Origin of the sequence: Streptomyces sp. NPDC059850, assembly GCF_042731515.1 — a bacterium.
Classification (GTDB): Bacteria; Actinomycetota; Actinomycetes; order Streptomycetales; family Streptomycetaceae; genus Streptomyces.
In genome coordinates this window covers 1-115,343 of record NZ_JBHWJI010000024.1, presented here as the reverse complement: position 1 = coordinate 115,343, position 115,343 = coordinate 1, and the positions used below count along the sequence as shown (strand labels likewise).

Annotated in this window: 97 protein-coding genes and 2 pseudogenes (1 of these 99 running past the window's edge); 28 read left to right on the top strand and 71 right to left on the bottom strand. The window is 72.3% G+C overall.

Going from position 1 to position 115,343, the window contains the following annotated elements:
- From ACFV9T_RS21570 to infC, 4 genes are all read right to left on the bottom strand, one after another.
- Positions 1-445, bottom strand: the 5' portion of a protein-coding gene (locus ACFV9T_RS21570; protein WP_385442686.1) for a TrmH family RNA methyltransferase. It extends 386 nt beyond the left edge of the window; only the first 445 of its 831 coding nucleotides appear in the window; it begins with the start codon at positions 443-445; the stop codon falls past the left edge of the window.
- Between the two features lie 439 nt (positions 446-884).
- Entirely contained in the window at positions 885-1,268 is a 384-nt protein-coding gene (gene rplT / locus ACFV9T_RS21565; RefSeq protein ID WP_385442683.1) for a 50S ribosomal protein L20, read from the bottom strand.
- A 105-nt stretch (positions 1,269-1,373) separates the two neighbouring features.
- Positions 1,374-1,568, bottom strand: coding sequence for a 50S ribosomal protein L35 (rpmI, locus tag ACFV9T_RS21560; RefSeq protein ID WP_385442681.1), 195 nt, complete (start codon positions 1,566-1,568; stop codon positions 1,374-1,376).
- Between the two features lie 153 nt (positions 1,569-1,721).
- Positions 1,722-2,351, bottom strand: a complete 630-nt coding sequence (gene infC, locus ACFV9T_RS21555; RefSeq protein WP_385442728.1) for a translation initiation factor IF-3 — start codon at positions 2,349-2,351, stop codon at positions 1,722-1,724.
- A 432-nt stretch (positions 2,352-2,783) separates the two neighbouring features.
- Between infC and ACFV9T_RS21550 the strand changes: the two genes are divergently transcribed.
- Positions 2,784-3,146 carry a DUF1844 domain-containing protein gene (locus ACFV9T_RS21550; RefSeq protein WP_385442679.1) on the top strand — a complete coding sequence of 121 codons (363 nt, stop codon included), beginning with the start codon at positions 2,784-2,786 and terminating at the stop codon, positions 3,144-3,146.
- 53 nt (positions 3,147-3,199) lie between these two features.
- Here ACFV9T_RS21550 and ACFV9T_RS21545 read toward each other — a convergent pair whose 3' ends face one another.
- Positions 3,200-3,994, bottom strand: coding sequence for an MIP/aquaporin family protein (locus ACFV9T_RS21545; protein WP_385442676.1), 795 nt, complete (start codon positions 3,992-3,994; stop codon positions 3,200-3,202).
- Positions 3,995-4,132: 138 nt separating this feature from the next.
- Complete coding sequence (locus ACFV9T_RS21540) at positions 4,133-4,867, bottom strand: SseB family protein (RefSeq protein ID WP_385442675.1); 735 nt, start codon at positions 4,865-4,867, stop codon at positions 4,133-4,135.
- Between the two features lie 138 nt (positions 4,868-5,005).
- On the opposite strand from ACFV9T_RS21540, the gene ACFV9T_RS21535 reads away from it, so the two are divergent.
- A complete protein-coding gene (locus ACFV9T_RS21535) occupies positions 5,006-5,977 on the top strand; it encodes a serine hydrolase (RefSeq protein ID WP_385442726.1) in 972 nt (323 codons plus the stop codon).
- 271 nt (positions 5,978-6,248) lie between these two features.
- On the opposite strand, the gene mycP is transcribed toward ACFV9T_RS21535, so the two are convergent.
- Together mycP and ACFV9T_RS21525 are read right to left on the bottom strand one after the other, a co-directional pair.
- Complete coding sequence (gene mycP, locus ACFV9T_RS21530) at positions 6,249-7,451, bottom strand: type VII secretion-associated serine protease mycosin (protein WP_385442672.1); 1,203 nt, start codon at positions 7,449-7,451, stop codon at positions 6,249-6,251.
- Positions 7,448-8,404, bottom strand: a complete 957-nt coding sequence (locus tag ACFV9T_RS21525) for a hypothetical protein (RefSeq protein ID WP_385442671.1) — start codon at positions 8,402-8,404, stop codon at positions 7,448-7,450. The genes mycP and ACFV9T_RS21525 overlap by 4 nt, the downstream gene beginning before the upstream one ends.
- A gap of 495 nt (positions 8,405-8,899) precedes the next feature.
- On the opposite strand from ACFV9T_RS21525, the gene ACFV9T_RS21520 reads away from it, so the two are divergent.
- Positions 8,900-10,096: an amino acid deaminase/aldolase gene (locus tag ACFV9T_RS21520; protein ID WP_385442669.1), complete on the top strand. Its 1,197-nt coding sequence runs from the start codon at positions 8,900-8,902 to the stop codon at positions 10,094-10,096.
- A gap of 22 nt (positions 10,097-10,118) precedes the next feature.
- On the opposite strand, the gene ACFV9T_RS21515 is transcribed toward ACFV9T_RS21520, so the two are convergent.
- From ACFV9T_RS21515 to ACFV9T_RS21500, 4 genes are all read right to left on the bottom strand, one after another.
- Complete coding sequence (locus tag ACFV9T_RS21515) at positions 10,119-11,084, bottom strand: DUF2510 domain-containing protein (protein WP_385442725.1); 966 nt, start codon at positions 11,082-11,084, stop codon at positions 10,119-10,121.
- Between the two features lie 93 nt (positions 11,085-11,177).
- Positions 11,178-11,972 (bottom strand): 3-oxoacyl-ACP reductase, encoded by a 795-nt coding sequence (locus ACFV9T_RS21510; protein WP_385442666.1) that lies wholly within the window; start codon positions 11,970-11,972, stop codon positions 11,178-11,180.
- Between the two features lies 1 nt (position 11,973).
- Complete coding sequence (locus ACFV9T_RS21505; RefSeq protein WP_385442664.1) at positions 11,974-13,380, bottom strand: aldehyde dehydrogenase family protein; 1,407 nt, start codon at positions 13,378-13,380, stop codon at positions 11,974-11,976.
- Between the two features lie 14 nt (positions 13,381-13,394).
- Positions 13,395-14,762, bottom strand: a complete 1,368-nt coding sequence (locus ACFV9T_RS21500; RefSeq protein WP_385442662.1) for a glutamine synthetase family protein — start codon at positions 14,760-14,762, stop codon at positions 13,395-13,397.
- A 101-nt stretch (positions 14,763-14,863) separates the two neighbouring features.
- Here ACFV9T_RS21500 and ACFV9T_RS21495 point away from each other — a divergent pair, with 101 nt between their 5' ends.
- The 3 genes from ACFV9T_RS21495 to ACFV9T_RS21485 all read left to right on the top strand — a co-directional run bounded on the left by ACFV9T_RS21495 (position 14,864) and on the right by ACFV9T_RS21485 (position 17,946).
- On the top strand, positions 14,864-15,634 hold the full coding sequence (locus ACFV9T_RS21495) for a FadR/GntR family transcriptional regulator (protein ID WP_385442660.1): 771 nt from the start codon (positions 14,864-14,866) through the stop codon (positions 15,632-15,634).
- A gap of 127 nt (positions 15,635-15,761) precedes the next feature.
- Entirely contained in the window at positions 15,762-17,240 is a 1,479-nt protein-coding gene (gene eat, locus ACFV9T_RS21490; RefSeq protein ID WP_385442722.1) for an ethanolamine permease, read from the top strand.
- A gap of 16 nt (positions 17,241-17,256) precedes the next feature.
- Complete coding sequence (locus ACFV9T_RS21485) at positions 17,257-17,946, top strand: gamma-glutamyl-gamma-aminobutyrate hydrolase family protein (protein WP_385442659.1); 690 nt, start codon at positions 17,257-17,259, stop codon at positions 17,944-17,946.
- On the opposite strand, the gene ACFV9T_RS21480 is transcribed toward ACFV9T_RS21485, so the two are convergent.
- The 8 genes from ACFV9T_RS21480 to ACFV9T_RS21445 form a co-directional block, all read right to left on the bottom strand.
- Positions 17,912-21,961, bottom strand: a complete 4,050-nt coding sequence (locus ACFV9T_RS21480) for a trypsin-like peptidase domain-containing protein (protein WP_385442656.1) — start codon at positions 21,959-21,961, stop codon at positions 17,912-17,914. The genes ACFV9T_RS21485 and ACFV9T_RS21480 overlap by 35 nt on opposite strands.
- A 9-nt stretch (positions 21,962-21,970) precedes the next feature.
- Positions 21,971-22,279 (bottom strand): trypco2 family protein, encoded by a 309-nt coding sequence (locus ACFV9T_RS21475; RefSeq protein WP_385442654.1) that lies wholly within the window; start codon positions 22,277-22,279, stop codon positions 21,971-21,973.
- A gap of 58 nt (positions 22,280-22,337) precedes the next feature.
- Positions 22,338-23,180 (bottom strand): chitosanase, encoded by an 843-nt coding sequence (locus tag ACFV9T_RS21470; protein WP_385442652.1) that lies wholly within the window; start codon positions 23,178-23,180, stop codon positions 22,338-22,340.
- A gap of 99 nt (positions 23,181-23,279) precedes the next feature.
- A complete protein-coding gene (locus ACFV9T_RS21465; protein ID WP_385442651.1) occupies positions 23,280-24,494 on the bottom strand; it encodes an MBL fold metallo-hydrolase in 1,215 nt (404 codons plus the stop codon).
- 144 nt (positions 24,495-24,638) lie between these two features.
- Entirely contained in the window at positions 24,639-25,505 is an 867-nt protein-coding gene (locus tag ACFV9T_RS21460) for a GNAT family N-acetyltransferase (protein WP_385442648.1), read from the bottom strand.
- A 53-nt stretch (positions 25,506-25,558) separates the two neighbouring features.
- Positions 25,559-26,473 carry a glycoside hydrolase family 19 protein gene (locus tag ACFV9T_RS21455; RefSeq protein WP_385442646.1) on the bottom strand — a complete coding sequence of 305 codons (915 nt, stop codon included), beginning with the start codon at positions 26,471-26,473 and terminating at the stop codon, positions 25,559-25,561.
- A gap of 100 nt (positions 26,474-26,573) precedes the next feature.
- Positions 26,574-27,692 (bottom strand): DUF6745 domain-containing protein, encoded by a 1,119-nt coding sequence (locus ACFV9T_RS21450; protein WP_385442644.1) that lies wholly within the window; start codon positions 27,690-27,692, stop codon positions 26,574-26,576.
- Positions 27,693-27,711: 19 nt separating this feature from the next.
- Complete coding sequence (locus tag ACFV9T_RS21445; RefSeq protein WP_385442642.1) at positions 27,712-28,038, bottom strand: hypothetical protein; 327 nt, start codon at positions 28,036-28,038, stop codon at positions 27,712-27,714.
- 185 nt (positions 28,039-28,223) lie between these two features.
- Here ACFV9T_RS21445 and ACFV9T_RS21440 point away from each other — a divergent pair, with 185 nt between their 5' ends.
- The 6 genes from ACFV9T_RS21440 to ACFV9T_RS21415 are packed head-to-tail and all read left to right on the top strand — an operon-like array spanning position 28,224 to position 34,420.
- Complete coding sequence (locus ACFV9T_RS21440) at positions 28,224-29,186, top strand: STM4015 family protein (protein ID WP_385442639.1); 963 nt, start codon at positions 28,224-28,226, stop codon at positions 29,184-29,186.
- Positions 29,187-29,233: 47 nt separating this feature from the next.
- Positions 29,234-30,211: an STM4015 family protein gene (locus tag ACFV9T_RS21435; protein ID WP_385442638.1), complete on the top strand. Its 978-nt coding sequence runs from the start codon at positions 29,234-29,236 to the stop codon at positions 30,209-30,211.
- Entirely contained in the window at positions 30,192-31,325 is a 1,134-nt protein-coding gene (locus ACFV9T_RS21430) for an STM4014 family protein (RefSeq protein ID WP_385442635.1), read from the top strand. The genes ACFV9T_RS21435 and ACFV9T_RS21430 overlap by 20 nt, the downstream gene beginning before the upstream one ends.
- A gap of 52 nt (positions 31,326-31,377) precedes the next feature.
- Entirely contained in the window at positions 31,378-32,181 is an 804-nt protein-coding gene (locus ACFV9T_RS21425) for an STM4013/SEN3800 family hydrolase (RefSeq protein ID WP_385442633.1), read from the top strand.
- Complete coding sequence (locus ACFV9T_RS21420) at positions 32,178-33,530, top strand: STM4012 family radical SAM protein (protein ID WP_385442631.1); 1,353 nt, start codon at positions 32,178-32,180, stop codon at positions 33,528-33,530. The genes ACFV9T_RS21425 and ACFV9T_RS21420 overlap by 4 nt, the downstream gene beginning before the upstream one ends.
- Positions 33,531-33,544: 14 nt before the next feature.
- Positions 33,545-34,420 carry an STM4011 family radical SAM protein gene (locus ACFV9T_RS21415; RefSeq protein WP_385442630.1) on the top strand — a complete coding sequence of 292 codons (876 nt, stop codon included), beginning with the start codon at positions 33,545-33,547 and terminating at the stop codon, positions 34,418-34,420.
- Here the strand turns inward: ACFV9T_RS21415 and ACFV9T_RS21410 are convergent.
- From ACFV9T_RS21410 to ACFV9T_RS21400, 3 genes are all read right to left on the bottom strand, one after another.
- Positions 34,393-35,136 (bottom strand): SAM-dependent methyltransferase, encoded by a 744-nt coding sequence (locus tag ACFV9T_RS21410; protein ID WP_385442720.1) that lies wholly within the window; start codon positions 35,134-35,136, stop codon positions 34,393-34,395. The genes ACFV9T_RS21415 and ACFV9T_RS21410 overlap by 28 nt on opposite strands.
- 178 nt (positions 35,137-35,314) lie before the next feature.
- Positions 35,315-35,566 carry a DUF397 domain-containing protein gene (locus tag ACFV9T_RS21405; RefSeq protein ID WP_385442628.1) on the bottom strand — a complete coding sequence of 84 codons (252 nt, stop codon included), beginning with the start codon at positions 35,564-35,566 and terminating at the stop codon, positions 35,315-35,317.
- 3 nt (positions 35,567-35,569) lie between these two features.
- A complete protein-coding gene (locus ACFV9T_RS21400) occupies positions 35,570-36,436 on the bottom strand; it encodes a helix-turn-helix domain-containing protein (RefSeq protein ID WP_385442626.1) in 867 nt (288 codons plus the stop codon).
- A gap of 136 nt (positions 36,437-36,572) precedes the next feature.
- Here ACFV9T_RS21400 and ACFV9T_RS21395 point away from each other — a divergent pair, with 136 nt between their 5' ends.
- Positions 36,573-37,016, top strand: a complete 444-nt coding sequence (locus tag ACFV9T_RS21395; protein WP_234364982.1) for an ATP-binding protein — start codon at positions 36,573-36,575, stop codon at positions 37,014-37,016.
- A gap of 28 nt (positions 37,017-37,044) precedes the next feature.
- Here the strand turns inward: ACFV9T_RS21395 and ACFV9T_RS21390 are convergent, their stop codons facing one another.
- Together ACFV9T_RS21390 and ACFV9T_RS21385 are read right to left on the bottom strand one after the other, a co-directional pair.
- Positions 37,045-37,839 (bottom strand): SGNH/GDSL hydrolase family protein, encoded by a 795-nt coding sequence (locus tag ACFV9T_RS21390; RefSeq protein ID WP_385442625.1) that lies wholly within the window; start codon positions 37,837-37,839, stop codon positions 37,045-37,047.
- Between the two features lie 75 nt (positions 37,840-37,914).
- Entirely contained in the window at positions 37,915-40,026 is a 2,112-nt protein-coding gene (locus ACFV9T_RS21385) for an alpha-galactosidase (RefSeq protein ID WP_385442623.1), read from the bottom strand.
- A gap of 173 nt (positions 40,027-40,199) precedes the next feature.
- Between ACFV9T_RS21385 and ACFV9T_RS21380 the strand changes: the two genes are divergently transcribed.
- Positions 40,200-41,015, top strand: coding sequence for a tyrosine-protein phosphatase (locus tag ACFV9T_RS21380; protein WP_385442621.1), 816 nt, complete (start codon positions 40,200-40,202; stop codon positions 41,013-41,015).
- A gap of 14 nt (positions 41,016-41,029) precedes the next feature.
- Here ACFV9T_RS21380 and ACFV9T_RS21375 read toward each other — a convergent pair whose 3' ends face one another.
- The 18 genes from ACFV9T_RS21375 to ACFV9T_RS21290 all read right to left on the bottom strand — a co-directional run bounded on the left by ACFV9T_RS21375 (position 41,030) and on the right by ACFV9T_RS21290 (position 62,510).
- Entirely contained in the window at positions 41,030-42,244 is a 1,215-nt protein-coding gene (locus tag ACFV9T_RS21375) for a serpin family protein (protein WP_385442620.1), read from the bottom strand.
- A 20-nt stretch (positions 42,245-42,264) separates the two neighbouring features.
- Entirely contained in the window at positions 42,265-43,665 is a 1,401-nt protein-coding gene (locus tag ACFV9T_RS21370) for an aspartate aminotransferase family protein (protein WP_385442617.1), read from the bottom strand.
- The gene (gene dxs / locus ACFV9T_RS21365; protein ID WP_385442614.1) at positions 43,662-45,572 is read right to left on the bottom strand and encodes a 1-deoxy-D-xylulose-5-phosphate synthase; all 1,911 of its coding nucleotides are present in this window, start codon (positions 45,570-45,572) and stop codon (positions 43,662-43,664) included. Before dxs ends, ACFV9T_RS21370 begins: the two co-directional genes overlap by 4 nt.
- Positions 45,573-45,581: 9 nt before the next feature.
- Entirely contained in the window at positions 45,582-46,607 is a 1,026-nt protein-coding gene (hpnH, locus tag ACFV9T_RS21360) for an adenosyl-hopene transferase HpnH (RefSeq protein ID WP_385442612.1), read from the bottom strand.
- On the bottom strand, positions 46,558-47,307 hold the full coding sequence (locus ACFV9T_RS21355; protein ID WP_385442609.1) for a 1-hydroxy-2-methyl-2-butenyl 4-diphosphate reductase: 750 nt from the start codon (positions 47,305-47,307) through the stop codon (positions 46,558-46,560). Before ACFV9T_RS21355 ends, hpnH begins: the two co-directional genes overlap by 50 nt.
- On the bottom strand, positions 47,307-49,250 hold the full coding sequence (gene shc / locus ACFV9T_RS21350; protein WP_385442607.1) for a squalene--hopene cyclase: 1,944 nt from the start codon (positions 49,248-49,250) through the stop codon (positions 47,307-47,309). The genes ACFV9T_RS21355 and shc overlap by 1 nt, the downstream gene beginning before the upstream one ends.
- A gap of 124 nt (positions 49,251-49,374) precedes the next feature.
- A complete protein-coding gene (locus ACFV9T_RS21345; RefSeq protein ID WP_385442606.1) occupies positions 49,375-50,472 on the bottom strand; it encodes a polyprenyl synthetase family protein in 1,098 nt (365 codons plus the stop codon).
- The gene (gene hpnE / locus ACFV9T_RS21340; RefSeq protein WP_385442603.1) at positions 50,469-51,998 is read right to left on the bottom strand and encodes a hydroxysqualene dehydroxylase HpnE; all 1,530 of its coding nucleotides are present in this window, start codon (positions 51,996-51,998) and stop codon (positions 50,469-50,471) included. The genes ACFV9T_RS21345 and hpnE overlap by 4 nt, the downstream gene beginning before the upstream one ends.
- A 55-nt stretch (positions 51,999-52,053) precedes the next feature.
- Entirely contained in the window at positions 52,054-53,004 is a 951-nt protein-coding gene (gene hpnD, locus ACFV9T_RS21335; RefSeq protein WP_385442601.1) for a presqualene diphosphate synthase HpnD, read from the bottom strand.
- Entirely contained in the window at positions 53,001-53,912 is a 912-nt protein-coding gene (gene hpnC, locus ACFV9T_RS21330; RefSeq protein ID WP_385442718.1) for a squalene synthase HpnC, read from the bottom strand. The genes hpnD and hpnC overlap by 4 nt, the downstream gene beginning before the upstream one ends.
- Positions 53,913-54,266: 354 nt before the next feature.
- Entirely contained in the window at positions 54,267-55,007 is a 741-nt protein-coding gene (locus ACFV9T_RS21325; RefSeq protein ID WP_385442598.1) for a TetR/AcrR family transcriptional regulator, read from the bottom strand.
- Between the two features lie 333 nt (positions 55,008-55,340).
- Positions 55,341-56,150 (bottom strand): ABC transporter ATP-binding protein, encoded by an 810-nt coding sequence (locus tag ACFV9T_RS21320; protein ID WP_385442596.1) that lies wholly within the window; start codon positions 56,148-56,150, stop codon positions 55,341-55,343.
- Positions 56,143-57,078: an ABC transporter permease gene (locus tag ACFV9T_RS21315; protein ID WP_385442593.1), complete on the bottom strand. Its 936-nt coding sequence runs from the start codon at positions 57,076-57,078 to the stop codon at positions 56,143-56,145. Before ACFV9T_RS21315 ends, ACFV9T_RS21320 begins: the two co-directional genes overlap by 8 nt.
- Before the next feature lie 79 nt (positions 57,079-57,157).
- A complete protein-coding gene (locus tag ACFV9T_RS21310) occupies positions 57,158-58,030 on the bottom strand; it encodes a glycosyltransferase family 2 protein (RefSeq protein WP_385442717.1) in 873 nt (290 codons plus the stop codon).
- Positions 58,031-58,041: 11 nt separating this feature from the next.
- On the bottom strand, positions 58,042-58,833 hold the full coding sequence (locus tag ACFV9T_RS21305) for a CDP-alcohol phosphatidyltransferase family protein (protein ID WP_385442591.1): 792 nt from the start codon (positions 58,831-58,833) through the stop codon (positions 58,042-58,044).
- A complete protein-coding gene (locus ACFV9T_RS21300; protein WP_385442589.1) occupies positions 58,799-59,872 on the bottom strand; it encodes an iron-containing alcohol dehydrogenase family protein in 1,074 nt (357 codons plus the stop codon). Before ACFV9T_RS21300 ends, ACFV9T_RS21305 begins: the two co-directional genes overlap by 35 nt.
- A complete protein-coding gene (locus tag ACFV9T_RS21295; protein WP_361479031.1) occupies positions 59,860-60,597 on the bottom strand; it encodes a phosphocholine cytidylyltransferase family protein in 738 nt (245 codons plus the stop codon). Before ACFV9T_RS21295 ends, ACFV9T_RS21300 begins: the two co-directional genes overlap by 13 nt.
- Entirely contained in the window at positions 60,594-62,510 is a 1,917-nt protein-coding gene (locus ACFV9T_RS21290) for a DUF5941 domain-containing protein (RefSeq protein WP_385442716.1), read from the bottom strand. The genes ACFV9T_RS21295 and ACFV9T_RS21290 overlap by 4 nt, the downstream gene beginning before the upstream one ends.
- Positions 62,511-62,788: 278 nt before the next feature.
- Between ACFV9T_RS21290 and galE the strand changes: the two genes are divergently transcribed.
- From galE to idi, 3 genes are all read left to right on the top strand, one after another.
- Positions 62,789-63,775 (top strand): UDP-glucose 4-epimerase GalE, encoded by a 987-nt coding sequence (galE, locus tag ACFV9T_RS21285; protein ID WP_385442586.1) that lies wholly within the window; start codon positions 62,789-62,791, stop codon positions 63,773-63,775.
- 98 nt (positions 63,776-63,873) lie between these two features.
- Positions 63,874-64,785, top strand: a complete 912-nt coding sequence (locus ACFV9T_RS21280) for a cation diffusion facilitator family transporter (RefSeq protein WP_385442584.1) — start codon at positions 63,874-63,876, stop codon at positions 64,783-64,785.
- Between the two features lie 55 nt (positions 64,786-64,840).
- The gene (gene idi / locus ACFV9T_RS21275) at positions 64,841-65,452 is read left to right on the top strand and encodes an isopentenyl-diphosphate Delta-isomerase (RefSeq protein WP_385442583.1); all 612 of its coding nucleotides are present in this window, start codon (positions 64,841-64,843) and stop codon (positions 65,450-65,452) included.
- On the opposite strand, the gene ACFV9T_RS21270 is transcribed toward idi, so the two are convergent.
- Complete coding sequence (locus ACFV9T_RS21270) at positions 65,385-65,963, bottom strand: ATP-binding protein (protein WP_385442580.1); 579 nt, start codon at positions 65,961-65,963, stop codon at positions 65,385-65,387. The two genes, idi and ACFV9T_RS21270, sit on opposite strands and share 68 nt — an antisense overlap.
- 225 nt (positions 65,964-66,188) lie before the next feature.
- Here ACFV9T_RS21270 and ACFV9T_RS21265 point away from each other — a divergent pair, with 225 nt between their 5' ends.
- The 4 genes from ACFV9T_RS21265 (at position 66,189) to ACFV9T_RS21250 (ending at position 70,743) form a co-directional block, all read left to right on the top strand.
- Positions 66,189-66,947: an enoyl-CoA hydratase/isomerase family protein gene (locus ACFV9T_RS21265; RefSeq protein ID WP_385442579.1), complete on the top strand. Its 759-nt coding sequence runs from the start codon at positions 66,189-66,191 to the stop codon at positions 66,945-66,947.
- A gap of 79 nt (positions 66,948-67,026) precedes the next feature.
- A complete protein-coding gene (locus ACFV9T_RS21260) occupies positions 67,027-67,890 on the top strand; it encodes a hypothetical protein (protein WP_385442576.1) in 864 nt (287 codons plus the stop codon).
- Positions 67,891-68,080: 190 nt separating this feature from the next.
- A complete protein-coding gene (locus ACFV9T_RS21255; protein WP_385442574.1) occupies positions 68,081-68,224 on the top strand; it encodes an LPFR motif small protein in 144 nt (47 codons plus the stop codon).
- Positions 68,225-68,337: 113 nt separating this feature from the next.
- Positions 68,338-70,743, top strand: a complete 2,406-nt coding sequence (locus ACFV9T_RS21250; RefSeq protein ID WP_385442715.1) for a Tex family protein — start codon at positions 68,338-68,340, stop codon at positions 70,741-70,743.
- A gap of 243 nt (positions 70,744-70,986) precedes the next feature.
- Here the strand turns inward: ACFV9T_RS21250 and ACFV9T_RS21245 are convergent, their stop codons facing one another.
- Both ACFV9T_RS21245 and ACFV9T_RS21240 read right to left on the bottom strand, forming a co-directional pair.
- Positions 70,987-72,624: an ABC-F family ATP-binding cassette domain-containing protein gene (locus ACFV9T_RS21245; protein WP_385442572.1), complete on the bottom strand. Its 1,638-nt coding sequence runs from the start codon at positions 72,622-72,624 to the stop codon at positions 70,987-70,989.
- Positions 72,625-73,066: 442 nt separating this feature from the next.
- Entirely contained in the window at positions 73,067-74,023 is a 957-nt protein-coding gene (locus tag ACFV9T_RS21240) for a quinone oxidoreductase family protein (protein WP_385442570.1), read from the bottom strand.
- 71 nt (positions 74,024-74,094) lie between these two features.
- Here ACFV9T_RS21240 and ACFV9T_RS21235 point away from each other — a divergent pair, with 71 nt between their 5' ends.
- A complete protein-coding gene (locus ACFV9T_RS21235; RefSeq protein WP_385442568.1) occupies positions 74,095-74,655 on the top strand; it encodes a TetR/AcrR family transcriptional regulator in 561 nt (186 codons plus the stop codon).
- A 374-nt stretch (positions 74,656-75,029) separates the two neighbouring features.
- On the opposite strand, the pseudogene ACFV9T_RS21230 reads toward ACFV9T_RS21235, so the two are convergent.
- The 7 genes and pseudogenes from ACFV9T_RS21230 to ACFV9T_RS21200 form a co-directional block, all read right to left on the bottom strand.
- Positions 75,030-75,383, bottom strand: a pseudogene (locus tag ACFV9T_RS21230) (ISAs1 family transposase); the annotation flags it as partial.
- Positions 75,380-75,640 (bottom strand): transposase family protein, encoded by a 261-nt coding sequence (locus tag ACFV9T_RS21225; protein ID WP_385442566.1) that lies wholly within the window; start codon positions 75,638-75,640, stop codon positions 75,380-75,382. The gene ACFV9T_RS21225 and the pseudogene ACFV9T_RS21230, both read right to left, overlap by 4 nt.
- A gap of 31 nt (positions 75,641-75,671) precedes the next feature.
- Positions 75,672-75,797, bottom strand: coding sequence for a hypothetical protein (locus tag ACFV9T_RS21220; protein WP_385442565.1), 126 nt, complete (start codon positions 75,795-75,797; stop codon positions 75,672-75,674).
- Between the two features lie 397 nt (positions 75,798-76,194).
- The gene (locus ACFV9T_RS21215; RefSeq protein ID WP_385442563.1) at positions 76,195-77,232 is read right to left on the bottom strand and encodes an oxidoreductase; all 1,038 of its coding nucleotides are present in this window, start codon (positions 77,230-77,232) and stop codon (positions 76,195-76,197) included.
- Positions 77,233-77,424: 192 nt separating this feature from the next.
- On the bottom strand, positions 77,425-79,209 hold the full coding sequence (locus ACFV9T_RS21210; RefSeq protein ID WP_385442561.1) for a BCCT family transporter: 1,785 nt from the start codon (positions 79,207-79,209) through the stop codon (positions 77,425-77,427).
- A gap of 99 nt (positions 79,210-79,308) precedes the next feature.
- Positions 79,309-80,637 carry a M14 family metallocarboxypeptidase gene (locus ACFV9T_RS21205; protein WP_385442558.1) on the bottom strand — a complete coding sequence of 443 codons (1,329 nt, stop codon included), beginning with the start codon at positions 80,635-80,637 and terminating at the stop codon, positions 79,309-79,311.
- An 89-nt stretch (positions 80,638-80,726) separates the two neighbouring features.
- Positions 80,727-82,691, bottom strand: a complete 1,965-nt coding sequence (locus ACFV9T_RS21200; RefSeq protein WP_385442556.1) for a Xaa-Pro dipeptidyl-peptidase — start codon at positions 82,689-82,691, stop codon at positions 80,727-80,729.
- A gap of 179 nt (positions 82,692-82,870) precedes the next feature.
- On the opposite strand from ACFV9T_RS21200, the gene ACFV9T_RS21195 reads away from it, so the two are divergent.
- Positions 82,871-84,355, top strand: a complete 1,485-nt coding sequence (locus tag ACFV9T_RS21195) for a M1 family metallopeptidase (protein WP_385442554.1) — start codon at positions 82,871-82,873, stop codon at positions 84,353-84,355.
- A 63-nt stretch (positions 84,356-84,418) separates the two neighbouring features.
- Here the strand turns inward: ACFV9T_RS21195 and ACFV9T_RS21190 are convergent, their stop codons facing one another.
- Complete coding sequence (locus tag ACFV9T_RS21190) at positions 84,419-88,171, bottom strand: glycoside hydrolase family 2 TIM barrel-domain containing protein (protein WP_385442553.1); 3,753 nt, start codon at positions 88,169-88,171, stop codon at positions 84,419-84,421.
- 198 nt (positions 88,172-88,369) lie between these two features.
- Here ACFV9T_RS21190 and ACFV9T_RS21185 point away from each other — a divergent pair, with 198 nt between their 5' ends.
- Positions 88,370-89,110, top strand: a complete 741-nt coding sequence (locus tag ACFV9T_RS21185; RefSeq protein WP_385442552.1) for a MerR family transcriptional regulator — start codon at positions 88,370-88,372, stop codon at positions 89,108-89,110.
- A gap of 4 nt (positions 89,111-89,114) precedes the next feature.
- Here the strand turns inward: ACFV9T_RS21185 and ACFV9T_RS21180 are convergent, their stop codons facing one another.
- The 6 genes from ACFV9T_RS21180 to ACFV9T_RS21155 form a co-directional block, all read right to left on the bottom strand.
- Positions 89,115-89,969, bottom strand: coding sequence for an alpha/beta fold hydrolase (locus ACFV9T_RS21180; RefSeq protein WP_385442550.1), 855 nt, complete (start codon positions 89,967-89,969; stop codon positions 89,115-89,117).
- Between the two features lie 98 nt (positions 89,970-90,067).
- Complete coding sequence (locus ACFV9T_RS21175; protein WP_385442549.1) at positions 90,068-92,254, bottom strand: 3-hydroxyacyl-CoA dehydrogenase NAD-binding domain-containing protein; 2,187 nt, start codon at positions 92,252-92,254, stop codon at positions 90,068-90,070.
- Between the two features lie 348 nt (positions 92,255-92,602).
- Positions 92,603-93,817, bottom strand: coding sequence for an acetyl-CoA C-acetyltransferase (locus tag ACFV9T_RS21170; RefSeq protein ID WP_385442547.1), 1,215 nt, complete (start codon positions 93,815-93,817; stop codon positions 92,603-92,605).
- Between the two features lie 49 nt (positions 93,818-93,866).
- A complete protein-coding gene (locus tag ACFV9T_RS21165; RefSeq protein WP_385442544.1) occupies positions 93,867-95,039 on the bottom strand; it encodes a CaiB/BaiF CoA transferase family protein in 1,173 nt (390 codons plus the stop codon).
- A 97-nt stretch (positions 95,040-95,136) separates the two neighbouring features.
- Positions 95,137-96,591 carry a sialate:H+ symport family MFS transporter gene (locus ACFV9T_RS21160; protein ID WP_385442542.1) on the bottom strand — a complete coding sequence of 485 codons (1,455 nt, stop codon included), beginning with the start codon at positions 96,589-96,591 and terminating at the stop codon, positions 95,137-95,139.
- Positions 96,588-97,526 carry a dihydrodipicolinate synthase family protein gene (locus ACFV9T_RS21155; protein ID WP_385442540.1) on the bottom strand — a complete coding sequence of 313 codons (939 nt, stop codon included), beginning with the start codon at positions 97,524-97,526 and terminating at the stop codon, positions 96,588-96,590. Before ACFV9T_RS21155 ends, ACFV9T_RS21160 begins: the two co-directional genes overlap by 4 nt.
- Before the next feature lie 245 nt (positions 97,527-97,771).
- Between ACFV9T_RS21155 and ACFV9T_RS21150 the strand changes: the two genes are divergently transcribed.
- Entirely contained in the window at positions 97,772-98,173 is a 402-nt protein-coding gene (locus tag ACFV9T_RS21150) for a PPOX class F420-dependent oxidoreductase (protein WP_385442538.1), read from the top strand.
- Positions 98,174-98,187: 14 nt separating this feature from the next.
- On the opposite strand, the gene ACFV9T_RS21145 is transcribed toward ACFV9T_RS21150, so the two are convergent.
- The 5 genes and pseudogenes from ACFV9T_RS21145 to ACFV9T_RS21125 all read right to left on the bottom strand — a co-directional run bounded on the left by ACFV9T_RS21145 (position 98,188) and on the right by ACFV9T_RS21125 (position 102,038).
- A complete protein-coding gene (locus ACFV9T_RS21145) occupies positions 98,188-99,213 on the bottom strand; it encodes a protein-L-isoaspartate O-methyltransferase (RefSeq protein WP_385442536.1) in 1,026 nt (341 codons plus the stop codon).
- 89 nt (positions 99,214-99,302) lie between these two features.
- On the bottom strand, positions 99,303-99,725 hold the full coding sequence (locus ACFV9T_RS21140) for a lasso peptide biosynthesis B2 protein (protein ID WP_385442535.1): 423 nt from the start codon (positions 99,723-99,725) through the stop codon (positions 99,303-99,305).
- Positions 99,722-100,021: a PqqD family peptide modification chaperone gene (locus tag ACFV9T_RS21135; protein WP_385442532.1), complete on the bottom strand. Its 300-nt coding sequence runs from the start codon at positions 100,019-100,021 to the stop codon at positions 99,722-99,724. Before ACFV9T_RS21135 ends, ACFV9T_RS21140 begins: the two co-directional genes overlap by 4 nt.
- Positions 100,005-101,666: pseudogene (locus ACFV9T_RS21130) on the bottom strand (albusnodin/ikarugamycin family macrolactam cyclase); the annotation flags it as partial. The gene ACFV9T_RS21135 and the pseudogene ACFV9T_RS21130, both read right to left, overlap by 17 nt.
- A 267-nt stretch (positions 101,667-101,933) precedes the next feature.
- Complete coding sequence (locus ACFV9T_RS21125; RefSeq protein WP_385442529.1) at positions 101,934-102,038, bottom strand: lasso RiPP family leader peptide-containing protein; 105 nt, start codon at positions 102,036-102,038, stop codon at positions 101,934-101,936.
- A 156-nt stretch (positions 102,039-102,194) separates the two neighbouring features.
- Between ACFV9T_RS21125 and ACFV9T_RS21120 the strand changes: the two genes are divergently transcribed.
- Positions 102,195-103,562, top strand: coding sequence for a hypothetical protein (locus ACFV9T_RS21120; protein ID WP_385442528.1), 1,368 nt, complete (start codon positions 102,195-102,197; stop codon positions 103,560-103,562).
- Between the two features lie 26 nt (positions 103,563-103,588).
- Here the strand turns inward: ACFV9T_RS21120 and ACFV9T_RS21115 are convergent, their stop codons facing one another.
- The 3 genes from ACFV9T_RS21115 to ACFV9T_RS21105 form a co-directional block, all read right to left on the bottom strand.
- Complete coding sequence (locus ACFV9T_RS21115) at positions 103,589-104,308, bottom strand: endonuclease V (protein WP_385442526.1); 720 nt, start codon at positions 104,306-104,308, stop codon at positions 103,589-103,591.
- Positions 104,309-104,481: 173 nt separating this feature from the next.
- On the bottom strand, positions 104,482-105,540 hold the full coding sequence (locus ACFV9T_RS21110) for a WD40/YVTN/BNR-like repeat-containing protein (protein ID WP_385442712.1): 1,059 nt from the start codon (positions 105,538-105,540) through the stop codon (positions 104,482-104,484).
- Between the two features lie 134 nt (positions 105,541-105,674).
- Positions 105,675-107,213, bottom strand: coding sequence for a sigma factor (locus ACFV9T_RS21105; RefSeq protein WP_385442525.1), 1,539 nt, complete (start codon positions 107,211-107,213; stop codon positions 105,675-105,677).
- 241 nt (positions 107,214-107,454) lie between these two features.
- On the opposite strand from ACFV9T_RS21105, the gene ACFV9T_RS21100 reads away from it, so the two are divergent.
- On the top strand, positions 107,455-107,871 hold the full coding sequence (locus ACFV9T_RS21100; protein WP_385442522.1) for an SsgA family sporulation/cell division regulator: 417 nt from the start codon (positions 107,455-107,457) through the stop codon (positions 107,869-107,871).
- 18 nt (positions 107,872-107,889) lie between these two features.
- Here ACFV9T_RS21100 and ACFV9T_RS21095 read toward each other — a convergent pair whose 3' ends face one another.
- Entirely contained in the window at positions 107,890-108,573 is a 684-nt protein-coding gene (locus ACFV9T_RS21095) for a GPP34 family phosphoprotein (RefSeq protein WP_385442520.1), read from the bottom strand.
- 89 nt (positions 108,574-108,662) lie between these two features.
- Positions 108,663-109,304, bottom strand: a complete 642-nt coding sequence (locus tag ACFV9T_RS21090; protein WP_385442517.1) for a hypothetical protein — start codon at positions 109,302-109,304, stop codon at positions 108,663-108,665.
- A 205-nt stretch (positions 109,305-109,509) separates the two neighbouring features.
- Between ACFV9T_RS21090 and ACFV9T_RS21085 the strand changes: the two genes are divergently transcribed.
- On the top strand, positions 109,510-110,853 hold the full coding sequence (locus ACFV9T_RS21085; protein WP_385442515.1) for a helix-turn-helix domain-containing protein: 1,344 nt from the start codon (positions 109,510-109,512) through the stop codon (positions 110,851-110,853).
- Positions 110,854-110,856: 3 nt separating this feature from the next.
- On the opposite strand, the gene ACFV9T_RS21080 is transcribed toward ACFV9T_RS21085, so the two are convergent.
- The gene (locus tag ACFV9T_RS21080; RefSeq protein ID WP_385442514.1) at positions 110,857-114,285 is read right to left on the bottom strand and encodes a hypothetical protein; all 3,429 of its coding nucleotides are present in this window, start codon (positions 114,283-114,285) and stop codon (positions 110,857-110,859) included.
- Positions 114,286-115,343: the final 1,058 nt, after the last annotated feature.

The following is a 115,343-nucleotide window of genomic DNA, read 5'->3' as shown; positions in this document are numbered from 1 at the left end:
CGGAGGCGTCCGTGAACACGACGGCGTCCGCCCCGGCGGCGTCCGCGCACCGCAGCACGGTTCCGGCGTTGCCCGGGTCGCGGACGTTCGCCAGCACGGCGACCAGGCGGGGGCGGGCCCGCAGGATCTCCTCGAACGGCGAGTCCAGGAAGCGGCAGAGGCCGACGATGCCCTGGGGGGTGACCGTGTCGGACATCTCCGCGATCACCTCGTCGGAGGCGGTCAGGACCGGGATGCGGGCGGCGTGGGCGGCCTCCACGATGGCGGTGTGGCGGTCCGCCGCCTCGGGGGTCGCGTACACCTCGACCAGGTGCGCGATGGCCTCGCGGACGGCCTGCGGGCCCTCCACGATGAAGCGGCGCTCCTTGCCGCGGAAGCTGCGCTTGGCGAGCCGTCTGGCCGCGGTGACGCGCGGCGATCGCAGGGACGTCAGCTCGGGGGTCATGGGGTTGCGCCTTCTCGTGTCGCGGTGTGGTGGTGGGTGCGGGCCGGTTCTTCCCCTACCCCGCCCCTTCCCGAAACCGGGGGAACCCCCCGGCCCCCGGGCAGGAGCCGCCGGGGCGGGCAGGCGCTGGGATGTGCCTCGCACGGTCTCGTTGCCGGGTGCGGGCCGGTGGGTGGCGTTGCGCCCACCCGTCCCGCCCAGCGGGACGATTGCCCGCAACCATGGCAGCTGCCGCCCGGCGGGGGCACGGATGTCGCCCCGTTGTGGGCAATCGTTCCGCCGGGGGGGCACTTCCCAGCGGTAGCTGGGGGAGGAACGGGTGGGCACAACCCGGCCACCGGGCCACACCCGGCTGCGAAGCCCCAGGGGGGACATGCGTGGACCCGCAGGTGATCACTCACCTGCGGGTCCACGCAGCCGGTAACGCTCAGCTGCGGCGTCAGGCGGCCTTCGGCGCGTTGACGTCGCTCGGCAGCGCCTTCTGCGCCGCCTCGACCAGCGCGGCGAACGCGTTGGCGTCGTTGACCGCGAGGTCGGCGAGGATCTTGCGGTCCACCTCGATGTTGGCGGCCTTCAGACCCTGGATGAAGCGGTTGTACGTCATGCCGTTGGCGCGGGCAGCGGCGTTGATGCGCTGGATCCACAGCTGCCGGAAGTCGCCCTTGCGCTTCTTGCGGTCGTTGTAGTTGTAGACCAGAGAGTGGGTGACCTGCTCCTTGGCCTTGCGGTACAGGCGGGAGCGCTGGCCCCGGTAGCCGCTGGCCTGGTCGAGGATCGCCCGGCGCTTCTTGTGGGCGTTGACTGCCCGCTTGACGCGTGCCACTTGTTTAACTCCTTGTACGGGGCCGCGGTTGACTCACACGGCCCGGAAACGAATAGGTCCCGGTCGGCCTGACGCGCGCCCCGCCGGTTCGGCGGGGCGGGTGCGTCACTTGCCGAGAAGCTTCTTGATCTTCTTGGCGTCGGCGGGGGCCATCTCGGTCTTACCGGCCAGGCGGCGCGTCAGCGTGGACGGCTTGTGCTCGAGAAGGTGGCGGCGACCGGCGCGCTGGCGCATGACCTTGCCGGAGCCGGTGACCTTGAAACGCTTGCTGGCACCGCTGTGCGTCTTGTTCTTCGGCATGTCGCCGTTCACTCCTCGTCGGGGCGCTGTCCGGGCGGCCGGAGGCGCGGCGGGTACCGCGGTCCGGCGTACGGAAGCGTCCTGTGTTTCGGTTGGTGTCCGGGACCCGGCAGAGTCCCGTACGGGTGGGCGGTCGAGGCTCGCGCCTCGTGGTCACGCCTCGGCGGGCTCCTCGGCGGGCTCCGTGGCGGTCTCCTCCGCGTGGCCGACGCCCTGGCGCTCGGCCTTGCGGGCGGCCTGGGCCTCACGGGCCTCGGCCATCGCCTCGGTCTTCTTCTTGTGCGGACCGAGAACCATGATCATGTTTCGGCCGTCCTGCTTGGGGTTGGACTCCACGAAGCCCAGCTCCTGGACGTCCTCGGCGAGCCGCTGCAGCAGCCGGAAGCCCAGCTCCGGCCGGGACTGCTCACGGCCGCGGAACATGATCGTGATCTTGACCTTGTCGCCCTGCTTGAGGAACCGGACGACGTGACCCTTCTTGGTGTCATAGTCGTGCGGGTCGATCTTCGGCCGGAGCTTCATCTCCTTGATGACCGTGTGCGCCTGGTTCTTGCGCGCTTCACGGGCCTTCATAGCCGACTCGTACTTGAACTTTCCGTAGTCCATGAGCTTGCAGACCGGCGGGCGAGCGTTCGCCGCCACCTCGACGAGGTCGAGGTCGTACTCCTGCGCAAGCTCCAGGGCTTTGGCAAGCGGCACAATGCCGACCTGCTCGCCGCTGGGACCGACGAGTCGCACCTCGGGGACGCGAATCCGGTCGTTGATGCGGGGCTCGGCGCTGATGGATCCTCCTCGGTTGCACCACGCGACCGCCTGGCGGACTGCCGCGTTACGTCTGTATAGAGACCACCGAGCCGAGAAAACACAAAATGCCCCGGACGGTACACATGCGGGGCTCCTCACTGACCGGGAGCACCGCCGCGATGTCACCACGGGGCGCAGCCTGACCGATGACCTGCCGACCTGAGGTCGGGAGGTGGGAGTGCGGAGCCTCCACTTGTGGGCCGGACACGCGAGTGACCGGCCGGTCGTTTATCTACGATACCAGGACCCTCGCGGGATGCTCACCCGGCGGGTATCGGAGGGGTACCGGGCAGCGGCCGGGGGCTCGTCGTCCATGTCACACACCCGGTTCCCCCGACCGGTACGAGCGGTCCTCGAGCGGCGTCCTAGGGTGGAGCCCATCATCCACCAGGAAGCGAGCCTTCGACCACCATGAGCGACGCCAACAGCGGGCAGCCGACCCCCGACTTCGACCGTATGACCCGTGACATCGCGGACGTACCCGCGGTCGAGGTGATCACGACGGTCGCGGTGCACCTGATGAGCGCCGCGGCGGTGAACCTGGGGCTGGCCGAGGAGGGCCCGCAGCACAAGGACCTGGACGAGGCGCGCAAGCTGATCAGCGCGCTCGCCGGTCTGATCACGGCGAGCGCCACCGAGATCAGCTCCTTCCACGCGGCCCCGCTGCGGGACGGCCTCAAGTCGCTTCAGCTCGCCTTCCGCGAGGCGTCGGCCGTCCCGGACGAGCCGGGGCAGGGGCCGGGCGAGAAGTTCACCGGCCCGGTCTACCCGTAACCGGGCCGGTCACTCCGCCCGTAACCGGGCCCCTCACTCCGTAGGTCCCCGGGTCACGCCGCCTTCGGGCCCTTCGCCTCGGGGCCGCCCGCCTCCGGGCGGTGCCCGCCGCGCATCCGGCCCCACGGGCCGGGCCGCGGCTCCGTGGCCTGCTCCTCGGCCTGGGCCGCCGGGTGGAGATGGGTGAACCGGTGGACGACGGCCGCGAGCACTCCGCCGACCAGGGGCGCGATCAGGAACACCCACAGCTGGGAGAGCGCCCCGCCGCCCGCGAACAGCGCCGGGCCCAGGCTGCGCGCCGGGTTGACGGACGTCCAGGTCAGCGGGATGCCGACCAGGTTCACGGCGGCGAGCGCGAGCCCCACCGGCACCGGTTCGATCCCGGTCATCGTCAGCTTCTGGGTCACCGTGAGGAAGACGAAGACCAGCAGGAACGTCAGCAGCACCTCGGCCAGGAAGGCCCCGCCCGCGCCGATGCCCACCGGGGAGCGGCCGCCGTAGCCGTTGCTGCCGAACGCGTCGTCCGTGCGCAGCCTCGGCACCTGCTTGGCGAGCAGATAGAGCACGGCGGCGCCGACGATCCCGCCGACCAGCTGCGCGATCCAGTACTCGGCGGCCTTGCGGATGTCGATCCGCCCGGCCAGCAGCACGCCCAGGGTGACCGCCGGGTTGATGTGGCAGCCCGAGATGCGGCCGAACGCGTAGGCGATCGCGATGAGGATGAAGCCGAAGGCGAGCGAGATGCCGACGGCGTTGATGTAGTCGCCCGCCAGGACCAGGGAGCCGACCCCGAAGAGGACCAGCAGCGCGGTTCCGGTGAACTCCGATACGACCGTTCTCGTCTCCATGGCGTTCTCCTCGCATCGCTCGGACCGCCAGTTGCCCTATGCATTGTGGGGCGTATCGGGGGATTTCGCCTGCCGGTGACCGCTCCACCGCAGGTCAGCGGTGGTTTCGGCGGGCCTGTGTCAGCGGCTTCAGCGGCTTCAGCGGCTGAAGAGGGGTTCCCCGGGCACCGTCGCGTCCGGCGGCAGCAGGGCCAGGGTCAGCCCGCGCACCAGCCGGGCCCGCAGCGTCTCGTCGGCGGCCAGCGCGCCCGCCACCCGCTGCGCCGTCTCGCGCGCCGGGGCGTGCGGGGACAGGGCGAGCGCCAGCATGCCGTCGGCGTCGGCGGCCGGGGCCAGATGGGCCCGTACGACCTCCGGTTCGGCGGCCAGCACGGTCCGTACCGCCTCGGCGACCGCGGGGTCGGCCAGCGGGTCGGCGCTGGTCCGGCCCTCGGCGAGGGCGAGCAGGGCGGGCCCGGTGAGCTGGTACGGCACCGGTCCCGCGAGGTCCAGCACCACGGTGTCGGCCTTCTCGTGCGCGGCCGCCTCCAGCGCCTGCCGCAGCGGTACGGCGACGGGGCGGGCGTCCGGGCGCCAGCGGGCCAGGGTCTCCAGCGAGGTGAACGCGGGCAGGGCGCGGCGGCCGCCGGGCGCCTCCAGTGTGGGCACCGCCATGTCGCTCGTCTTCTCGCGCCGCAAACCGTCGGGCCCTTCCTCGACCTCGCCGAGCAGGGCGACCACGGGGACGAGCAGCCGCGCCTCGGTAAGGGCGGCCAGCACCTCGGGTTCGGCGGTGCGGTCGTCGGCCCAGGCGGCGAGCGCCGCGGTCAGGCGGGCGTCGGCGGAGCCGTCGTCGCCGGAGAAGCCGGGGTCGGGAATGTTCTTGAGCGCCACTCCACGAGGGTATCGGGGCCGCCGTGAGGTCTTTCTCATGGGTTGTTCATCACCTTGGCCCCCGTCGCGTGGCGGGGCCGTCTAGCCTCGCCCTCCATGAGGACCGACACGTCTGGGGGGATGTCTGGGGGGATGGGGATGGACCGGGGCCGCGGCCCCGGTCGAAGAGCGCGCCGCCCGGCCGTGATCGCGACCGTGACGGCGCTCGCGGCGACCCTGCTGGGGTGCGGGGCGGCCACCAGTACTCCGGCGAAGGCCCAGCTGCGGCCGAGCGCCGGGCCGCGCTGTGCGGCGGGCGACATCCAGGGAGGCGGCGTGGAGCGGGTGACCGGGGCCGTGACGCCCGAGGCGGCATCGGCGGCACCGCCCGCCGCCTCGGCCCGTACGCTCCGTACGGCGCTCACGCACGCGCTGGCCCCGGTGACGCGCGACTGCGACGGGGAGTTCGCGGTGGCTCTCCTGGACACCCGGTCGGGCGCGAGCGCCTCGTACGGGAACCGCGCGTACGACACGGCGAGCATCGTCAAGGTCGGCATCCTCGCGTCGCTGCTGCTCAAGGCGCAGGACGAGCGGCGCGGGCTGACCGCGAAGGAGCGCGACGCCGCCACCGTGATGATCGAGCACAGCGACAACAAGGCGGCGACCGCCCTGTGGAACGTGATCGGCGGCGCCGACGGCCTCGACGCGGCGCAGCACCGGCTGGGTCTCACCCGCACCCACGGCGGCCGGGCGGGCCTGTGGGGGCTGACCCGGACCACCGCCGCGGATCAGCTGAAGCTGCTGCGCGCGGTGTTCGGTGACGGCTCGGCGCTGAACGCGGATTCGCAGGCGTACATCCGGAAGCTGATGGGCCGGATAGCCAGCGGCCAGGACTGGGGCGTCTCGGCCGCCGCCGACGCGGGCGCGGGCACTCGCCTGAAGAACGGCTGGCTGCCGCGCAGCACGACCGGCCTGTGGGACGTCAACAGCATCGGCCAGGTCACCGCGAGCGGGCACACCTACCTGGTGGCGGTGCTCTCAGACGGCAGCAAGAACATGAACACCGGCGTGGCCCTGGTGGAACAGGCCGCCCGAGCCGCCGTAGGCGCGGCCAACGGGCTGCGGGCGTAGGAGCGCAGGTTCCGCGGAGCCGCCCAGCGCGCACCGCGCGTGGGGGCGCGTGCCGCACGGCGGCGGGCAGACGCCCCGCCAACGCCCTCCGCGCGCCCACGGCAGGCGGCTCGCATGGTGGCGCGCGGCACGCCGGGGCGGCCAGCGCCGCCCGGGGCTCCCGGGCATGTACCGACCGCCCGGCGCGTCGTACGCGCCGGGGCAGGTGTGGCGCGCAGCGCGGAGGCAGCGGGCGGGGGCGCGTACGGGGGCGGGCAGCGCCGGATGGTGCTCAGCGTGCTGTGAAGCGGCGCAGGGCTCGGGGGGTGGGCAGGGGGCCCTTGCCTCGCCATACGGCTATCGCGGCTGCCACCAGGGCCGCACCGGCGATGGCCGCGAACAGGGCCGTCTCGTTGAGGCCGGACTTGTCGTCGGAGGTGCCGGTCAGGGTGGGGCCGGAGCCGAAGAAGCGGCGGGAGGACGACGCGGCGGCGGGTTGCTGGGGTTCGGGTTTCATCGTCTTCGCCGCCTTGAGGGCGGCCGCCGCGTCCACCACGCCCGCGCCCAGCTCGTCGCTGTGGCCACCGGAGGGGCGGCTTCGGGCGGTCTGTTCCAGCAGCTGCCGGACCTGGCGTGGGCTCAGGTCGGGGTGGGCGGAGCGGATGAGGGCGGCGGCGCCGGAGACGAACGCGGCGGCGGCGCTGGTGCCCCAGCCCTCGTAGTAGCGCTTGTCGGGGTCGGCTATGACCACGTCGACGCCGGGCGCGGCGACGGTGGCGTACCAGCGGCGGGTGGAGAAGGCGGCGCGGTTGCCGTAGCGGTCGACGGCGGTCACCGCGATCACGCCGGGGTAGGCGGCCGGGTAGGAGACGCGGTCGCCCTTGTCGCCGCCGTTGCCCGCGGAGGCGACGACGACGGAGCCCTTGCGCAGCGCGTACTGCACGGCGGCGTCCTCGGCGGGCTCGGGGTGGGCCGAGGCGCTGTCGTCGCCGAGGGACAGGTTGATCACGTCGGCGCCGTGGTCGGCGGCCCAGCGGATTCCCTTCGCGAGCGCGAAGCCCCGGGAGCTGCGGGCCTTGGCGCGCTGCGGGTCGCCGTCCTCCAGGATCACCCGCACCGGCAGGATCTTGGCCTTGGGCGCGACGCCCATGACGCCCTCGCTGTCGCCCGCGCCGTGGCCGCTGGCGGCGACGATGCCCGCCATCGCGGTGCCGTGGCGGGCCCAGGGGCGGTCGCCGCGCTCGGCGCCGAAGCCGATGAGGTCCTTGCCGGGCAGCACTTGTCCCTTGAGGTCGGGGTGCTGGTCGTCGACTCCGGTGTCCAGGACGGCGACGGTCGTGCCCGCGCCCTGGGTGGTCTGCCACGCCTGGCGGGTGTGGAGGGCGTCGAGCGCCCACTCCTGGGCCTGGATGCCGTCGGCCTGCGCGGGGGTGACGGGTATCAGGGTCAGCCCGGCGGCGGCGAGGCTCACGGCGACGCGTCGCGCGGTCCTCATGAGCCGCTCCCCCGCTCGGGGGAGCGGGACAGGGCGCGGCGGAAGGCGTCCTCGGTCGCGTCGGCGATGCCGCGGGCGTCGTTGCCGAGGCCGGACTGGGCGGGGGCGGAGGTGGCGCCGCGCCGGGTCGCCTCGTCCGCCGACTGCGGGTCGGTGACCTTACGGCCGTCGGCGAAGCCGGAGACCGAGAAGATGACGGCGGGGGCATCGGTCAGGACGCGGATGCGCCAGCTCGCCCGCTGGTCGTCGCCGAAGCGGGCGGCGGCGGTGCCCTTCCCGGCGTACGGACGGGGCATCAGGTCGGTGCGTTCGGCCAGCTTGTCGGCGGTGAAGCGCTCCCGCAGGGCCTTCATCCCGGCGGGGTCGGCCGAGGTGATCAGCAGGCCCACAGTGGTGACGCTGGTGCTGGTGGCGTCGGTGTAGGTGGCGCGCAGCAGGCGTTCGCAGCCCACCGGGGAGAGCGCCTTGGTGAGCAGCGGGTCGAAGCCGCCGCCGCAGCTGCTGTCGGGGGCGACCGCGATGCGGGTCCAGAGGCGGTCGGCGCCGCCGGGTCCTTCGCCCTTGCCGCGCAGGGTGCGGGGGAAGAGGTCGTCCACCGGGGCGCTGTGCCAGGCGGCGCGCGCGGTGGTGTAGTTGTCGGCGGTGGAGGGCGCCGTATCGGGGCTGTCGCCGAGCCAGGTGCCCGCGGCGGCGCCGCCGAGCAGTCCGAGGCCGAGGACGAGGGCGACGGCGGCGGCCACCGTGCGGCTGCGCGGGCGGTGGTGGCCGGTTCCGGCGCTCGGCGCGGTGGCGGGGCGCGGCGGGGCGCCGGGCGGTGGCGGCAGGCGGGTCGGGTCGGCGTCGGGGGCGTACCGGCCGCCGGGACGGCCGGTGTTCTTTCCGTGCGGGCCGGTGTCGCGTCCGCCCCGGGTGGCGCCCCGGGGGAAGGGGACCTTCGCCGGGGCACCGAACACGGGGGTGTCCGGGTCAGGTACGAAATCGGGGGAGCCGGAGCCGGGCGGCCCGACACGCGGTGGCGGGCCGAACCCGGGCGGGCCCACGCGGGGCGGCGGCCCGAAGCCGGGCGGGGCGCTGGGCGGGGTCGCGTTGCGCGGCTGCGGGGTCGCGGTGCGCGGCGGGGTCGCGTTGCGCGCCGGGGGCGCGGACCGGGGCGTGGGCGCTGTGCGCGGGGGGTGCGCAGGGCGAGGTGGGGGCGTACGACGAGAAGAGTGCGCCTGTTCCGCGTCCGCGCTCACCGGCACCCCCATGCGCCCATCGAGACCTGGTCCACGTCGCTCCGTCCGGTTCTCGCGCCGCCCCACCGCCTTTCGGGCAGGCGGGCCCGAATACGGACATCACGCCGCTGACCTGCCGGTCGTGGCGTGCGCGACACTCTACGGGGCACCGGGCACCCTCCGCATCGGCTGCCCTCTACCCAGCGGTAATCACGGTCTGGCAAGCTTCATCGCATGTCCGCTTCCGCCGCTGACCGGGCCCGTTACGACCGGGCCACCTCCCATCTCGAAGCGCCTGTGGCGATTGTCGACCTGAGGGCCTTCGACGACAACGCACGCGACTTGGTACGCCGGGCGGGAGGCAAGCCGATCCGGGTCGCCAGCAAGTCGGTACGGTGCAGGGCGCTGCTGGAACGGGTCCTGGCCCGGGACGGCTTCGCGGGGATCATGAGCTTCACGCTCGCGGAGTCCCTGTGGCTGGCCCGCGAGGGCTTCGACGACGTCCTGCTCGCGTACCCGTCCACCGACCGGGACGGCTACGCCACCCTGACCAGCGACCCCAAGCTCGCCGCCGCCGTGACCGTCATGGTGGACGACATCAGCCAGCTCGACCTGATCGAAAGCGTGCGCGCCGGGACCGAAGTGGTCCGGGTCTGCCTGGAGTTGGACACCTCGTTGCGGATGCTGGGCGGCCGGGTCCGCGTCGGCGCCCTGCGCTCACCGCTGCGCACCCCCGAGCAGCTGGCCGCGCTGGCGCGGGCGGTCGAGCGCCGCCCCGGCTTCCGGCTGGTCGGACTGATGGGCTACGAGGGCCATGTCGCCGGGGTCGGCGACGCGGTGAGCGGCCGTCCGCTGCGCTCCCGCGCGATCCGGCTGATGCAGAGCACGGCGCGCCGGGAGCTGGCGACCCGCCGGGCGGCGGCGGTCCGGGCGGTCCGGGCGGTGGCGGACCTGGAGTTCGTCAACGGCGGCGGCACCGGCAGCGTGCAGCACACCGCCGCCGAGGACGCGGTGACGGAGATCGCCGCCGGGTCCGGGCTCTACCAGCCGCGGCTGTTCGACAACTACACGTCCTTCCGCGGCCGCCCGGCCGCCCTCTTCGCCCAGCCGGTGGTGCGCCGTCCGGGCGTGGGCGTGGTGACCGTACTGGGCGGCGGCTACCCGGCGTCCGGGGCGGCGGGCCCGGACCGGCTGCCGGTGCCGTATCTGCCGGAGGGGCTGGCTTACGACCCGCAGGAGGGCCCGGGCGAGGTGCAGACCCCGCTGCTGGGCACGCCCGCCGACGATCTGCTGATCGGCGACAAGGTGTGGTTCCGGCACGCCAAGGCCGGTGAGCTGTGCGAGCGTTTCGCGGCGCTGCACCTCGTCGAGGACGATCGGGTGGTGGACTCCGTACCGACGTACCGGGGTGAGGGGCACACCTTCCTCTAGGACGCCTTCCTCTAGGACGGCGCTAGATGGACCGGCCGTCGCCCGCCAGCGCCTCGATGCCCTTGACGATCTCGTCCATGTCGCCGAGCGGCGGCGCCTCGTCGCTCACGTCGAAGCCGAAGCGCACCAGGACCATGGTGTCGGGGACGGTGGGCGACGGGAAGGCGAGCGACTGGACGTACCCGTCGTCGCCCTTCTTCGTCATCACCTTCCAGCGCACCAGATAGCCCTTCTCCCCCGCGACGTCGACCGCCTCCTCCTTGAGCGGCTTGTGCGAGGTGATCCCGCCGTACGCCTTGCGGTCGGTGTCCTCGTCCGTGCCGTAGGACTCCTCGGCGTTCTGGGCTATGTCCTCCTCGGCGATGCCCTTGGCGGTGTCCGCCTTGAAGCCGCTGGCGGTCCGGGAGAAGGCGCCGCCGCGTACGCAGTCGGTGGACGGGTCGTTCGGGCACGGGTAGCGCGAGGTGGTCACGCCCGCGCCGCCCGCGCTGCTGCGGCCCGCCTGCCAGCCCGACAGCACGGGCAGGGTGATGCCGCTGGCGGCGTCCGGGGCGGCGCTCGGATCCTCGGTCGGCGGCGCGCTGGGGCCGTCGGTGGGCAGGCCGGACGGGGCGTCCGAGGGGGCGTCGCCGCCGCCTCCGGGCGGGGCGGGGGCGGTCGGCAGCGGGTTCGCGCGGTCGCCGTCCGAGCCGTCCCCGCTGTCGCCCAGCAGCACGATGCCGCCGATGATCGCGGCGACCACGGCCCCCACCGACAGCGCGAGCACCGCGACCCGGGGGCCGCGGCCGCCCCGGCCGCCGTCCTGGCCCGGCAGATAGCCGGGCACGGGCGGCGGGCCGAAGGGCGAGTCCGGGCCGAAGGGCGAGTCCGCCGGGGCGTTGGCGCCGCGCGTGTACTCGGTCCAGGTGGACCCGTCCCACCACCGATGCAGCGCGGGGCCGTTACCTGTGTAACCGGGATCGGGATACCAGCCCGGGGGCGTGTTCATGCTCACGCGGTCACCCTATGGCCACGGATCGGCTCCGTACACCGGGGTTGCGCGGACTGCGCGCCCGGCCACAAAGCGGTGCCACGGGGCGGTCTACAGCGGCGTGACGTACGCCCCGGCGATGCCGCCGTCCACCAGGAACTCGGCCGCGTTGATGAACGACGAGTCGTCGCTGGCCAGGAAGGCGACCGCGGACGCGATCTCCTCCGGCTCGGCGAACCGCCCCACCGGTACGTGCACCAGGCGCCGCGCCGCCCGCTCCGGGTCCTTGGCGAACAGTTCCTTCAGCAGTGGAGTGTTGACCGGCCCCGGGCACAGCGCGTTGACCCGGATGCCCTCGCGCGCGAACTGCACGCCCAGCTCGCGCGACATCGCCAGCACGCCGCCCTTGGATGCGGTGTAGCTGATCTGCGAGGTCGCGGCGCCCATGACGGCCACGAAGGACGCCGTGTTGATGATGGACCCCCTCCCCTGCTGCCGCATGTACGGCAGCGCGGCCTTGCAGCACAGGTAGACGGAGGTGAGGTTGACCTCCTGGACCCGCTTCCAGGCGTCAAGACCGGTGGTGAGGATCGAGTCGTCGTCGGGCGGCGAGATGCCCGCGTTGTTGAACGCCACGTCGACCGAGCCGTAGGTGTCGTACGCGGTCTTGAACAGCGCCTCGACCTGCTCCTGATCGGTCACGTCCACCGGGACGTAGAGCCCGCCGACCTCGTCGGCCGCGGCCTTGCCCGCGGACTCGTCGATGTCGGCGCAGACGACGTGCGCGCCCTCGGAGGCGAAGCGGCGCGCGGTGGCCAGGCCGATGCCGCTGCCCGCTCCGGTGATGACGGCGGTACGGCCCACCAGGCGGCGGCACACGGGGGTGTCGGTTTCGGTCTTGCTCACGTCACTGCTCCTCGGTGCTGTTCTCGGTGCTGATGAACACGTTCTTGGTCTCGGTGAAGGCGGTCAGCGCGTCGGGGCCCAGCTCCCGGCCGAGGCCGGACTGCTTGTAGCCGCCGAACGGGGTCGCGTAGCGCACGCTGCTGTGCGAGTTGACGGACAGGTTCCCGGCGGCGACGGCGCGCGAGACGCGCAGCGCGCGGCCCACGTCGCGGGTCCAGATCGAGCCGGAGAGGCCGTAGTCGGTCGCGTTGGCCAGCCGTACGGCGTCGGCCTCGTCCTCGAAGGGGAGGACGACGGCGACGGGTCCGAAGATCTCCTCCACGGCGGTACGGTCACCGGGCGCGGTGGCCTCCAGGACGGTCGCCGGGTACCAGAAGCCCTTGCCGCCGGGGGCCTCGCCACGGATGGCGGCGGGCGCGTCCTCGGGTACGTAGGACCGTACGCGCTCCCGCTGCGCGGCCGAGATCAGCGGGCCCATGGCGGTGGCGGGGTCGGCCGGATCGCCGACCGCGAAGGACTGTACGGCGGGCTCCAGCAGCTCCATGAACCGGTCGTAGACGCGGCGCTGGACCAGGATCCGGCTGCGAGCGCAGCAGTCCTGGCCGGTGTTGTCGAGGAACGAGCCGGGGGCGGCGCTCGCCGCGGCCTCGATATCGGCGTCGGCGAAGACGATGTTGGGGCTCTTGCCGCCGAGTTCGAGCGTCACGCGCTTCACGCCCGCCGCGCACTTCGCCATGATCTCCTTGCCGACGGCCGTCGACCCGGTGAAGACGACCTTGGCCACACCCGGGTGCTCGACCAGCGCGGCCCCGGCCACCGGACCGGCGCCGGGCAGCACCTGGAACAGCCCCTCGGGCAGCCCGGCCGCGAGGGCGAGTTCGGCGAGCCGCAGGGCGGTCAGCGGGGTGGTCTCGGCGGGCTTGAGAAGGACGGCGTTGCCCGAGGCGAGGGCGGGCGCGGTGCCCCATCCGGCGATCGGCATCGGGAAGTTCCACGGCGCGATGACGGCGACCACGCCGAGCGGTTCGTGGAAGGTGACGTTCAGGCCGCCCGCGACCGGGATCTGGGCGCCGCTCAGCCGCTCCACGCCCCCGGCCGCGTACTCCAGCAGATCGCGGACGTTGCCCGCCTCCCAGCGGGCGTTGCCGATGGGGTGGCCCGCCTCGCGGACCTCCAGCGCGGCCAGTTCCCCGATGTGGTCGTCCACGGCGGCGGCGAAGCGGCGCAGCAGCCGGGCCCGGTCGGCGGGGGCGAGGGCGGCCCAGCCGCGCTGGGCGGTGGCGGCGCGGGCGACGGCGGCGTCCACGTCGCCGGGGGTGGCGGCCGGGACGGTGGCGATGACCTCCTCGGTGGCCGGGTTGAGGATGTGGTGCTCGTGGGGGTTCTCGCGGGGGTTCTCGTGGGGCATGGTCGCGTTCCTCATCACATGCGCTCGAAGGACCGGAAGCGTTCCCAGTCGGTGACGGCGGTGTCGTACGCCTCCTGCTCGACACGGGCCATGTTGAGGTAGTGCTCGACCACCTCGTCGCCGAAGGCGGCCCGCGCTATGGGGCTGGCCTGCCACAGGTCGGCGGCGTCGCGCAGCGAGGTCGGCACGTGTTCGGCGTCGCCGGTGTAGGCGTTGCCGGTACAGACCTCGGGCAGCTCCAGCTCGTGCTCGATCCCGTAGAGCCCGGCGGCCACCATTCCGGCGACGGCGAGGTACGGGTTGACGTCGCCGCCGGGGAGGCGGTTCTCGAACCGGTGCGCCTGGCCGTGGCCGATGACGCGCAGCGCGCAGGTGCGGTTGTCCGGGCCCCAGGCGACGGCGGTGGGCGCGAAGGAACCGGGCCGGAAGCGCTTGTAGGAGTTGATGTTGGGCGCGTAGAGAAGGGTGAAGTCGCGCATCGCGGCGATCTGCCCGGCCAGGAAGTGGCGCATGGTCTTCGACATGCCGTACGGGCCCTCGTCGTCCGCGAACACGGGGTGCCCGGCCTCGTCGCGCAGCGAGAGGTGGATATGGCAGGAGTTGCCCTCGCGCTCGTCGTACTTGGCCATGAAGGTGAGCGCCGTGCCCTCCTGGGCGGCGATCTCCTTGGCGCCGGTCTTGTAGATGACGTGCTGGTCGCAGGTGGTCAGCGCGTCGTCGTAGCGGAAGGCGATCTCGTGCTGCCCGAGGTTGCACTCGCCCTTGGCCGACTCGACGGTCATCCCGGCGGCGCCCATCTCGTTGCGGATGCGGCGCAGCAGCGGCTCGACGCGGCCGGTGCCGAGGATGGAGTAGTCGACGTTGTACTGGTTGGCGGGGGTCAGCCCTCGGTAGCCGCTGTCCCAGGCCTGTTCATAGGTGTTGTTGAAGACCATGAACTCCAGCTCGGTGCCCGCGTACGCGGTCCAGCCGCGCTCCGCGAGCCGGTCGAGCTGGCGGCGCAGGATCTGCCTCGGCGAGGCGACGACGGGCGAGCCGTCGTGCCAGGCGAGGTCCGCGGTGAGCATCGCGGTGCCGGGGTTCCAGGGGGTGCGGCGCAGGGTGGCGGTGTCGCCGTGGAGGGCGAAGTCGCCGTAGCCGCGTTCCCAGGAGGACATGGCGTAGCCGCCGACGGTGTTCATGTCGGCGTCGACGGCGAGCAGGTAGTTGCACCCCTCGGTGCCGTGCTCCAGGGCATCGTCGAGGAAGAAACGGGCGGCGAACCGTTTGCCTGCCAGTCTGCCCTGCATATCGGTGAAGGCCAGGACGACGGTGTCGATCTCCCCGGCGGCGACGAGCCTGGTCAGCTCGTCGACCGAAAGCGGGGGCGTGCGGTCTGCCACGGTGGTGCCTCCTGGCTGCGGACGGACGGGGGTGGGGGGCTCGGGGTGGCCTTAAGGTAATACCGCAGACCATTGATTGGGAAGGAGGTGCGGACGGTTCCATGAGCGGGAGTTCCATGAGCGGGAGTGAGAGCGGGGGCGCGGGCAGGGGCGCGGGCGGCGACCGGCTGGCGCCGGTGCTGCGCCCGGTGCGCGCCGGGAACGGCTTCGAGGAGGCCCTTGAACAGATACTCCAGGTCGTACGGCTGGGGCTGGTCCCCGACGGCGGCCGCCTCCCGGCCGAGCGCGAGCTGGCGGAGCGGCTGCGGATCAGCCGGGTGACCCTGCGCGAGGTGCTGAAGGTGCTCCAGGACCAGGGGGTCGTGGAGAGCCGCCGCGGCCGGTACGGCGGCACCTTCGTACGGGCCCGGCCGGAGCCCGCCGCGGGCGGCGAGGACGAGCTGCGGCGACGGATCGAGGCGGTGGACGTCGAGGACACGCTGCGTTTCCGGGAGGTCCTGGAGGTCGGCGCGGCCGGGCTGTGCGCCGCCCACGGACTGGACGGCGGCCGGGCCGCGCGGCTGCGCGCCGCCCTGGACGCGACGCGCGACGCCCCGCTGGCCGACTACCGGCGGCTGGACACGATGCTGCACCTGACCCTGGCGGAGCTTGCGGGCTCGCCGTCGCTGGCCGCCCAGTACGCGGGCGTCCGCGCCACCGTCAACGATCTGCTGGACTGCATCCCGCTGCTGGTACGGAACCTGGAGCACTCCCAGGCCCAGCACGGCGCGCTGGTGGAAGCGGTGCTGGACGGGGACGCGGACGGGGCGCGCGAGGTGATGCGGGAGCACTGCGAGGGCACGGCGGCGCTGCTGCGCGGGTTCCTGCCGTAACCGCCTTTCTGCTCCGGGGGTCTTGCGCGGACCGTCCCTCTACGGCAAAGGTATGCCCCCACACCAATCCCCACCCCCGTTTGCGCCCGTCCCCTCTCGTGCGAAGCCAGGAGTGCCCATGGCTGATATGGCTGAAGGAACCGAGACCTCCCGCACCGCCCCCGATCCCGGCTCGTCCGGCGGGCCCGGTGAGCCCGGTGAATCCGGCTATCTGGAGCGGCGTACTCTGCGGCGCGGCAGCGCGGGTCCGCTGCTGCTGACCGGTCTCGGTGTCGCCTATGTGGTCTCCGGCGACTTCTCCGGCTGGAACTTCGGCCTCGCGGAGGGCGGCTTCGGCGGGCTGGCCATCGCCGCCGTGCTCATGGGCCTGATGTACACCTGCATGGTCTTCGCCCTCGCCGAACTCGCCGCGATCCTCCCCACGGCGGGCGGCGGCTACGGCTTCGCGCGGCGCGCCCTCGGCCCCTGGGGCGGGTTCCTCACCGGTACGGCGATCCTCATCGAATACGTCCTGGCGCCCGCAGCCATCTCCATCTTCATCGGCGACTACGTCGAATCGCTCGGCCTCTTCGGCCTGGAGTCGGGCTGGCCGGTCTATCTCGCCTGCTTCGCGATCTTCATCGGGATCCATCTGTGGGGCGTGGGCGAGGCCCTGCGGTTCAGCCTCATCGTGACCGCCATCGCCGTCGCCGCGCTGCTGATCTTCGCCGCCGCGGCCTTCACCGAGTTCGACTCGGGCTCGCTGAACGACATCGCGGTCGACCACTCGGCGTTCGGCGCCAACTCCTGGCTGCCGTTCGGGCTGCTCGGCATCTGGGCGGCGTTCCCCTTCGGCATGTGGTTCTTCCTGGGCGTGGAGGGCGTTCCGCTCGCGGCCGAGGAGACCCGCGAGCCCGCGCGCACCCTGCCCAAGGCCATGGCCTGCTCGATGGGCATCCTGCTGCTCCTGGCCCTGCTCACCTTCCTCGCCGCGACCGGCGCGCGCGGCCCGGACGCCGTGCAGGACGCGGGCAACCCGCTGGTCGAGGCGCTGCAGCCGGACGGTGAGCCCACCACGCTGTCCCGCGTCGTCAACTACGCGGGTCTCGCCGGTCTGGTCGCCTCCTTCTTCTCACTGATCTTCGCCGGTTCGCGGCAGCTGTTCGCCCTCTCCCGGGCCGGTTACCTCCCCCGCTTCCTCTCCCTGACCAGCCGCCGCAAGGCCCCCTACCTGGGCCTCCTCGTCCCCGGCGCCATCGGCTTCGGCCTCGCCGCCTGGTCGGGCGACGGCGCCCGGATGCTGAACGTCGCGGTCTTCGGCGCCACCATCTCGTACGCCCTGATGTCGCTCTCCCACATCGTGCTGCGCCGCCGCGAGCCGGGTCTCGTCCGCCCGTACCGCACCCCCGGCGGCCTCGTGACCTCGTCCATCGCCTTCGTCCTGGCCTGCCTGGCGCTGCTGGCCACCTTCCTGGTGGACAAGGACGCGGCCTTCATCGCACTCGGCGTCTACGCCGTGGCGCTCGCCTACTTCGCCTTCTACAGCCGCCACCGGCTGGTCGCGTCGGCGCCGGAGGAAGAGTTCGCCGCGCTGGCGGAGGCCGAGGCCGAACTGTCCCGCGACTGAGAGAACGGACGGACCGTTGCCCCCTCTTATCGGTATCAGCACCTATCTCGAATCCGCGGCGAGTTGGGGCGTCTGGAACCTCCCCGCCGCCCTGCTCCCCGCCGGGTACCACCAACTCGTCCAGCGCGCCGGGGGCCTGGCCGCGATGCTGCCCCCGGACGCCGCCGGGGGCTCTGCGGCCGCCGTGGTCTCCCGCCTGGACGCCGTCGTGATCTCCGGCGGCCCGGACGTGGAGCCGGTGCGCTACGGCGCCGCCGTCGATCCACGTACGGGCCCGCCCGCGCGGGAGCGCGACGCCTGGGAACTCGCCCTGATCGAAGCGGCGCTGTCCTCAGGCGTCCCCCTGCTGGGCATCTGCCGGGGCCACCAGCTCCTCAACGTGGCGCTGGGCGGCACCCTCCACCAACACCTGGACGCCCACGCGGGCCCGCCGGGCGTCTTCGACCAGCACGAGGTGAAGCCGGTGCCCGACACCCTGCTGGCCAAGACCCTGCCGGAACCCCTCTCCGTGCCCACCTACCACCACCAGTCCGTGGACCGCCTCGGCGAGGGCCTGATCGCCAGCGCGTACGCGTCGGATGACGGGACGGTGGAGGCGGTGGAGCTGCCTGGCGCGGAGGGCTTCGTGCTGGGCGTGCAGTGGCACCCGGAGGCGGGCGACGACCTGCGGGTCATGCGGGCGCTGGTGCAGGCGGCTCGTCGCTGACGTCCAGCCCGAGGTGCGCGAACACCACATCCCGGACGCGACGCACCGCGTCCGGGTCGAGGTGTGCGAGGACGGGGAGGGCGTGATGCCACCCGTCGTCGCACATCAGCGCACGGCGCAGCTGCTCGCGGGCGCGTTCGATGCGGTCGGCATCCGCCGGTGGCCGCGGCATGAGCAGGTCGACGCACCTCCTGACCAGGGCCAGTCTGCTGCGTTCGAACCATGGGAGCCACGGCAACCCGAGGATGGCTGCGGCCATTTCGGCGCGTACAACGGGCTCGTTCTCGTCGTCATCCAGCTGCTTCACCATGTCCTCGGCCCGCTCGTAGTCGCCGCAGGCAGCGCATACCAGGGCGACGGGGCCATGGGGATCCGGACCGGGGGGCCCGTAGGCATCGACGTCCAGCCGCACCACGATGTCTGGCACGCCCTGCGGAGAGTCCGGATCCAGGCCTCCCAGCAGAAGCTCGCCCACCACATATGTCTCGGCGGAAAGGTCGCGAAACCATGGGCTGCTCTCGGTCATCCTGTCCCGCAGCATCCTGAGCAAGGGCGGCACACGCCATGGTGCCTCGCGTCCGGCGGCCAGGATGAGTTCGGCATAATCGAGCGCCTCATATCCCGCCGTGGCGCCCATCAAGCCTTCCGCCTCTTCCGGGCTGTCTTCCCAGACGGCCGGCTCCTCTGATCCGGCGCGCTTGCAGAGGTCCAGCCACCGTGTGTGCAGGCCGACGCCGGCCAACGCACGCATGACGGCCCGCTCACAGTATGAGAGCCCAGCAGGGGACGGCCGCTCAGCATCCGAGGGCAAGCGGTCCTCAACGCTGTCCAATTCGTCAGCGGCTTCCTCGGCCAGCCGCCTGGCCCCTGCGGGATCGGTCGCATGGAGACGTATTGACAGTTCCGCCAGCGCTTCGGCGCGTTCCTCGGAGCCGTCGAACCATCGGGCCAGTCGACCGGCGTGCGAGAAATCATGGCTGATGACCAGTGCATCGACGAGCGCATGCAGCTGCTGATCGACTCCTCGGTTTCCGGCGAGGGACCGGGGCGCGGTCTCAAGCGCGGCTTCCAGCAGCCTGAGGGCGCGGGCGGGATCGTGGCGGACGGCATGTTCCGCCACCACTCCCAGCGTTTCCGCCGCTCGCACGGGGGACTCGATCTCCGTGGCCATGCGCTCGGCCTCGTCCAGCGCACCGGCGGAGGCCAGGCCACCCGCCACGGAGGAATGGGCGTCGTACGGAATGTCCGGGCCATAGGCCGCCCGCAACAACTGCCACGCCCGTGCGGCCTCCCCCTCGCGCGCCCAGCCCTTGGCGAGGACGGTGGAGATGTCGGGCCCGATCTCGGGATGGGCATCGGCCAAGTCCTGCGCCTCCGCGAGAAGCCCACAGTCGACCAGGACCTTCAACACCTGTCGCCCCGCACGTAGCGCGTCATCGCTCGTGTCGGTTTCCAGAAGCGTGATGACACGTGTACTCGCCATCTTCGCCAGCCGCGCAGCCGACTCCGGTCGTGCCTGACGCAGGGCGAAGGCCACCGTCCACAGTTCCGCAACCCCATCAGGCGGTGCTTGAAGAGCCAGCTCCTCCATGTCATCGAACAGTTCTGCGGACCTGGCGGGACGCACCCTGGCGTAGGCCGTCGCGACCGTGGCCACCACGCCGGTCCACCCCCACAAGGCCAGCTGGTGCGCCTTCGTCAGCGCGTCGTCCAGTGTGCGATCGGCCAGCCGCGCGTCATGCGGGCGCACGGCTTCGGCTAGCTCCACGAACGCCTTGAGCACAGCGGGCGAGTGATCGATCCCGTACGCATCGGCCGTCATGTCGTCTTGCTCGGTGACGAGTTCCAGCGCTTCGGCGCCTCGGCCCAGCGCGGCCAGCGTGACAGCCGCCGCGTGGGTGATCTGTTGCAGCTCAGCTTCCTCCTGCGACGAGGTGGGGAACCAAACCCGGTACACGAGCGCCACGGCCTCCCGTGCCAGCTCGGCCGCGCGCCCATCGCCGCACTCGGCCATTGTCTGCGCCACTCCGACTAGGGAGCGGGCGCGGTCCTGCACATCGAAGACGCTTCGGGCCAGCCCCTCGGCGCGCCGCGCGTGTCCCAGCCGGGCCATGACGACGGGGAGATTCCACGGGAGAGAGCTGTTACGGCGGGACACCAAGCCCTCCGCCGCGCCCAGAGCGGCCAGCGTGCCGAGGTCGTCAGGGGCTTCGCGGGCGGCCATCGTGCGTACGGCGTCGATCTCGGCAAGAGCCGCCGCATCGCTGCCGGTCACCGCGCGCATGCGGTCCTGCCGCCGCGGATCGGTGGTCAGCACGGTGGCCCGGTCGACGTCGCCCAGGCCGCTCACCATGCGTGCGTACTGCTGCAGCAGATACGGCGGGGTTTCCTCCGGCCAGCCACGGCGCCGGTACTCGTCCGCCCAGCCGTGAACGCGCTCCAGGTACGGCCGCACGTCCGGGCCGAGCATCTCCGCCGCCGCCACGAACAGCGTCTCGTGCGCGAACAGATACCCCCGTTCGTCCAGATCCCGCGATGAGTGTCCCCGGCGACGCAGGATACGACCGAAGACACCGTTCACACGTTGCCGCACCGCGTACAGCTGGTGCCCCGTCAGCTCCCACAGATCCTCGGGGCGCAAAGAGCCCCGCGCGGCGGCCAGTAGGCCGACGATGTCCTTCTCCAGGTCGTCCCCGGCCAGCGCGCGCGACAGCTCGAACCGCGCGTCGTGCTCCAGATGCCGCGCATAGCCCGTACTGCTCAGCTGCCGTACGACGTCGCCCCGCAGCGGATGGCCGGACGCGACGTCCAGCGGAAGGCCGGGGTTGGGGCGGCTGGTGACCAGGACACGGACGCCCGGCGGCAGGCGTTCCGGGAGGAGGGAGGCGATGCTGGGGCCGGTGGCGCCGTCGCGCGCGGACTGGTCCTCGTCCAGGCCGTCCACGACGAGCAGCAGCGTGGCGCCGTCCTCGGCGACCCGCTCGGCGGCTTCGATCAGCAGCGCGCGGCGCTCTGTCTCGCGGACGCCGGGCGAGGCGTGCGGGGAGGGTTCGCGGCCGACGATCGCGGCCAGTTGGTGGACCACGGCCTCGGTGTAGGCGGTGCTGTCGGCCTGGCCCGCCAGCCGGGAGGTGATGAAGAACGACACCGGGACCACCCCGCGCGGCGGGTGCAGAGCGAACCACGACACCAGCGCGGTCTTGCCCGTCCAGGGACGGCCCTGCACCCAACGGTACGTTTCGGGCCCCGCGCAGAAGTCGACCAGCTCGCGCAGTTCCTCGGCCCGCCCCTTCAGCTCGGGCGGGGCGATGTCCCGCAGCAGGGCCTGGTAGCCCGCCTCGATCTGGCCTAGCCGTGACGGCGGGAGCACGTCCGGGAGGCCTGCGAGGGTGCTACTCAACTCTCGTTCGATAGAACCTAGTTGGTCGCCTGACAGCCGCTCCGCCCACCGGTCCGCCCGGCTCACGGCCAGCCGACCCGCGCCGTCGGCGTGGTGATGGGCGGCCACCACCCCCACGATCCGGTCGCCGCTGAAGACCGCCGCGCCCGACATGCCGTCCCAGGGGCCGTCCGGCGGGGGCACGCTCAGGTCGAGGGTGCCCTCGCGGCGGTTGGACAGGACCGCGCACGTGCCGTGCACATGCTCCGCGTCGCGGTACGGACGCCCGTCCTCGCCGCCGCGCATCTTGAAGGCCGGGAAGCCCATCGCACTGCACCGCAGCACCGCGTCCCGTTCGCCGACGCGGCCGAAGCGGGTGACGGGGACCTCATCCAGCGGGACAGCCAGAACCGCCACATCGGTGAGCGGGTGCTCGAAGCGCACCTCCGCTTCGAGCACCCGCTCCCCCGGCCGGTCCGCTTCGAACCGCACCCGTACGGACACCGCCGACGCCACGATGTGCGCCGCCGTCAGCACCCTGCCGGGCGCGACGAGATAGCCCGAGCCGCGACGACGCTCATCCGTCGCCGTCTCGACGATGATCTCGGCCACCCGCTCGGCCGTCAGCCCCGCCACCGCTCAGCCTCAGCGCTCCCCGGTCACCTCGGACCCGGAGATCCTGGCCGTCGTACGGGTGCCATCGGGCCCCGGAGCGGTGGGCTGGAGAGTGAGGGTGATGCGCTGGGTCTCGGACGAGGCGTACTTCCCGTCGCCACCGGCCTCGACCACCCAGAAGCGGACCTTCCCGCTCCCGCCCGCCTCCTTGGTGACCGCGACCGTGGCCTCGATCTCGATCGGGCCGACGTCGAACCGCAGCGACTCCCCCGCGCCCTCCGCCGCCGCGGCCGTGAGCTGCGCCCGCAACTCGCGGATCATCTCCGACAGTTCCACCATGGTCCCCCCTCGTCGTCACGCGGGACAAAACTCTACAAGGGGGCACCGACAACGGCGGTCAAGACAAGATCTCGAAGGAGTCGCCGTAGACCTTCCACTTCAGCGGCGGGTTCAGGTCGAAGTTCTTCGCGTTGAGGAAGACGCGCTGCGCGGTGTCGACCCGGCTGGTGTCGCTGTGCGCCTCCTCGCTCTGCATGGCCTTCTTGCGGGCGTCGAGGAAGGCGTTGAGATACGTGGTCTGGTTGCCGCCCTGGGCCGGGGTCTTGGCGTTGGACATGGCCGTCTTGCGTATGCCGCCGAAGCTGTACTTGCTGCTGCCCGGGCCGTGCATGACGATCGCGTCGTAGTAGATGAACTGGCCGAGCGTGCCCAGGCCGTCGTCCTTGCCCTGTTTGACGGACGGGTTGAAGTAGACGCGGTCGCGCTCGTGCTCCTGGGCGTCCTGGAACACCTTGTCGGCGGCGGCCGTCTTCCAGTCCTTGGTGAAGTTGGGGTCGAGGCCGCTGTGGGAGTCGCTGCCGTTGACCTTGCGCAAGGCGGGGAGGTACTTGGCGAGGACGTTGCCGGGCTTCTTCTCGGTGTAGTACTCGACGAGTTCCAGCATGTCGCCGGTGCCGGAGCAGAAGCCGATGATCCCGGCGGTGTAGCCGCGGCCGTCGCCTATGTCCTCGATGTACTTGAACTGGCCGCGCCAGTCCAGCGAGGAGTTCTCGGCGCTGGAGACCAGCTTCATGGCGATCTCCTTCTTGGCCGGATCGTCCAGGTTGGCCGCCACGCCCGTCTCCTGCGCCGAGGAGTGTACGGGGGTGGCGGCCTGACCCACTCCAACTCCGATGCCGGTGAACACCAGCGCGGCGGGTAACGCCACGGCCGCCGCCGTCAGGCCGATCCTTCTGGACATGGGGGACTCCGTTCGCTTGAGTCGTCCGTTAGGAATGTTTCCTAACCATTGAAGCGAGCGCGCCGCACCACCCACAAGGCTTTCGACTCAACTCGCCTGCTACGGCTGCGGAATGGGCACCGGCTGGTCGGTGTCGCCGTCCGGCTTACGGACCGGAGGCGTGGGTGTACGGACCTCCTCGGGGGCGCCCCCGGCGGCGCCCGGCGCCGCCACCGCCCGCCACCACGTCTCCAGCGGCAGCCCGCGCCCCGGCTCGAACGGCTGCCCCGGGCGCGGCACGGCCACGCTCGCGCCCGCCGCCCGGGCGGCGGTGACGGTGCCCTCGGCGGGCTCCTCCCACGGGTGCGGGGCCAGGTTGAAGGTGCCCCAGTGGATCGGCAGCACGATGCCCCGGGTGGGCTCGCCACCCTGGAGGTCGAGGTGGGCGCGCACGCCCTCCTCCGGCGTCATGTGGATGTCCGTCCAGAACTCGCTGTAGGCACCGATCTGGATCATGGTCGCGTCGAACGGCCCGTACGACGCCCCGATCTCCGCGAAGCCGGGGAAGTACCCGGTGTCCCCGCTGTGGAAGATCCGGTGCTCGGGTCCGGCCACCACCCAGGAGGCCCACAGCGTGTGCTGGGTGTTGCGCAGCGCGCGGCCGCAGAAGTGGCGGGCGGGGGTGGCGGTGAGCAGCAGCCCGGCCACATCGGTGGACTCGTGCCAGTCCAGCTCCGTCATCCGGTCCGCCGGTACGCCCCAGCGCTCCAGGTGCGCGCCGACGCCGAGGGGGACGACGAACACCGTGCCGGTGCGCACCAGCGCGCGGATCGTGGGCATGTCCAGGTGGTCGTAGTGGTCATGGGAGATGACCACCGCGTCGACCGGCCCCAGCTCCCGGAGCGGCACCGGGACCGGGTGCAGCCGCTTGGGCCCGACGGACGCGAACGGCGAACAGCGCTGGCCCCACACCGGGTCGAACAGCACCCGCCGCCCGTCGATCTCGGCGAGCACGCTGGAGTGGCCCATCCAGGTCAGCCGCAGCCCGGAGGCGGGCGGGGCGGCCAGTTCGGCGAGGGTGGTGGGGTACACCGGAATGGTCCCGGCGGGCGCCCGGCGTATGCGGTTCTCCTTGCGGAAGTACGTGGGCAGGAACTTCAGCATCGAGCCCGAGGGCGCGGTGCGGCCGTTGCCGCCGGGGTTGGTGAACACACCGTTCGCGAAGTTCGGCGACTGCCGGATGCGCTCCATCCGCTCCCCGGCCGGGTCCGCCCCGAAGGCGGCGGGGCGCAGGGCTGCGGCGAGCCGGGCACGCTGGGGGCTGGAACCGGTCACGGCACCTCCTGGGTGATGGGGAGCGACGGGCACCCCATGGCCTGTGCTGTTGTGCTGCTGCACTGTGACAACTCTCCCGATGGGTGACCTTGTTCCGGAAGGGGGCACCGGTTCTGTTCAGCTCGTTCTCAGGGCGTGTGAACGTCAGTGATCGCCGGTGAACGTCAGCAGCAGATGGTCCTCGACCGGGCGGTAACCGATCCGCTGGTAGAGGGCGTTGCTGGTGGGGTTGGCCAGGTCGGTGAAGAGCAGCACCCGCTCGGCTCCCGCCGTGCGCGCCGCCCGGCTCACGGCGGCCGTGACCGCGCCGCCGTAGCCGTGTCCGCGCAGCTCGGGCGGGGTGTAGACGAACGAGACCCGGACGGTGGCCGCGACCGCGCGGCTCACCGCGGCGGTGGCCACCGGCTCGCCGTCCACCTCCCAGAGCAGGGCGCCGTGGTGGCTGAGCCGGTCGTCCACCGTGCGCGCCACCTCGTCCTCGGGCAGCGCTCCGGTGTCGCGGCCGAACGCCGCGTACCAGCTCAGCAGCAGTTCGCGGTCGGCGGTGGTGGCCGCCCGGGCCCGCCCCCGTATCGCGGGCCCGGACGGGGTCAGGGTGTCCAGCCGGTACAGCCGCTGGACGTCCTCGGCCCGGCGGCCCTCCCCGGTGTGCCGCTCCCAGGCGTCCGCGAAGGCCTCGGCGACGGGGCGTACGCCGTTCACCCCGGTGAGACGGGCCCCGGTGAGACGTGCCCCGGCCAGGGTGCGGGCCAGCGCGTCCGCCGCCTCGGCGGGCATGGCGGAGAGCAGCGGCGGACGGGGCGGAGTACGGACGTACGCACCGTCCACGGCGCCCGAGGGCGCCCGCCACCAGCCGTAGACCGGCGGCTGGTCGCCGTAACGGCCACTGCCCGCCGCCGCCAGCGAGGAGACGACGGTGAGGAGCAGGGTGTGCTGGACCGGGCGGGCGCGCAGGTACGCGCCCGCGGCGGCCTGGAAGGCATCGAGGTCGGAGGTCGTCGTCCACGGCATGCGTTCCAGGCTGGCGGGCGCGGCCCGCCCGGCGCACCCTATTTATTTCGGCATCAGCAGCTCAGGTTCGAGCCCGGGGTGGTGCCGAGTATCTGGACCATCCGCTGGTACGCGTTGATCCGGCTCTGCACCTGGCCCGGGTTGCCGCCGTTGCACTCCAGGCTGCCGTTGATGCTGCGGATGGTCTCGCCGAAGCCGCGCTGGTTGACCATGGCGTTGTGCGGGGTCATGGTGCCCGGACCGGTCTGGGTGTTCCAATACCACAGGGCGGTCTTCCAGGACACCGCGGAGTCGTTCTGCACCAGCCAGGGGTTGCCCAGCAGGTCGATGCCCAGGGCGTCGCCCGCGGCCTTGTAGTTGAAGTTCCAGCTGAGCTGGATCGGTCCGCGGCCGTAGTACGCCGCCTGGCCCGCCGGGCAGCCGTACGGCCGGTTCCCGTCGCAGTAGTGCGGGTAGTTCGCCTGGTTCTGCTCGACGATGTGGACGAGACCGCCGGTCTCATGGCTGACGTTGGCGAGGAAGGCGGCGGCCTCCTGCCGCTTCACGGTGTCGCTGCCGGTGTTCGCGAAGCCGGGGTAGGCGCTCAGGGCGGCGGTCAGGCCCTGGTAGCTGTAGAAGCCGTTCCGGTTCGGGAACATCTGGTTGAACTGCGCCTCGCTCACGACGAAGCCGGAGTTCCCGCCTCCGCCGCCGCAGTCGAACGGCTCCCAGTACCAGGTGCTGATCACCGGGTCGTAGCCCGGGTTGTCGTGCTCGGCGCGGTAGTACTTGCCGTCGGTGTACCGGACGATGTCACCGGTCACGTACCACTTGCCCGCGACCCAGTTCGGATAGGTGCAGGCCGCGGGTGCGGCCGTGCCCGCCGCGTCGGCCGAATCCGCCGATGCGGAAGCCATGGGCATGCCAAACAGTAAGGCGCACACCGCCGCCAGCGCGGCGAACCACGTCGTGGCGCGTCTTCTCCACATGAGACCACCCCAATGCTCGTATTGTCGGAGGACACTCAATCGGCTTGGTCTATACCAGTCAAGGTCCAGACCAAGCCGATGTGGGGTGTGAGCGTCCGGCTCAGGTCTCGCGCTCCGGCACATACGTCTCGGCGTCCAGGCCGAAGGTCCAGGCCACGCCCTCACGGGCGGTCCGGGTGCGGGGCGGGACGCGCAGCCAGTACGTACGGCTCGTACCGTCCGGCTCGGGCGTGGAGTTGACCACCTCGACCATCGCCACCGGCTCGTCGTCCACCAGGTCGATGCGCCACAGCACACCCGTCTCGTCCCGGTGCACGGGCTGCGCCCCGGACTCGTCCAGATAGCGCTCGTAGCCGTAGTGCTCCAGCATCACCCGGCGCAGCTCCGCGTTCTCCTCCGCGCGGATGCGGTCCGGGGTCAGCCCGCCCAGCTGGTCGAGGAAGTCCGCGGGCACCGGCATACCGCGCCAGGCGTACAGCGCGAAGCCGTCGGGGAAGGCCAGCGCGGGGCCGTCGCCGCGGTCGAGGCGGCCCGCTTCGTCGCGGTGCAGCTCGACCGGGCGCTCCGCGATCACCACGGCCTTCTCGTACGGCCACCACCACCCGGCGGCGCGGGCGACCTCGGCGGGCCCGTCGAGCCCGCCGTCCGAATCATCGGCGACGGCGGCCAGCCACGGCGCGTCGTGCTGCCCCAGCACCGCGTCCAGCAGGGCGAGCCGGACGGCCGTCTCCTGGTCCGCGCGCTCCGTGCGCGTCCCCTCCGCCAGGGCCTCGATGACGCCGGTGCGGATGCGCTCGGTCAGCGCCCGGGTGACGTCCCACAGCGGCGCCCCGGTGAGCGCCCAGCGCTCGGCCCACCCGGACGGGCCCAGCGCGGTGTGCGCCCGCTCCCGGGCGCGCGCCCAGGGGCGGGTGCGCACCGCGTCCCGCACCGAGGCGCCCGCGGCACCCGCGACCGGCTCGATCCCGGCGGCGGCGAGGGTGTCGGCGGCCCGCTCGGCGGCCTCGCCGGGCAGCCCCTCCCCCTGCCCGGTGAGCAGCAGCGCGACCGCCGTGGCCGCGAGCGGCGAGCCGGTCCACACGATCCGCTCCGGCGGCGCCAGCCCTGCCGCTTCGTACGCCAGCCGGATGCCCGCCTCGGCCGCCTCCCGGTCCGCGTGCCCGGTCGCCGCGGCCACCGCGCGCCAGTCCACACCCAACGCCATCTGCGTCATCGTCATGAGTCCTCGTCCCCCGCTTTCAGTCCGCCACGACGCGCACAGCGCCCGGCACGTACTCCCGCTGACGCACCACCCGGTACCACCCCTTGGGCAGCGGTATCGCCGCGTGCTCCTCGTGCACCACCCGCCCGCCGTCCGGGAGATGGAGATACGAGGCGCCGAACGGCCCCGCCTCGCGCACCAGCGTGCCCGGCCCGACCACCGCGTGGGCGTGCCCGGTCACCTCGCCGAGCGCCAGCACCAGCCGCCCCCGCCCGTCCCTGGGCTGCTGCGGCAGCGCCTCGGCGCCCGGCGGCAGCGACTCCCGCGCCACCGGCACGATCAGGACGTCTCCCTGTCGGTACATGCCCTCCCCTTCCGTCGATGGTCCCGACGGTACGCAGGGGGTCTGACAACGCCGCCGACAACGGCTCCGACAACGCCCGCCGTCAACAGCCGCCGGGGCGGCTGTCGGTGGGGCTTGGTACAACTCTTCGCACGCCTTTCGGAACCGGGCATGCCCACTCGAACCCATGGGGAGAAACCCGCGCCATGAGCTACACCGCATACCTGACGGAACTGCACGGCCTTCCGGTCTTCGACTTCCCGCTGCCCGACGACGAGGATCCGCGGCTGCCCGAGCCGGAGGCCGCAGCCTGGCGCATCTCCTACAACCCCTACACCGAGGAGTCGGACGAGAACTTCGAGGACCGCTTCGAGCGGTTCCTGACCACGGTCGCCCCCTCCCGGGTGCGGGCGCTCATCATCGGTCAGTGGGGCGAGGCGGAGGAGGAGGACGACTCGGCGATGATCGTCGACCTGCTGGTGGCCGCCAAGGACCGGCTGACCGCCCTCGAAGCGGTCTTCATCGGCGATCTGGAGCCGGAGGAGGCCGAGATCTCCTGGATCCAGCAGTCCGATGTGACCCCGGTCCTGGACGCCTACCCCGGGCTGCGGGAGCTGGGCATCCGCGGCGGCAGCGGCCTGCGGTTCCCCGTCGTCACCCACCAGAATCTGCGCAGGCTCCGCTTCGAGACCGGCGGGCTGCCCGGCGAGGTGGTGCGCGGTGTCGCCGGAAGCGAGCTGCCCGCCCTGGAGTACCTGGAGATGTGGCTGGGCGTCGAGGGTTACGGAGGCGATGCCACCGTCGGCGACCTCGCGCCGCTGCTCTCCGGTGGCCGCTTCCCCGCGCTGCGCCATCTCGGCCTGCAGAACAGCGAGATCCAGGACGAGATCGCCGCCGCCGTCGCCTCCGCGCCCGTCGTCGCCCAGCTCACCTCGCTCGATCTGTCCATGGGCGTGCTCACCGACGAGGGCGCGGCGGCGCTCCTGGACGGCCAGCCGCTCACCCACCTCCGGCGGCTCGACCTGGACCACAACTACTTCTCGGAGGCGGTGGAGCAGCGGCTGCGCGACGCCCTGGAGCCGTCCGGGGTGGAGGTCGCGCTGTCCGAGAAGGGCGACGAGGACGAGTACAACGGCGAAGTCGACCGGTACACGGCCGTCGCCGAGTGAGGGCCGCCGCGCAACAGACATCCGCCCCACGTAAGGAGTGTCCGGTCGTGATCGGCAACTATCTGGATTCCTTCATCGGCCTGCCCGTCTCCCACTTCAGCGGCGCGGACTCCGTAGCCGACGTCACCGATCTGCCGTCCGCCGACTCCGTCGCCTGGCGCATCGATTCCGGCTGGAATGACGGCAACCCGTTCACCGAGGTGTGGACGGAGTTCCTGGACATCGTGGCGGCGGACCGTGTCCGCGCAGTGATCGTCGGCAGCTGGTGGGGCAGCGAGGACTACTCCACTGTGCGTCCGGTGCTCGACGCCCTGATCGCCTCCGCCGACCGGCTGCCCGCGCTGCGCGCGCTGTTCCTCGCCGACGTGATGTCCGAGGAGTGCGAGCTGTCCTGGCTGCCGATGGACGACGTCACGCCCGTACTGGAGGCCTACCCGCTCCTGGAGGAGTTCACGGTGCGCGGCTGCGGCATGGGAGACCTCGCCTTCCGGCCGGTGCGCCACGAGCGGCTGCGGTCGCTGCGGTTCGAGTCCGGCGGGCTGCCGGGCGAGATCGTCCGCGCGGTGGGCGCGAGCGAACTGCCCCGGCTGGAACACCTCGCGCTGTGGCTGGGGGTGGAGCAGTACGGGGGCGATGCCACGGTCGCCGATCTCGCGCCGATCCTCACCAGTGGCCGTTTCCCCGCGCTGCGCCATCTCGGGCTGCAGGACAGCGAGATCCAGGACGAGATCGCCGCCGCAGTCGCCTCCGCGCCCGTCGTCGCCCAGCTCACCTCGCTCGACCTGTCCATGGGCACGCTCGGCGACGAGGGCGCGGCGGCCCTGCTCGACGGCCAGCCGCTCACCCACCTGGACCGGCTCGACCTGCACCACCACTATCTGTCCGACGCGATGACGCGCCGGGTGTGCGACGCGCTGGCGCCCTCCGGGGTCGAGGTGGACGTATCGGAGCAGGAAGAGACCGAGATCTGGGACGACCTCAGTGACGGTGAGGAGGAGTTCCGCTTTGTCGCCGTCTCCGAATAGCCCACGGTTCGCCGTCGTCGGCAACCCCGGCCATCGCCGCGTGGAGATGTTCACCGACGCCGCCCTGGCCGCCGGGCTGGCCGCGCCCCGGGTGCTGGCCTGGCGCGATGTGCTGTGCGGCGGCGCGGAGTTCGAGCCGGGCGAGACCGTGCGGATCGACTCGCCCGGCGAGGACCCCGAGGTGGACGCCCTGCTGCGGGGCGCCGGGGACCCCACCCGGGTCGAGGGCACCGCCCGCTGGTACGCCCGCCTCACCGACGCCGTACGGGCCGTCGCGAAGGCCGCGAACACGGCGGACGCGACGCTGCTGGACGACCCCGGTGAGCTGGCCGTCCTCTTCGACAAGCGGCTGTGCCACGGGGTGCTGGACGCGGCCGGTGTCCCCGTACCGTATGCGCCGACCTCCGGTCCCGGGGCACCACCGGTGCGCGGCTGGGACGACGTACGGGCCTCGCTCGGCGAGGGCGGCATGCACCGCGCGTTCATCAAGCTCGCGCACGGCTCGTCCGCCTCCGGGGTGCTCGCGATCGAGTACGCGGGCCCGGGCCGCATCCGCGCCACCACTTCGGTGGAGCGGGCGGAGGACGGCGCGCTCTTCAACTCGCTGCGGGTGCGGCGGTATGACACGGAGCGGGAGATCGCCGCGATCCTGGACACACTGGCCCCGGACGGGCTGCACATCGAGCGCTGGCTGCCCAAGGCGTCCCAGCACAAGCGCGCCGCCGATCTGCGGGTGGTGGTGATCGGCGGCCGGGCGACCCACGCCGTCGTACGGACCAGCCGCTCCCCCATGACCAACCTCCACCTCGGGGGCGTACGCGGCGATCTGGCCGCCGCCCGCGCGGCCGCGGAGGCAGCCGGAGTGGAGTGGCGCACGGTGCTGGGCACGGCGGAGCGGGCGGCGGCCTGCTTCCCGGACACCCTGTGCGTCGGCGTGGATCTGCTGCCCGGCACCGGGTGGCGGCGGTTCGCGGTCGGCGAGGTCAACGCCTTCGGTGATCTGCTGCCCCGGCTGACCGGGCTGCCCGGCAGCGGCGCCGAGGGCCAGGACACGTACGCGGCGCAGATCGCCGCCGTGATCCGCGCACCCGGGGAGGCAAGCCACGATGTCTGAACCGGAACTGTCTGAACCACAACTGTCTGAACCGACCCTGACCGAGCCCGATATGAACGCGGTCGTGGGCAGCCACGACCTGCTGCTGGTCACCCTCGACACCCTCCGCTACGACGTCGCCGCCGAACTCGCCGCCGCCGGGCGGCTCCCCCACCTGACCGCCCGGATGCCGGGCGGGGTCTGGGAGAAGCGGCACGCTCCCGGCAGCTTCACCTACGCCTCCCACCAGGCCATGTTCGCCGGATTCCTGCCCACCCCGGCCCGGCCGGGCCCGCACCCGCGGCTGTTCGCGGCGCGCTTCGCGGGCAGCGAGACCACGGCGGAGGGTACGTATGTCTACGACGCCCCGGATCTGGTGACCGGGCTCGCGGCGGCCGGGTACCACACGGTGTGTATCGGCGGTGTCGGCTTCTTCACCAAGCGCCCCCCGATGGGCTCGGTGCTGCCCGGCTACTTCCAGGAGAGCCACTGGGAGCCGGAGTTCGGCGTCCCCTCCCCCACCTCCTTCGAGGCGCAGATCGCGTGCGCCGAGCGGGTCATCGGGGATCTGGCCCCGGACCGGCGGCTGTTCCTCTTCGTCAACGTGTCCGCACTGCACCAGCCCAACTGGTTCCATCTGCCGGGCGCGACCCGCGACAGCGGGGACACCCGCGCCTCCCATGCCGCCGCGCTGGAGTACGTGGACCGCCACATCGGCCGTCTCTTCACCGCGATGAGCGGCCGCGGCCCCGGCTTCGCGATCGTCTGCTCCGACCACGGCACCGCGTACGGCGACGGCGGCTACACCGGCCACCGGCTCGGCCACGAGGCCGTCTGGACCGTGCCGTACACCCACTTCTTCCTTGGGACCCGATGAACACCGCCACCATCACCACCACCGTCCGCCCGTACCAGTCGTACGTCTACGCCTATCCGCACAAGACCGCGTACGACGAGCTGCCGGACCGGCCCGCGCTGCGCGGGCTGTGGGCGGACGAGCCGAAGGACGCGCTGTCGCTGTATCTGCACATCCCGTTCTGCGAGGTGCGCTGCGGCTTCTGCAATCTCTTCACCCGGATCGGCGCCCCGGACGGCCTCACCACGGCGTATCTGGACGCGCTGGAGCGCCAGGCGGACGCGGTGTCCGACGCGCTCGGGGACGGTGCCCGGTTCGCCGCCGCGGCCTTCGGCGGCGGCACCCCGACGTTTCTGGAGGCGGTCGAGCTGGAGCGGCTGTGCGACATCGCCGAGAAGCGGATGGGCGCGGATCTGGCCGCCGTGCCGCTCTCCGTCGAGGCGTCCCCGGCCACCGCCACCGCCGAACGGCTCGCGGTGCTCGCCGCGCGCGGTACGACGCGGCTGAGCCTGGGCGTGCAGAGCTTCGTGGACGCGGAGGCGCGTTCGGCGGTGCGGCCGCAGCGCCGGGCCGATGTCGAGGCCGCGCTGGCCCGGATCCGCGAGGCGGGCATCCCCGTCCTCAACATCGACCTGATCTACGGCATCGACGGCCAGACCGAGCGCAGCTGGCTGCGCTCCCTGGACGCGGCCCTCGCCTGGCACCCCGAGGAGCTGTATCTCTATCCCCTCTACGTCCGCCCGCTGACCGGCCTCGGCCGCAAGGAGGCCGCCGAGACGGACCAGGAGTGGGACGAGCGGCGGCTGCGGCTGTACCGGCTGGGCCGGGACCATCTCCTCGCGCGCGGCTATGAGCAGGTCTCGATGCGCATGTTCCGCCGTACGGACACCCCCGCCCCCGCGTCCGGCGGCGAGGATCACGCCTGCCAGACGGACGGCATGATCGGCCTGGGCTGCGGCGCCCGCTCGTACACCTCCGGGCTGCACTACTCCTTCGACTACGCGGTCGACATGCGGGAGATACGCGGCATCATCGACGACTATGTCTCCCGCCCCGAGGCCGACTTCGGCCACGCCGAGCATGGCCGGGTGATCACCGGCGACGAGGCCCGCCGCCGCCATCTGCTCCAGTCCGTCCTGCAGGCCGACGGCCTGGACGTGGCCGCGTACCGGGCGCGGTTCGCCGCCGACCCGGCCGAGGACTTCCCCGAGGAGCTGGCCCGGTTCGCCGCGCGCGGCTGGCTGGACCCTGCCGCGCCGCACGGCTGGCTGAGGCTGTCGCCGGAGGGGCTGGCGCACTCCGACGCGCTCGGCCCCGAGCTGTTCTCCCCCGCCGTGCGCGCCGCGATGGCCGCGTACGAGGCGAAGTGAGCCGGGACGCCACCATGGACCTGACGATCCTCTACCGGGGCCCGCTGGCCTCCTGCGACTACGACTGTCCGTACTGCCCGTTCGCCAAGCGGCGCGACAGCCGGGAGGCGCTGCGCGCCGACCGGGCCGCGCTGGAGCGCTTCACGGCATGGGCCCGCGAGCAGTCGGGCGACCGGCTGTCGGTGCTGTTCACGCCGTGGGGCGAGGGGCTGACCCGCTCCTGGTACCGCCGCGCGCTCACCGAGCTGAGCCGTCTTCCGCACATCGAGCGGGTGGCGATCCAGACCAATCTGAGCTGCCGCACCGACTGGACGGCCGGGGCCGACCCGGACACGCTCGCGCTGTGGTGCACGTACCACCCGGGCCAGACGCCGTACGACCGGTTCCTGACCAAGTGCCGGGAGCTGACCGTACGCGGAATACGCCACAGCGTGGGGATCGTCGGTCTCCCGGACCATCTCGACGCGGCCCGCAGGCTGCGCGCCGAGCTGCCCGAGCAGGTCTATCTGTGGGTCAACGCGGCGGACGGCCACACCTACACGGACGCGGAGGCCGCCGACTGGACGGCGCTCGACCCGCTCTTCGGCTACAGCCGCCATCCGCACCGGAGCGCCGGTCTGCCGTGCCGGACCGGCGCCTCGGTGGTCTCGGTGGACGGCGACGGCACGGTGCGCCGCTGCCACTTCGTCCGCACGGAGCTGGGCAATCTGTACGACGGCTCGTACCGGGCGGCGCTGCGGCCCCGGGCCTGTCCGCTCGCCGTGTGCGACTGCCACATCGGCTACGTCCATCTGGAGTCGCTGCCGCTGTACGACATGTTCGCGGGCGGGGTCCTGGAGCGGATCCCCGCCCGCCTCCCCGTTCAGTCCTTGCGCCCGACGCCGCCGTAGATGCCGACATGCCCAAGGGCCCCGGCCTCGGGCGGCGGCCCGTCCGGGCGCCACAACGGCGCCCGCACCAGCCCCGGTTCGAGCAGCGTGAACCCGTCGAAGAACGGAAGGATCTCGGCGTGACGGCGCAGGCTCAGCTCGGCGGTGGACTTCCGGTACACCTCGTCGGCCACCTCGTCGGGGCCGTGGAAGTCCAGGGTGCCGTGGCTGATGACCAGATGGCTCGCCGAGGCCATCGGCTCGGTCAGGGTGGCGATGATCCCCGCCGGATCCTCCGCGTCCGAGACGAAGTGGAGGACCGCGACCAGCAGCAGTGCCACGGGTTCGGTGAAGTCGATGTTGTCGCGCACCGCCGGATGCGCCAGGATCTCGGCGGGTCCGCGCGTGTCGGCCAGCGCGAAGTGGGTGCCCGGGGTGCTGGTCAGCTTGGCGTCCGCGTGCGCGGCGACGATCGGGTCGTTGTCGATGTACACCACGCGGGTGTCCGGGGCGATCTCCCGGGCCACTTCATGGGTATTGGGCGAGGTCGGTATGCCCGTCCCGATGTCGATGATCTGCCGTATGCCGCTCGCCACCACCGTACGGACGGCGCGCAGCAGGAACGCGCGGTTGGCGCGGGCGCTGTCGAGGATGTCCGGGGACTGCCCGATGATGCGCTCGGCGGCCTCGCGGTCGATCTCGTAGTTGTCCTTTCCCCCCAGGTAGTAGTCGTACATCCGGGCCGGATGCGGTCTGCTGGTGTCGATGTCCTGGCCGGATATCCCCGTGCCGGAGATGCGCGACGCGGATAATCGCTGGCCGGGTAATCGCTGGTCCGCTGATGGTCGGTCGGTCACACCATGTCCCCTTGTCAGTCCCCCTCGTTCCCCCTCGGCCGCCCTCGTCGCACGGGCGTCACAAGAGCAGGAAGTCGGCGTCGCCGGCCTTCGCCCCCTGGATGAAGCGCTTCATCTCCAGGTGCGTGTAGATCAGTGCCGGTCCGTCCGGGTCGGTCGACTGGCGCAGCGCCACCCGGCCGTCCTTGAGCCTCATCGCCTCGACGCAGCTTCCCCCATTGCCGCCACTCCACGGCTTGTGCCAGCCCTCGGAACCGAGGTCCCTGGCCGGCATGCCGCTGTAGACGCGGCTCGCGCATATGCGATCCATCGTTCAGATCTCCTTGCGAATGCCACTCAGAATGGCCTGAGTGGTCTGTGCAGGCGCGGCCTGCGCGCACATCCGGTCCAGGGCCTCCAGGAACGCCGAGACGTCATCGCGCTGGTCGAAGTAGGAGCCGCTCACGAGCGTCTCCGTGTACGCGATGTCGGGCAGCTCCGGGATCGGGAACCGGAAGATATGGAAGGGGCCGTACATCGCCGGGTGCGGTCCGGCGTCGAACGGCATGACCTGCAGTCTGATCTGGGGTGAGTCGGCGACCTCGATGAGCCGCCCGATCTGGGCCCGCATGGTCTCGGACCCGCCGATGGGACGGCGCAGCACCGTCTCGTCCATCACCACCCACAGCATGGGCGGATCCGGGCGGCGCAGCAGGGCCTGCCGCTCCATCCGCAGCGCGACGTTGCGCTCGATCTCCGTCTCGGGGGCGTGCGGCATGCCCGCGCGGAGCACCGCGCGGGAGTAGTCCTCGGTCTGCAGCAGCCCGGGGATGTAGTGCGGTTCGTAGGCGCGGATGAGGTTGGCCTCGACCTCAAGGCTGACGAACGTGTTGAACCAGTCGGGCAGTACGTCCCGGAACCGGTGCCACCAGCCGTTCTTGTTGGCCTCCTTCGCGAGGGAGAGGAAGGCCTCGACCTCTTGGGGGTCGGTGACGCCGTAGGTGCGCAGCAGCTTCTCGACGTACGGGAGCTTCAGGCCGACCTCGGCCTTCTCCATGCGCCGGATCGTGGCATGGGTGACGTCGAGCGCCCGCCCGGCCTGTTCGAAGGAGAGTCCGGACTTTTCGCGAAGGTCCTGGAGCCGCTTGCCGAGCACGACCCGCAGGACGGTCGGGGCACCGCCCGACCGCGCATCCGCCACTATCGTCCCCCTCCACTTACTGTCACAGCACAGCAGTCTGGCACGGGCTCAGCTTTCGGAACAGTCTGTCCTTGCGATTCTGTAATTTACAGACTGAACCTTGTCACAAGCGATCGTGACAGAGCATAGTTACGGTGTGGCTCCTTCCTACGAGGCTCTCCGGTTAGGGCACAGCGGCTCGACGGTCGCTGCGTGCCTTCAGGACGCGTTTCGTCTCCCGGCGCTGAGCACGTCCGTCGCGGAGGCGAGAAGGCATGTCGTCCTGCGGCTGCGCTCATGGGGTGTCGACCAGGACACCCGTGACAGCGCCGAATTGGTGGTCTCCGAGCTGTTCACCAACGCGGTCCGGCACACCTCAAGCGATGAGGTGCGCTGTTCGTTGCAGCTGATGGGGACCCGATTGCGGCTCGAAGTGGCCGACCAGGGATGCGCGCGCACGGTGCCGCAGGCGCGGTCGTCGGTGAGCGTGGACCAGGAGGGCGGACGCGGGCTGATGCTGGTCGAGGCCCTGTCCCAGGCCTGGGGCGTACGGCCCCACACGGGCGGCGCGGGCCGCGCCGTATGGGCCTACCTGGCCTGAAGCGCCCTCACCGCAGCGGCGAACGCCCTCACCGCAGCGGCAGCAAGTCCGGGCGCTTGGGCTCCACGTGGTCTCCGGACGACACCCCGCGCAGCCGTCGCCCGATCCACGGCACCAGATACTCGCGCGCCCAGTGGATGTTGTCCCGGCGCACCTCGGCCGGGGTGCGCTGCCCGTCGTCCGGCCACGGCTGGTCGGGGTCGGCGGGCACCTCGAGGCCGAGGACCTGACCGGCGCGCAGCGCGACCCGGGTGTGTCCGTCCGGCGACAGATGGAGCCGGTCGTCGTCCCAGGCCCGCCGGTCCTGCACCGAGCGCAGCGACCACAGGTCGAGCACCGGGCAGTCGTAGCGGTCGGCGATCGCCCGCACATGGGCGGTGTACGTGGCGATCTTGCCCCGCAGATGGCGGAGGACCGGGATCCCCCGGGTATCGAAGCCGGTGCACAACAGCACGGTGGGCACCCGGGAGGTGAGGTCCGCGACGGCGGCCTCGTAGCGCCGGGCGACATCGTCGGGATCGCTGCCGGGCCGCAGGATGTCATTGCCGCCCGCGCAGAAGGTGACCAGGTCGGGGCCGAGATCGACCGCCCGGGGCACCTGCTCCTCGACGATCGGGTCCAGGAGCCGGCCGCGCACGGCGAGGTTGGCGTAGCGGAAATCGTGTTCGGGCCGTCGGTCGGAGAGCAGGACGGCGAGCCGGTCGGCCCAGCCGATGAACACGCCGTCCGGTCCGGGATCGCCAACGCCCTCGGTGAAACTGTCCCCGATGGCTGCGTACGACCCGATCACTTCACGGTTGAGTCTTTGCGAATCGTCTGCCACATCCGGACATCATTCACCCCGACACGTGACCTACGCCACCGTAACCAGCCCTTGACCAGGGGTGAGTTATCCCACCTAGTCAGTTCGGCGGAGGTGGAATACGGCGGCGTCCAGGTCGCCGCGCAGCCCGGTGCGCAGACCGTGATGGGCGAGCACCGCGCCTCGGTGGACGGTCCCGGTGGCCAGGTCCTCGTACTGCGCGGACGCGTCGAGGCCGCGCAGCCGCAGCGGGAGCGGGGGTTCGCCGAAGCGCTGCGCGTGCAGCCACGCCAGCACGACGGTCTCCTCGCCGTGTACGTACTGCACCGCGCTGAGCCCGCCGCCGCCCGGCGGCCGCAGCCGGTACTGCTCACCGTGCTGGACGACGGGCCGGATCCGCTTGTAGAGCGCCACCCAGTCGCGGGCCTCCGTCAGTTCGGCCTCGCTCCACTTCGTCAGGTCGCCGCCGACGCCCAGCACCCCGGCCATCGCGCTGATGAAGCGGAAGCGGAGCCCGCTCTGCCGCTGGTTGCCCATGACGTTGGGGCTGTCGGTGACCCAGGCGGCCATCACCCGGGCGGGGTGCAGCTGGCTGAAGCCGTGCTGGATGGCGAGGCGGTCCAGCGGGTCGGTGTTGTCCGAGGTCCATACCTGGTCGGTGCGGCCGAGGATGCCCAGGTCGATCCGGCCGCCGCCGCCCGAGCAGGACTCGAAGGCGACCCCGGGATGGGCGGCGCGCAGCCGCCCCAGCAGCTCGTACAGCCCGTGGACATGCTCGATGCCCAGCCGCTGCGGATACGGGTCGCCGGGCCAGCCGGGGTCGGTGAAGGAGCGGTTGAAGTCCCACTTCACATAGTCGATGGGCGCGCTGCTGAGCAGAGTGTCCAGCCGCTCCCACAGATACGCGCGGACATCGGGCCGGGCGAGGTTGAGCACCAGCTGGTTGCGGAATTCGGTGCGGGTGCGGCCGGGGTGGTGCTGCACCCAGTCGGGGTGGGCGCGGTAGAGGTCGCTGTCGGCGTTGACCATCTCCGGCTCGACCCAGATGCCGAACCGCATGCCCATCGCGTGCACCTCGTCGGCGAGCGGCCCCAGCCCGTGCGGGAAGCGGTCCGGGTTGGGGGTCCAGTCGCCGAGCCCGGCCCGGTCGCTGGTACGGGACCCGAACCAGCCGTCGTCCACGACGAACAGCTCGACGCCGAGACCGGCGGCGAGCCGGGCGAGGGAGCGCTGCTGCTCCTCGCTCACCTCGAACTCGGTGGCCTCCCAGGAGTTGTAGAGGACCGGCCGGTCCTCGTCGGCGCCGGGGATGACGTGGGCGCGCTGCCAGGCGTGCCATGCGCGGCTCGCGGCCCCGAAACCGCCGTCGGTCCACAGCCCCGCGAAGACCGGGGTGGTGTACGACTCGCCGGGGGCCAGGAGCAGCAGCCCCGACTCGTCGTGGCCGACGCCGCCGACGGTCTGTACGGTGCCGTCGGCGAGCCGCTGGACGGCGATCCGCCAGGACCCGGACCAGGCGAGCGCGCAGCTGTGCACCTCGCCGCTCTCCTCGGTGGCCGTCCCGTCGTCGATCGCGATCCAGGGCAGATGCTGATGGCTGGTGTGGCCACGGCGGCTGCCGATGACCTTCTCGCCGGGGGTGAGATCGGTGCGGGCGAGCTGGCTCTCGGCGGCCCACCGCCCGTACAGATGGCTCAGCCGCCGGTGCTCGCCCACCGGCAGCGACCAGGCGGCGGAGTCGGCGCGCAGCAGCTCCAGCGGGGCGTCTTCCTCGGTGCCGGTGTGGGTGAGGGTGGTCCACCGCTCGATGACGTCGCCGTCGTCCCGCATCCGGTAGTGGAGGGTGATGTCGAGGTGGTGCAGCGGGTCGTGGAAGCGCAGCCGCAGCTCATCGCCGCTGATGGCGCTCTCTTCGAAGCGCCACTCGGTGCCCCGTACGCCCGCCGCGCGGACAGAGCGGACGGACAGGGCGGGGCGTACGAAGCGCGGGCCGCCCTCCACCGGGTACTCCTCGCGCCCGTCCAGCGGTGATTCGAAGCCCCGGTCGGCGGGCAGAGGTTCGGCGGCGAGGGCCTCGGCGTCCGGGACCGTGAGGCGCGGGCCCCAGTGAAGATGGAGCAGGGCGTCCTCATCGGTGAGGTGCAGGGCGTAGCTGCCGCGTCGCCCCGAGAGCAGCCAGAGCCGACCGTTTCCGCCGGTTTCAATCATCACACGTCCCCAATTCCCCACAGGTATCAACATCATCGGGCAGGGTGCGTTCGCACGGCAATGGCCTGCGTCACGGTCGGCCGAACCGATTGCAGCAGGAACCCAATGTCGTATGGTCAGCAGAGCCCGCCTCGTCGACGAGCGGCGTGGCGGTTCGATCGTGAGGAGCGCCCGTGACGCAGCCGTCGCCGCAGGTCCCGCAGGCCGAACCCCAGCTGGTGGGGGTCCGCAACTTCCGCGACGTCGGCGGGCTGCCGACCTCCGACGGCCGTCGCGTACGGCCCGGCGTGCTGTTCCGCAGCGGCCACCTCGCCCACGCCACCGACAGCGACGCGGCCTTCCTCGACTCGCTCGGCCTGCACACCGTCTTCGACTTCCGCAACGCGGCCGACATCAAGCTGGAGGGCCCGGACGTCTCCCTCACCGGCGTGCGGAACGTGAACCTCCCGCTGTCCGACCCGGCCGACGGCGCCGGGTTCTGGACCATGGTGCGCGAGGGCGACCTCAACACCCTGCGGGAGCTGCTGGACGACGGGCGCGCCGAGCGGCGGATGATCAACGCGTACCGGGCCATCATCACCAGCCGCATCGTCGAGCACGGCCGGGTGCTCGGCGCCATGGCGGAGGACAGCTCGCCCGCGCTGATGCACTGTTCGGCGGGCAAGGACCGGGCCGGTCTCTCGGTCGCGGTGACCCTGCTGGCGCTCGGGGTCGAGCGGGAGGCCATCGAGGCCGACTATCTGGAGTCGGCTGCCGCCCACCGGCGCTACAAGATCTGGCGCAAGGGCCCCTCGGACGGCTCCGACCCCATGTCCCCGGAGGTGCTGGAGCTGCTGAGCCCGCTCTTCGACGCGCGCCCCGCGTATCTGGCGGCCGCCTTCGAGACGATAGAGGAGACCTGGGGCACCACCGAGCGCTATCTCGCCGAGGGCCTGGGCCTGACCGCCCCGCAGCGCGGACGGCTGCGGGAGCGGATGCTCACCGGCTGACGCAACCGGGCGAGTCAGCCGAGGCCCGGAGGACCCCACGGTGTGTCGACCCCGGCCTCGGGCTCGGTGACCCAGCCCGCCGTCAGCACCAGACCGCTGTCCCGGTGCACGGCCAGGAAGCCGAACGGGCGGTCGTACGTCACCGTGATCCGCTTCGCCGTCCGCTGCGGCGGGCCCCCGCCCGGCGCCATCGCCAGTGCGGTCACGGCCGCCGCCCAGAAGCCCTCGGCGCTGAACGACGCGGTGATGGACTGCTGCCCGGAGGAGATCGCCAACGGGTTCGGGCTGATCCCCGGGAAGTGTCCCCGGGAGTCGTCCTGGGCGCTGCGCAGCCCGAACAGCTCCGCGTGCCGCAGCAGATCGTGCTCGGCGGACACGGTGAACTGCGGGGTGGTGAGGGCAACCGTCGGGGTCTCGTCCCAGCTCGGAGCCGCCTCGACCGTGACGCCGGGCCCCGCCTCGCCGTACGGCAGCGACGCGCCGCCCCACCCCGGGTACCGTCCGGCCACCGCGCCGATCCCGGCCTCCAGCACCTGGCCGCCCGGTACGCCCTCGGCGCCGAGGACCAAGTGGACGTCCAGCCCGTTGTCGCCCGCGACCCCGGACAGGGTGAGCGGTCCGGCCGGGGTGTCGGGGATGATCCGCAGCACCCCGTCCACATCGTCCGTCGTCCGGCGCAGACCGGCCAGCGACCGACCGCGCCACGGCCCGCTCGTAGGCGTCAGCATCCCGGGATGGAACGGCAGGCGCCAGGCCGTCTTCAGCAGGAGCGCCCCGGCCAGCACCAGCTGGGTGTCGGGCGTCAGCGGCGCGGGCATCTTGTCGATCGCGCCATCGGTGTGCCGGGCGGCCCACGCGTCCAGCTCCTGGCGGTCGCGCTCGGAGTCGCCGGTCAGGACGGACCGTACGCCCTGCGGAAGCTGAGCCTCCCATTCGGGCCGCACCGGCAGGTCGCGATGGGTCCACAGTCCGGTGGCCGCCGCCACGCCGTCCATCGCGCCCATCGCCTCGACGACCTCGCGGCCGAGCGCCGTCGCGCCGTCCGCGCCGACGCCGAGCGCGCTCTCCAGCTCGGCGCGGGCCGGGCCGTCGGCCGTACCCGCGAGCAGCGCGAGCAGCGGCCAGGCCGCCGCGCCGGTGAGGGCCGTGGACTCCGTGTCCGAGACGACGGCCCGCACCCACCGCCCGGTCAGCGCGTTGACGGCCTCTGCAGCGGCCACGTCGGCCATGTCCCGGTCCCCCACTCTCGTCAGCGGTGGGCGACCGCCTGCTTGACGAGAGTCCGCCCGAACTCCCACATCAGCCCGCCGCCCCCGTGTGCGTCATCCATGACCGCTGTGAACGCCTCGACGAAACGGTCCACTTCCCGCTCGCCGATGATCAACGGCGGAATCAGCTTAATGACCTCCAGATGGTCGCCGGAGACCTGGGTGAGGATGCGATGGCGCTGCAGCAGCGGCACCACGACCATCTGCGCGAACAGGCCCTTGCGCGCGGCCTGCAGCATCGCCCAGCGGCCGCGCAGCCCGAGCGAGGACGGCTTGCCGAACTCGATGCCGATCATCAGCCCCCGGCCGCGTACGTCGTGCAGCAGCTCATAGCGGTCGATCAGCGCGGAGAGCCGGTCGCGCAGCAGCTCGCCGGTGCGGCGGGCGTTCGCGACGATCTGTTCGTCCTCCATGACGGCGAGGACGGCGAGCCCCGCCGCCATGGCCTGCGCGTTGGCCCCGAAGCTGGCGGAGTGCACCAGCACCCGGTCCATGGACGAATAGACCTTTTTGAAGATCCAGTCCTTGCCGAGGGTCGCGCCGACCGGGATGTAGCCGCCGGACAGCGCCTTGGCCACGCACACCAGGTCCGGTTCGACGCCGTCCTCGTGCTGGTACGCGAAGAAGTCCCCGGTGCGGCCGAGCCCCGTCTGCACCTCGTCGGCGATGAGCAGCGCCTTGTGGCGGTGCAGCAGCTCCTGCGCGGCCCGCAGGAAGCCCGGCGGCGCCTCGTGCACGCCCTTGCCCTGGATCGGTTCGACGACGAGCCCGGCGACGTCCCCGCGCGCCAGCTCCCGCTCCAGCACGCCCAGGTCGCCCATCGCGATCGCGGTGTCGGGCAGCAGCGGTGCGAAGCCGTCGCGGAAGCCGTCCTCGCCGTTGACCGACAGCGAGCCGGTGGTGAGCCCGTGGAAGGCGTGCTCGCAGTAGAGGACGCGGGGCTTGCGGGTCGCGTAGCGGGCGAACTTGAGCGCGGTCTCGACGGCCTCCGTACCGCTGTTGCCGAAGAAGACCCGGTCCAGGTGCGGGGCGTGGCCGAGCAGCTTCTCGGCGAGCAGCCCGGGCAGCGGCTGGCAGTCGAAGCGGGTCAGATCGGCGAGCGAGGCGTCCAGTACGTCGTGCAGCGCCTTGCGGACGACGGGGTGGTGGCGGCCCAGGCCCATCACCCCGAAACCGGCGAGCATGTCCAGGTAGTCCTGGCCCTCGTCGTCCCAGAAGTACGCGCCCTCGGCCCGCTCGTAGACCTTGTCGAAGCCGATGGTGTGCAGCATCCGCGGCAGTTGGTGGTTGAGGTACCGGGTGTGCAGGTCGTAGCGCTCGGACCCGCGCCCGGCCAGAAGCTCGCCCACGTCGAAACCCGAGCGCTGCTCGGCTGCTGTCATGCGTCCCTCTCCTTGGCGGCGGCCTCCCCAGTGGCGGTGCGCGCATCGATACGGGCGAGGGCCGCACCGATGTGGCCCGCTATCTCGGCGGGCGTGAGTCCGATGTCGGCCAGCACCTCGGCGCGCTTGGCGTGCGGCAGGAACGCCTCGGGGATGCCGAAGGTCCGCAGCGGCAGGTCGACGTCCGCGTCCCGCAGCGCCTGGCCGATCGCCGCGCCCACCCCGCCGCTGCGTACGTTGTCCTCGACGACGGCCACCGCGCGGTGGCGGGCCGCGAGCGCGGGCAGCTCCGGGTCGACGGGCTTGACCCAGCGCGGGTCGACCACGGTGCAGCCGATGCCGCGCTCGGCCAGCAGCTCGGCAGCGCGCAGCCCGACCGGCGCCATGACCCCGGCCACCACGAGCAGGACGTCCTCCCCGTGGCGCAGCACGTCCATCCCGCCGACCCGATCGAGGGCCGGAATGGCGGGCCCCACCGACTCCTTGGGGAAGCGGACGACGGTCGGCGCGTCGTCCACGTCGATCGCCTCCCTCAGCTGGGCGCGCAGCTGGTCCGCGTCGCGCGGGGCGGCGATCCGCAGGCCGGGCACCACCTGGAGGGCGGACATGTCCCACATGCCGTTGTGGCTGGCCCCGTCGGTGCCGGTGACCCCGGCCCGGTCGAGGACGAACGTCACGCCGCAGCGGTGCAGGGCGACGTCCATCAGCAGCTGGTCGAAGGCGCGGTTCAGGAAGGTCGCGTAGACGGCGAAGACCGGGTGCAGCCCGCCGGTGGCGAGCCCGGCCGCCGAGACCGCCGCGTGCTGCTCGGCGATGCCGACGTCCCACACCCGGTCCGGGTACGCCTCGGCGAAGCCCGCGAGGCCCACCGGGTCGAGCATGGCGGCGGTGAGGGCCACCACATCGGGCCGCTCGGCCCCGATCCGTACCATCTCCTCGCCGAACACCGACGTCCACGACCGGCCGCCGGAGGGGATGAGGGGCGCGCAGGTGAGCGGGTCCATCGCGGCGACCGTGTGGAAGCGGTCGGCGTCGTCCTCCAGGGCAGGCCGGTAGCCGCGCCCCTTCTCGGTGAGGCAGTGGACCAGGACCGGGCCGTGGAACCGCTTGGCGCGGCGCAGCGCCCCCTCGACCGCCGCCAGGTCGTGTCCGTCGATCGGGCCGACGTACTTCAGCCCCAGGTCCTCGAACATGCCCTGCGGCGCGAAGGTCTCCTTGAACCCCCTCTTCGCGCCGTGCAGCGACCCGTACAGCGGCTGCCCGACGACGGGGGTGCGCTGGAGGACGTCCTTGCCCCAGGCGAGGAACCGTTCGTAGCCGTCGGTGGTGCGGAGGGTGGAGAGGTGGCCGGCGAGGCCGCCTATGGTGGGCGCGTAGGAGCGTTCGTTGTCGTTGACGACGATGATCAGCGGGCGGTCGCGGGCGGCGGCGATGTTGTTGAGCGCCTCCCAGGCCATGCCGCCGGTGAGCGCGCCGTCGCCGATGACCGCGACCACGTGGTCGGTGCGGCCGAGGGTCTCGTTGGCCTTGGCGAGACCGTCCGCCCAGCCCAGCACGGTGGAGGCGTGGCTGTTCTCGATGACGTCGTGCTCGGACTCGGCGCGCGACGGATACCCGGAGAGCCCGCCCTTGCCGCGCAGCTTGGAGAAGTCCTGACGGCCGGTGAGCAGCTTATGGACGTAGGACTGGTGGCCGGTGTCCCACAGGACGCGGTCCACCGGCGAGTCGAAGACGCGGTGCAGGGCTATGGACAGCTCGACGACGCCGAGGTTGGGGCCGAGGTGCCCGCCCGTCCTGGCGACCGCGGTGATCAGGAACTCCCTGATCTCCCGGGCGAGCGCGGCCAGCTCCTCCCCGGTCAGCGCCTTGAGGTCGTGCGGGCTCCGGATGTTCTCCAGCAAGGGCATGCTCTCCCGTCACCCCCGGCTTCCGGCCGCGGTCTCGCGGGCCGCGCGCAGCGACTCCTTGAGCGAGCCCATGGTGGCCAGGACGGCGGTGGGTTCGTAGCCGCAGTGGGCCATGCAGTTGTCGCAGCGCGGGTCCTTGCCCCGGCCGTACTTGTCCCAGTCGGTCTCCTCGACCAGCTGGCGGTAGGTGGGGACGTAGCCGTCGCTCATCAGGTAGCAGGGCCGCTGCCAGCCGAAGAGCGAGTAGTTGGGGATGCCCCAGGCGGTGCACGGGAAGTCGGTCCGGCCCTCCAGGAAGTCCAGGAAGAGCGGGCTGTGGTTGAGCCGCCAGCGGCGCCGGTTGCCGCCCGCGAACGCCTTCCGGAACAGCTCGCGGGTCTGCTCGACGCCGAGGAAGTGCTCCTGGTCGGGTGCCTTCTCGTAGGCGTAGGCGGGCGAGATCATCATCTCGTCCACCTTGAGGTCGTCGTTGAGGAAGTCGAGCACTTCCACGATGGTCTGCGGGGTGTCGGTGTTGAAGAAGGTGGAGTTGGTGGTGACCCGGAAGCCGCGCCGCTTGGCCTCCCGGATCGCCGCCACCGCCTCGTCGAACACGCCCTCCTTCGCCACGGACGCGTCGTGCCGCTCGCGCAGCCCGTCGATGTGGACGGCGAACGCGAAGTACGGGGAGGGGGTGAAGTTCTCCATCTTCTTCCGCAGCAGCATCGCGTTGGTGCACAGGAAGACGTACTTCCGCCGCTGCACCAGCTGCCGCACGATCTCGTCGATCTGCGGATGCATCAGGGGCTCGCCGCCCGCGATGGAGACCATCGGAGCGCCCGACTCCAGCACCGCGCCGACCGCCTGCGCCACCGGCATGCGCTGCTTCAGCACCCCCGCCGGATGCTGGATCTTGCCGCAGCCCTCGCACTTGAGGTTGCACGCGAACAGCGGCTCCAACTCCACGATGAGCGGGAACTTGTCCCGCCGCTTGATCACCTTCTGGTCAAAGAGATACGTCGCGACCCGGATGGTCTGGCGGAGCGGCATGGCCATCTAGCTCACCTCCTGAGAGGGAAGAGGAACGGTGCCAGTCGAAGAATGCGGGAAGAACAGTTCGTAGTACCCGGAAGGCCGATATTCCACCGCGCAGTGTCCCGATGCGGACCAGCTCATGTTCAGGAGCGTCCACGATCACCCGGACGGCCGCAACCGGGCGTGCCCCGCCGCGCACCGCGCTGCGCAGGGTGGCGGCGGACTCCATGTCCACCGCGATGGCCCCGGTGGCGTGCAGCTCGGCCCGCTCCGCGCCCCGCACCACATGGTTCGAGCCGACGACCGGCCCGATGTGCACGGTGCGCCCGAGGCCGCCGCGGGCCCGCCGGGCGTGGCGGGCCAGCGCCTCGGCGAGGATCCGGCTGCCGTCGCACGGCGTACGGCCGACCGGGTCGCGGGTCTCGTCGGCCACCACCAGATCCCCCGGGTGCATCCCGGGGGCCAGCCCGGCGCAGAAACCGGTGGCGACGACGGCGGTGCGGAGCGGCCCAGCCCGGATCGGACCCTCGGCCAGCGCGCGGCTCACCGCCCGCTCGGCCGCCTGCGGTCCCATGCCGGTACGGAGCACCGTCACCGGCCCGGCGGCGGCCCCGGAACCGGCCGCCCGCAGGGCGAACCGCTCGATGCCGAGCGCGCAGGCGATCAGCAGCGGGGCACCGCGGGTGTCCGGGGCCGGGTCCCGGGCCGGTCGCGGGGACATCACGTCCTCCGCGGCCGCGCCCCGGTGGCCGCACCGCTCACATAGCGCCCGAGCGCGGTGAGCGGGAAGACCAGCCGGTACAGGTGGTAGTTGATGGAGAAGTCCCAGGGGAAGCCGGTACCGGTGAAGTACGGCTCGTCCCAGGAACCGTCCTGCTCCTGCGTGGCCGCGAGCCAGCCGACCGCGCGCTCGACCGCCTTGCTCTCCCGCTCCCCCGCCGCCAGCAGCGCGAGCAGCGCCCACGCGGTCTGCGAGGCGGTGGAGGCGCCGCGCCCCATCCACTCCGGGTCGGGGTACGAGCGCTGGTCCTCGCCCCAGCCGCCGTCCTCGTTCTGCACGCTCTCCAGCCAGCGGACGGCCCGGCGGACGGCCGGGTGGGAGGCGGGGATCCCGGCGGCGATCAGGGCGGGGACGACGGAGCCGGTCCCGTACACATAGTTGGTGCCCCAGCGGCCGAACCAGGCGCCGCCCGGCTCCTGCTCGGCCAGCAGCCAGCGGACGGCGCGCCGGGTGCGCGGATCGCGGGCGCCGCCCTCGTGGGCCAGCATCTCCACGACATGGGCGGTGACGTCGGCCGATGGCGGATCGATGACCTCACCGAAGTCGCAGAACGGCAGCCGGTTGGGCAGCGGGCTGGTGTTGTCGACGTCGAAGGCGCCCCACGCCCCGTTCCGGGACCGCATGCCGAGCGTCCAGCGCACCCCGCGCCGCACGGCCGCCGCGACCCGCTCCGGCTCGGGGTGGTCGACGCGGCGCAGCGCGAGGATGACCTCGGCGGTGTCGTCGATGTCGGGGTAGTTGTCGTTGTGGAACTCGAAGGCCCAGCCGCCGGGGGCGAGCCGGGGCCGCTTGACCGACCAGTCGCCGGGCCGGTCGATCTGCTCGTCGAGCATCCAGTCGGCGCTTTTGACCAGGGCGGGGTGGCCGGGGGCGAGTCCGGCGTCGGCGAGCGCGATGACGGCCAGACAGGTGTCCCAGACCGGGGACTGGCAGGCCTCGATCATGCGGCTGCCGTCCTCACGGAGGACGGCGAAGCGGTCCAGCGAGGCGAGCCCCGCCCGCATCACCGGGTGGTCGAGGTCGTAGCCGAGGAGGTGGAGCGCGATCACGGAGTAGACGGCGGGTGGCTGGATGCCGCCCCAGCAGCCGTCGTTCTCCTGCCGCTCCACGATCCAGCGGGCGCAGGAGCGCAGCGCGGCCCGGCGCAGCGGGCGCAGCGCCACCTTGCGGTAGAGGTGCAGGGCGCGGTCGAGGCGCTGGAAGGCGCCGTCCCAGGAGGCGAGGGGGGCGGCGGGGCGGGGCGGACCGGGTCTTCGCGGGTCGGCGTGGAGTTCGTCGAGGGAGAACGGGGCGGGGCGCACCGGGCGCTTCGCGGAGACGACGGTGAGCGGCACGATGGTCTGCCGCGCCCAGCAGCCGAAGTCGTAGAGGTTGAGCGGCAGCCAGGACGGAAAGTAGATGATCTCCGGCGGCAGCTCGGGCAGGTCCTCCCACCGCCACCAGCCGAAGAGCGCCAGCCAGACGCGGGTGAAGACGCGGGCGTTCGCCACCCCGCCCTGGTCGCGCACCCACGCGGAGGCGGCCGCCATATGGGGTGCGCCGGGCGCGTCACCGGCCAGCCGGAGGGCGACGTACGCCTCGATGGTGGCGGACAGCTCCGGCGGGCCGCCGTGGAAGGTGGCCCAGGTGCCGTCCGCGTTCTGCTGCGAGCGGATGTGGCGGCCTGCGGCGTCGAGCACGCCGGGGTTCTGGATGCCCAGGAACTGCCGGAGCATCAGGTCCTCGGCGTCCATGGTGACGTTGGTCTCCAGGTCCCCCTTCCACCAGCCCTGCTCGTCCTGGCGGGAGAGCAGCTGCCGGACCGCGCGGTCCGTGGCCTGACGGGCGAGCACTAACGTCTCGGACTCGGATGACTCGGACGGTTGGACGGTTGTCGCTGTCATGGCTTCCCCTCTGCAGTGTGATCTGCCGTCGTTGGGGCCTCCGTCGGCCGGCACCGGGCTGGTGCCGGCCGGCGACTGCGAGCCTGGTCCTGCGTGCTACGGGCCTAGGCGCGGTCGATTGTGATCATCTCTCCCGGACGACGACGAAGTCCGCGAGCGCCACGAACTGTTCTCGCACCGCGCCCGGCATGTCCACCTCGTCGAGGGCCTCGATGGCCTTCGCGTACTGCCTGCGGGCCTCCTGCGAGGTCCAGTCCCGGCCGCCCGCCTCCTCGATCAGCGCGGCGCGGGTCGCGAACTCCTCCTCGCTGAAGTCGGCGAACTCCTCCTCCGGCTTGTGCGCGTCGGCCGCGAGGATCTGCGCCAGGTCCTCGGAGGCCCGGCCGCCCGCCGCGAGGGCTGCGACCACCGGCAGTGACTTCTTGCGCTGGCGCAGATCGCTCCAGGTCTGCTTGCCGGTCGACACCGGGTCGCCCCAGATGCCGAGCACGTCGTCCACGGCCTGGAAGGCGAGGCCCAGGTGGTACCCGTACCGCTCCAGGGTGTCGGCGGTGCGGTCGTCGGCGCCGCCGAGGACGGCGCCGATGGAGGTGGCGCAGGCGAGCAGCGCGCCCGTCTTGTTGCCCTCCATCTCCAGGCACTCCTCGACGGTGACCCGCTCCCGGTGCTCGTACGAGATGTCCTGCGCCTGGCCGTCGATCAGCTTGCGGGTCGCGGAGGTGAGCCGCCGGGTGGCGCGCCCCGCCTCCACGGTGCCCAGCTCCAGCAGTATTTCCCCGGCCAGCGCGAAGAGCGCGTCCCCGACCAGGATCGCCTGGGCCGGTCCGTGCACCTTCCACACCGTGTCGCGGTGGCGGCGCTGCTCGTCACCGTCCATCAGGTCGTCGTGCAGCAGCGAGAAGTTGTGCACCAGCTCGACCGCGACCGCGCCGGGCACCCCTACCTCCGGGTCCGCCCCGGCCGCCTGCGCGGACAGCAGCGCGAGCGCCGGGCGCACGGCCTTGCCGCCGTCCCCCGCGGCGGGGCGGCCGTCGGCGTCGATCCAGCCGAAGTGGTAGGCCGCGACGGTGTCCATGGGCGGAGCCAGCCGCTCCACCGCCGCGCGCAGCTCCGGCGTGGCAAGCGTACGGCCGCGCTCCAGCAGCGCGTTGACGCCTGCTGAGTCGACAGCTGGGGTCGCCGGGGTCACGGTCTCTCCTCTGGTTTCTGTGGTGGTGCTCATGCCGCCTCCTTGGGCGTCCCCCCGCCGAAGGCGGGAAGCGGAATCACATGCGGGCGGCCGTCGGAAAGGGCGGCCCGGGCCGCGGTGAGCCCGCTGCGCACGGCGCCTTCCATGGTCGCGGGCCAGCCGGTGGCGGTCCACGCGCCGGCCAGGTACAGGCCGGGTGCGCGGGTGGGTGCGCCGGGCCGCAGGCGGCCGACGCCGGGGACCGGGGCGAACGTGGCGGTGCGCTCCCGGGTGACGAAGAAGTCCCGTACCTCCGCGCCGCGGGCGGCCGGCAGCAGCCGCTCCAGCTCGGGGAGATAGCGGGCGCGCAGCTCGGCCACCGGACGGTCGATGTCGTCCTGGGCGGCGGACTGCGACACCGCGAGGTACTGGCTGTCCCCGGCGCCCGGCGCGTCCCGCAGCCCGGAGGCGCCGGTGCGGTCGAAGACCCACTGGACGGGGCTGCCGAGCGCGGCGAAGAACGGGCGGCGCAGCACGGTGCGGTCGTAGACGACGTGCAGGTTGAGGATGGGCGCGGTGCCGATGCGCAGCAGCCGGTCCGGATCGTCGAGGGCGCCGCCTGGCAGCAGCGCGTGCGCGTCCCGCTGCGGTACGGCGAGGACCACGGTGTCCACCGGGTCACGCAGCGGGCCCTGGTCGGTGTGCACGGTCCACGGGCCCTCGGGGGCGCGCGTGACGGCGCTCACGCGAGTGCGCAGCTCGGTCCGTACGCCCGCCGCGTCCAGCGCGGCGCGGGCCTGGGTGTCGTGCAGCTCGCCGAGCGGGGCGCGGGCCCAGCCGATGTCGGCGGCACCGGCCTCGGAGAGCAGCCCGGTCTTGAAGACCATCGCGGCCAGGCCCAGCGAGGCGTCCTCGGCGGTGGCATTGAGGGTGGCCACGCCCACCAGGTCCCACAGTGCCTCGACGGCGCGCGGCGACTGGCCGTGGCGGCGCAGCCAGCCCGCGAAGTCCTCGCCGTCGAGCGCCGGGTCCAGCGGGTCGAGCCGCCCCAGGGCGAGCGCGGCGCGGCCCACCCGGGCGCGCTCGGCGAGCGAGAGGTGCGGGTAGGTGGCGAGGCTGGCGGCCAGGTGCAGCGGCACCGGCAGTCCGGTGCGGCGCAGCCGTCCGAGCCGCCGCCCGGGCCGCGCGGCGGCGTCCACGACGGGTACGTCCAGCCGCCCCTGGAGCGTGGCGAGCGGGGTGGCGCCGACCCGGTCCAGGAACCACTGGTAGGCGGTGCAGCAGCGCAGATAGACGTGCTGCCCGTTGTCGACGGTCAGCTCGCCCACGGGTGACGAGCGGCGGAACGAGAAGGCGAGCCCGCCGAGCCGGGGGCGCCCCTCGGTCAGCGTGACGCGCACCCCGGCGTCGGCGAGCGCGAGCGCGGCGGTGATCCCGGCGAGCCCGCCGCCGATGACGACGGCGGTGCGTGGGGTGTGCTGCCCCTCACCCGGCTGCCGTACGAGCGCGGCCGCCCCCTCGGGGCGGCCTGCCGGGTCCGGGTCCGGGCGGTCGGCGGAATGCGCGGTGCGGGCCGTCATGTGGTCACCTCCTCGGGTGAACACGACGCGGCACCGGGCCGCGAGGTTGCGTCGGTCACCGGATCCCCCCGGCTCCACGGCGGACGGCGGCGCGGGAGTCGAGCCCGGCGAGGCCGCGCAGCGCGACGTACGCCTTCTCCCGGCCCGGCAGCGAAACGCGGCCGCGCAGCACGGCCCCGGGGTTTTCGGCGATCCGCTCCAGGAGTCTGCGGTAGATGCCCGCCATGGCGGCCACGCACGCCCCGCTGCGCCGGTCCAGCATCGGCAGCAGCCGGTATCCCTCGGCGAACAGCGCCCTGGCGCGCCGGACCTCGAACTGCACCAGCCCGGTGAAGTCGGCGCCGGGCGGGACGGCCGAGGTGTGGAAGGCGTCGGCGCAGCCGAACTTGGCGAGGTCGTCGGAGGGCAGATAGGTGCGCCCCGTCGAGGCGTCCTCGCGGACGTCGCGCAGGATGTTGGTCAGCTGGAGCGCGAGGCCGAGGGTATCGGCGTATTCGGGAGCGCGAGCGGCGTCGCGCGCGCCGGGTACGGTGCCGAACACGCCGAGGGAGAGCCGCCCGATGGCGCCCGCCACACAGCGGCAGTAGTCCTTGAGGTCGTCCCAGGTCTCGTACGTCTCCCCGGCCACGTCCTTCAGCACGCCGTCGATCAGCTCGTCGAGCCCGCCGAGCGGGATCGGGAAGCGCCGGGCGGCGTGGGTGAGCGCGACGGCCACGGGGTCCGTGTCGTCGTCCTCGATCACACCGCCGCGGATCCGGTCGAGCAGCGCGCGGGTCTGGTTGAGCCGGGCCCGCTTGGCTTCCACGGGCAGCGCGCCGTCGCCGATGTCGTCGATGCGGCGCGAGAAGGCGTAGAGCGCCGACATCGCGTGGCGCTTCTCGGTGGGCAGCAGCCTGATGCCGTAGGCGAAGTTGCGGGCCTGGTGCCCGGTCACGGCCTCGCAGTAGCGGTATGCCGCGAGCACTGGCGCGGACGCGTGCGGAGATCCGTCCACGGTCCGGCTCACCCCTCTCTTCGCAGTGTCGCCCCCACCTCGCGCAGCAGGCTGAGCTTGGTGGGCCTGGGCGGTCCAGGGAGTACGTCATGTCCCGCGGCCGCGACCGCCCGCAAGGCGGCCCGCCCCCCGGCCACGAATCCGGCGAGCAGCACCTTCAGCCTGCCGTGGACGCTACCCACCAGCGGGGTGCCTTCATTCAGCAGGTCTCGGGCGCGTTCCGCCTCGTACGCGACCAGGGCGCACACCGATGCGCCGCCTTTCGGGGCGGCGAGGTCGGCCTCGGTCACCCCGAAGCGTTTCATGTCCTCCGCCGGGAGGTAGACGCGGTCCCTGCCGAGGTCCTCGGAGACGTCCTGAAGGTGCTCGATGATCTGCAGGGCGGTGCAGATCGCGTCGGAGCGGCGGACCCGCTCGGGGGTGGCGGTGCCGGTGATGCCGAGGACGAGCCGCCCCACCGGGTTGGCGGACAGCTCGCAGTAGTCCAGCAGCTCCTGGTAGGAGCCGTACCGCCGCACCCGCTGGTCCTGGCGGTTGGCCTCGATCAGCCCGCGGAAGGGCGCCGGGGTGAGGCCGTGGCGCCGGACGGTGGGGCACAGCGCGCGCAGCAGCGGATGGCGGGGCGGCGCGGCGGAGGTGTCGGCGAAGACCCGGCCGAGGTCGGCCTCGAAGGCGTCGAGCATGGCGAGCCGGTCGTCGGCGAGGGACCGGTCCAGGCCCAGCAGCTCGGCGTCGGCGCCGCCGGGAGGCAGATCACCGTCGCCGATGTCGTCCACGAGCCGGGCGTAGCCGTATACGGCCATCAGGTCGGCGCGCCAGGCGCGGGGGATGAAGAAGGGGGCCACGGGGAAGTTCTCGTGCGCGGCCTTGTCGAGCACGGCGCGGGCGGCTTCCTGTCCGCCGCTCAGGCTGCCCGACATGGTGGAGGACCCGCTGCGCTCGTCCTCCGCGGTCACCGTGGGCAGCCAGGCGTACGGGCGAGGACCAGCACGCCGCGCGGATCCCGGTGACCGGGGCCCGTGGGCGTACTGGAAATGGGCCGTGGAGCCAATGCCGTCACATCCCCCGTTCTACACCGGTTACCAGGGTCGGCACGATCCGGACACGCCGCGCCGATACGTCAACGGCGGACGGCCGCGCACCCCCGAACAGGGGACAGCCGCACACGTCCGACATGATCCGGTTGGGCATGGGCACAGCTTACGCCCCCGGCGCACACGCGTACGGAACCACACCCCGGCCGAGACCCCCGGACCTGCCCGGCAGCGGCCGGGTCAGGCCTCCTCGTCGTAGAACTCGGTGATGTCCAGCATGGTGCACAGGTCGCGCAGCTCGAACTCGAAAAACGACTTCCCCTCCGAGAGCCCGAACGACATGTGCCCCAGCGCCTCCATGGAGATCACCCCGTACAACCGCGCCCAGCAGCGCAGCATGACGGCGATGGCGCCCGGCGGCATGTCGACGCCCTGGTCCTCGCTGAGCGCCCCCAGCTGACGGGCGAGCGCCGGATCCAGCTCGTCCTCCTCGGGAGCGGGGAAGCCCCGCACCCGCCACAGGTCGGAGACCAGGTCGGAGAAGACGGACCCGAAGACCCAGCCCATGGTGCGCTCCGGCTTGGTCTCCTCGCGCCCGAGGCCCGGGGCCCAGGGTCCGAGGATCAGCCCGAACTCATGGGGGTGCTTGATGGCCCAGACGCGCAACGCCCGGGCACCGCCGATCAGTCTGCGACCGGGCTCGCCCTCGGGGAGCTGCCCGATGACCCCGCGCATATAGCGGGCCATTTCCGCGAAGATGTCCACCCGCAACTGCAGGATCAGCGCGTCCCGGCTGCTGAAGTAGCGATAGACGGCCGGCGCGGTCATGCCCATCTCACGGGCGATGGCCCGGATGGTCACATTCTCCGGGCCCTCCTGAACCAGGAGCGTCCGGGCGACGTCCTTGATTTCGCGGATGGTCGCGATGCGCAACCGCTCACGCCGTGAGTACGGTGCGACGTGCGCTTCCCCTGGCGACACGCGTCCCCCTCCCTCATACCCCGCCGCTCGGCAACCCGGCGTACACGCACACGATACAGCGCCTCCGTTTAGTGAACAGCGGCAGCGGCAGTACCTCTGCGTCACGACCTGGTGGACGTGTGTTCACCAGGTCCCTCCCCCGATGCGGAATACAGCTTCCGCTTTGCATATGTCATCCCCCGTAAGCCTGATGGACCCTTCTGACCACCACCTTAGTGGGCGGGGTGACAGTGCGTGAGCTTTTCCACAGGACGGGTGCACGCCGAAGGGCCGGGACCGCCCGGCGGCCCCGGCCCTTCGTGAGTTTTCGGCCGCACACCGGCGAGCTGCCGGCTACTTGCCGGTCTCCTTCTCGTAGGCCTTGATGACCTCGTCCGTCGGGCCGTCCATCAGCAGCTCGCCCTTCTCCAGCCACAGCACCCGGTCACAGGTGTCCCGGATCGACTTGTTGTTGTGGCTGACCAGGAAGACCGTTCCGGCGTCCTTGCGCAGCTCCCGGATGCGGGCCTCGGAGCGCTTCTGGAACTTCCGGTCACCGGTCGCCAGGGCCTCGTCGATCATCAGCACGTCGTGGTCCTTGGCCGCCGCGATGGAGAAGCGGAGGCGGGCCGCCATGCCGGAGGAGTACGTCCGCATCGGGAGGGTGATGAAATCACCCTTCTCGTTGATGCCCGAGAAGTCCACGATGTCCTCATACCGCTCGCGGACCTGCTCCCGCGACATCCCCATGGCCAGACCGCCCAGTATGACGTTCCGCTCACCGGTGAGGTCGTTCATCAGGGCCGCGTTGACGCCCAGCAGCGACGGCTGGCCATCGGTGTAGACGCTGCCGCGCTCGGTCGGCAGGAGGCCCGCCACGGCCTTCAGGAGGGTCGACTTGCCCGAGCCATTGGAGCCGATCAGACCGATCGACTCACCCCGGTAGGCCACGAAGGTCACCCCGCGCACGGCGTGCACCTCACGCAGACCGGGGGAACCCTTACGGCGCATGATGCGGCTCAGCGCGGCGGTGGCGCTGCCACGGCCCTTGGGCCCCCCGTTGACGCGGTAGACGATGTGCACATCGTCCGCGATGACGGTGGGCACCCGCGCCTCGGCGGGCGCGGGAGGCTCGACGGTGGTTTCCAATGTCTGTTCAGCCACGGCCGTACTGCTCCTCCGCCTTCCAGAAGTACACGAAGCCCGCCGCGCCGATCACGACCGCCCAGCCGAGCGCGAAGGCCCAGACGTGGTCCGGCAGGTTCGACGCGCCGTATCCGTCGATCAGCGAGAACCGGATGAGGTCCATGTAGACGGCCGCAGGGTTCCACTGCAGGATATCGGTGACCCAGCCGGGCACGTTCTTCTCCTCCAGCATGTGCGGGATGCTGAACATGACCCCGGACGCGTACATCCACGTCCGCAGCAGGAACGGCATCAGCTGCGCGAGGTCCGGCGTCTTGGCGCCCATCCGGGCGACGATGAGCGAGAGACCGGTGTTGAACACGAACTGCAGCGTCAGCGCCGGGATCACCAGCAGCCACGACCAGCCGGGGTAGCTGCCGAAGGACACCATGATGACGACCAGCACGATCATCGAGAACAGCAGCTGCTGGAGCTGCTGGAGCGAGAACGAGATCGGCAGCGAGGCCCGTGGGAAGTGCAGCGCCCTGACCAGGCCGAGATTGCCCGAGATCGACCGCACACCCGCGAGGACCGAGTTCTGGGTGAAGGTGAAGACGAAGACACCGGTCACCAGGAACGGAATGAAGACCTCGTGCGACATCCCCCGGCTGGTGCTCAGCAGCAGCCCGAAGATGAGGTAGTACACCAGCGCGTTCAGGAGCGGCGTCGCCACCTGCCACAGCTGACCCAGCTTGGCCTGGCTGTACTGCGCGGTCAGCTTGGCCTGGGAGAACGCCAGGATGAAGTGGCGGCGGCCCCACATCTGGCGGATGTACGCCCCGAGGCCCACCCGGGCGCCGCTCACCGACAGGCCGTACTTCTTCGCCAGCTCGGCCGGGGACAGGCCGTCGTCGGGTGAGGGCGGAGCACTCACGGCGACCGCACTGTCGTGCGTAGTCTCGCTCACAGTTGACACTTTCGTCTTCAGGGTGCGCTGAGCGGGGCCGCGCCCCGGTCGCGCTCGATGCGTATCTGATACGAGCTTGTCAGATGACAGGAGGCCGGCCCAGTCGGGTCAGGCGCCATACCGTACGCCACTTCATGGGGCGCCGTGGACCGCAAGGGGTCTTCCAGCCTTCGCGGAAACCGCCCAGCCAGGCACGCAGCGCGGTCTTGGAGGGACGCCTGGCCAGCGTGAGCAGCAGCCAGACACCCAGATACACGGGTACGAGCAGGGCCGGAAGGTTTCGCCGGGCCAGCCAGACCCGGTTGCGCGCCACCATGCGGTGGTAGACCGCGTGGCGGCTCGGCGCGGTGGTCGGGTGGTGCAGCACCATGTCCGACCGGTAGTCGATCATCCATCCCGCGTCCAGCGCCCGCCAGGCCAGATCGGTCTCCTCATGGGCGTAGAAGAACTCGTCCGGCAACCCTCCGACCTGCTCGAAGACCTCGGTGCGGACCGCGTTGGCACCACCGAGGAAGGTGGTGACCCGCGAGGAGCGCATCGGGTCGGCGGCGCGCAGCCGGGGCACATGGCGGCGCTGGGTGACGCCCGTGTCGGGGTCGGCGATACGGAAGGAGATGATGCCCAGCTCCGGGTCGCCGGCGAACGCCGCACGGCACAGCTCGGCCGTGTCGGTGCCCGGCAGCAGACCGTCGTCGTCCAGGAACAGCAGCACGTCGACGTCGCGACCGCCCGGTCCGAACGCCTCGATGCCGACGTTGCGCCCCGCCGGGATGCCCACGTTCTCGGGCAGCTCGACGGTCCGTACGTCCTCGGGGAGCGCCGGAAGCGGTGAGCCGTTGCCCACGACGACCACCTCGACGCGGTCGCCGTCCTGCTTGGCGACCGAGTCGAGCAGCGCGCGCAGCTCCTCGGGGCGGTTGCCCATCGTCAGGACAACCGCTCCGACCTTCATCGTGCCGCCCGTCACTTGAGCCTGCTCGACGCGAGGATGGACACCAGGTGAAGCAGTGTTTGCACCAAAGCGATACCGGCGAGCACGGCCACACCCAGCCGGGTGAAGAAGAGGTCGCCGCGCACCTGGTCCACGACCGCCAGCGCGAGGACGAGCAGCGACGCCTCGATCCCCAGGATCAGCCGGTGGAACTGGAGCGCCGCGGCCGCCTTGCGGGCCAGCGCCATCCCGGACGAGCGCGGCTCGGACGCCGCCTCCTTGACCGGGGGAAGACCGCCCTGGTGCCGGGCGACCCCGACGAGGTCGGTCTCGGCCTTGATCAGGACGGCGCCGAGCGCGGCGAGGGTGCCGAGGAACGCCCACAGCCAGTCGATCCGCCCGGAACCCCACAGGTCGGCAGCGCGCAGACCGAAGCCGACGAGCACCGCGGCGTCGCACAGGTAGGCGCCGACCCGGTCCAGGTACACACCGCTCAGCGAGAACTGCTTCTTCCAGCGGGCTATCTCGCCGTCGACGCAGTCCAGCAGCAGGTAGAGCTGGACCATCAGCACACCGAGCACGGCGCCCGCGATCCCCGGCACCAGCAGGGCCGGGGCCGCGAGGACACCGAAGACGGTCATCAGATACGTCAGCTGGTTGGGCGTCACCCGGGTGTTCACCAGGTGCCGGTCGCAGCGCAGCGAGATCTCCCGCATGTACAGGCGCCCGGCCCAGTGCTCACCGCTCCGCCGGTCCTTCACCCCCACGGGGTGAACGACCGGGCGGAGTTCAGCCACTGATGGCTTGACTGACTGCTTTGGCATAGTCGGCGTAAGCGTCCCTGATCGCGTCGGAAGAGAGGTCGAGGTGCTCGAGGATCGTGTAGCGCCCGGGGCGGGTCTTCGGCGCGTACTCCACGACCTGGACGAACTCGTCCACGGTGAAGCCGATCTCCTCGGGCAGCACCGGAAGACCGTGCCGGTGCAGCACTTCGGCCATGAACGCCGACTGCTCGTGCTCCCCGCGCAGGTACATCGCGAACGCCCCGCCGAGCCCGCACTGCTCGCCGTGGCTCGCCGCGCGCTTGGGGAACATGAGGTCGAAGGCGTGGTTGATCTCGTGGCAGGCGCCGGACGCCGGACGGGAGTCGCCCGCGACCGACATCGAGATGCCGGTGAGGACCAGGCCCTCGGCCAGCACCTGGAGGAAGCTGTCGTCGCCGACGCCGCCGGGGTGGCGCAGCACGGCCTCGCCCGCCTGGCGTGCCATGGCGGCCGCGAGCCCGTCGATCTGCTCGCCCGTCTCGCGGTTGGACAGCTCCCAGTCCCGGACCGCCGAGATGTTGGAGAGCGCGTCGCCGATGCCGGAGCGGACGAAGCGGACCGGGGCCTCGCGGATCACATCGAGGTCGATGACCACGGCGATCGGGTTGGGCACGCCGTACGAGCCGCGGCCCGCGTCGTTGTCGAGGGTCGCGACCGGTGAGCACAGACCGTCGTGCGAGAGGTTCGTGGCGACGGCGACCAGCGGGAGGCCGATGCGCGCCGCGGCGAACTTCGCACAGTCGATGATCTTGCCACCGCCGAGTCCCACGACCGCGTCGTAGTGGCCGGACTTCATCCGGTCGGCGAGCTTGATCGCGTCATCGAGGGTGCCGCCGCCCACCTCGTACCAGCTCGCGCCCGGCAGCGCCGGGGCCAGCCGCTCGCGCAGCACGGCCCCGGAGCCGCCGCTGATCGCGACGGCGAGCTTGCCGGAGGACGAGATCCGCTGGTCGGCCAGGACGTCCGCCAGGTCGTCCAGGGCGCCCGCGCGGATGTCGACGACGAGCGGCGAGGGGATGAGCCTCGTCAGTACTGGCACGCGATTTCACGGCCCTTCGCCAGGTCGTCATGGTTGTCGATCTCGACCCACTTGACGTCGCCGATCGGGGCCACGTCGACCTTGAAGCCGCGGTTGACCAGCTCCTGGTAGCCGTCCTCGTAGTAGAGGTCGGGGTCGCGCTCGAAGGTGGTCTTCAGGGCGTCGGCGAGGTCGGCCGCGGCGTCGCCCTCGATGAGGGTGACGCCGATGTACTCGCCGGTCGCCTCGGCCGGGTCCATCAGCTTGGTGATCTTCTGGACGCCCTTGGCGGGGTCCGCGACGACCTTCATCTCCTCGTCGGCGAGCTGCTTCACCGTGTCGAGCGCGAGGATGATCTTCTGGCCGTTGCCCTGCGCGGCGAGCAGGGTCTTCTCGACGGAGACCGGGTGCACGGTGTCGCCGTTGGCGAGGATCACGGTGTGCTTGATCGCGTCACGGGCGCACCACAGGGAGTAGGCGTTGTTCCACTCCTCGGCCTTGTCGTTGTCGATCAGGGTGAGCTTGAGGCCGTACTTCTGCTCCAGGGCCTCCTTGCGCTCGTAGACCGCTTCCTTGCGGTAGCCGACCACGATCGCGACCTCGGTCAGGCCGACCTCCGCGAAGTTGCCGAGGGTGAGGTCGAGGACGGTGGTCTCACCGTCGACCGGCACCAGGGCCTTGGGGAGGGTGTCGGTGTAGGGGCGCAGACGCCGTCCGGCGCCGGCCGCCAGCACGAGGCCGATCATGCGGGTTCTCCTGTTTCGTCGTGGACAGCGGGTGCTCCGGAGGACACCCAGAAGCGGATGCTCTCGATGAGCACCGTCAGCGCGATGACCACGGCGAGCGCGGTCAGCGCGATGGTGAAACCTTGGGTCGGGCCGCCCTGGCTCCGGCCGAGCGACAGCGCGGCGATGGCCGTGACCACCAGGATCCGCCCCTCGTGCCCGCCTATCGCCCGCACCAGCCAGTGCGGGGGCGCCCCGGTGCCGCCGCGGATGCGGTACACCGTGTCGTAGTGATGGTAGGCGACGGCCGCCACCAGCCCGAAAGCAGCAGGCAACGCTCCGTTTACCTCCGACCGGGCGGCGAGGATGAGGACGGTTCCGTACTCGGCGGCCCGGAAGAGCGGCGGCACCAGCCAGTCGAGCGGGCCCTTCAGCGGTGCGGCGACGGCGCAGCCCCCGAGGACGGCGTACAGCGCGGCGGCCGCGACGGCGAGCCAGGACCCGGCGGGCAGCGCGGCGGCACCGGCGACGAGCGCCGCGCTGCCGAGGGCGGCCGTGACGGGGGCCAGATACGCGGACGGCCGGTGGGCGGTGGCCTTGGCGCCCAGCTCCGCCAGCGGGCCCGAGTCGGCGAGGTCGGCGAGGGCCTGGGCGGCCCGGTCGGTGCGCCGCGCCTTGCGGGTGAGCGAGCGCAGCACGCGCCCGGCGGTGGTGTAGCAGGCGGCCAGCGCACAGCCGATGATCAGGACGTAGAGGGTGATCCGGGGCGTGGTGAGCGCGGTCAGCACCGCGATCATCGCCCAGCGCTCGCCGATCGGCAGCACGATCATGCGCCGCACCCAGACCGTCCAGCCGACGCTGTTGAGGCGGTCGGAGAGGGCGGCGGTGGGGCTGCTGTTGCCGGTGGCGTCGTGATTGGCCTCGTTGAACGAGAAGTCCACGACGTGGCGGCAGGTCTGGAGCACCATCGCGCCCAGCGCGAGCGCCCATACGTCGTCGCCATCGGCATTCGCCGCGCCGAGGGCGAGGCCCGCGTAGTACGCGTACTCCTTGGCCCGGTCGAACGTGGCGTCCAGCCAGGCGCCGAGGGTGGAGTACTGCAGCGAGTAGCGGGCCAGCTGGCCGTCGGTGCAGTCGAGGACGAACGAGGCGATCAGCAGCAGTCCGGCCGCGATGAACCCGGGCCGGGTGCCGGTGGCGGCGCAGCCCGCCGCGATCAGGGCGGTGAGGAGGGAGGCCGTGGTGACCTGATTGGGCGTCAGCCCTCGGCGGGCACACCAGCGGGCGATGTAGCGGGAGTAGGGGCTGACACAGAAGGTCGTGAAGAAGCCGTCGCGCCCCTTCACGGCGGTGCGCAGCCGCACCTTCTCCTCGTCCACGGCCGCGGTCTCCGCCAGCGCCGCCGCCCGCCGCTCCGCGTCCGCGGGCACGGTCGCGACGAGCACGCCCAGCTCGGGCCGGTGCGGGGCGACGCCTTCGGCGTCGAGGGCGGCGGCGATGTCGTCCACGAGGGAGGGCGTACGGGCTTCCGCCACTTCCTCGGCCGCCGCTTCCTCGGCCCTCGTTTCCTCCGCGCTGGCGATCGTCGCCACCGACCCGGCGCCCGCGAGCGCGCTCGGCACGGCGGCGTCCGGGGCGGCGGCGGACGTCACCGCGCGGGTGAGCGCGGCCCGGGCCTCCGGCTGCGCCGTCAGCGCGCCGGGCACGGCGGCCGCGGGGAAGCGGGGGTCGGTCAGCGCCAGCCGCAGGGCGTGGCCGTGACCGACGAAACGGGGATCGACGAGGGCCACCCGCTCACGCGGCGGGACGGCGGCCAGCTCCGTCGCCACCCCGTCCGCGCCGGTCGCCGTGCGCACGTCGAAACCCAGCGACCGCAGGTCGTCCTGGAGAGACGAGCCGGCGACCGGAGCACCGGTGAGAATCGCGGTCGACAGACGAACTCACTCCTTGGCAGCTGACATGTGGCCGCGCCGCTCTGGCACAGGCCTGGAGCCCTCGGAACAGTCGGAACAGGGGGCATCGCGCATCCCGGTCCCGGGTGGGGCGGGCGGCATGTCGGCAGAGGCTATCGGATCGATGGAAGCAGCCGTTCACCGCGCATTCACCACACGATCGGGGGAACGACCGCTTCCGCGCGCCGCCGATCATCATGGTGGATGGCGTGTCCCCTCGACAAACGGACGCCGCCCTGACCTGTGGATAGGGTGCCGTCATGACGTGGCTGATCACAGGTGGTGCCGGATATATCGGGGCGCATGTCGTGCGGGCGATGACCCAGGCCGGTGAGCGGGTGGCCGTGCTCGACGACCTCTCCAGCGGAATCCCCGGGCGGCTGCCCGAGGACGTTCCGCTCGTACGCGGCTCCACGCTCGACCGTGAGCTGCTGGACCGTACGTTCGCCGAGCTGGACATCACCGGCGTGGTGCATCTGGCGGCGAAGAAGCAGGTCGGAGAGTCGGTCGAGCAGCCGCTGCGGTACTACCGGGAGAATGTGCACGGGCTCACCGTGCTGCTGGAGGCCGTGGCCGACGCCGGGATCGGCAGCTTCCTCTTCTCCTCCTCCGCCGCCGTCTACGGCATGCCGGATGTGGAACTGGTCACCGAGGACACCCCGTGCGTGCCGATGAACCCGTACGGAGAGACCAAGCTCGCCGGAGAATGGCTGGTCAGGGCCGTGGGAGCGGCGCATTCGATCTCTACGGCCTGTCTGCGCTACTTCAATGTGGCGGGTGCCACGCGGCCCGAGCTGGCCGACACCGGAGTGTTCAACATCATCCCGATGATGTTCGAGCGGATCACACATGGGGAGGCCCCGAGGATCTTCGGTGACGACTATCCGACCCCGGACGGCACCTGTATCCGCGACTACATCCATGTAGAGGACCTGGCCTCCGCCCACCTCGCCGTGGCCCGCCGACTCGCCGCGTCCCCGGGCGCGGGCGATCTGACGGTGAACATCGGCACCGGTCAGGGCGTCTCGGTGCGCGAGATGGCCGACCTGATCGCCGAGGTCACCGGCCGCCCCGAGCCCGCCCCCGTGGTCGGGCCGCGCCGCCCGGGCGACCCGGCCCGGGTCGTCGGATCGACCGACCTGATCACCAAGGAGCTGGGCTGGAGCGCCCGGCACGGGGTACGCGCGATGGTCGAATCGGCCTGGAAGGGCTGGCGCCACCACCACCCCGAGGCGCGCCAGGGGTAAACGGCTGCGGCCGGTCGGCGGTACGGCCCGCCCGGGTCATGGTCCCCGCGTAGTTCACTGGGTGCGGGGGCCGCGCCGGGCAGGAGGGCCGTACCGACATGGGCGCAGGTCATGACCACCGCACCGCGGGCGCCGGGCACCGGTGGCGGTTGCGGCTCGCGCTGGTCATCACCGTCACCGTGATGGTCGTGGAGATCGTCGGCGGGCTGCTCGCCGATTCGCTCGCGCTGCTGGCGGACGCCGGGCACATGGCGACGGACGCGCTCGGTCTGGCCATGGCGCTGCTGGCGATCCACTTCGCGGGGCGCCCGCCGAGCCCGCGGCGTACGTACGGCTACGCGCGCGCCGAGATCCTGGCGGCGCTGGGGAACTGTCTGCTGCTGTTCGGCGTCGGCGGCTACATCCTCTGCGAGGCGGTGCTGCGCCTCCTCGACCCCGCCGCCACCCAGGGCCGTCTGGTGATCGTCTTCGGGGCGGTCGGGCTGGCCGCGAACCTGGTGTCGCTGGCCCTGCTGCGGGGCGGGCAGCGGGAGAGCCTGAACGTGCGGGGCGCGTTCCTGGAGGTGCTGGCGGACGCCCTGGGATCGGTCGCGGTGCTGGTGTCGGCCGGGATCATCGTGGCCACGGGGTGGCAGGCGGCCGATCCGATCGCCTCGCTCGGGATCGCGCTCATGATCGTGCCGCGTACGTACGCCCTGCTCCGGGAGACGCTGAATGTCCTCCTGGAGGCGGCGCCCAGGGATGTCGACATGGCCGCGGTGCGCGCCCACATCCTCGACCTGCCCGGAGTGGAGGGGCTGCACGATCTCCACGTATGGACGATCACCTCCGGAATGCCGGTGCTCTCCGCCCATGTGGTGGTCGATCGGCCGGTGCTCGACGCGGTGAGTCATGAGCGGCTGCTGCACAATCTCCAGGGATGTCTAGGGAAGCATTTCGACGTCACACACTGCACGTTTCAGCTGGAACCGGGTGGACATGCTGATCACGAAGCCCGGCTGTGCCAGTGACACGTGCATGAGTGCGGCAGACTTGGGGGCCAAAGTCGGAACTATGAGGACGGTCATGCCGATCACACCCGCCAGCGGCCCTTCCGCCGAGACCGCCGCGTCCCCCGCGACGAACGGCTCGCCGGAATCGATCATGCTTGAACTGGTCGATGAGGACGGCACCACGATCGGCACCGCGGAGAAGCTGTCCGCGCACCTGGCGCCGGGGCAGCTGCACCGGGCGTTCTCCGTATTCCTCTTCGACGCGCAGGGGCGGCTGCTGCTCCAGCGCCGCGCCCTGGGCAAGTACCACTCCCCCGGCGTGTGGTCGAACACCTGCTGCGGCCATCCGTACCCCGGCGAGCCGCCGTTCGTAGCCGCGTCCCGCCGGACCGGCGAGGAGCTGGGCGTCGCGCCCGCGCTGCTCGGTGAGGCGGGCACGGTCCGCTACAACCATCCGGACCCGGCCTCGGGGCTGGTCGAGCAGGAGTACAACCACCTGTTCGTCGGGCTGCTGAAGGACACGCCTCGGCCGGATCCGCGGGAGATCGGCGAGACCGCCTTCGTCACGCCGGACGAGCTGGCGAAGCTGCACGCGGAGGGCCCGTTCTCGGCCTGGTTCATGACCGTGCTGGACGCGGCCCGGCCGGCGATCCGGGAGCTGACCGGGGCGGCCGCAGGCTGGTGAGCCCTCCGCCCGGGGTGGGTCCCGGGGCGGCCTGGGTCAGCGGCAGGGTCGCCCAGACCGCCTTGCCGCCGCTCGCCGTGTGATCGACGTCGTACCGCCCGCCGGACTCCTCCGCGATCGCCCGCACCAGCAGCAGTCCGCGGCCGCCGGTCCGGTCCTGGTCCGTCTCCAGCTCCAGGGGTCTGGGCCGGTACGGATGGTTGTCCTCGACGGCGACCCGCACCCAGCCCCGGCGGATCGACACCTCGACGGCGATCTGCGGGGAGAGCAGCGCCGCGTGCCGCACCGCGTTGGTGACCAGCTCGGAGACGATCAGCAGCAGATTCGGCACCAGATCGCCGTGCCCGGACACCCCCTGATGGATCAGCAGATCCCGCACCGCGTGCCGGGCCTGCGGTACGGAGGTCTCCAGGGCCGGAGCGGTGAACCGCCACACCCCCTCACCGACCGCGCCGACCGCCGGTCCGCGCGGCGGGGCGTGCCCCTGTTCGGCTCTCCCGACGATCTCCATGCCCGACACCCACCCATCGCCACGGCTCGACCTCTCGGGTCGAGTGTTGGGAACGGTCAGGTACGGACCGGCGGAGTTGACGTAACTTCACGCCTATCGACCGCTTTTGTTCGTTGGCGTATGCCAGGGTCACTCGCTCGACTGTTCCTGCCCGTCTGGATGTCGCCCCCTGGTGCCTATGGCTTGACCCTCGCCCAGTGCTCCGGCCCGGATACGATCCGCCGCATGGAGCCCTGCCTGCGGCACGACGTCTCGGACGGCATAGCGACCGTCGTCATCCGCAATCCCGCCAAGCGCAACGCGCTGACCCCCGCCATGTGGCGGGCACTGCCCCCGCTGCTCGACCAGTTCGCCGCCGACCCCGCCGTACGGGCCCTCGTGCTCACCGGCCACGGGGACACCTTCTGCGCGGGCGCCGACATCGGTTCGCTCACCGCGACGTATGAGGAGACGACGGGCCTCGCGCTACCCGCCGAGGAAGCCCTCGCGGCGTTCCCCAAGCCGACGCTGGCCGCGGTGCGCGGCTACTGCGTGGGCGGCGGCTGCCAGTTGGCGGCCGCCTGCGATCTGCGGTTCGCGGAGGAGGGCACGCTCTTCGGGATCACCCCGGCCAAGCTCGGCATCGTCTACTCCCCCGGCTCCACCCGGCGGCTGGTGGAGCTGATCGGACCGGCCGCCGCCAAGTACCTGCTGTTCTCGGGCGAGCTGATCGACACCGCGCGGGCGCTGCGCACCGGGCTGGTCGACGAGGTGCTGCCGACCGGTGAGCTGGACAAGCGGACCGCGGAGTTCACGCGGGTGCTGGTGTCCCGGTCGCAGCTCACCCAGGCGGCGGCCAAGGAGTTCGCCGCCGGGCCCGCCGACGCGGAGCGCGTCGCGTACTGGCAGGCGCAGGCGGGGGCCAGCGGGGAGGCCGGGGAGGGGATCGCCGCCTTCCTGGAGCGCCGGGCGCCGCGCTTCGGATGGACCCCGCCGGTCGCCTGACGGTCGCCGGAGCCCACCCCGGACCTGGGCTTCCGGACCCGGCTGACAGCCTTTCTTACCAGCCGGTAGCGTGCGGCCCATGACCACTCTTCCCGAGCGCGCCGTACGGCGCTGCCACTCCGTCGTCAATCCGCTCCACTCCTGTGTCTACTTCGCCCCGGACTACGCCAAGGAGCTGGCCGAACTGGGCCTGGAGGAGCGCGGCGCCGTCTACTTCGTGGGCCGTGCGGCGGCGTTCGGCCGGGTGGGCGCCGGGACCGTCACCGCGACCTTCTACAACTTCAAGCACGACCTGGTCGCCCGCCACATCCCGCGCGCCTGGGACGTGGTCTCCCCCGAGGCCGCCCTGGCGGCCCGGCTGCGGGCCGCCGACTCCGTACTGCGGCGGCTGCTCGGAGACGACGCGCTGGCCTCGAAGGAGATGGCCGAGGCGGCCGAGCTGGCGCTGCGCGCCACCGAGGCGTGTTCCCGCTCCGCGCGCCCCCTGTACGCCGCCCACGCCGACCTGCCCGTGCCCGAGGCCCCGCACCTGGCCCTGTGGCACGCCGCCACGCTGCTGCGCGAGCACCGCGGCGACACCCATCTGATGACCCTCGTCGCCGCCGGGCTCGACGGGGTGGAGGCCATGGTCAGCCACGCGGCGACCGGCAAGGGCATGTCCCCGAAGTGGCTTCTGGCGACCCGTGGCTGGTCGGCCGAGGAGCTGGCCGCCGGGCAGGACCGGCTGCGGGCACGCGGGCTGCTGGACGAGGCGGGCGAGCTGACGCAGGCGGGCATCGACCAGCGCGAGTGGCTGGAGGCCGAGACGGACCGCCTGGACGCCGCCCCGTACGAGCACCTGGGCGCGGCCGGGGTGGCCCGGCTGGCGGAGCTGGCCGGGGCGTTCACGACGCAGGCCATGGAGTCGGGCGCCTTCCCGGCGGACCTCCTGGGCAAGGGCTGACGCTTCCCCCGAGGGCGGGGGCGGGTTTGCGGGGAGCGGGGCGGGATACCCGCTTGTTGAGTGATCGGCCGCCCTTTCACCGGGCGCCCAACCGCGCGCCGCGCACGCAGGCGAGTGCCCGTGCTCCGCGTACGTGCGGCGCCCGGCGGCGGCTGCCGACCTGCTCCCGACCCTCATAGGGAGGTCTGAAGTGTTGCGAGCTATCGCCGATGTGCTCCGTGCCATCGGATCCGCGATCGCCACGGTGGTGACGCTTCCGTTCCGTGCCCTTGCCCGGCTGTTCGGCGGGGCCGCCGACACGGCGGGCGGCGCACGCCGCCGCAGGCACATCTGACCGTACGCCCCCTTCCGGGCCCCTCCGACACCCGCCGAACACGTCGTCCATGACCGCTTCGTCAGTGCCACCTGCCACAATGCAGAGGCAGTGCAGACCGAAAGCGGAGCGTGATCGTGACGACGACGTCCATCGAAGGCAGGATCGCCGAGGAACTCGGCGTACGGGAACGGCAGGTCAAGGCCGCCGTCGAGCTGCTCGACGGCGGCTCTACCGTGCCGTTCATCGCGCGCTACCGCAAGGAAGCGACGGAAATGCTCGACGACGCGCAGCTGCGCTCCCTGGAGGAGCGGCTGCGCTATCTGCGCGAGCTGGAGGAGCGGCGCACCGCGATCCTCGAATCGGTCAGGTCGCAGGGGAAGCTGGACGAGGCGCTGGAGGCGCAGATCCTCACCGCCGACTCCAAGGCCCGGCTGGAGGACATCTACCTCCCCTACAAGCCGAAGCGCCGCACGAAGGCGCAGATCGCCCGCGAGGCCGGTCTCGAACCGCTCGCCGACGGGCTGCTCGGCGATCCGACCGTGGAGCCGACGGCCGCCGCCGCCGCGTTCGTGGACGCCGAGAAGGGCGTCGCGGACCCGGCCGCCGCGCTGGAGGGCGCGCGGGCGATCCTCACCGAGCGGTTCGGGGAGGACGCGGACCTCATCGGTGAGCTGCGCGAGCGCATGTGGTCGCGCGGGCGGGTCGCCACCAAGGTGCGGGAGGGCAAGGAGGAGGCGGGCGCCAAGTTCGCCGACTACTTCGACTTCTCCGAGCCCTTCACCGAGCTGCCCTCGCACCGGGTGCTGGCGATGTTCCGCGGTGAGAAGGAAGAGGTCCTGGACCTCGCCCTGGAGCCGGAGGAGCCGTCCGAGGACCCCGGCCCCACCTCGTACGAGCGGTCCATCGCGCACCGCTTCGGCATCGCCGACCGAGGCCGTCCGGCCGACAAGTGGCTGGCCGACACCGTGCGGTGGGCCTGGCGCACCCGTGTCCTGGTCCACCTCGGCATCGATCTGCGGCTGCGGCTGCGGCAGGCCGCCGAGGACGAGGCCGTGCGGGTCTTCGCCGCCAACCTCCGCGATCTGCTGCTCGCCGCCCCGGCGGGCACGCGCGCCACGATGGGTCTCGACCCCGGCTTCCGTACGGGCGTGAAGGTGGCCATCGTCGACGCGACCGGCAAGGTGGCCGCGACCGACACGATCTATCCGCACGTGCCGCGCAACCAGTGGGACGTGTCACTGGACCGGCTCGCCAAGCTGGCCCGCGAGCACGACGTCGACCTGATCGCCATCGGCAACGGCACGGCCTCCCGGGAGACCGACAAGCTCGCGGGCGACCTGTGCACCAAGCACCCGGAGCTGAAGCTGACCAAGGTGATGGTCTCCGAGGCGGGCGCCTCCGTGTACTCCGCCTCCGCCTTCGCCTCCCAGGAGCTGCCGGACCTCGACGTCTCGCTGCGCGGCGCGGTGTCGATCGCGCGGCGGCTCCAGGACCCGCTGGCCGAGCTGGTCAAGATCGATCCGAAGTCGATTGGGGTCGGTCAGTACCAGCACGATCTGTCCGAGGTGAAGCTGTCGCGTTCGCTCGACGCGGTCGTCGAGGACTGTGTGAACGGGGTCGGGGTGGACGTCAACACCGCCTCCGCGCCGCTCCTCAGCCGGGTCTCGGGCATCGGCGCCGGGCTCGCGGAGAACATCGTCACCCACCGCGACACCAACGGGCCCTTCCGCAGCCGCAAGGCCCTCAAGGACGTGGCCCGGCTCGGCCCCAAGGCGTACGAGCAGTGCGCGGGCTTCCTCCGCATCCGCGGCGGCGACGACCCGCTGGACGGCTCCAGCGTCCACCCCGAGGCCTACCCGGTGGTGCGCCGCATGATCGCCTCCACGGGCGGGGACGTGAGCGCGCTCATCGGCAACACGGCCACGCTGCGGTCGCTTCGGGCGGATGATTTCGTGGACGACGCCTTCGGTCTGCCGACCGTCACCGACATCCTGAGGGAGCTGGAGAAGCCGGGCCGTGACCCGCGCCCCGCCTTCAAGACGGCCACCTTCAAGGAAGGCGTAGAGAAGATCGGCGATCTGGCGTCCGGGATGGTCCTGGAGGGCGTCATCACGAACGTGGCGGCCTTTGGGGCGTTCGTGGATGTCGGGGTGCACCAGGATGGGCTGGTGCACGTCTCCGCGATGTCCAAGACGTTCGTCAAGGATCCGCGGGATGTGGTGAAGCCGGGTGACATCGTGCGGGTGAAGGTCCTCGATGTGGACATTCCGCGTAAGCGGATTTCGCTGACGCTGCGGCTGGATGACGAGGCCGCCCCGGCCGGTGGCGGCGGTGGTGGCGGTGGTGACGGACGTCGGTCCGCGCCCAAGCAGCGCCAAGGTGGCGGACGCGGTGGCGCCGGCGGGCGCGGTGGCGGTGGCGGTTCGCGGGGCGGCCAGCGGGGCGGGGGCGGCGGCGGGCGTGATGCCGCGCCTGCCAATGGGGCGATGGCGGACGCGCTGCGGCGGGCGGGTCTGCTGGACCCCAAGAAGCGGTAGCCGTGTCCGGTGCGGGGTGGGTTCTCCCCCACCCCGCCCCTTCCCGAACCCAGGGGCGCTGCCCCTGGACCCCGCCGGGGCTCCGCCCCGGACCCTGGTCCTCAAACTCCCCCAGCTACCGCTGGGAGGTGCCCCCTGGACGGGCTAGATAAGCCCAGCACCCGGAGATGCGGGCCCCGAACGCCGGACCGGCTGGACGCTGAAGCACTGCCCCGGGCAGTGAGTGGGCGTCGGGTGCCGAGGTCAGGACTCAGCCACGCGGCCCTCGGCTACGTTCAGGCGGCGGGTGGTGTGGACCGCTTCCAGCATGCGGCGGTCGTGGGTGACCAGCAGCAGCGTGCCCTGGTAGGAGGCGAGGGCGGACTCCAGTTGCTCGATCGCGGGCAGGTCGAGGTGGTTGGTGGGCTCGTCCAGGACCAGCAGGTTGACGCCTCGGGCCTGGAGCAGGGCCAGCGCCGCGCGGGTGCGCTCCCCCGGGGAGAGCGTGGAGGCGGGGCGCAGTACATGGGCGGCCTTGAGGCCGAACTTGGCCAGCAGGGTCCGTACGTCCGCGGGCGCCATCTCCGGCGCGGCCGCGCCGAAGGCGTCCAGCAGCGACTCGCTGCCGAAGAAGAGCGCGCGGGCCTGGTCGACCTCCCCGACCACCACCCCCGGTCCGAGTGACGCATGGCCCTCGTCCAGGGGAAGGCGGCCCAACAGGGCAGCCAGCAAAGTGGACTTGCCTGAACCGTTCGCCCCGGTCACCGCGATCCGGTCGGCCCAGTCGACCTGGAGGTCGGCCGGGCCGAAGTGGAAGTCGCCGCGCCGCACCTCGGCCCCGCGCAGGGTCGCCACGACCGCGCCGGAGCGCGGTGCGGCGGCGATCTCCATCTTCAGTTCCCACTCCTTGCGCGGCTCCTCCACCACCTCCATCCGCTCGATCAGCCGGTCGGTCTGGCGCGCCTTGGCGGCCTGCTTCTCGGTGGACTCGACACGGTGGTTCCGGGCGATCTTGTCGCCGTCGGTGGCCTTGCGGCGGGCGTTCTTGACGCCCTTCTCCATCCAGGCGCGCTGGGTACGGGCCCGGGCCTCCAGGGAGGCGCGGGTGTCCGCGTACTCCTCGTAGCGTTCGCGGGCGTGACGGCGGGCGGTCTCCCGCTCCTCCAGATAGGCGGTGTAGCCGCCGCCGAACAGGTTCACCTGCTGCTGGGCCAGGTCGAGTTCGAGGACCTTGTCGACGGTACGGGCGAGGAATTCGCGGTCGTGGCTGACAAGCACCGTACCGGCACGCAGTCCGCCGACGAACGTTTCGAGGCGCTGGAGCCCGTCGAGGTCGAGGTCGTTCGTCGGCTCGTCGAGCAGGAAGACGTCGTACCGGCTGAGCAGCAGCGAGGCGAGACCGGCGCGGGCCGCCTGGCCGCCGGAGAGGGCGGTCATGGGGCGGTCGAGCGAGATGTCGAGCCCGAGGGACGCGGCGACCTCGTCGGCGCGTTCGTCGAGGTCGGCCGCGCCGAGCGAGAGCCAGCGCTCCAGGGCGACGGCGTACGCGTCGTCCGCGCCGGGTGCGCCGTCCGCGAGCGCCTGGGTGGTGGCGTCGAGGTCGGCCTGCGCGGCGGCCACGCCGGTGCGGCGGGCCAGGAACGCCCGTACGGTCTCCCCCGCCCGCCGCTCGGGCTCCTGCGGGAGGTGGCCCACGGTGGCGTGCGGCGGGCTGAGCCGGATGGCGCCCTGCTCGGGGTCGGTGAGCCCGGCGAGCAGCCGCAGCAGGGTCGACTTCCCCGCGCCATTGACCCCGACGAGGCCGATGACCTCGCCTGGGGCGACGACGAGGTCGAGCCCGGAGAAGAGGGGGCGGTCACCGTGTCCGGCGGCCAGGTCCTTGGCGACGAGAGTGGCAGTCATCAGACAGTAGATCCTATCCGCCACCCAGGGCATGGGGCCCGGCCTTTTCCCCCACCCCGCCCCTTCCCGAACCCATGGGCTCCGCCCCTGGACCCCACGGGGGATTCGCGAGGAGGCGCACGCCACCGGGGCATCGGGCCCGGGGCCCGGAAGCCCCGCCCCTCTCCGAGCCCCGCCTTGGGTCGGGGCCCCGGGCGGGCGGACGACCGACCGCATCGGGACCCAGGGCCTCGGCGTAGTCGCGTGACGTCCGGTTCGTGATCATCTGAGACCGAGCAGGGCGAGTGGGCGGTTTCGGGTCGCGTTCCTGCGGACCGGCATACGCGACACATGAGCATGCGCGCTCACCGGTCCCGAGGTCGGAAACGTGTAGGTGACCACTGGCCCTCTCGACCCACCCAGCGTCGCCGACCGCTCACCAGGCTGCACCACCGGTGACCGGTCACGGGATCAACAGCAGTTTCCCGGTGGTCATTCGCGATTCGATGTCCGCGTGGGCCCTCGCCGCCTCCGCCAGTGGGTAGCGGCCGCCGATCCGGACGACCAGCTCGCCCTTCTCGACGAGCGCGAACAGTTCGGCTGTGCGCGCCTTGAGTTGTTCGGGGGTGCGGATATGGTCCTCGGTCACGGGGTAGGTGATGCGGGTGCTGCGGGGGATGTCGTTCATCGCGATGGTCGGCACGTCACCGATCAGCGGCCCGTAGAACACCATCGTGCCGTGCGTGCGCAGTACTTGGAGCGATGCGGCGAACGTGGTCGCGCCCGCACCGTCGAACACCACGTGCACTCCCTCGCCGCCGGTCAGCTCGCGCACCGGCTCGACGAACGCGTCACCGGCGGAGACCAGGACGTGGTCGGCCCCCGCGCCGGTGGCGTACCTGGCCTTCTCCGGCCGCGACACCAGGCCGATCACGGTGCCGCCGCGGGCCTTGATGATCTGGGTGAGCATCAGCCCGACCCCGCCGGCGGCGGCGTGCACGAGCGCGACGTCCCCCGGTCGCACCGGGTGGGACACGGTGGCGAAGTGGTGCGCGGTCAGGCCCTGCAAGAGCACGGCTGCGGCCGTCTCGTCGTCGACGGCGTCGGGCACCGTGACGGCACCGTCCGCGGGGAGCACGATCTGCTCGGCGTAGCTGCCGTGGCTGTTGATCGTCAACCACGCGACACGGTCACCCGGGGCGAACCCGTGCACGCCCTCACCCGTCTCCGCCACCACGCCGACGCCTTCCGCGCCCGGCACCTCGGCCAGGGCCTGTCTGCGGATGGCGGTGTCGAAGAAGTTCACACCCGCCACGCGCACGTCCACCAAAACTTCTCCCCGGCCCGGACGAGGTGCCGGCCGCTCGCGCAGCCGCAGCACCTCCGGTCCCCCTGCTTCGCTGACAACTATCGCTTTCATGCGGCAGAAGGTAGGCACCAGAAAATGTACCTGCAAGTACACTCTGGGCGGTGACCACGAGGAAAGGCGCCGTGACCCGCCTGCGTATCGTCGAAGCCGCCGCAGCCGAGATCCGGGAACGCGGCACGAACGCCACCACGCTTGACGACGTGGGCCGGCGCAGCGGCACCGGCAAGGGGCAAATGTTCCACTACTTCCCGGAAGGCCGGGAACAGCTTCTGCTCGCAGTCGCCGAACTAGAAGCCGAGCGTGTGTTCGACGACCAGCAGCCGTACCTGAGCGAACTCACCTCGCGCGCGGCCTGGGAGGCGTGGCGCGACCTCATTGTCGAGCGCTACCGCGACCAGGGGCTGCACTGCCCGCTCGGGGTGCTGATCGCTGACGTAGGCCGGTACAGCCCGGCCGCGCAGGCCGTCACGGCGCAACTGGTGCGGCGGTGGCAAGAGTGCGTCCGAGCCGGTATCGAGGCCACGCAAGCGACCGGCGAAGCCAACCCAGCCATCGACGCCGACCGCACGGCCGCAGCCGTGATCGCCACGGTCCAAGGCGGTGTCACCGTCCTGCTCTCCACCGGCTCCGCGGAACATCTGGAGGCCGGACTGAACCTCTGCCTCGACCACCTGCTGTTGTGAACGCACGATCGCCGGCAGTTGGACCGCATGCACAGCGGAAGCATTCGTCCGGTGGGTGGCCCACCCATCAGCGGACGACCGGATCGGGGCCGCCGCCCGCACCGCACAGGTCTGCCTCGCGATCCTCGAACATGACGAGTTGCGAGAGTTCCGAGAAGACCCTGGAGACGGTGAGGGCAGGGCTTCGCCGTAGCCGCATAACGTCCGGTTCGTGATTATTAAAGGCCGAGGAGTGTAAGGGGGCGGCGAGGGTCGCGGGCGTTGCGGCGGAGGCCGGCCGCGATGTTCTTCACTCCGGCCGTACGGAGGGCTCCGATGGCGAGGTTGCACCAGGTGGCCATCGCGCGGGGCGCATTGCCGGTCCGCAGCTGGGAGGCGTCCTCAGCGAAGGTGGTGTCGCGGACATGATGCAGGGCCTCGATCTTCCAGTGGTCGCGGACTAGTTCGGCGAGCCGGGCCGCGGTGGCCTGCTCGGCGGTCAGGCTGGTGACGGCGCAGACCGTCTTGACGGTGGTCTTGCCGTCCTTGAGCTCGGTGCGCCGACGCTTGATCTGGACAGCCTGGCGGGCTCCGGGGAAGACGAGGTTGTTCACGGTGGCGACCTTGATCCGGCGGATCTCCGAGCGACCGTGGCCGATGCCCCGGGTGCGTCCCTGCAGCGGGATGTCCTTCCAGGGAAGGGACTTGAGCCGTCGGCGCAGCTTCTTCTGGTTGCTCTTGACGATCACGATGTAGTGATCTCGTTCGTCTTCTCGCCGACGTCCAGCTGGGCCAGGACCGACCGCCCGGTCCAGCGCGTCGCCGTCGATGCGGCCAGCAGCCGCCGGACCGTCGATTCCGCAGGCAGGAACCGCTTCGGGAACAGTGGGTCGAGGCGTACGCCGAGGCGTTGAAAGATGTGCGGCGGAGCGTCGGCGATCCACTCACTGACCGCCAGCACAGAGGTCGCGCCCGCCAGAACCGCGCACGCGGTCAGTGCGAGCACGGCAACCAGAGCGTGCCGTACGCCGCGTGGGTCACGTGGGTCCGGGCACCTCGGCCAGCCGCTCCAGCAGGCGCGGGACCTCGTCGGACACGACCTTGGGATGCTCACGGAGCTGGTCAAGGGCAGGCGGGATCAGCGATGACGCGTCGGCAGGCACGGTCTTCCACTCGGATCACGGGGCGTAGAGAACTCCATGATCTTGGAAACCGTGCCTGTCACGTTCCGGGACACCCCCGAACTGACAGAACATCACGATCCAGGCGTCACGCGACTACGCCGAAGCCCTGCATCGGGACCGCATGGGCGCGGCGGGGCCCCGGGCGGGCGGACAACGGACCGAACCGTGGCCGGTGGGCGCGGTTGGGGGACGGCGGGAGGGGGTCGGGGTCGGAGGGGTGGGGTCCTGGACGACGACGTGTATTTGTGGCGCCGTGGACTTCCGGCTCACCCCACGTTCCCGGGCGGCGGCGCCGTAAATATACGAGTCCAGGACCCTGCCCCGGAGGCCCCGGCGCCCGCACCCACCACCCACGGGAACCGCACCCGAACCCGCCCTACGGCACAGCCGCCGCCGTCAGGACCGAGTCCGTCGTGCAGGCCACCAGGAAGGACTCGCCGCGGGCCGCCTTCGGGGGCAGGAGCAGGCGGTGGACGCCCGGGGGCAGGGAGGCGTCGTGGACGTCGAGGGTGTGGGGGCGGGAGAGGCGGTCCAGGCGGTGGGCGGAGAGGCGGACGCGGCATTCGGAGGCGACCTCGACCAGCGCTTCGCCACCCCGCGCCGCCAGGCGGACCAGGCGGCGGCGGTCCTGGGGGGTGGGGTCGAGGGCCTGTACCACCTGGGCGACGAGCAGGGGGACGATGGGGGCGAGGCCGGTGATGAAGACGGCGTCGGAACGGGCCTTCGCGAAGGCGTCGCGGACGGCGTCGCGCTCGTCCTGATGGCTCGTCCGGCCGAAGAACACCACGCCGTAGCGGCGGAGTTCGGCGGCGTGGGCTCCCGCCGCGTCGAGGGTGATCTCGGCGCCGATGCCGGTGCGCCGCAGGGCGGCGGCGAGCTTGGCGAGGAGGGCGGCGCGGCGGCCGATGAGGAGGACGCGGCGGTGGGCGGAGAGGTCGTGGGCGTCGGCGGTGAGGAGCAGTCGGCCGAGTTCGGCGCGGTACTGGTCGCCGTGGAAGCGGTAGGGGCCGATGCCGTGGTAGCCGTCGCGGTCGGGGTCGAGGTCGAAGGCCCGGTCGGTCTGCCAGCGGAAGTCCCGCCAGATGATGTCGGGACCGTCCCGTTCGATGACGGCGGTGACCGCGCCGCAGGCGAGCCCTTCGCATTCGGGGCAGCCGTAGATGACGTACCGTCCGCCGTCGAGCGGCGGCTCGGTCTCCAGCAGGAGTCCGCGGACCTGTTCGGCGAAGACGGTGGGGCCGAGGTCGGAGGCGAGCGGGGAGACGGCGTCGAGGTCGGCGAGGCGCGGCAGGAGGGGGGTGCCGTCCACCACGAAGTCCAGGAAATCGCGGTGCGTTTGGTACGCGCCGTCGGACAGGACGCCGCCGGCGCGCATCGCCGGGGCCAGCCCGAATGTGGCGTACTCGGTGGTCATGCCCCAAGTATTCCCGCATCGGGGCAGGAGCACCGCGACTCGCCTATAGCGGGAGGAAAGCGGATGGGGCACAGGGTCCGCCTCTCGCCGGAACCCCGGGCCGGGATGCGCGGGGCATCGGCAGGGGTCCGGCGAGAAGGCTTCGTCGCACCGGGTGCGGTGGCGACGGCCCCGTGTGGCGGTGCGGGCGGGCTAGCGGGACGTCGAGGTCTCGCTCGATCCGACCCGGTCGTCGGACTCGGAGGCGGCCTCGCCCGTCCCGGCGGCACCGTCGATGTTCTCGGCGGGAGCGGCCGGGCCGATCCGGATCTCGAAGTCGCCGTCGTACTTCTCGTGTCCGGCGATGACGGCCATCTCGACCGCTTCCTCGCCCTTCTCGCCCCGTACGATCAGCGGGTCGCGGCGCAGGTCCTTCAGCAGGGCCCAGCACAGTCCGACCATCACCAGGGTGAAGGGCGCCGCCACCAGGATCGTCAGGTTCTGCAATCCGGTGAGCGCGTCGTCACCGCCGCCGCCGACCAGGAGCATGACGGCCGCGACGCCGCCCGTGACAACGCCCCAGAAGATGACGACGAAGCGGCTCGGCTCGAAGGAGCCCTTCTGCGAGAGGGTGCCCATCACGATCGAGGCCGCGTCCGCGCCGGAGACGAAGAAGATACCGACGAGGACCATCACGATGATGCTCATGACGCTCGCGATCGGGTACTGCTCCAGCACGCCGAACAGCTGGCCCTCAGGCGTGGTCTCCTTGCCGAGCTTCCCGGCGGCCTGGAGCTTCATCGACGAGCCGCCGAAGATCGCGAACCAGATGAGGCTGACCGAGCTGGGAACCAGGATCACACCGCCGACGAACTGCCGGATGGTGCGGCCACGGCTGATCCGCGCGATGAACATGCCGACGAACGGCGTCCAGGAGATCCACCACGCCCAGTAGAAGACCGTCCAGTCGCTCAGCCAGGTCGCGACGGTGTCGCCACCGGTGGCCTCGGTACGGCCGACCAGCTGCGGCAGGTCACCGACGTAGGAGCCGATGGAGGTCGGGAGCAGGTCGAGGATGATGATCGTGGGACCGGCCACGAACACGAACACGGCCAGGAACAGCGCCAGGACCATGTTGATGTTGGACAGCCACTGGATGCCCTTGGCGACGCCCGAGACGGCGGAGGCGATGAACGCGACCGTCAGGATGGCGATCACGGCGACGAGCAGCCCGGTGCCGACGTCGCTCTTCCAGCCCAGCACCTCGACACCGCTGCCGATCTGCAGCGCGCCGAGCCCGAGGGACGCGGCGGAGCCGAAGAGGGTCGCGAAGATCGCGAGGATGTCGATGACGCGGCCGCCCGCGCCGTTGGCGTTCTTGCTGCCGATCAGCGGGGTGAAGACCGCGCTGATGGTCTGGCGGCGGCCTCGGCGGAAGGTGCTGTAGGCGATGGCGAGGCCCACGACCGCGTAGATCGCCCACGGGTGGAGCGTCCAGTGGAACAGCGTCGTGGACATGGCGACCTGCATCTTCTCGGCCGCGGTGCCGGGGTCGGTGCCCGGCGGCGGGGTGATGAAGTGCGCCAGCGGCTCACTCACCCCGTAGAACATCAGGCCGATGCCCATGCCCGCGCTGAACATCATCGCGACCCATGAGACGGTCTTGAACTCGGGGTCCTCGCCTTCCTTCCCGAGCGTGATCTTGCCGTAGCGGCTCATCGCCAGCCACAGCGCGAAGATCACAAAGCCGGTGGCGGCGAGGATGAACGCCCAGCCACCGTTGTGGATCAGTCCGGACAGCATGCTGTCCGAGGCACTCTCCAGAGTGTCCGTGAACAGGGCTCCCCAGACCACGAACGCGAGCGTGAGACCGGCGGAGACGCCGAACACGATGCGGTCGGTCTGGGGAGCCGGAGTCGGGTCGGGACTACCGGGAAGGTCTGCCGTGACCGGAGGGTCGTTTCTTACGTCCCCCGAGTCCTTCTGTGTCTCCGTCACGCATAAACCTTTCACTGTGTTTGATTCCACTGGGTTTAATGGAACGAAGATGCGGCTACCCAGTAGTCGGATACGTATGTCAATACGATCCTTGTTGTGTCAGCACGTGTTCATGCGCTGACCTGCGGTGAGGTGATACGCTGCGCCGCCGTCCAGCAGGAGCGGCACGAGGGCCCGCAGCGGCTGCCGCAGCGGTACGAGGACATCGCGCTCAGCGCCCCGGATCGCCTTCGTCCGTATCCCGTGAAGTCCCAGCTCATCCCGTACGTCGGCGTACTGCGCGGCGCTCAGCCGGTAGCCGCACGGCGGGTCCTGGAGCACCTCGCCCGCCTCGGCCGGGTCGTTGTCGGCGCCGCCGAGGTACACCGGGCCCCGGTCGGCGTAGCCGGACAGCCGGGCCGCCGTCGTCGCGGCCTCTATGCGCGGGCGCCGGTCGCGCACGAAGTCGAACGCACCGTCAAGGGCGGCGAGTTGGGAGCCCACCCGGCGCTTGTTGTTGACGGCGGGGTCGGCCTTCTCGGCGTCGGTGAGCGGGTCGACGCGGGTCTCGACGAGCTGCCCGATGGTGTTCTTGACCCCGGCGGTGTTCCGCAGGATGCGCTCCTGGCCGTCGCCCGCCACCTGCTTGACCGGCTCGCCCGTTTCGGGGTCGGTCCAGATGCCGTAGACGCCGGTGGAGTAGCCCGCGTCCTCGGCGTGCGGGCGTACATACCGGTCCGCGAGGGCGCGCGCCTCGTGGTGGACGGGGGTGGCGGTGTTGAGGTTGCGCGGCCACAGGGCCAGCAGGTCCTTCATGTAGTACGGGACGGTGGCCCCGTACTCGTGCAGGTCGTAGACGGTGTCCGGCCGCCAGTCGCGGATGACGCGCGTCATGGCGCGGGCCTCGGCGGTGGTGAGCGCGATGTGGTCGCGGTTGATGTCCGTGCCGTCGGAGTTGCCCCGGGTGTCGGCGGCCCGGCCGTCGGGGTTGGCGGTGGGCACGACCAGGACGTTCGTACGCTCCAGGAAGCGGCGGGTCTTCCGGTCCTTGGCGTAGGCGAGGTCGCGCACGGTGGTCAGACAGGCCTCGCGGCCTGACGGTTCGTCACCGTGCTGGGAGCAGATGAGCAGCAGGGAGTTTCCGCGCGCGGCCCGGGCCGGGTCGGCGGGCGCCCCGGGGGCGCCGATCCGCACCAGGTTGAGGGGGCGGCCCTGCGCGGTGGTGCCGATGGTGTCGACGGCGACGCGCGCGCTGGCCCGGTCGACGGCCGCGAGGAAGTCCGCCTCCTCTGCCTGGGTCGTCCAGCGCGCGCCCTGACTGGTCTCGAAGCCGGTGCGCGGCGCTCCGGGCTCGGCCCGCGCGGGCGCGGCCAGCAGCGAGCCGGTGAGCAGCGCGCCGAGCGCGCCGCAGGTCACGGCGGTGCGGATGAGGGGGACGGGTGAGAACACGGTGCGGACCTCCAGGGATCGCGGTGTGGTGCGGACGCCCGGTGAGGCGCCCGGGTGCGGGCGCCTCACCGGAGGTGTGCGGGTGCGGATCAGCGCAGGGGCAGCGGGGACTCGATGTGCGGGGTACGGACGCCGCGCAGGCGCTCGGGGGCGACCTCGGGCGCGGCGGCCTCGGTCTTCACGGCGCCGGTCAGCGGCAGACGGGCCGCCGTGCGGTTCAGGTCGAGGGTCAATCGGGGTGTGGTGGCGGGCGGTTCGAGGAGTCCGGCGTCCGTACCGGCGATGATCAGGCCCAGCCGGTGGCCCGCCGGAACGACATGGTCGGTGGCCGCCAGGTCGAGGGTGACGGTGTACGGCTTGCCGGGGGTCAGCGGGCGGCCCTTGCCGGAGTCGGCGTAGTGGCCGAGGTCGGCCCAGCCACGGCTGAAGACGGTGTAGTCGACCGCCTTCTTATCGGCCTCGGTCGCCTTGAAGCAGGCGCTGTCGCCCGCCGTGCCGCTCCCCCAGCAGGTGCGGCCGTCGAGGGTGACGATGCCCTCGCCCGCCCCGCCGTAGTCGCGGATGGTGTCGGGGCCGAGGTCGACCAGGACCGCGCTCAGGTGGGCGCTGGTGGTGGACGGGGTGGCGGTGACCGTCATGGCGCCGGAGCCGGACAGCCGCAGGTCCTTGGTCAGCGGTGGTGTGCTGAAGCCCGCCTTGGCGGCGGTCGGCCGGTCGATGTCGGCGGCCCAGTCGGTCTCGCTCAGCCGGGGGTCGTCGGTGAAGGACGCGGTGGCGCCGGGCCGAGCCCGCTCGGTACCGAGGACGCCCACCCCGGGCGTCTCGCCGGTGCCCGGCCGCAGGGTGGTCTGCCGGGTGCCGGACGGGGGCCAGACGCGGTCGGTGGACCACTGGTCGGGGGCGCGTTCGACGTCGGCCATGGGCGCGCGCTCGATGCCGTTGTCGAGGCCGAGGAGGTAGTGGTCGAACCAGCGGTGCAGCGTCTTGACCCATGCCCCGCGCCGGAAGTCGAACGGGTCGACGTGTCCGGCCTGCGACAGCCAGATCTTGCGCTCCACGCCCGCGTCGGCGAGCGCGTCCCACCACTGTCCGAGGTGCTTGGTGCGGACGTTGAGGTCCTGCATGCCGTGGACGGCGAAGACGCTGGCGCGCACCTTGCGGGCGTCGGGCACGTAGTCGCGGGCGCTCCACAGCCCGGTCCAGTCGCCGCTGCGCGGGGCGCCGTCGACGAGACGTTTCTGTACGGCGTCGCAGCGCTGGTGCGCGGCGTCGCTCCCGACGGCGCCGGCCAGCCCGTCGGGGCCGGAGCCGAAGAGGGCCGCGCCCTTCGCGAAGTAGTAGTCGTACCAGGAGGAGATGGCGCCGATGGGCACGATGGTCTTGAGGCCCTTGACCCCGGTGGCCGCGACGCCGTTGGCGATGGTGCCGTCGTAGCTCTTGCCGATCATGCCGGTGCGGCCGTTGCTCCAGGACGCCTTGACCGGCGTGCCGCCGGCCGCCGCGCTGTAGCCGGTGGCGCGGCCGTTCAGCCAGTCCACGACGGCCTTGGCGGACTGGATGTCGGAGCGGCCGCCGACGTCGACACAGCCGTCGGAGCGGTTGGTTCCGGCGAGGTCCACGAGGACGGTGGCATAGCCGCGCGGGACGAAGTAGTTGTCGTAGAAGAGCGGGAACTGCACCGGTTTGCCGGTGGCGTCATACGTCTTGAGCTGGCTCTCGTTGCCGCGTCCGCAGCAGGAGTAATACGGACTGGCGTCCATGATCACGGGAATCTTCCGGCCCTGCCGGGCGGTCTCGCGCGGCCGGACGATGTCGACGGCGACCCGGTCGGTCCTGCCGTCCGCGTCACCGTCGAGTTTCGTGTCCACCCATACGGACTCGCGTATGGCGTCGCCGTACGAGTAGACCGGTCTGCTCTCCGGGACCTGGGCCGCGTGGGCCGGTGGGGTGCCGAGGGGAGACAGCGGGAGGAGGGTGGCGGCCACCAGTGCGGTGAGCGCCGGAACGAGGTGCCTGGCCCAGTGGATGCGGGGTTTCCGCCTACGTAGCAGCACGGGCCGGACGTTAGCGCGAGTGAACTCCTGTGCAGAAGAGGGCGAACGGCGCGGCGCGGCATGGGGCCCGTGTGGCGGCTGGATGTCGATTGCATGTCAGGTAACGGATGGACGGGAAGTGCGCACGGGGAGTACATAGAGTCGCGAATGATCGTTCTCGCCTACGAGTTGGAGGACTCGTGCGTCACCACAGACTCATCGTCCCGAGCGCGGCCGCGGCCTGCCTCCTGCTGGCGATCCCGGCCTCGGCGGCCACACCCGCGCCCGGCGCGCCCGGCATCGGCGACTCCTACTATCCCTCGTACGGCAACGGCGGCTACGACGTCTCCCACTACGACCTGCGGCTGAAGTACCAGCCGAAGTCGGACGCGCTGGAGGGCACGGCGACCATCGTCGCCACCGCCAAGCAGGACCTGTCCCGCTTCAACCTCGACTTCGCGCTCGATGTGCGCGAGGTGCTGGTGGGTGGGAAGAAGGCGGCGTTCGCGAAGACCGGCGACCACGAGCTGGAGGTCACCCCCTCCTCGGCGATCGGCTCCGGCCGATCCTTCACCGTCGTGGTGCGCTACAGCGGTACGCCGTCGAAGGTGGAGGCGGGCGGGTTCACCAGCTGGCAGCGGACGCCGGACGGCGGGGTCGCGGCCAATGAGCCGGAGTCGGCGTGGTGGTGGTTCCCGAGCAATGACCATCCGCTGGACAAGGCCACGTACGACGTCTCGGTGGCGGTGCCGGACGGTACGCAGGCCATCTCCAACGGCCGTCTGACGTCGAACAGTTCGCAGCTGGGCTGGACCCGCTACAACTGGCGCTCCAGCAAGCCGCAGGCCACGTATCTGGCCACGCTCGCGGTCGGCAAGTTCGACATCACGACGGACACCACCGCGAACGGCCTGCCGGTCCTCAACGCCTACAGCAAGGACCTCGGCGAGAACGCGGGCGCGGCGCGGGCCAGCATCGAGCGGACGGGCGAGATCGCCGACTGGGCGTCCACGGTCTTCGGCCCGTACCCCTTCGAGGCGCTGGGCGGCTATGTGCCGAACGTGTCCGCCGGATTCGCCCTGGAGACCCAGACCCGGCCCTTCTACGGCCCGAAGAAGTTCGCCAAGGGCTCGAACGTGTCGGTCGTCGTGCACGAGCTGGCGCACCAGTGGTTCGGCGACAGCGTCTCGGTGAAGGACTGGCGCGACATCTGGATCAACGAGGGCTTCGCGAGCTACGCGCAGTGGCTGTGGTCGGAGAAGGAGGGCGAGGGCACGGCGCAGGAGCTGGCGGACTACACGTACGACTCCTACCCGGCCGACGACCCGTTCTGGAAGGTCGAGCCGGGCGACCCGGGCGCGGACAACCAGTTCCACGAGGCGGTGTACGACCGGGGCGCGCTGGCGCTGCAGGCGCTGCGGAATCGTATCGGCGACAAGGCCTTCTTCACGATCCTGAAGGGCTGGACGACGGAGCACCGGTACGGCAACGCCTCGGTGAAGGACTTCGTGAACTACGCCGAGAAGGTATCCGGGAAGCCCCTGTCCGCGCTCTTCGACACCTGGCTGTTCACCCCGTCGAAGCCGGGGTCGACCCAGGCGCGGGCGGCGGAGCTGAGCCCGGCGAAGGCGCCGGTGCGGCCGAAGTCCTGGGAGAAGATCCAGGCGGCGCACAGCGAGCGGTGACGCTTCGCGAGAAAAGGCCGGTGCCCGGGCCATGGCCCGGGCACCGGCTGTGAGCGCTCGCTGTCAGTCCACCGGGCGCAGAGTGACGGTGTAGTCGTACGCCTTGTCGGCCTTCACCCGGTACTGGTCGCGCACCGGGTTCGGGGTGTCGCCCACGCCGGTGACGTCGTGGTCGGCGTGGAGGGTGTTCCAGCCCGCGTTGCGCTTGAGGAGATGCGGGTACGCGGCGCGGTCGAGGTCGTCGTACGCGGTGGCGCCCGCCTGGAGGTCACCGGAGACCAGCAGCCCGGGGCCGCCGCGCCCGTCGGTGAGGGACGCCCAGCGCACGTCGTCGTGGTTGCCGTGGTCCTGCGGCTTCAGATACTCCTCGTACTGGTCCTCGACCGTGGACGACCACACGCCCATGGGCGCGCCGTCCTTGCGGTCGTTGTAGTTCTCGACCGGGCCGCGGCCGTACCACCGGAACGTGTCGTACCGCTCCGGCACCTTGAGCTTCATGCCCACTCGCGGCAGGTACGACAGCTTGCGGAACTCGCCGCGCGCCTCCACCTTGTGCTGGACGCGCATCGTGCCCGAGCCGTCGACGCGGTAGGTCATGGTCTGGTCGAAGGACGCGCCCGTCGCCTCGGGCGGCGCGACCGTGGTCGTGAAGGCGACGCTGACCGTGCCGTCGTCGCCCGGGGTCACGTCCGTGCCCGTGACGGTGGCGCGCAGCCGGTCGAGGCCGAGGGAGCGCCACTGCTTGCCCTCCGCCGTGCCCCAGTCGGAGCGCTCGTTGCTGATGGGGGCGCGCCAGGCGTCGAGTTCCGGGCCGGAGGTGAGCAGCTCGCGGCCGCCCGCGCGCATCGAGGTGAGCGTGCCCTTCTTCTTGTCGAAGGTGTAGCGGAAGCCGGAGCCGGTGACCTCGACCGTGTCGTCCTTGCCGACGACCGTGGCCTTGCCGTCGCCCGTACGCGCCTGCTCCGGCTCGGGGACCTTGTCGCCGCCGACCGCGAACTGGCCGAAGGACACGACGTGTCCTGCCTTCGCCCAGTCGGTGTCGTGGGCGGTCACCGCCTGGACGGTGAGGTAGCGCTCGTAGCCGCCGGGGTTCGCGGGCGGGGCGGGCAGCTGGACCTCGTCGCTCGCGTCGGGTCCGACGTCCAGCGCGCGGGTGCCGCTCGCGACGGTCTTCGCGCCCTCGGTCACCTTCCAGCGCAGTTTCAGGTCGTCGGTGCCGGTGAAGACGCGCTCGTTGGTGACCTTGACCTTGCCGGTGCGGGCGTCGGCGTCGGTGACGCGGATCGGCGCCTGCACCCAGGCGAGCTGGGCGGTCTCCGGCTCCGGCTTGCGGTCGGCGGTGATCAGGCCGTCGACGCCGGATTCGTAGAGGCCGTACGACAGATAGCTGCCCTTGCGCTGGAAGGTGTCGAAGTCCAGAGCGATCAGGGCGTCCCGCTTCGGGTCCTCACCGGCGGCGAGCCGTTCCGCGCCGAGTGCGGTGCCGTAGACGCGGACCTGGTCGATGGTGCCCTTGGCGGTGCGTCCCGGGTAGCCGTCTTCCATGGTGTCGGCGTTGCGGCCGACGCCGAGGTCGTAGCCGGTGTAGTCGATGCGGCCGCTCCAGGCGGTCTCGGCGAGCTGCTTGCCGTCGACGAACAGGCGCAGCGCGCTCCCGTCGTAGCTGCCGGTGACGCGGTGCCAGGCGCCGGTCCAGCCCTCGGGGACGTCCGCCGTCACCGTGCGGGGCTTGCCCTCGCTGGTGATCGTGAACTCCAGGGTGTCGGCGTCCTTCATGCGCAGCACGTACTGGTCGCCCTTGCTGACCATGGTGAAGTCGCCGGTGAACGGCTCGGCGGGCTTGACCTGGGCGTCGAGGGTGACCGCCGTGCCGGTCAGGTCGAGCTTGGGGTCGCGGTAGGTCTCCACGAAGTCGTCCAGCCCGGACAGGTACAGCGCCTTGCCGCGCTGGCCGTCGACCACCTTCGGCTTGCCGGAGAGGCTGGCGGCGATTCGGTTGCCGGAGGAGTCGGGGGTGGTGATCAGGGGGCGCTCGATGTTCTGCTCGGCCCAGTCCCAGATGAAGCCGCCCTGGGCCCTGGGGTATTTCCGCATGACCTCCCAGAACTCCCGGAAGTTGCCGAGGCTGTTGCCCATCGCGTGGGCGTATTCGCCCATCACGATCGGCTTGGTGAAGGACTTGGCCTTGGATTCGAGGGAGGCGGGGGTGGGGTAGCGCGGGCCCGCGATGTCGGCGAACGGGGCGTCGCCGTCGGGCCGGTTGGGCTGGTGGTACAGCGGCCGGGTCGGGTCGGTCTTCTTCGTCCACTCGGCCATCGTGTAGTGCGCCTTGCCGAGCCCGGCCTCGTTGCCGGTGTCCCACATGATGACGCTGGGGTGGTTCTTGTCGCGCTCGACCATGCCCTGGTGGCGCTCCAGGAACGCCTTCTGCCACTCGGGCTTCTCGGCGAGGCAGTCGTCCGGGCAGTTCTCGAAGCTGTGGGTCTCCACCTCCATCTCGTCGTCGATGAGGATGCCCTCACGGTCGGCGAGTTCGTAGAGGTAGGGGTCCGAGGGGTAGTGGGAGGTGCGGATCGCGTTGACGTTCAGCCGCTTCATCAGCCGGACGTCCTGCTCCATGCGCTCCCGGGTGGCGTACCGGCCGGTGGCGGGGTCGGTCTCGGCGCGGTTGACGCCGCGTATGAGGATGCGCTTGCCGTTGAGCTTGAGCTGCTGGTCCTTGACCTCGACCTCGCGGAAGCCGACGCTCTGGCGGGCGGTCTGGGTGACCTTGCCGTCGGCGTTACGCAGCTTGAGCACGAGCCGGTACAGGTTCGGTGTCTCGTCCGACCACTTGGCGGGGTTCTTCACCTCGGCGGTCAACTCGGCCTTGCCGTCCGCCTCCTCGGCGGACAGCCGCCGCACCTCGCGGCCGCGCGGGTCGTACAGCACGCCCGTGACCCGCTGCTTCCCCTTCTCACCGCCCTCGGCGCGCGCGATGTCGACCTCGGCGCGGAGCGTGGCGTCCCGGTAGTCGGCGTCGAGGTCGGTGGTGACGTACGCGTCCTCCATCCGGGTCTTCGGGGTGGAGTACAGCGATACGGAGCGGAAGATGCCCGCGAAGCGCCACTGGTCGTAGTCCTCCAGGTACGAACCCGCGCTCCAACGGTGCACCTGGACGGCGACGCGGTTGTGGCCGGGCCGCAGATAGTCGGTCACGTCGAACTCGGCGGGGACGTAGCCGCCCTGGTCGTAGCCGACGTAGCGGCCGTTGACCCAGACGAACGCGCCGGAGGTCATCCCGTCGAAGCGGAGCACCTGCCGCCGCCCGTCCCAGTTCCTCGGCACCTGGACGTCCTTGAGGTACGTCCCGGTGGGGTTGACGTCACGGGGAATCTTCGGGGGCTTCTCGGGGACGATCTCGCCGTCGATGTTGCGGAAGATCGGGTGGTCGAGGTCGTCGGTCTGCCAGGTGTGCGGGACCTTGACGCGCTGGAATCCCTGGGAAGAGGACGCGTCGTAGCCCTCCTTCCAGAAGCCCTGGGGCGCGTCCTCGGGCTTGTCGGCGAGGGCGAACCGCCAGCTGCCGTCGAGGCTGCGCTGCCACTTCTGCGCGTCCGGCCCGGTGGGCTTCAGCCGGGCGTGCGGGGGCTCCTGGCCCTCCCCGGTCTTCTCCGGATCCTCCAGGTAACTGTGCACATCGGCGGGGAACTTGCCCGCGTCCGGCGCTCTTCCGGCGGCGGTGTCCGCCGTGGTGAGGGCGGCCCCGAGCGCGGTGGCCATGGCGGCCGCCACCGCGATCAGTCGTGTGCCGTACCTGCCGCGTACCGTGCCCAATCCGACCCCACCTCACATATTCGCAAGAAAACCAACACAGCTGAACAGCGATGCACGCTATTGGCCGGGTAAAGAGAGCGTCAACGGTGCGGACCGATCTCTGTGCGATCAGATAAGGCCGGAAGGTTTCACAGCGATGATGAGACAGCAATACTGATACGCCCGAGCGGGCAGCACACCGGAGAGCGAGGCGCGCCCATGAGCACCCCCGAGAGCGGGGAACCGACCCTGACCGTCGACGAGCTGGCGGCCCGGGCCGGGGTGACCGTCCGCACGATCCGCTTCTACGGCACCCGGGGCCTGCTGCCGCCGCCCGCCATCGGCCCGCGCCGGGTGGGGCACTACGGGCCCGAGCATCTGTCGCGGCTCGCGCTGATCGAGGAGTTGCAGCACCACGGCATGACCCTCTCCGCCATCGAGCGCTATCTGCGGCAGCTCCCGGCGGACCTGAGCGCGGACGACCTCGCCATCCACCGCGCCCTCGTCGCCTCCTGGGCGCCCGAGGCACCCGAGGAGGCGACCCGCGAGCAACTGGCCCGGCGCGCCGGGCGCGAGCTGTCCGACGAGGACGTCGACCGGCTGGCCGCCCTCCACGCGCTGGAGCGCACCGACCGGCCGGACGTCTTCCGCGTCGACCCCGGGGTGCTGCACCTGGGCCTGCGGCTGCTGGACGTCCCGATCGACCTGGAGACGATATTGGCGGCCCATACGGTCGTCCAGGAGCACAGCCGCTCCGTGGCCCGCGAGCTGGGGCGGCTCTTCCGCGACGAGGTGTGGGGCCCGGAGCGGGAGCCGGAGTCCGGCGGCGGGGCGGAGCGGATGGCGGCGAAGAAGTCACTGTCGGCGGACATGCAACCGCTGGTGGTGCAGGCGCTGGTGATCGCGTTTCAGCGGTCCATGAAGCAGGAGCTGCGGGCCTGGTACGGGACCGCGGACTGAACCGCTAGTCCTGTACGAGGGCGGCGGCCAGCTCGGCGGGGCGGGTGGCGAACGGTGAGTGGCTGCCCGGCAGCGTCCGTACGGTGAACGGCTGGTCCGGCATCGCCGCGTCGGTCTCCGCGATCATCAGGTCCTGCAGCGCGGGCGTCAGGGCCCAGTCCTCGGCGCACCGGATGAACGTGCGCGGGATGCGGCCCCAGCGCTCACGGGTGAGGGTGAGCGGGGTGGTCGGTATCGCGAACGGCATATCGGGGCTGAGGGCGTGGCGCCAGCGGGCGAAGGACTCGGCGGGGACGTCGTGGTAGTAGGCCAGCCGCAGCGCCTCCCCGTACTCCGGGTCGGCGGACAGCGGATTGACGCGGAACGCGCCGATGGCCTCCGGGTCGCCCACTACCAGCCCCTGGCCACGGGCGGTCGCGGCCTGCTCCGGGGCCGCCATGTAGTCGGCGAAGCGGGGGCGTGCGGCCGGTACGACGGACGTGAGGTAGACCAGCTCGTCGACCAGTTCGGGGGCCTGCTCGGCAGCCAGGGAGGCGGAGACGCCACCGGCGCTGTGCGAGACGAGGACCACCCTGCGGTGGCCGCTCACCGCGCGCAGCGCCGAGACGACGGACCCGGCGCACTCCTCCAGGGTCAGCCCGGCCAGCGCGGACTTCTCGGTCGCGAAGCCGGGCTGGCCCGGGGCGTGGTAGCCCGAGGGCACCGGGGCGTCGAAGCCGTGCCCCGGCAGGTCGACGGCGAGGCTCACCGCGCCGAGCCCGGCCAGGGCGCGCTGGGTCTGGGCCCACTGCCAGGAGGAGTGCCAGGCGCCGTGGACGAGGACGAAGAGGGTGTTGCTCGTGTTGCTCACGTTGCTCATGAGGACAGTCCACCCGCTCAGGGGCCGGTCATCCAGCGCCATATCTCGCCAACGAGGCGCCGATATCCGCCAGATATCGACGCCCCTGTCGGTCAACGCTAGTCCGTGAAGCGTTCGCCGCGCTCCGCCTTCTCCAGCAGCAGCGGCGAGGGCGCGAACCGCTCCCCGTACGCCGCCTGGAGTTCCCGGGCGCGGGCCACGAAGCCCGGCACGCCGCCCTCGTAGCCGTTGATGTACTGCAGCACCCCGCCCGTCCAGCCGGGGAAGCCGATGCCCAGGATCGAGCCGATGTTGGCGTCGGCGACGGACGTCAACACGCCCTCCTCCAGCAGCCGCACCGTGTCGAGGGCCTCGCGGAAGAGCATGCGCTCCTTCATGTCCTCGAAGGGGATGCTCGTGTCGCTGCTGGTACCGAAGTGTTCGCGCAGCCCCGGCCAGAGTCCGAGCCGCTTGCCGGTGGCCGCGTCGTACTCGTAGAACCCCGCTCCCCCGCTGCGGCCCGGGCGGCCGAACTCCTCCACCATGCGGTCGATGACCGCGTCCGCCGGGTGCGGCTGCCACTCGCCGCCCGCCTCCAGCGTCGCGCGCCGGGTCTCCTCGCGGATCCTGCGCGGGAGGGTCAGGGTGAGTTCGTCCATGAGGGAGAGCACCTTGGCGGGGTAGCCCGCCTGGGCGGCGGCCTGTTCGACCGAGGCCGGGTCGATGCCCTCGCCGACCATCGCCACGCCCTCGTTGATGAAGTGGCCGATGACGCGGGAGGTGAAGAAGCCGCGGGAGTCGCTCACGACGATCGGGGTCTTGCTGATCTGCCGCACCAGGTCGAAGGCGCGGGCCAGCGCCTCGTCCCCGGTGCGGTCGCCCTTGATGATCTCGACCAGGGGCATCTTGTCGACGGGTGAGAAGAAGTGCAGCCCGATGAAGTCGTCCGCGCGCTGCACGCCCTCCGCGAGCAGGGTGATCGGCAGGGTGGAGGTGTTGGAGCACAGCAGCGCGTCCGGCGCGACGATGGGCTCGATCTCCTGGAAGACCTTGTGCTTGAGCGCCGGGTCCTCGAAGACCGCCTCGATGACGGCGTCACAGCCCGCGAGGTCGCGGGGGTCGGCGGTCGGGGTGATACGGGCCAGCAGCTCGTCGCGCCGGGCCTCGCTCGTACGGCCCTTGGCGACCGCCTTGGCCAGCAGCCCTTCCGCGTACGCCGTGCCCTTGGCCGCCGCCTCGGCGGACACGTCCTTCAGCACGACCTCGATCCCGGCCTTGGCGCAGGCGTAGGCGATGCCCGCGCCCATCATCCCGGCGCCCAGCACGGCGACCTTGCGGACCGTGCGGGGTTCGATGTTTTTTGGGCGGTTGGCACCGGAGTTGACCGCCTGGAGATCGAAGAAGAACGCCTGGATCATGTTCTTGGCGGTCTGGCCGGTGACCAGCTCGGTGAAGTACCGGGCCTCGATGGTCTGCGCCGTCTCGAAGTCGACCTGTGAGCCCTCGACGGCGGCGGCGAGGATGTTGCGCGGGGCCGGGTAGGGGGCGCCGTTCAGCTGCTTGCGCAGATTGGCCGGGAAGGCGGGCAGGTTGACGGCGAACTTCGGGTCCGCCGGGGTGCCGCCGGGGATGCGGTAGCCCTTCTCGTCCCAGGGCTGCCGGGACTCGGGGTGCGCGTCGATGAAGGCGCGCGCCCGCGCCAGCATCTCGTCCGCCGTGTCCACGGCCTCGTGCACCAGACCTGCCTCCAGCGCCCGGCGCGGGGCGTACCGGGTGCCCTGGAGCAGCACCTTGAGCAGCGCGTCGGCGACGCCCAGCAGCCGCACCGACCGCACGACCCCGCCGCTCCCGGGCAGCAGCCCGAGGGTCACCTCGGGGAACCCGATCCGCGACGCGGGGGTGTCGAGCGCGACCCGGTGATGGCAGGCGAGCGCGATCTCGAACCCCCCACCGAGCGCCGCCCCGTTGATCGCGGCGACGACGGGCTTGCCGAGGGTCTCGATCCGGCGCAGCCCGCGCTTGATGCGCAGGTTCGTCTCGAAGACCTGCTGCGCCTGGTCGGCCCCCAGCGTGATCATGTCCTTGAGGTCCCCGCCCGCGAAGAACGTCTTCTTGGCGGAGGTGACGATGACCCCACGGATCGACTCGCTCTCCGCCTCCAGCCGCTCGGCGACGGCGTCGAGGGAGCCGATGAAGGCCGCGTTCATGGTGTTGGCGGACTGACCGGGGTCGTCCAGGACAAGGGTGACGATGCCGTCGTCGCCCTGCTCCCAGCGGATGGTCGAGGCGCTGGCGGGGTTGCTCATCTCACGGTCTCCAGGGGGCGAGGGGGCGGAACGGAAGCGATTCGAAAGCGAGGTCGGCCGACGACGGGACGGTCCTCTCCCGGCCCCTGCCGGTCCAGCGGGGGCCGGGTCCAAAAGCCAACACCTGAGGGGTCGCGTCGGGACCCAGCCGCTGAACCCCGGCGGGACCCAGCGGCCAACCCCTGGCGGGGTGCAGGGGGCAGCCCCAACGAGACCCAGCAGCGCAGCCCCGGCGGGGTGCAGGGGCCCAACCCCGGCGGGTCCAGGGGCACGGCCCCGGTGGGGGGCCGGGGGCGGAGCCTCCGGTTTCGGGAAGGGGCGGGGTGGGGGAAGACACGGCCCACGGACCTACAGCCGTTCGACCACCGTCGCGATGCCCATGCCGCCGCCCACGCACAGCGTCGCCAGGCCGTAGCGTTCGTCGCGGCGTTCCAGTTCGTCCACCAGGGTGCCCAGGATCATCGCGCCGGTGGCGCCCAGGGGGTGGCCCATGGCGATCGCGCCGCCGTTGACGTTGATCTTGTCCAACCCCAGGCCCATGTCCTCGGCGAAGCGGAGTACGACCGCCGCGAAGGCCTCGTTGATCTCGACCAGGTCGATGTCGTCGATGGTCAGCCCGGCCTTGGCCAGGGCCTTGCGGGTGGCGGGGGCCGGGCCGGTGAGCATGATGGTCGGGTCGGCGCCGGAGACGGCGGCGGAGACGATGCGGGCGCGGGGGTTGAGCCCGTAGCGTTCGCCGGTCTCGCGGTTGCCGATGGCGACGAGGGCCGCGCCGTCCACGATGCCGGAGGAGTTGCCCGCGTGGTGGACGTGGTCGATGGCCTCCACCCAGTGGTACTTCTGCAGCGCCACCGCGTCGAAGCCGCCCGCCTCGCCGATCGTCGCGAACGACGGCTTGAGCCCGGCCAGGGTCTCGGGGGTGGTGCCGGGGCGGATGTGTTCGTCGTGGTCGAGGACGGTCAGCCCGGCGCGGTCGCGGACCGGGACGACGGAGCGGTCGAAGCGGCCGTCCTTCCAGGCCTGGGCCGCCCGTTCCTGGGACAGCGCGGCGAAGGTGTCCACGTCGTGGCGGGTGAAGCCGCCGAGGGTGGCGATGAGGTCGGCGCCGATGCCCTGGGGGACGAAGCCGGTCTCGTAGTTGGTCATCGGGTCGGCGAACCACGCGCCGCCGTCGGAGCCCATCTTCACGCGCGACATGGACTCGACGCCGCCCGCCAGCACCAGGTCCTCCCAGCCCGAACGGACCTTGGCGGCGGCCAGGTTGACGGCCTCCAGGCCCGAGGCGCAGAAGCGGTTCTCCTGGACGCCCGCCACGGTGACCGGGAGCCCGGCCGCGATGGCCGAGACCTTGGCGATGTCGGAACCCTGGTCGCCGAGCGGGCTGACGACGCCGAGCACCACATCGTCGATCGCCGCCGGGTCGAGGTCGGGGAAACGCCGCCGGATCTCGTGGATGAGGCCCACGACGAGGTCGACGGGCTTGGTGCCGTGCAGGGCGCCGTCGGCCTTGCCGCGCCCGCGCGGGGTGCGGATGGCGTCGTACACGTACGCTTCGGTGCTCACGTCTGCTGCCTTTCGGGGGGCTTCAAGGGAGAGGAGGGCGGTTGGCGCGTTACGACGAGGGCCCCTCACCGGGCGGCGTCGGCAGGACGTCGGGGACGCCCCAGTCGCGGGCCACCTCGGCGGCGTCCGCGCCGGGTAGGGCGGGGCCGCCGCGCACCCGGCCGGGGGTGGCGGAGAAGCGCGGGGCGGGCGCGGGCTGGGTGATGCCCGCCTCGTCGACGAAGGTGTCGCGGGCGGCGAGTTGCGGATGGTGGGGGGCCTCGCTCAGCGACAGGACGGGTGAGACGCAGGCGTCCGACCCGGTGAACACCGCCGTCCACTCCTCGCGGGTGCGCTCCTTGAAGCGGGCGGCGATGACGTCGCGCAGCCGGTCCCAGCTGTGGACGTCGCGGCGGTTGGGCACCTGCTCGGCGACCCCGAGCAGGTCGATGAACTCGGCGTAGAACGCGGGCTCCAGCGCGCCGACCGCCATATAGCCGCCGTCGGCGGTCTCGTACGTGCCGTAGAAGGGGCTGCCGCCGTCGAGGAGGTTGCTGCCGCGCCGGTCCTGCCAGCCACCGGCGGCCATCATGCCGTGCAGGACGGCGGTCAGATGCGCGGTGCCGTCCACGATCGCCGCGTCCACCACCTGGCCGGTGCCGCCGGAGCGGGCGTGCTGGAGGGCGGCGAGGACGCCGATGACGAGGTAGAGCGAGCCGCCCGCGTAGTCCCCGAGCAGGTTCGCGGGCACCACCGGCGGGCCGTCGGCGGCCCCGATCGCGCCCAGGGCGCCGGTGATGGCGATGTAGCCGATGTCGTGCCCGGCCGTGCCGGAGAGCGGGCCCTCCTGCCCCCAGCCGGTCATCCGGCCGTAGACGAGCGCCGGGTTACGGGCGAGGCAGGGGTCCGGGCCGAGGCCCAGCCGCTCGGCGACACCGGGGCGGTAGCCCTCGATGAGGATGTCGGCCCGCTCGACGAGGCCGAGCGCCGCGTCCCGGCCGTGCTCGGACTTCAGGTCGAGCAGGACGGAGCGCTTGTTGCGGTTGGCGACGTCGTACGCCGGGTCGATCTTCAGGCCGCCGGGCCGCCCGGGGCGGTCGATCCGTACGACATCGGCGCCCAGGTCGCCCAGGAGCATGGCCGCGAACGGCCCGGGGCCGATCCCGGCCAGCTCCACCACCCGCACCCCGGCCAGCGGCCCGTGCCCCGCCGCTCCGCCCACGCCTGCTGCTGCCGCCGCCATCCGGGACCGTCCTAGCCTTTGTGACACCACCGCTGTAACACCGCCGATGCTAGGAACGCGCCCCTCATTCCACAAGCCCCCACCCGGGGCGGCGCGTTCAGCCCGGCGTGTCCGCCCGCTCCGAGGAAGGCGAGGGCGCCCGCAGCAGCTGGTCGCCGGAGAGCGCCGGGTCCACCAGACGGCCCAGCCGCCGTGGCACATCCGCTCCCACCAGCACGATCACCACCAGCGTCAGACCGGACGTCAGCACCGCCAGGGCCTGCCCGAGCGGCATGCCCTCCGCCAGCCGCGTGCCCAGCACCGGGGCCACGGCGCCGCCGAGCGCCCCCGTGTTGTAGACGAAGCCGAGCGACGCGGCGCGGCTCTGGGTGGGGAAGTGTCCGGCGATGTACTTCGGCAGGATGCCGGAGATCCCCTGGCTCAGGGCGAGCAGACAGAACAGCAGCACCCCAAGACCCACCAGCGTGTCCCGCACCGCGAACACCGGGAAGACGAAGCACAGCGAGGCGAGCAGGGTGTACGCGTAGGCCCGCCGGGTGCCGATCCAGTCACCGGCGAAACCGGCCAGCCAGCATCCGGCCATCGTGCCGAAGCCCGCGTAGAACATCGCGTCGGTGACCTCGGACGGCGTGTACCCCAGCTCCGTCTTCAGATAGGTGGGCAGCAGCGCCTGGATGGGCCAGCTGTAGAGGAAGGCGCAGAAGACGGTGGCCATCAGCGCCACGTACAGCAGCCAGCCCCGCCGTCCCCCGAGCTGGGCGGCGAAGGCGAGCAGCGCGCCCGCCGCCAGCAGCGACAGCGGCCACCGCCAGCCCGCGCCCAGCGGGGTGAAGACGCAGAACAGCGCGGCGCTCGCGGCCACCGCGAGGGCCGCGTTGAGGTAGGCGCGGCGGCCGGTGAACAACGGCCGGAAGGGGTTGGGGCGGGCGCCGGACGCGGCCACCTCCTCGCGCCAGTCCCCCGCCTCCGGGAGCGCGCGCCGCACCCACAGCGCGACGAAGACGGGCAGGACGCCGATGTAGAACATCCAGCGCCAGCCCCAGTGCGGTACGACCCACTTGTACAGCTCGGCGGCGAGGATCGTGCCGCCCGCGTAACCGGAGATCAGAAAGCCGGAGGCGCGGTTGCGCAACTGGGCGGGCCAGCTCTCCAGGGCGTACGTCGCGCTCGCGCTGTACTCACCGGCCATGCCCATGCCAATCAGCAGCCGGGCGGTGAACAGGCTGAAGTAATTCCAGGCGAAGCCGCACGCGAAGGTGCCCAGCGAGTAGAGCACAATGCTGGCGATCATCGCGGGCTTGCGCCCGTACCGGTCCCCCATCGCGCCGAGCAGCGCCCCGCCGAGCCAGCGGGTGATGAACGCGCCCGAGACCAGGCTCGCCGCCGACGCCGCGCTCAGGTCGAACTCGTCGGCGATCTCGGTCAGTACGAGGGTGATGAGCACGAAGTCGAAACCGTCGAGCAGATAGCCGATCCAGGCGGCGAACATCGACTTCCACTGACGCCGGGAGACCTGGCGGTACCACGGTCCGGTTATCTCGACGCCCGTCACGGCAGCAGCCCTCCCTCTTCCAGGAGTTGACGCACCGTCTTCACAGCATCGCCTCCGAGCGGCACCTGCGGCGCGGCCGTCGCCGGGCAGGCGATGACGCCCAGCAGATGCAGCGCCGCCTTGAACGCGCCGAGCGCCGAGGAGCTGCCGCCCATCGCCGCCGGATCCCCGGCGTCGGTGAGCGCGAACAGCGCCGCCAGCCGGTCCTGTTCGGCCGCCGCCCGCTCCCAGCGGCCCGCGCGGGCGTGCCCGTAGAGCCGTACGTAGCCCGCCGGGTCGACATTGCCAAGACCGGGGACGACGCCATGAACCCCGGCCAACAGGGCTCCGTCCACGGCGAGTTCGGACCCGGTGAGCACGGAGAAGGAGTCCATGAGCCCCCGGCGGCGCGCTTCCACCAGCAGCCGCCGCAGCGCCCCGTCCTCGCCGCTGCTGTCCTTGAGCCCGGCGAGCGTGCCGTCGGCGGCCAGTTCCAACACGACCTGGGGCGGCAGCTTGGAGTGGACGGAGGCCGGGATGTCGTACGCGAAGAGCGGCAGCCCCGCGCCCTCGCGCACCCGCCGGAAGTGGTCGGCGATCTCCACCGGATGCGTACGGGTGTAGAAGGGCGCGGTGGCCACGATCCCGTCCGCGCCCAGCGCGGCGGCGGTACGGGCGTGGTCCACGACCCGCTCGGTCGCCATGTCGATCGCCCCGGCGAGCACCGGCACCCGCCCGGCCGCCACCCCGACCACCGTCTCCAGGACGGTACGGCGCCTCCCGTCACCCAGATACGCGGCCTCACCGCTCGACCCGAGCGCGAACAGCCCGCTCACCCCCGCGCCGATCAGCCGCTCGGCGAGGGCGGTGAGGGAGACCGTGTCGACCTCGCCGTCCGGGGTGAGCGGAGTGCACAGGGGCGGGACCACACCGGTGAGCGGAGCCGGAAGACTCATCAGGACCCTGCTTTCTCCATGATGCTCAATGGGGCAATACGGACGTCGGACGTCCTACGTTTTGGGCCGAATCTGACTGAGCACCAGCTCGCTGTCAAGTACGCCTGCTGACCGGCGGCGGACAGCGCGCGTGCGAGCAGACCCTCACCGAGCTGAACGCGGACCCCGAGGTGGCCGGGGCGCCGGGGGCGGCTGTGGCTACCGTTGCCCCAGCACACCACCGGACCGTCCCCCTGGAGACCCCCGTGCCCGTATCCCTCGGCGATGACGTGCTGGCGCTGCTGCGCCGCCCCAGCATCTGCTACATCGCCACAACGATGCCCGACGGTTCGCCGCAGCTCACCCAGACGTGGGTCGACACCGATGGCGAGCACGTCCTGATCAACAGCGTTGAGTCACACCAGAAGACCCGGAACATCGCGCGCGATCCGCGAGTGGCCGTCACAGTCTCCGACCCCTCGGAACCGGCCTCCTACGTCCAGATCCGCGGCCGTGTGGTGCGTGTGACCACCGAGGGGGCGGTCGACCACATCGAGGCGCTCGCGCAGAAGTATCTGGGCGGACCGTACCCATGGTTTGGCGACCGCGACCAAGTCCGGGTGATCTATGTGATCCAACCCGAACGGATCAGCAGCCCCCGCGGCTGATAATCGCCCCGCCTTTACCGCGAGAGACGCAGTGTCCAGCCAGCCGGGTCCTGAGTGTCGTCATGTCGGACGAGAGTCGGGGTGTAGGTCTCGGGGGCAGGGCGGCCTGCTGTCTCCCAGTCGCTGAGCCAGCCGTGCAGCACCGTCAATGACGGCGAATGGGGTCCATCAGCCAGGATGGTGCCGTCCTGCTGGATGACGGCGGCTGTGGTCCGGGTCGAGTGCCCGATCGCCCACAGGTCCGGACTCAGCCCGGCCATCGTCAGATAGGGGTTGTCGATGGCGGCGACGAACGTTCGCCAGGAGGGCCAGTCGACTTCAGGCCCCTCGTAGAGCTCGGTATGCGGATCCTTCAGCAGACGGCCCAGGGCGGTGCGGGCGCCCACGTTTCGGCAGTCGTCCTTTCCGCGCCACGCGATGGAGATCCATGAGGGACCCGGGACGCGGTTTTCCCAGTCGACCCACCTGCCCGGCAGGTCGAGGTTGCCCTTGGGTGAGGTGGTCGCCTCGATGTAGCCGCCCGTGAACACGGCCTCCACCTGGGGCTGCCTGTCACGGACACGGATCTTGGCGACCACGGTCATGTGGGGCACGGGCGCGATCGGCAGTGGAGCGACGATGAGGCCACCGTCGACCACCTGCTCCACCCACGCCTGGGGCAGTAGCGGCGGGGTGCACCAGGCCACCATCCGGTCGTACGGGGCGCGGGCGGGAAAGCCTGCCGTGCCATCGGCGGTGTGGCAGCGGATGTTGTGCATGCCCCGCTCGTGGTGGATGAGGTTGGCCCAGCGGGTCAGGTAGGTGTCGATGTCGAGGCTGACGACAGACCCCTGGGAGCCGACGAGCTGTGCGAGCAGGGCGCCGGAGTAGCCGGAGCCGGTGCCGAATTCGGCGACGTTCATGCCCGGCCCGACATCCAGCGTGCCCAGCTCACGGTGGATGACGGCGGGGTTTGAGCGGTGCGGGGTGGCGCCGCGGCCTTGGTGGTGGGTGTAGTGGCGTTCGGGGACGGTTTCGGCGATGGCGGCGATGGCGGTCACTGTTCACTCCTTCGAGGGGATGGGGCACTCGATTGCGGTAACCGCTCCGGGCAGGCGAAGGACACGCGCCCCTGCGGTCGGGCCCGGGGTCAGATCGTCAGGGCGGTGTGGTGATGCCACCCCGCAGTGGTGTACTCGCCGACCGGGCCGTACCCGGGGAGCTCGGCCCACGCGTGGTACTCGACCGGTGGCGGGGAGAACCGCACACCCAAGCACCAGTGCAGGCGGCGGCCGAGCAGTGCGGCGGCCAAAACCGCCCCGAGTGAGGTCTCCATGCAGGCGGCCCGGCCGGGCCACAGGCGGCCGGTGTGCCTGACGGCCATGACCAGTGCTTCGGCCTGTGGCGCGGTCAGCGGTCGACGGCCTGCCCGCCGGGCCCAGCGGACCGCGTGGACCGTGTGCCGGAACGGCAGCCGAAGCAGCAGCAGGGCGATAACGAACCCAGCGGCCGAGGCGCAGCGCTCGGCGAAGGTGCCGGTGCGAACGGTGGAGTAGGCCTCCATGCTCGTCATCGCCACCGCCCCCACCAGCGGGGGCAACCCGGGCTCCTGGGCTCATTGACGGCGAGTCCCCGGACAGCGAGCGCGTCAGCGACCGTGCGGACATCGGCGGCGGCATGCTCCACGCTGATGCCGTAGCGGATGGCGTACTGTTCGGCGGCCTGATCCTCGGTGGTGCCGGACAGCAGGAGCATGACCGCGGCGGCCGCAGTCGGGGTCAGATGGGTCCAGCGGCCGGTGCGCTCGTCAAGGATGGCGCCGCCGTCGTCGGCGAGCACCGAGCGAGCGGTCTCACGCAGCTGCCACACGGTCGGCCACCTCCCACCATGTGGCGGAGGTGGTGGTCTCACGTTGGCGCAGCCACACCTCGGCGCTGATGGCCAGATGCAGGGCGCCCTGAGCTGTTGGCTGTCCGGCGGCTGCGCGCTGGAGCATGCCCGTTACGGGTGCTTGGGTGATCAGCCCGGCGGCGGCCAGCCGGGAGGTGGGGCCGAGTAACTGGGCGAGGACCGGGGCGTGCTCCGTGAGTCCTGCGTACGCGAGCGCGTTGAAGCCGCCCTTCGTCGTACGGGACAGGACGAAGCCGGGCAGGACACCGGTGTGGGCAAAGGCCTCGCTGAGCAGCGGCTTGTACCGGCCTGGGGTGCCGCGTTGGTCTGCGGGCACGGCCAGACAGGCCCGGATGACCTCGTTGTCCAGGAAGGGAGCGGCGATCTCCACGCCGTGGCCGGTGAGTGCGATCTCGCGCCACCCGGTGGTGTTCGCCCCGACTCGCGCCAGGTCTTGGCGGTCCGTCCACGCCGTCAGGTGGCAGGGTTCCTCGGGCAGCTCGGCGGCGGCCGTGTCCAGGGCGTCGGCGAGCTGGTGACGCATCCGGGGGCTCATCCAGTCGGCGGTGGCCAGCAGGGGCGTCCAGGCGACGGGGCGCTCTGCCTGGGGCGCCCACTCACGGGGAGCGTCACGCAGTTCGGCGGCGGTTCGCCGCCAGGCGCCGGTCAGGCTGGTGCGCGAGGCCGGGCGGGCACGCCGCAGCACGGTCAGCGGGGAAGTGTGCCGCAGCCGGGCGTGGGCCTGCGCGTGCGTCAAAGCTCGGCGGTGCTGCCGGTCGCGTAGCAGGTCGGCCAGGTAGGAGGACGGCGCGGAAAGCACCGCGTCCCCGGCCGCGCCGGTGAAGTGGACGCCCGCTGGCTGATGTTCGGCGACGGCGTCCAGCACCGCGTGTTTGATGCTGGCGGTGACGGCGTATGGGTTGGGGCTGTCGGTCAGGGGCAGCGAGGACAGGTCGTTCACGCCGCTGTAGTACACGGTCTCGTCGCGGCCGGGCACCGTGTGATGGGTGAGCCTCGGAACCGCAGCGGCGGTGCGCACCGCATACGCAAGGTCGTCATCCCGCAGCCGGGGATCGGCGAACGTCACCGCGGCGACCTGCCCGCGCCGTACGGCGAGGCACGCCAGCGCGGTGGAGTCCAGCCCCGCCAGGTCCGCGCTCACCGCTCGGGTGCCGTCCAGGCGCGTGTCGACTGCCTCGCTCAGCGCTGCCCGTACGCGTGGGGCGGCCTCGGGAAGGCTCATCGGCTGATACTGGACAGGCTCATAGCGGACGGTGCTCGCGTCGCTGGGTGTGATCAGCAACAGGTGTCCGGTCGGTACGCGGCTCACGGCGCGGAACAGGCTCCGCTGCCCTAAGACATCCGGCTGCGCCAGGGCCAGGTGCGCGGCCAGCGCGATCGGGTCGAACGGTGCGCCATCCAGCGCGGCCAGCGCCCCGGCCGATGTCGACCACCACGTTCCCGCGCCCTCTGTTCGCCAATACACCGGGTGCTGGCCCGCCAGATCGCCGATCACTGCCAGGGTTTCGCCGTGGCGTGCGATCGTGAGGTATGAACCGGGCCAGCGGGTCAGTGCCTTCCACTCCCGTGCCCGCACGGTTGTCAGCGCTTGGTGTAATTGCTGGTCGTCGGCACCTCAGTCACCGATGACCACCAGCGCCAGCGGGCCGGAGCCCGCCGAGCGGATGTGGCCGGTTGGCCAGCCGATGGCCCATGCCGCGTCCATGCCCGGTACGGGCTTTCCGTTCCTCGGCAGCCGATCATGTCGGCTCGCTCCGTACCATCCCGTACTCCACCGCATCAGCTGCCCGCTCCCGTCCCATCGCTCCTGGTGGTCGAACCTGGGGCCGGGCCACGGCGCACACCCGCCCGGCCCCAGGCAGCCCATGGCTCAGGCGTTCTTGTACTCGGTGTCGTCGGCGGTGTCGAAGTTGTTCGTGCCCAGCGTCACCTCGACGACGTCACCGGCGTCCAGCACGACCGGAGCGGTGTACACGGGACCGGTGGCCTATGTGTCCATGATTCCTACCTTTCATGTCGTTCCATCCCTCATGCCCGGGAGTGGGCACGCGAACAGTCAACTCAGGCCGTGGCGCCAGCGGTACGGTGTCGGGCAGGGCAAGCGGTATATCGGGTATACGGGCAGGTACTCATGGCCAAGCGCACGCCGAATCACCAGCTGCGAAACCTCATCGCCGAGTCCAGGCTGACGTACCAGTCCCTGGCCAAGGAGGTACGCGCCGTGGCCGCCGAGTGCGGGGCGGCGTTACGGACCAACAAGTCCACCATCGAGCACTGGATCAGCGGCGTCGTCCCCGCAGGCGATACCGGCCTCTACCTCACCGTGGCCCTCTCCCGCCAGCTCGGGCGCCTGCTGACCCTTCATGATCTGGGCCTCGCACCGCGCGAAGAGGACGACGACAATCTCGGCCTGTCCCTCGGCGAAGATCCACTGGACGCCCTGCTACCGATGTGGAGCCACGAATTGGACCGGCGCCGTTTCCTCGCCACATCTGCCTACTCGGTCGCCGCCGCTGGCTTGCCGCTGTCGTACGTCCGGGAAATCGCCGACCGCACCGCCACCGCCCGCACCGGCCGGACCATCGGGATGGCGGAGGTCGAAGCTGTCCGCGACATGGTGCGGCTCTTCTCCGAAATGGATGAGCGCCACGGTGGGCAGCACGGACGCAGCGCCCTGGTGCAATATCTGCGCGATGACGTCGCCCCCCTGTGCCGCGGTCGCTTCCATAGCGACAAGGTCCGCCAGCACATGCTCTCCGCCGCCAGCCGAGGCGTGCACCTGATCGGCTGGAAGTCCTACGACGCAGGTCAACAGGGTCTGGCCCAGCGCTATTACCTGCAGTCCTACGCACTCGCCGTCGAGTCCGGCATTCCCGGGCACGATGGGTTCGTGATGCGCACGATGGCCATGCAAGGGCTCAAGCTGCACCGGCCCGAGCACTGCCAGGGCCTGGCCGAGACCGGGCTGAACCGCGCCAAGGGCAAGGTCGACGTGCAGACCGAAGGCCTCTTCCGCGTCGTGCACGCCCACACTCTGGCCAAGTCCCGGCGGCGGCAAGCGGCTGTTGCCGAGGCCGAGCGGGCGCGCACTCTTCTGGCCGCCGACTGCGGAGATGAGGTGCCGTTCTGGGCTCTCGCCTGGGGTCCGCCCGCCGCGTCGGCCTACTCGCGCAACGCGAAGGTCTACGAGACGCTGGGGGACCGTAAAGCCTCGGCGGAGCAGTACGCGCGCGCGGCCGCGTCACGCCCCGCGAGCTATGCACGGATCGTTGCCCTCGACCTGGCGGCGAGCGCCGAGATGCAGCTCAAGGACGGCGGCATCGAGCAAGCGTGTGCCACGTGGAGTCGGGCCATGGACCACATGAACGGGGTGCGGTCCGTGCGGACCCGTAAGGCGGTGACCCGCATGCGCGGGGATCTCGCCCGCTTCCGCGCCCGCGGCGTGCGCTGCGCGGCCGAGCTGGATGAGCGAGCCGTCGACTTTCTGCGGCTCCGGTGATCACGTGTCGTGCCGGGAACGGGACGTCAGCGGGCCTCCGCCAGGGCGCGGCGGCACAGGGCGTCGGCTCGGCGGGTGGTTTCGGGTTGGCGGTAGGCGGGGGTCAGGTGGAGGGTGTGGGCGCAGGCCTCGTCGAGGGTCACCCGGTGGCCGACGGAGACGAACACCGGCTTCACGCCGTCCCGGGTGCGCAGGGCCCGGCCGACCTCCTCGTCGCCGTCGAGCAGCGGCGTCCAGTCGCCGCGGTGCGGGCCGGGCGGGTCGTGGCGGAAGGTGAACGGGTTCTTGGCGACGCCGATGGTCGGCAGGCCGGTGAGCACGCCCAGGTGGCTGGCCAGTCCGAAGCGGCGGGGGTGGGCGATGCCGTAGCCGTCGCAGACGACGACGCCGGGGCGGTGGCCGAGGCGGTCGAGGGCGCCGAGCGCGTCCAGGACGGCCGGGATCTCGCGGAACGCCAGCAGGCCGGGTACGTACGGGAAGGTGACCCGGCCGACCGCCGTGGCCTCCCCGGCGACGGCGAGGGTACGGGGGTCCAGCGCGACGGCGGCCGCCGCGACGACGCCCCGCTCGTCGTCGTACGCCACGTCCACCCCGACGACCGCCCCGGGCCCGCCGCCCGGGGCGGGTAGGACACCGGCCTCCGCGCGGACCGATCCCCGCAGCCGCTCCTGCACGGCGGTCGCCTCGGCCTCGGTCGTGGGCCAGTCGGGCGGGAGTTCATAGCGGGGGTCGGTGGCGCTCGTCATGATCGGTCACGTTACCGGTTGCCTCCCTCGCGCCCCGGAGACCACCCGGACCGCCCGCCGCGCGCCCCGGCGGCCAGGCAGTAGGTGCGCCCGGCGGCCGGGCGCCGAAGCCGTTGTTCAACGGCTTCGCTCCGGATCCTCGCGGCGCGCGGCGGCGGTCGGGGGGCTCGCCGCTACCGGGTCCGCTCCAGGCGGGCGATACGGCCCTGCTCGCCCGACGCCCAGCAGCCGCCGTCCGGGGCGCAGTCGACCGTGTCGTACGAACCGGGGTCGACGGTGCGCCAGGTGCGGCCGCCGTCCGCCGTCACGTCGGTACCGGTCGGGCCGACCGCGAGGGCGGCGTGGCGCGCGTACGGGAGCCAGGCGGCGCCGGAGCGGTAGGCGGGCGGGGGCTGGGCGGCCGGGGTCCAGGCGGCGCCGCCGTCCTCGGTGACGGCGGCCGCGCGCGGGGACGGCTGGTCGGCGCGGTAGTCGCCGCCGACGGCGAGGCCGTGGCGGGCGTCGCGGAAGGCGAGGGCGAAGACGCCACGGGCCGGGTCACCGGCGGGGATCGGCGCCTCGGCGGCGGTCCAGGTGCGGCCTCGGTCAGCGGTGTGGAAGACGCGGGCGGTGGCGGCGGCTCCGGTGGCGAACCACGCGTCCCGGCGCCCGGCACTCACCAGGCACTGCCCGCTCGCGGCGAACGCGGACTCGCCGGGCTGCGCGGCGGGCATCCCGCCGGAGGGCTGGACGCGCCAGGTGCGGCCGCCGTCAGCGGTGGCGAGGATGCGGTACGTGCCGTCCACGGGGTCGCTGAGCGCGAGCCCGTGGCGGGCGTCGAAGAAGGTCAGGCAGTCGTAGAAGGCGCGCGGATCGGGGTTACGGAACGTCTCGCTCCAGGTGGCGCCGCCATCGTCCGTACGGAAGACCCGGGACGCCTCACCCTCGCCGATGGCCAGCACCACCGCGCGCCGCGCGCCGAACGCCTCGATGTCGCGGAACTCCAGCCCCTCCGCGCCGGGCGGAGACACGTTCCGCCAGGTGCGGCCGCCGTCGCGGGTGCGCAGCACCGTGCCCTTCGTCCCCGCGACCCAGGCGGTCTGGCGCCCCACGGCGGCCAGTCCCCGGAAGCGGGCGTCGGTGCCGGTGTCCTTCAGCTGCCAGGAGGCGCCTATGCGATCCGCGCCACCGGCTTGCGCGGGTGCCGCGAGGGCGGCGGCGAGCGCCGCCCCGCAGAGCCCGGCGGCCGCCATACGTCTCATCATGCCCATGATCCCCATGCCCCTCATGGGGCGGGAAGCTAGCCCATGGGCGATGCCCCGTCCAGCACTCGGCGGCGCCCGCGAGACATCGCGAGCGCCGCCGAAGAGCCGTCAGCCGTGCCGGGTTACTTGTTGACGCAGAGCCGGACCAGGAGCGACACGCACTTCTGCGAGTCGTCGGTCGGCGCCGACGTCGGGGTGTCGGGCTGGCTCGGCGTGTCCTGCGGGTCCGCCGTACCGCCGCTGTCGCCGCTGTCGCCATTACCGCCGTCGTCGGAGCCGCCACCGGAGCCACCGTCGTCCGTCGGGTCCTGCGAGGGCGACGAGGGCTCGGAGGTGGGCTCGGACGTCGGAGTCGACCCGGTTTCCGTCGGATCAGGCGACTTGGTGGGCTTCGACGGAGCCGTGGGCTTTTCCGACGGTTCCGAAGACGACGGGTCCGAGGGAGCGGACGACGGCTCGGTGGACCGCGAGGGCGACACCGCGCTCGACGGTACGTCCGAGGGCCCGGTGCCCGTGGCCGGACGGCTCCGGGACGCCTCGCCCTCGCGCTTGCCGTCCGCGTGCGGCTTGTCCGGCGTCCGCGACGCGGCCTCGGTGGCGTCCGCACCGGAGGAACCGGACGTACCCGAAGAATCAGGCGCGTCGGAGGACTTGTGGCTCGGCGCCGACGCCACCGCGGCGGGCTGTCCCGCCTCCGCCGCGCCGCCGTTGGTGAGGGCGAGGCCCGTCATGATCGCCGCACCCGCGACGAACAGCACCCCGGCCCCGGCCACCGCGACCGCCACCGGCCCGGCCTCGCGCACCTGCCCGTGCATCAGGTGGCCCATCGAGCGCCGACCCGAGACGAGCGGACCGTTCGCCGGAGCCGCGTGCGCGCCGCCGATCGGCACGGTCGCCGGGCCGCCCACCCCAGCGGCTCCGGCGCCCGCCGCGGCGGTGCCTGTCGTGGCCAGTCCGGCCGCGGCGGCCAGCGGCCGCAGATACGGCGCGGTGCCCCGGTCGTACAGCGCCAGCAGCGCCGGGCCGGTCAGCGCGGCCAGTCGGCCATCGGCAGCCACCAGCCGCTCCATCCGGGACCGGCAGTCCCGGCAGCCGTCGATGTGCACCGCGATCCGCTCGGCCTGATGCGGATCGTCCGCGCCCTGCACATGGCCGGGCAGTCCGTCCCAGTGGCCACCGCAGGCGGCGCTGGCCGGAGTGCCGGGCTGCGCGCGCAGGAACTCGTGGCGCAGGCTCTCCCGGGCCCGTTCCACGAGCGCGGCCGCGGCCTCGGTGGTCGTACGCGTACGACGGGCCGCCTCTTCCGGCGGCAGGTCTTCCGCCTCGGCGAGCCAGAGCGCCTTGACCCAGCGCTGCGGCAGCTCGCCGAGGACACGTATCAGCGGTTCGAGCAGCGAGGCCTGCTGCGGCGGGCCCCAGTTCACGGAGGCCACGGCGAGCCCCCGGACGGCGCCCGTGAGTTCGCCCGGCAGGGCGTCGGCCTCGATGGACTCCCCCGCGCGCAGCCGCCGCCAGACGCGGAAGTGGGCCTCGGCGACGAGGTCTCCCGCCATCCAGGGGTTGCCGGTGAGGGTGCGGGCGTACCCGACAAGTCGTGGATATTCGGATTCGTAAAGCCGGGTGTACGCGGCCGCGTCCAGCGCCGCGGGACGTTCGGTCATGGTGGAACAACCCCTGGGGTGGGTGCCTCGGGAGGGCGGAGTGCGGCGGAAGTTTTGTAACAGCTCCGCACGTCACCCGAGACCGTGCATGGATTTGGCAAGCCTAAATGCCGTATGTCCCCCCGAAAAACCAGTCGTGACGCACGTCACGCCCCGCGCGGGTGCACTGGCCACTTCACCCGTACGTCTTATGGACGTAGAGACGGCGAAGGCTCGCACCGATCGCAAGGGAGCAGGCGTTGTGACCACTGTCATCGACCAAGCAGTCCAGGCCCACCTCATCGCGTCGACCCCGGAAGCACGCGCCATCCCGGCGTGCCTGCGCTACGAGCGGGACGATCCGTTCGCCGTCCGCGTTTCCTTCCCGCCCACCGCGTCCCTCGACGGCTCCGCCGTGGAGTGGACATTTGGGCGCGAACTGCTCGCGGCCGGGCTGCGCGGGCCCGCGGGCAGCGGTGACGTCCAGATGTGGCCGTGTGGAACGGAGCGCACCGTACTGGAGTTCCACGCGCCCGAGGGGATGGCGATGGTGCAGTTCGACACCGCGGACCTGCGGCGGTTCCTGGACCGCTCGTACGCGGTGGTGCCGGAGGGGTCCGAGGGCGGGGAGCTGGATCTGGACGACGGGCTGGCGTCGCTGCTCAGAGACGCGGCCTGAGCGTCATTCGGTTTCGGGTCAGCTGGTGGTCGTGGTCGCGGCGGCGGTCGCCACCGACAGCGCCGTGGCGACCGCGGCGGCGAGCGCCGCCCGCACCTGGTCGGCCACGCCCTCCAGCGCGGCCCCCGGCGCGCCGCTGCGCGCCTCCAGCTCCGCGATGCGCCTCCGGTGCGCGGTGAGGTCCTTGTGGGTGACGACGGTCGTCAGCCCGCCCGCGGCGGCGAGCGCGATGAGCGCCGCGTCCCGCTCGGACACCTCGGCCACGGGCCGTTCCCCGGCCAGGACGCCCACCGCCTCGTCCCGCATCTCCGCGACCAGCTGCGGCCGTTCCAGCGCGTACTCCCTGACCGGGAACAGGCCGAGCACCCGCCGTGTGCTCACGCGCAGGTACCCGGCCGCCCGCAGCTGATCCCGTACGGCCCGCTCGGTCACCTGTGGATGGTGGCCCACCCACGTCCCCCAGCGCCGCGGCCGCGACTCATCGATCAGCTCCAGCAGCCCGTCCAGCGCCGGGTCGCCCGTCCGCGCGTCCGGCAGCGGCTTGGGCCAGCCGTCCGCGTCGACGAGCAACTCGCGCTGCGCCAGTTCGGTGAGCGCCCCGGCCTGGACGAGATAGCCCAGGTGGGTGACGGGCTTGCCGGTGCCGGGGTCGAAGGCGAGCAGATAGAGCGTGGCTGCGAGGGAGAGCGAACCGTTCGGCACGGGATCCTCCGGGCATGATCCGGTCGGGCGGGTGCCCCGACCCTAGGGCGTGTGCCCTCCCGGGCGACGGCGACGCGCACCCTCGGGTGCTACGGGTGGTACAGCTTCACGACCGCCGTGGTGGTCGTCCGCCGGAACGCGTCGACCGGGGCGTGCTCGTAGTTCCCCATCTCGCCCCACTCGACGACGGTGACGGTCCGCCCGTCGCGCCCCACCCCGTAGAGGTGGATCCCCGGCTCCGAGTCCGGGTACGAGGTGTGGACGCCGTACACATGGGCGCCGTCCTCGGCCGGGAGCGTGCCGTAGTCCCGCCAGGACGCCGTGCCCTCGGGGTAGTCGCGCTCCCAGTCGGCGGCGCAGGCGCGCACCTTCTTCTCGGCGGCCGCGGCGAGCTTGCGGGCGGCGTCCACGGTGGCGGCCTTGACGACGACCTGGCTCGCGCTCGTGTCGTACTCGGTCCAGAAGGTCCGATGGGTGGCCCCGGCCGAGGGCAGGGTGCCCTCGACGCAGAAGGGGACGTTCTCCGGCAGCCCCGGGGTGACGTCGCTCGCGTACCAGTCCGACGACGGGTGCGGCGGCAGCTCCTTCGGTACGAGGTGACCGGGCGTGCCCGGGGCGGCGGTCGCGGTCGCCGTCGCCGTCGCGGTCGCCGTCGCGGACCCGGCCAGGAGGGCGGTCGCGGTCAGGGCGCCGAGGGCGGCGGTGCGGAGTGTGTGTCGAGACATACGCATGGAAAGGTCTCCTCGCTTCGCATTTGGTGGAAGAACCGCCAAACTCACGGCGGCAGCCCAAGACTGCGCGGCACCGCGCCGCCACCGCTACGGGAAGCGTGGCATCCGGGACGCGGGAACGCCCGCACGTACGCTGACTTGGGGGAATGAAGGCGCCCTGGAACGCGCGCGCGGAAAGGGGCAGAGGGAAATGGGGGACGGGCCGGTGGGCAGAGCCGATGGGGGCGGTACGGGCGATGGGGCCGACGAGGTCGAGGAGTTCGCGGGGAGCCTGCGCGCGCTGAAGGAGCGTTCGGGCCGCAGTTACGGGGCCCTGGCCACCCGTCTGAACGTCAGCACGTCCACGCTGCACCGCTACTGCAACGGCGACGCGGTCCCCATGGACTACGCCCCGGTGGAGCGGTTGGCCCGGCTGTGCGGCGCGACCCCGGACGAACTGCTCGCCCTCCACCGCCGCTGGCTCCTGGCCGACGCCCGCCGGGCCGGTGCGGGGGCCGGTGCGGGGGCCGGGGCGGCGAGCGGCGCGGCGGCGGCCGGGCGGGGGCGGTTACGGAGCGTTCCGGATGACGTGCCGTCGGGCGGGGAGGGGCGCGCGGCGTGGCGCCCGGCCTGGCCTACCCGGCCGTGGGCGCTGGTGGCGGGGGCGGCCGCCGTTGTCGTCCTCGCCGTCACGGCCGTGGAGGTGCGGTCGTCATCCGGCGGCGGGGGCGGGGGCGGGCCGAGGAACCACAGCGCCGTCTCGCCCCCGGCCGCGACCGCGACGCCGAAGGCCCCCGCCACGCGCCCGCCCACCGCCGGGCCCACCGCCCGGGGCCGCCTGGAGCGGAAGGAGAGCGGCGAGGGGACGACGCGGTCGGGCGCGCCGCACAGCGGGAAGGGCGGCGGGGCGGCGTCCACGCCCACAGCGGCGTCCCGGCCGCCCCGGAACGCCCGCCTCCCCCTCACCCTCGGCACCCGCTCCCACGTCTGGGAGAACGGCTGCGACCACCGCTACCTCATCGACCGGCCGCCCGCCGACGTCGCACCGCCGCCCACCGAGCAGGACGCCCCGGCCTGGGCCGCCGCCCATGACGCGGTGCACGGCGGCACCACCAACGTCGAGGTGACCGTCCAGGGGCGGGCGGATTCCGCCGTCGTGCTGCAGGCCCTGCACGTACGGGTCGTGGGGCGCCGTACGCCGCTCGCCTGGTCGTCGTACGCCATGGACAACGGCTGCGGCGGCGCCCTCACCCCGCGCGCCTTCTCCGTCGACCTGGACGCCGCGCGCCCCCAGGTGCACCCCACCGACGGCAACGACGAGGGCAAGCCGATCCCCGCCGTCCGCTTCCCGTACCGCGTCTCCGCGTCGGACCCCGAGGTGCTGCTGGTCAACGCCCGTACGGCGGGCTGCGACTGCCGCTGGTACCTGGAGCTGGAGTGGACGAGCGGGGACCGCTCCGGGACGGCGCGGATCGACGACGGCGGCACGCCGTTCCGCACCAGCGGCGTCCCGGGCCGCCCCGCGTACGGGTACGACTACGCCGAGGGGGCCTGGCGCGGGACCAGCTGAGCGCTACTCCCCCGCCGTCGTCAGCCGCAGCGCCGCGTCCCGCACATCCGGGTGCGGATGCTGCCGCAAGCCCCGCACCCGTTCCCGCCAGGGCTCCGCCCACTCCGTACGGGGGCCGCCGACGCCCGTGAGCACGGCGGCGAAGAGCCCGGCGGCGTGTCCGCCGTCCTCCTCCAGCTGCCACGCGGCGCGCAGCAGCCCCTCCCGGCCGCCCGGTCGCGCGGCGGCGGTGAGCCGGTCGCGCAGAACGTCGGCGGTGCGGGCGGCGAGCGCGGGGCGGGAGGCGTGCAGCCGGGCGAGGCGGGCGAGAGCGGCGGTGAGCGCGCTCGGCCGGGCGTCCAGGTCGAGGGCGTGGACGAGGACGTCGGCGGCCTCGGGGACGAACGTCTCGTACCCGGCGAGGAGTTCGGCGGCGCCGAGCGCGTGGCGCCGCATCTCGCGCGGCCGGACCCGCCCGCGCTGGGCGAGTTGGGCGGCCAGGTGGCGGATGCGCTGGCGGGCGGGCCGGTCCCGGTCGGGTTCGGCGTCGGGCATGCCGGTGCGGGCGTCGGCGGTGACGAGGGCGGCGAGCGCCCAGGCGAGCGGGTTGTCCTCGGAGGTGCCGTCGGGAGCGGCGGCCATGAGGGCGAGCAGGGCGTCGGCGGCGGACCGCCAGCTCGCCCGGTTGCCCAGGTCGGTGACGGCCGCGACCAGCAGCGCCGCCGCGTCCGGCGCCCAGGGCGACCAGCGGGCGAGCGCGGCGTGGCCGGAGGCGGCCACTTCGGGGTCCTCGGTGTCGCAGACGACGCGGATGAGCTGGGCGTAGCGCTCGCGGTGGAGTTCGGGGAGGTCGAGCGGGCGGGTGCGGAGCACGGCGTGGCGCAGTTCGCGGCGCCCTCCGGCGGCGGCCGACAGCAGTTCCCAGGCGCGCTTGGTGCCGAGCAGCCGGGCCGCGAAGCGGACGCAGACGGCCTGCACGTCGGGGTGTTGGCCGGGGAGCCCCTGGGCGTCGGCGAGGAGGGTGGCCGCGTCGGGGGCGGGGAGGTGGGTGGCGGCGAGCCGGGCGGCCTCCTTACGGCTGGTGATCTTGGGCGGGACGGACGGTACGGCGGTGGCGACGCCGTCGGGCGCCAGCACGCCGCGTATGAGCCGGTCCAGCCGGGGCGGCGCGACGTACCGGGCGGCCCGGGCCGCCGCGTACACCGCCACCCGCGCGCGGTCGCCGCCCGCGTGGGCGAGCAGCAGGGGCAGCGCGTCCCCGGGGCGGCGGGTGCGGGGCAGGGCGGCGAGCGCGGCCTCGGCGAGCACCACGTCGTCGGTGGCGGCCCACGTCCTGACCAGCGGCGCGCCCTCGTCGAGCGGCGCGGCGCGGGCGATGGCGGAGGCGCGTTCGGGTGGCGGCAGGTCGGTGTCGGCGGCGGCCCTGGCCAGGAGGCGGGCGGCGGCGGCCTGTTGACGGGGCAGCCAGCGGGCGGCGTCGCGGCCGGTGGGCGGCGTCCAGTGGGTGCCGTGGGTGAGGAAGCGCCCGTACGGCGGGGTGTCGCCGAGCGCGACGTCGAGCAGGTCGGTGCGGCGCCGGGTGAGCACCGCGAGGACCGGCGGCAGGACGGCGGCGGAGGGCTCCTGGGCGAGGAGTTCGGCCACCCGGGTGTCCCGTTCGCGGGGTGGCTCCAGCCACAGGGCGATCGCGGTGCGGGCGGTCTCGCCGCGCCCGAACGCGATGGCCTGCCACAGCAGTTCCTGCAGCTCGGGCAGGGTGTGGGCGCGCCGCCCGAGGGAGCGGGCGAGGGCGAACGTCAGCTCGTGGTCGACGCGTTCCGCGCCCGCCTCCAGCCAGGGGCGCAGCGCCTCGAACACGGCGTGTTCCTGGCCGCGCCGCAGCTGGTGGTCGAGGCGGCCGAGGTCGGCGGCGCCGACGCTGCCCGCGAGCCGGGTGACGGTGCGCAGCGCCCAGCCGAGCAGTTCGCGCCGCCCGGTGACGGCGTGTTCGCGCAGCAGCGCGACGGCGAGGCGGCGCAGCGCGCGGCGGGTGGCGGCGGAGGAGTCGCGGGCCTGGATGGCATCGGTGGCGACCCGGTCGAGGGGTTCGGCGGCGTCGTCGGTGAAGAGGTTGGGCGGGGTGGTGGCGAGCGCGCCGAGCGCGGCGTGGCGTACCGGGTCCTGCTCGTTGCGCAGCCGCTCCAGCTGGCGCAGCAGCGCGGTGACGGCGTCCGGGTCGCCGGAGCGGGTCGCGTTGCGGATGAGCAGCGGGTAGGCGGTGGCGCGGTCGTCGGCGGCGGGGCGGCGGGTGGCCGCCAGCAGCTCGTCGCGGGCCTCCTCGACCGGCAGATACGCGACCGCTTCGAGCACCGTGGCCCAGTGCGCGCCGCGCTCGCGCGCCTGCGTGGCCATGCGGCGCGCCTCCTCCTGGCGGCGCGGGCGCGGCAGGGCGTCGAGGACGGCGGGGGCCAGGACGGCGTGGGCGGGGTCGCGGTCGGCGGTGGCGGCGTCGAAGAACGCGGCGCGGCGGGCGGGCGGCAGGGCGGCCAGCAGCCGCGCCAGGGGCTCTGGGTCGTGCGCCAACTCCCGCCCCAACGCGTCGAGTTCGGCCGGGTCGGCCGTCACGAGGCGGCGCAGCACGGCCCGCTGCAGCCCCGGGCCGCGCAGGAGTTGGGTGTGCTCGGGCGTGAGCAGCAGGTCGAGCGTACGGCCGGGATCGGCGGCCACCAGTGTGCCGAGCCGGTGCTGTATCGGCGTGGGCAGCGGGCTGTGGCACCGCCGTTCCAGCAGGTCCAGCACGCGGTGCGGTTCGGCGCGGGCGGCGAGCGCCACGCCGGGCGCGTACCGCTGCCACCATCCGGCGCGCAGCGCCTCGGGCAGCGCGGTCAGCTGCCGTTCGGCCTCGTCGAGGACGGCGGCGGGGTGACGGGTGGTGAGCGGCCGCCAGCTGCCGACCGCGTGGAACACCGCGGGCAGCAGCCGTACGACGGTGTCCGCCCCGCACCCCGGCAACAGCCGCGCCGCCTCGGCGTCGCCCCAGCGCTCCCGCAGCGGCTCCACGAGGCGGTCGGCGAGCGCGGTGCGGTGCTGGGCCACGACGGCCCGGATGAGCTGGCGCCGTACGGCGGCGGGCGCGTCCTCGAACGCCGCCTCCAGCGCCTCGTCCCGGACCCGCGCCCGCAGCGCGTGGCCGCGCACCAGCGGGTCGGGGTCGGTGAGCAGCGTCTCCAGATGCCCGGTCCGCCCGCCGATGGAGGCCGCCGCGGCGGCCAGCCGCCGCTCGTACCCGCCGCGCCCGGCCAGCTCCTCCACCACCCCGGCCAACTGCCCCCGCGCACTGGCCGCCCGCACCCGCAGGGCCAACTCCCGCATGCGCCGCGGATAGGGCAAGGGGTCGAGGGCGGCGAGCAGTTCGTCGGCGAGGACGCGGGGCGCGTCGGGGTCGTACACCATGCCGAGGATTCTCCCCGCCACCTGCACCACTCCCCCACCGGGTGCGCTTCCCCCACCCCGCCCCTTCCCGAAACCGTGGCTCCGCCCCAGCCCCCGCCCGAGTCGGCCCCCGCACACCGGACGTCCGCTAGGCCCCGCAGGCCGGGCCCCGGCAGGGCGACGACTGCGCGTCGGACGCACCGCCGGGGACCGGCCCGGCCGGAAAACCAGCCCGGGCTACCGGAGTCGGCGGCCACGCGCCGGTATCCGACACGCCCCAGAGGCACCGAACGCAAACAGGGCCAGCCCGCAAGGTCGGGCCCAGCGGCGGCAGCCGAGCACCGGGCCATGCGGCGCACCCCGGCAGGACGACAGCTGCGCGCCGGGGACCGGGCCGGGCGAGGCGCCAGCGGCCGTGCCGGACGCCGGGCCATACGGCGCGCCCCGGGGCAGAGGGGAACAGACCGCTCGCCCCGAGGGCCGGGGCGCCCGATAGCCATGCGCCCGGCAGGGCGGCGGCTGCACGTCGGGGACCGGCCCCGGGGTGCGGAGGACCGGACCAGGCGCGGCGTCGGCACCCTCGCGCCGAGCAATCCGGCACACCCGGAGACGACGAACGCAAACAGGGTCGGGCCCAGCGGTGGCAGCCGGGCACCGGGCCGTGCGGCGCACCCCGGGACGGAAGGGACCAGACCGCTCCGCCCGGTGAGCCGAACCGCCGGGGTCGGGGCGCCCGGCAGGGAACGGGTGCGCGCCGGGGACCGGGCCGGGTCGGGCGTGGCTCGGCGGTCGCGCGCCCACGCGTCCGGCACGCCCCGGACGGGTCGGCCGGAAACAGGGCGCGCCGCCGGGCGACCGGAGTCGGCGGCAGGAGTGGGCGGGACGGCGGCGGCGGCCGGGCGCCGGGCCATGCGGTGCGTCCCGGGGCGCCGGGGGAACAGGGCGCTCCGTACCTCGCCCTCTCCGTCCGGAGGGGCGGGCCGCCGAGGTGGGACGCCCCCGCCAGGCAAGGCGGCGGCTGCGTGTCGGGGACCGGCCCGAGCGTAGGGCCGGGCTACCGGAGACGGCGGGCGGCCCGCGGCGCTGGCGGCAGCCGTCAG

Coding starts and splice junctions, on each gene's coding strand:
- ACFV9T_RS21105 (WP_385442525.1), bottom strand. CDS start 107,213: ATGACCGAACGTCCCGCGGCGCTGGACGCGGCCGCGTACACCCGGCTT.
- mycP (WP_385442672.1), bottom strand. CDS start 7,451: ATGAGGACCGCGCGACGCGTCGCCGTGAGCCTCGCCGCCGCCGGGCTG.
- rpmI (WP_385442681.1), bottom strand. CDS start 1,568: ATGCCGAAGAACAAGACGCACAGCGGTGCCAGCAAGCGTTTCAAGGTC.
- ACFV9T_RS21175 (WP_385442549.1), bottom strand. CDS start 92,254: ATGAGCAACCCCGCCAGCGCCTCGACCATCCGCTGGGAGCAGGGCGAC.
- ACFV9T_RS21215 (WP_385442563.1), bottom strand. CDS start 77,232: ATGACCACCGAGTACGCCACATTCGGGCTGGCCCCGGCGATGCGCGCC.
- ACFV9T_RS21355 (WP_385442609.1), bottom strand. CDS start 47,307: ATGTCCCCGCGACCGGCCCGGGACCCGGCCCCGGACACCCGCGGTGCC.
- ACFV9T_RS21110 (WP_385442712.1), bottom strand. CDS start 105,540: ATGGCGGCCGCCGGGCTCTGCGGGGCGGCGCTCGCCGCCGCCCTCGCG.
- ACFV9T_RS21385 (WP_385442623.1), bottom strand. CDS start 40,026: ATGATTGAAACCGGCGGAAACGGTCGGCTCTGGCTGCTCTCGGGGCGA.
- hpnE (WP_385442603.1), bottom strand. CDS start 51,998: ATGACGGCCCGCACCGCGCATTCCGCCGACCGCCCGGACCCGGACCCG.
- ACFV9T_RS21450 (WP_385442644.1), bottom strand. CDS start 27,692: ATGACGATGACGCAGATGGCGTTGGGTGTGGACTGGCGCGCGGTGGCC.
- ACFV9T_RS21445 (WP_385442642.1), bottom strand. CDS start 28,038: ATGTACCGACAGGGAGACGTCCTGATCGTGCCGGTGGCGCGGGAGTCG.
- ACFV9T_RS21090 (WP_385442517.1), bottom strand. CDS start 109,304: ATGCGTATGTCTCGACACACACTCCGCACCGCCGCCCTCGGCGCCCTG.
- ACFV9T_RS21245 (WP_385442572.1), bottom strand. CDS start 72,624: ATGACTGCCACTCTCGTCGCCAAGGACCTGGCCGCCGGACACGGTGAC.
- shc (WP_385442607.1), bottom strand. CDS start 49,250: ATGACAGCGACAACCGTCCAACCGTCCGAGTCATCCGAGTCCGAGACG.
- ACFV9T_RS21415 (WP_385442630.1), top strand. CDS start 33,545: ATGGACCTGACGATCCTCTACCGGGGCCCGCTGGCCTCCTGCGACTAC.
- ACFV9T_RS21185 (WP_385442552.1), top strand. CDS start 88,370: ATGAGCACCCCCGAGAGCGGGGAACCGACCCTGACCGTCGACGAGCTG.
- ACFV9T_RS21265 (WP_385442579.1), top strand. CDS start 66,189: ATGGAGCCCTGCCTGCGGCACGACGTCTCGGACGGCATAGCGACCGTC.
- hpnC (WP_385442718.1), bottom strand. CDS start 53,912: ATGTCGGGCAGCCTGAGCGGCGGACAGGAAGCCGCCCGCGCCGTGCTC.
- ACFV9T_RS21240 (WP_385442570.1), bottom strand. CDS start 74,023: ATGAAAGCGATAGTTGTCAGCGAAGCAGGGGGACCGGAGGTGCTGCGG.
- ACFV9T_RS21165 (WP_385442544.1), bottom strand. CDS start 95,039: ATGGCGGCGGCAGCAGCAGGCGTGGGCGGAGCGGCGGGGCACGGGCCG.
- ACFV9T_RS21470 (WP_385442652.1), bottom strand. CDS start 23,180: ATGTCCAGAAGGATCGGCCTGACGGCGGCGGCCGTGGCGTTACCCGCC.
- ACFV9T_RS21475 (WP_385442654.1), bottom strand. CDS start 22,279: ATGGTGGAACTGTCGGAGATGATCCGCGAGTTGCGGGCGCAGCTCACG.
- eat (WP_385442722.1), top strand. CDS start 15,762: ATGGCTGAAGGAACCGAGACCTCCCGCACCGCCCCCGATCCCGGCTCG.
- ACFV9T_RS21155 (WP_385442540.1), bottom strand. CDS start 97,526: ATGAGTCTTCCGGCTCCGCTCACCGGTGTGGTCCCGCCCCTGTGCACT.
- ACFV9T_RS21405 (WP_385442628.1), bottom strand. CDS start 35,566: ATGGATCGCATATGCGCGAGCCGCGTCTACAGCGGCATGCCGGCCAGG.
- ACFV9T_RS21545 (WP_385442676.1), bottom strand. CDS start 3,994: ATGGAGACGAGAACGGTCGTATCGGAGTTCACCGGAACCGCGCTGCTG.
- ACFV9T_RS21375 (WP_385442620.1), bottom strand. CDS start 42,244: ATGGCCGACGTGGCCGCTGCAGAGGCCGTCAACGCGCTGACCGGGCGG.
- galE (WP_385442586.1), top strand. CDS start 62,789: ATGACGTGGCTGATCACAGGTGGTGCCGGATATATCGGGGCGCATGTC.
- ACFV9T_RS21505 (WP_385442664.1), bottom strand. CDS start 13,380: ATGCCCCACGAGAACCCCCGCGAGAACCCCCACGAGCACCACATCCTC.
- ACFV9T_RS21140 (WP_385442535.1), bottom strand. CDS start 99,725: ATGACGAGCATGGAGGCCTACTCCACCGTTCGCACCGGCACCTTCGCC.
- ACFV9T_RS21180 (WP_385442550.1), bottom strand. CDS start 89,969: ATGAGCAACGTGAGCAACACGAGCAACACCCTCTTCGTCCTCGTCCAC.
- ACFV9T_RS21410 (WP_385442720.1), bottom strand. CDS start 35,136: ATGTACGACTACTACCTGGGGGGAAAGGACAACTACGAGATCGACCGC.
- ACFV9T_RS21420 (WP_385442631.1), top strand. CDS start 32,178: ATGAACACCGCCACCATCACCACCACCGTCCGCCCGTACCAGTCGTAC.
- ACFV9T_RS21440 (WP_385442639.1), top strand. CDS start 28,224: ATGAGCTACACCGCATACCTGACGGAACTGCACGGCCTTCCGGTCTTC.
- ACFV9T_RS21515 (WP_385442725.1), bottom strand. CDS start 11,084: ATGAACACGCCCCCGGGCTGGTATCCCGATCCCGGTTACACAGGTAAC.
- ACFV9T_RS21535 (WP_385442726.1), top strand. CDS start 5,006: ATGGACCGGGGCCGCGGCCCCGGTCGAAGAGCGCGCCGCCCGGCCGTG.
- ACFV9T_RS21370 (WP_385442617.1), bottom strand. CDS start 43,665: ATGACAGCAGCCGAGCAGCGCTCGGGTTTCGACGTGGGCGAGCTTCTG.
- ACFV9T_RS21425 (WP_385442633.1), top strand. CDS start 31,378: ATGAACGCGGTCGTGGGCAGCCACGACCTGCTGCTGGTCACCCTCGAC.
- ACFV9T_RS21305 (WP_385442591.1), bottom strand. CDS start 58,833: ATGCCAAAGCAGTCAGTCAAGCCATCAGTGGCTGAACTCCGCCCGGTC.
- ACFV9T_RS21295 (WP_361479031.1), bottom strand. CDS start 60,597: ATGATCGGCCTCGTGCTGGCGGCCGGCGCCGGACGGCGTCTGCGCCCC.
- ACFV9T_RS21550 (WP_385442679.1), top strand. CDS start 2,784: ATGAGCGACGCCAACAGCGGGCAGCCGACCCCCGACTTCGACCGTATG.
- ACFV9T_RS21310 (WP_385442717.1), bottom strand. CDS start 58,030: ATGAAGGTCGGAGCGGTTGTCCTGACGATGGGCAACCGCCCCGAGGAG.
- ACFV9T_RS21345 (WP_385442606.1), bottom strand. CDS start 50,472: ATGAGCACCACCACAGAAACCAGAGGAGAGACCGTGACCCCGGCGACC.
- ACFV9T_RS21280 (WP_385442584.1), top strand. CDS start 63,874: ATGGGCGCAGGTCATGACCACCGCACCGCGGGCGCCGGGCACCGGTGG.
- dxs (WP_385442614.1), bottom strand. CDS start 45,572: ATGCCCTTGCTGGAGAACATCCGGAGCCCGCACGACCTCAAGGCGCTG.
- ACFV9T_RS21460 (WP_385442648.1), bottom strand. CDS start 25,505: ATGCCGTGGACGACGACCTCCGACCTCGATGCCTTCCAGGCCGCCGCG.
- ACFV9T_RS21495 (WP_385442660.1), top strand. CDS start 14,864: ATGAGCGGGAGTTCCATGAGCGGGAGTGAGAGCGGGGGCGCGGGCAGG.
- ACFV9T_RS21260 (WP_385442576.1), top strand. CDS start 67,027: ATGACCACTCTTCCCGAGCGCGCCGTACGGCGCTGCCACTCCGTCGTC.
- idi (WP_385442583.1), top strand. CDS start 64,841: ATGCCGATCACACCCGCCAGCGGCCCTTCCGCCGAGACCGCCGCGTCC.
- ACFV9T_RS21520 (WP_385442669.1), top strand. CDS start 8,900: ATGTCCGCTTCCGCCGCTGACCGGGCCCGTTACGACCGGGCCACCTCC.
- ACFV9T_RS21455 (WP_385442646.1), bottom strand. CDS start 26,473: ATGTGGAGAAGACGCGCCACGACGTGGTTCGCCGCGCTGGCGGCGGTG.
- ACFV9T_RS21270 (WP_385442580.1), bottom strand. CDS start 65,963: ATGGAGATCGTCGGGAGAGCCGAACAGGGGCACGCCCCGCCGCGCGGA.
- hpnH (WP_385442612.1), bottom strand. CDS start 46,607: ATGGCCATGCCGCTCCGCCAGACCATCCGGGTCGCGACGTATCTCTTT.
- ACFV9T_RS21115 (WP_385442526.1), bottom strand. CDS start 104,308: ATGACGAGCGCCACCGACCCCCGCTATGAACTCCCGCCCGACTGGCCC.
- ACFV9T_RS21120 (WP_385442528.1), top strand. CDS start 102,195: ATGGCCAAGCGCACGCCGAATCACCAGCTGCGAAACCTCATCGCCGAG.